General features: G+C 53.8%; 96 protein-coding genes, 3 tRNA genes, 1 other RNA gene, 2 pseudogenes and 1 riboswitch. Of the genes and pseudogenes, 46 read left to right on the top strand and 56 right to left on the bottom strand.

Going from position 1 to position 104,208, the window contains the following annotated elements; all coding sequences use genetic code 11:
* The 9 genes from infB to pgl all read left to right on the top strand — a co-directional run.
* Positions 1-2,357 (top strand): translation initiation factor IF-2 (gene infB, locus IGQ16_RS03625; RefSeq protein ID WP_297060284.1); only part of this gene is annotated, 2,357 nt, incomplete at its 5' end.
* A 67-nt stretch (positions 2,358-2,424) separates the two neighbouring features.
* The gene (locus tag IGQ16_RS03620; RefSeq protein ID WP_297040943.1) at positions 2,425-3,345 is read left to right on the top strand and encodes an ABC transporter substrate-binding protein; all 921 of its coding nucleotides are present in this window, start codon (positions 2,425-2,427) and stop codon (positions 3,343-3,345) included.
* A gap of 300 nt (positions 3,346-3,645) precedes the next feature.
* Positions 3,646-4,617, top strand: coding sequence for an L-histidine N(alpha)-methyltransferase (egtD, locus tag IGQ16_RS03615; RefSeq protein ID WP_024124141.1), 972 nt, complete (start codon positions 3,646-3,648; stop codon positions 4,615-4,617).
* Positions 4,618-4,689: 72 nt separating this feature from the next.
* Positions 4,690-5,286 (top strand): ATP-dependent Clp protease proteolytic subunit, encoded by a 597-nt coding sequence (locus IGQ16_RS03610; RefSeq protein ID WP_041428943.1) that lies wholly within the window; start codon positions 4,690-4,692, stop codon positions 5,284-5,286.
* Positions 5,287-5,332: 46 nt separating this feature from the next.
* Positions 5,333-5,767, top strand: a complete 435-nt coding sequence (locus tag IGQ16_RS03605) for a hypothetical protein (protein WP_157869627.1) — start codon at positions 5,333-5,335, stop codon at positions 5,765-5,767.
* 10 nt (positions 5,768-5,777) lie between these two features.
* On the top strand, positions 5,778-6,251 hold the full coding sequence (locus IGQ16_RS03600) for a Tic20 family protein (protein ID WP_024124138.1): 474 nt from the start codon (positions 5,778-5,780) through the stop codon (positions 6,249-6,251).
* A 63-nt stretch (positions 6,252-6,314) separates the two neighbouring features.
* Positions 6,315-6,431, top strand: coding sequence for a photosystem II reaction center protein I (locus IGQ16_RS03595; RefSeq protein WP_024124137.1), 117 nt, complete (start codon positions 6,315-6,317; stop codon positions 6,429-6,431).
* 68 nt (positions 6,432-6,499) lie between these two features.
* Entirely contained in the window at positions 6,500-8,452 is a 1,953-nt protein-coding gene (locus IGQ16_RS03590; RefSeq protein WP_297060280.1) for a DUF3769 domain-containing protein, read from the top strand.
* Positions 8,453-8,475: 23 nt separating this feature from the next.
* Complete coding sequence (gene pgl, locus IGQ16_RS03585; RefSeq protein WP_024124135.1) at positions 8,476-9,201, top strand: 6-phosphogluconolactonase; 726 nt, start codon at positions 8,476-8,478, stop codon at positions 9,199-9,201.
* On the opposite strand, the gene mutY is transcribed toward pgl, so the two are convergent.
* Both mutY and IGQ16_RS03575 read right to left on the bottom strand, forming a co-directional pair.
* On the bottom strand, positions 9,198-10,304 hold the full coding sequence (gene mutY, locus IGQ16_RS03580; RefSeq protein WP_297040941.1) for an A/G-specific adenine glycosylase: 1,107 nt from the start codon (positions 10,302-10,304) through the stop codon (positions 9,198-9,200). The two genes, pgl and mutY, sit on opposite strands and share 4 nt — an antisense overlap.
* 3 nt (positions 10,305-10,307) lie before the next feature.
* Complete coding sequence (locus IGQ16_RS03575; protein ID WP_225871774.1) at positions 10,308-10,622, bottom strand: DUF760 domain-containing protein; 315 nt, start codon at positions 10,620-10,622, stop codon at positions 10,308-10,310.
* Between the two features lie 196 nt (positions 10,623-10,818).
* Between IGQ16_RS03575 and deoC the strand changes: the two genes are divergently transcribed.
* Positions 10,819-11,472, top strand: coding sequence for a deoxyribose-phosphate aldolase (deoC, locus tag IGQ16_RS03570; RefSeq protein ID WP_024124132.1), 654 nt, complete (start codon positions 10,819-10,821; stop codon positions 11,470-11,472).
* Here deoC and IGQ16_RS03565 read toward each other — a convergent pair whose 3' ends face one another.
* Positions 11,473-12,813, bottom strand: coding sequence for a TldD/PmbA family protein (locus IGQ16_RS03565; RefSeq protein ID WP_024124131.1), 1,341 nt, complete (start codon positions 12,811-12,813; stop codon positions 11,473-11,475).
* A gap of 216 nt (positions 12,814-13,029) precedes the next feature.
* Between IGQ16_RS03565 and IGQ16_RS03560 the strand changes: the two are divergent.
* Positions 13,030-13,278, top strand: a pseudogene (locus tag IGQ16_RS03560) (hypothetical protein); the annotation flags it as partial.
* 14 nt (positions 13,279-13,292) lie between these two features.
* Complete coding sequence (locus IGQ16_RS03555; protein WP_024124130.1) at positions 13,293-13,928, top strand: ribonuclease H-like domain-containing protein; 636 nt, start codon at positions 13,293-13,295, stop codon at positions 13,926-13,928.
* Here the strand turns inward: IGQ16_RS03555 and IGQ16_RS03550 are convergent.
* The 3 genes from IGQ16_RS03550 to IGQ16_RS03540 are packed head-to-tail and all read right to left on the bottom strand — an operon-like array spanning position 13,860 to position 17,117.
* Complete coding sequence (locus tag IGQ16_RS03550) at positions 13,860-14,654, bottom strand: PD-(D/E)XK nuclease family protein (RefSeq protein WP_024124129.1); 795 nt, start codon at positions 14,652-14,654, stop codon at positions 13,860-13,862. The two genes, IGQ16_RS03555 and IGQ16_RS03550, sit on opposite strands and share 69 nt — an antisense overlap.
* A 3-nt stretch (positions 14,655-14,657) precedes the next feature.
* Complete coding sequence (locus IGQ16_RS03545) at positions 14,658-16,718, bottom strand: zinc metalloprotease HtpX (RefSeq protein ID WP_024124128.1); 2,061 nt, start codon at positions 16,716-16,718, stop codon at positions 14,658-14,660.
* An 18-nt stretch (positions 16,719-16,736) separates the two neighbouring features.
* Entirely contained in the window at positions 16,737-17,117 is a 381-nt protein-coding gene (locus IGQ16_RS03540) for a DUF2237 domain-containing protein (RefSeq protein ID WP_071823289.1), read from the bottom strand.
* 129 nt (positions 17,118-17,246) lie between these two features.
* Between IGQ16_RS03540 and clpS the strand changes: the two genes are divergently transcribed.
* From clpS to IGQ16_RS03525, 3 genes are all read left to right on the top strand, one after another.
* Positions 17,247-17,531: an ATP-dependent Clp protease adapter ClpS gene (gene clpS, locus IGQ16_RS03535; RefSeq protein WP_011056930.1), complete on the top strand. Its 285-nt coding sequence runs from the start codon at positions 17,247-17,249 to the stop codon at positions 17,529-17,531.
* Positions 17,532-17,659: 128 nt separating this feature from the next.
* The gene (locus IGQ16_RS03530; protein ID WP_024124126.1) at positions 17,660-19,375 is read left to right on the top strand and encodes a diflavin flavoprotein; all 1,716 of its coding nucleotides are present in this window, start codon (positions 17,660-17,662) and stop codon (positions 19,373-19,375) included.
* A 55-nt stretch (positions 19,376-19,430) separates the two neighbouring features.
* Positions 19,431-19,512: transfer RNA gene (locus tag IGQ16_RS03525), tRNA-Leu, on the top strand.
* A 37-nt stretch (positions 19,513-19,549) separates the two neighbouring features.
* Here IGQ16_RS03525 and IGQ16_RS03520 read toward each other — a convergent pair.
* A pseudogene (locus tag IGQ16_RS03520) lies at positions 19,550-19,963 on the bottom strand (SufE family protein); the annotation flags it as partial.
* A gap of 229 nt (positions 19,964-20,192) precedes the next feature.
* Positions 20,193-20,338, top strand: a riboswitch (cobalamin riboswitch).
* Between the two features lie 284 nt (positions 20,339-20,622).
* Between IGQ16_RS03520 and metE the strand changes: the two are divergent.
* Together metE and IGQ16_RS03510 are read left to right on the top strand one after the other, a co-directional pair.
* Entirely contained in the window at positions 20,623-22,899 is a 2,277-nt protein-coding gene (metE, locus tag IGQ16_RS03515; RefSeq protein ID WP_297041431.1) for a 5-methyltetrahydropteroyltriglutamate--homocysteine S-methyltransferase, read from the top strand.
* A gap of 301 nt (positions 22,900-23,200) precedes the next feature.
* On the top strand, positions 23,201-23,656 hold the full coding sequence (locus tag IGQ16_RS03510) for a hypothetical protein (RefSeq protein ID WP_041428937.1): 456 nt from the start codon (positions 23,201-23,203) through the stop codon (positions 23,654-23,656).
* Between the two features lie 100 nt (positions 23,657-23,756).
* On the opposite strand, the gene IGQ16_RS03505 is transcribed toward IGQ16_RS03510, so the two are convergent.
* The 6 genes from IGQ16_RS03505 to IGQ16_RS03480 form a co-directional block, all read right to left on the bottom strand.
* Positions 23,757-23,830, bottom strand: a tRNA-Val gene (locus IGQ16_RS03505).
* A gap of 29 nt (positions 23,831-23,859) precedes the next feature.
* Complete coding sequence (locus IGQ16_RS03500) at positions 23,860-24,348, bottom strand: Ycf51 family protein (RefSeq protein WP_024124123.1); 489 nt, start codon at positions 24,346-24,348, stop codon at positions 23,860-23,862.
* Positions 24,348-24,833, bottom strand: coding sequence for a Fe-S cluster assembly sulfur transfer protein SufU (gene sufU / locus IGQ16_RS03495; RefSeq protein ID WP_024124122.1), 486 nt, complete (start codon positions 24,831-24,833; stop codon positions 24,348-24,350). The genes IGQ16_RS03500 and sufU overlap by 1 nt, the downstream gene beginning before the upstream one ends.
* Positions 24,834-24,881: 48 nt before the next feature.
* Positions 24,882-25,295, bottom strand: coding sequence for an MAPEG family protein (locus IGQ16_RS03490; protein WP_297041427.1), 414 nt, complete (start codon positions 25,293-25,295; stop codon positions 24,882-24,884).
* Entirely contained in the window at positions 25,296-26,168 is an 873-nt protein-coding gene (locus tag IGQ16_RS03485) for a 6-carboxytetrahydropterin synthase (RefSeq protein ID WP_297060277.1), read from the bottom strand.
* Positions 26,169-26,261: 93 nt separating this feature from the next.
* On the bottom strand, positions 26,262-27,317 hold the full coding sequence (locus IGQ16_RS03480; protein ID WP_024124119.1) for a phytoene/squalene synthase family protein: 1,056 nt from the start codon (positions 27,315-27,317) through the stop codon (positions 26,262-26,264).
* 495 nt (positions 27,318-27,812) lie between these two features.
* Here IGQ16_RS03480 and IGQ16_RS03475 point away from each other — a divergent pair, with 495 nt between their 5' ends.
* The 4 genes from IGQ16_RS03475 (at position 27,813) to IGQ16_RS03460 (ending at position 29,885) form a co-directional block, all read left to right on the top strand.
* Positions 27,813-28,463 carry a hypothetical protein gene (locus IGQ16_RS03475; RefSeq protein WP_024124118.1) on the top strand — a complete coding sequence of 217 codons (651 nt, stop codon included), beginning with the start codon at positions 27,813-27,815 and terminating at the stop codon, positions 28,461-28,463.
* 36 nt (positions 28,464-28,499) lie between these two features.
* Positions 28,500-29,255 (top strand): serine/threonine-protein kinase, encoded by a 756-nt coding sequence (locus tag IGQ16_RS03470; protein ID WP_297040354.1) that lies wholly within the window; start codon positions 28,500-28,502, stop codon positions 29,253-29,255.
* 105 nt (positions 29,256-29,360) lie between these two features.
* Entirely contained in the window at positions 29,361-29,585 is a 225-nt protein-coding gene (locus IGQ16_RS03465; protein ID WP_297060274.1) for a hypothetical protein, read from the top strand.
* 3 nt (positions 29,586-29,588) lie between these two features.
* Positions 29,589-29,885, top strand: a complete 297-nt coding sequence (locus tag IGQ16_RS03460; protein WP_297060272.1) for a hypothetical protein — start codon at positions 29,589-29,591, stop codon at positions 29,883-29,885.
* Here the strand turns inward: IGQ16_RS03460 and IGQ16_RS03455 are convergent.
* The gene (locus tag IGQ16_RS03455; protein ID WP_024124117.1) at positions 29,869-30,366 is read right to left on the bottom strand and encodes a GNAT family N-acetyltransferase; all 498 of its coding nucleotides are present in this window, start codon (positions 30,364-30,366) and stop codon (positions 29,869-29,871) included. The two genes, IGQ16_RS03460 and IGQ16_RS03455, sit on opposite strands and share 17 nt — an antisense overlap.
* Positions 30,367-30,376: 10 nt before the next feature.
* Positions 30,377-30,610, bottom strand: coding sequence for a preprotein translocase subunit SecG (gene secG / locus IGQ16_RS03450; protein ID WP_024124116.1), 234 nt, complete (start codon positions 30,608-30,610; stop codon positions 30,377-30,379).
* Between the two features lie 120 nt (positions 30,611-30,730).
* On the opposite strand from secG, the gene IGQ16_RS03445 reads away from it, so the two are divergent.
* From IGQ16_RS03445 to radA, 3 genes are read left to right on the top strand one after another with little or no spacing between them, the layout of a single operon-like run.
* Positions 30,731-31,051: a phasin family protein gene (locus tag IGQ16_RS03445; RefSeq protein WP_024124115.1), complete on the top strand. Its 321-nt coding sequence runs from the start codon at positions 30,731-30,733 to the stop codon at positions 31,049-31,051.
* Complete coding sequence (locus IGQ16_RS03440; protein ID WP_297060270.1) at positions 31,045-31,533, top strand: FKBP-type peptidyl-prolyl cis-trans isomerase; 489 nt, start codon at positions 31,045-31,047, stop codon at positions 31,531-31,533. Before IGQ16_RS03445 ends, IGQ16_RS03440 begins: the two co-directional genes overlap by 7 nt.
* Before the next feature lie 8 nt (positions 31,534-31,541).
* Complete coding sequence (gene radA, locus IGQ16_RS03435; RefSeq protein ID WP_297060268.1) at positions 31,542-32,933, top strand: DNA repair protein RadA; 1,392 nt, start codon at positions 31,542-31,544, stop codon at positions 32,931-32,933.
* 3 nt (positions 32,934-32,936) lie between these two features.
* Here radA and cobU read toward each other — a convergent pair whose 3' ends face one another.
* The 13 genes from cobU to cutA all read right to left on the bottom strand — a co-directional run bounded on the left by cobU (position 32,937) and on the right by cutA (position 43,456).
* Entirely contained in the window at positions 32,937-33,503 is a 567-nt protein-coding gene (cobU, locus tag IGQ16_RS03430; protein WP_297040964.1) for a bifunctional adenosylcobinamide kinase/adenosylcobinamide-phosphate guanylyltransferase, read from the bottom strand.
* Positions 33,504-33,524: 21 nt separating this feature from the next.
* Positions 33,525-34,370: an ABC transporter permease gene (locus tag IGQ16_RS03425; RefSeq protein ID WP_024124111.1), complete on the bottom strand. Its 846-nt coding sequence runs from the start codon at positions 34,368-34,370 to the stop codon at positions 33,525-33,527.
* A gap of 4 nt (positions 34,371-34,374) precedes the next feature.
* Positions 34,375-35,289, bottom strand: a complete 915-nt coding sequence (argF, locus tag IGQ16_RS03420) for an ornithine carbamoyltransferase (RefSeq protein WP_024124110.1) — start codon at positions 35,287-35,289, stop codon at positions 34,375-34,377.
* A 150-nt stretch (positions 35,290-35,439) separates the two neighbouring features.
* Complete coding sequence (gene plsY, locus IGQ16_RS03415) at positions 35,440-36,075, bottom strand: glycerol-3-phosphate 1-O-acyltransferase PlsY (RefSeq protein WP_297060265.1); 636 nt, start codon at positions 36,073-36,075, stop codon at positions 35,440-35,442.
* Positions 36,076-36,099: 24 nt separating this feature from the next.
* Entirely contained in the window at positions 36,100-37,050 is a 951-nt protein-coding gene (locus tag IGQ16_RS03410; RefSeq protein ID WP_297060262.1) for a DUF3086 domain-containing protein, read from the bottom strand.
* Positions 37,051-37,057: 7 nt separating this feature from the next.
* The gene (locus IGQ16_RS03405) at positions 37,058-37,462 is read right to left on the bottom strand and encodes a DUF3119 family protein (protein ID WP_297060260.1); all 405 of its coding nucleotides are present in this window, start codon (positions 37,460-37,462) and stop codon (positions 37,058-37,060) included.
* 4 nt (positions 37,463-37,466) lie between these two features.
* Positions 37,467-38,756 carry a hypothetical protein gene (locus IGQ16_RS03400; RefSeq protein ID WP_297060258.1) on the bottom strand — a complete coding sequence of 430 codons (1,290 nt, stop codon included), beginning with the start codon at positions 38,754-38,756 and terminating at the stop codon, positions 37,467-37,469.
* A gap of 69 nt (positions 38,757-38,825) precedes the next feature.
* Positions 38,826-39,530, bottom strand: a complete 705-nt coding sequence (locus tag IGQ16_RS03395; protein WP_297060256.1) for a biotin--[acetyl-CoA-carboxylase] ligase — start codon at positions 39,528-39,530, stop codon at positions 38,826-38,828.
* Positions 39,531-39,536: 6 nt separating this feature from the next.
* A complete protein-coding gene (locus IGQ16_RS03390) occupies positions 39,537-41,063 on the bottom strand; it encodes an NYN domain-containing protein (protein ID WP_297060255.1) in 1,527 nt (508 codons plus the stop codon).
* A gap of 58 nt (positions 41,064-41,121) precedes the next feature.
* A complete protein-coding gene (locus tag IGQ16_RS03385; protein WP_297060253.1) occupies positions 41,122-41,655 on the bottom strand; it encodes a hypothetical protein in 534 nt (177 codons plus the stop codon).
* Complete coding sequence (locus IGQ16_RS03380) at positions 41,652-42,833, bottom strand: ABC transporter permease (protein ID WP_024124102.1); 1,182 nt, start codon at positions 42,831-42,833, stop codon at positions 41,652-41,654. Before IGQ16_RS03380 ends, IGQ16_RS03385 begins: the two co-directional genes overlap by 4 nt.
* Before the next feature lie 41 nt (positions 42,834-42,874).
* Positions 42,875-43,039 carry a hypothetical protein gene (locus IGQ16_RS11710; protein WP_081711805.1) on the bottom strand — a complete coding sequence of 55 codons (165 nt, stop codon included), beginning with the start codon at positions 43,037-43,039 and terminating at the stop codon, positions 42,875-42,877.
* Between the two features lie 45 nt (positions 43,040-43,084).
* Positions 43,085-43,456, bottom strand: coding sequence for a divalent-cation tolerance protein CutA (gene cutA, locus IGQ16_RS03375; RefSeq protein ID WP_225871773.1), 372 nt, complete (start codon positions 43,454-43,456; stop codon positions 43,085-43,087).
* A gap of 40 nt (positions 43,457-43,496) precedes the next feature.
* Here cutA and IGQ16_RS03370 point away from each other — a divergent pair, with 40 nt between their 5' ends.
* On the top strand, positions 43,497-44,591 hold the full coding sequence (locus IGQ16_RS03370; protein ID WP_024124100.1) for a beta-ketoacyl-ACP synthase: 1,095 nt from the start codon (positions 43,497-43,499) through the stop codon (positions 44,589-44,591).
* On the opposite strand, the gene dxs is transcribed toward IGQ16_RS03370, so the two are convergent.
* The 3 genes from dxs to IGQ16_RS03355 form a co-directional block, all read right to left on the bottom strand.
* Positions 44,588-46,504 (bottom strand): 1-deoxy-D-xylulose-5-phosphate synthase, encoded by a 1,917-nt coding sequence (gene dxs, locus IGQ16_RS03365; protein ID WP_024124099.1) that lies wholly within the window; start codon positions 46,502-46,504, stop codon positions 44,588-44,590. The genes IGQ16_RS03370 and dxs overlap by 4 nt on opposite strands.
* A gap of 177 nt (positions 46,505-46,681) precedes the next feature.
* Positions 46,682-46,927 carry a hypothetical protein gene (locus IGQ16_RS03360; RefSeq protein WP_041428920.1) on the bottom strand — a complete coding sequence of 82 codons (246 nt, stop codon included), beginning with the start codon at positions 46,925-46,927 and terminating at the stop codon, positions 46,682-46,684.
* A gap of 355 nt (positions 46,928-47,282) precedes the next feature.
* Positions 47,283-47,795: a cofactor assembly of complex C subunit B gene (locus tag IGQ16_RS03355; protein ID WP_297060246.1), complete on the bottom strand. Its 513-nt coding sequence runs from the start codon at positions 47,793-47,795 to the stop codon at positions 47,283-47,285.
* Between the two features lie 144 nt (positions 47,796-47,939).
* Here IGQ16_RS03355 and IGQ16_RS03350 point away from each other — a divergent pair, with 144 nt between their 5' ends.
* Positions 47,940-49,358 carry a sugar transferase gene (locus IGQ16_RS03350; RefSeq protein WP_297060244.1) on the top strand — a complete coding sequence of 473 codons (1,419 nt, stop codon included), beginning with the start codon at positions 47,940-47,942 and terminating at the stop codon, positions 49,356-49,358.
* Here IGQ16_RS03350 and IGQ16_RS03345 read toward each other — a convergent pair.
* A complete protein-coding gene (locus tag IGQ16_RS03345; protein ID WP_297060242.1) occupies positions 49,302-51,896 on the bottom strand; it encodes an EAL domain-containing protein in 2,595 nt (864 codons plus the stop codon). The two genes, IGQ16_RS03350 and IGQ16_RS03345, sit on opposite strands and share 57 nt — an antisense overlap.
* Before the next feature lie 224 nt (positions 51,897-52,120).
* Between IGQ16_RS03345 and IGQ16_RS03340 the strand changes: the two genes are divergently transcribed.
* Both IGQ16_RS03340 and IGQ16_RS03335 read left to right on the top strand, forming a co-directional pair.
* Positions 52,121-53,572, top strand: coding sequence for a pitrilysin family protein (locus tag IGQ16_RS03340; protein ID WP_297041623.1), 1,452 nt, complete (start codon positions 52,121-52,123; stop codon positions 53,570-53,572).
* A gap of 296 nt (positions 53,573-53,868) precedes the next feature.
* A complete protein-coding gene (locus tag IGQ16_RS03335) occupies positions 53,869-54,006 on the top strand; it encodes a hypothetical protein (protein ID WP_225871770.1) in 138 nt (45 codons plus the stop codon).
* Between the two features lie 35 nt (positions 54,007-54,041).
* Here the strand turns inward: IGQ16_RS03335 and IGQ16_RS03330 are convergent, their stop codons facing one another.
* The 4 genes from IGQ16_RS03330 to IGQ16_RS03315 are packed head-to-tail and all read right to left on the bottom strand — an operon-like array spanning position 54,042 to position 58,209.
* Complete coding sequence (locus IGQ16_RS03330) at positions 54,042-54,428, bottom strand: GxxExxY protein (protein ID WP_297060240.1); 387 nt, start codon at positions 54,426-54,428, stop codon at positions 54,042-54,044.
* A complete protein-coding gene (locus IGQ16_RS03325) occupies positions 54,425-55,366 on the bottom strand; it encodes a GDP-L-fucose synthase (protein ID WP_024124096.1) in 942 nt (313 codons plus the stop codon). Before IGQ16_RS03325 ends, IGQ16_RS03330 begins: the two co-directional genes overlap by 4 nt.
* Before the next feature lie 2 nt (positions 55,367-55,368).
* Positions 55,369-56,448: a GDP-mannose 4,6-dehydratase gene (gmd, locus tag IGQ16_RS03320; protein ID WP_297060238.1), complete on the bottom strand. Its 1,080-nt coding sequence runs from the start codon at positions 56,446-56,448 to the stop codon at positions 55,369-55,371.
* 3 nt (positions 56,449-56,451) lie between these two features.
* Entirely contained in the window at positions 56,452-58,209 is a 1,758-nt protein-coding gene (locus tag IGQ16_RS03315; RefSeq protein WP_297060235.1) for a TolC family protein, read from the bottom strand.
* Positions 58,210-58,435: 226 nt separating this feature from the next.
* On the opposite strand from IGQ16_RS03315, the gene IGQ16_RS03310 reads away from it, so the two are divergent.
* The 3 genes from IGQ16_RS03310 to IGQ16_RS03300 all read left to right on the top strand — a co-directional run bounded on the left by IGQ16_RS03310 (position 58,436) and on the right by IGQ16_RS03300 (position 59,492).
* Positions 58,436-58,527, top strand: a tRNA-Ser gene (locus IGQ16_RS03310).
* Positions 58,528-58,553: 26 nt separating this feature from the next.
* A complete protein-coding gene (gene ndhS / locus IGQ16_RS03305; protein WP_157869622.1) occupies positions 58,554-58,886 on the top strand; it encodes a photosynthetic/respiratory NAD(P)H-quinone oxidoreductase subunit S in 333 nt (110 codons plus the stop codon).
* Positions 58,887-58,889: 3 nt separating this feature from the next.
* Entirely contained in the window at positions 58,890-59,492 is a 603-nt protein-coding gene (locus IGQ16_RS03300; protein WP_024124093.1) for an HAS-barrel domain-containing protein, read from the top strand.
* Here the strand turns inward: IGQ16_RS03300 and IGQ16_RS03295 are convergent.
* The 11 genes from IGQ16_RS03295 to gyrB form a co-directional block, all read right to left on the bottom strand.
* The gene (locus tag IGQ16_RS03295) at positions 59,476-60,141 is read right to left on the bottom strand and encodes a cytochrome b/b6 domain-containing protein (protein WP_297060233.1); all 666 of its coding nucleotides are present in this window, start codon (positions 60,139-60,141) and stop codon (positions 59,476-59,478) included. The two genes, IGQ16_RS03300 and IGQ16_RS03295, sit on opposite strands and share 17 nt — an antisense overlap.
* 2 nt (positions 60,142-60,143) lie before the next feature.
* Entirely contained in the window at positions 60,144-60,974 is an 831-nt protein-coding gene (locus tag IGQ16_RS03290; RefSeq protein WP_297060231.1) for a M48 family metallopeptidase, read from the bottom strand.
* A gap of 209 nt (positions 60,975-61,183) precedes the next feature.
* The gene (locus tag IGQ16_RS03285; protein WP_297060229.1) at positions 61,184-65,167 is read right to left on the bottom strand and encodes a DNA-directed RNA polymerase subunit beta''; all 3,984 of its coding nucleotides are present in this window, start codon (positions 65,165-65,167) and stop codon (positions 61,184-61,186) included.
* Positions 65,168-65,186: 19 nt separating this feature from the next.
* The gene (locus IGQ16_RS03280) at positions 65,187-67,055 is read right to left on the bottom strand and encodes a DNA-directed RNA polymerase subunit gamma (RefSeq protein WP_024124089.1); all 1,869 of its coding nucleotides are present in this window, start codon (positions 67,053-67,055) and stop codon (positions 65,187-65,189) included.
* 76 nt (positions 67,056-67,131) lie between these two features.
* Positions 67,132-70,458 carry a DNA-directed RNA polymerase subunit beta gene (rpoB, locus tag IGQ16_RS03275; protein ID WP_024124088.1) on the bottom strand — a complete coding sequence of 1,109 codons (3,327 nt, stop codon included), beginning with the start codon at positions 70,456-70,458 and terminating at the stop codon, positions 67,132-67,134.
* 392 nt (positions 70,459-70,850) lie between these two features.
* Complete coding sequence (locus IGQ16_RS03270) at positions 70,851-71,546, bottom strand: DevA family ABC transporter ATP-binding protein (RefSeq protein ID WP_024124087.1); 696 nt, start codon at positions 71,544-71,546, stop codon at positions 70,851-70,853.
* Between the two features lie 9 nt (positions 71,547-71,555).
* Positions 71,556-72,710, bottom strand: coding sequence for an ABC transporter permease DevC (gene devC, locus IGQ16_RS03265; protein ID WP_024124086.1), 1,155 nt, complete (start codon positions 72,708-72,710; stop codon positions 71,556-71,558).
* A gap of 9 nt (positions 72,711-72,719) precedes the next feature.
* Positions 72,720-73,883 carry an ABC exporter membrane fusion protein gene (locus IGQ16_RS03260; RefSeq protein ID WP_024124085.1) on the bottom strand — a complete coding sequence of 388 codons (1,164 nt, stop codon included), beginning with the start codon at positions 73,881-73,883 and terminating at the stop codon, positions 72,720-72,722.
* A gap of 88 nt (positions 73,884-73,971) precedes the next feature.
* Positions 73,972-74,559 carry a pseudouridine synthase gene (locus IGQ16_RS03255; RefSeq protein WP_024124084.1) on the bottom strand — a complete coding sequence of 196 codons (588 nt, stop codon included), beginning with the start codon at positions 74,557-74,559 and terminating at the stop codon, positions 73,972-73,974.
* 10 nt (positions 74,560-74,569) lie between these two features.
* Positions 74,570-74,756, bottom strand: a non-coding RNA gene (gene ssrS / locus IGQ16_RS03250) — 6S RNA.
* A gap of 37 nt (positions 74,757-74,793) precedes the next feature.
* Positions 74,794-76,716, bottom strand: a complete 1,923-nt coding sequence (gene gyrB / locus IGQ16_RS03245) for a DNA topoisomerase (ATP-hydrolyzing) subunit B (RefSeq protein WP_297041515.1) — start codon at positions 76,714-76,716, stop codon at positions 74,794-74,796.
* 126 nt (positions 76,717-76,842) lie between these two features.
* On the opposite strand from gyrB, the gene miaA reads away from it, so the two are divergent.
* The gene (gene miaA / locus IGQ16_RS03240) at positions 76,843-77,781 is read left to right on the top strand and encodes a tRNA (adenosine(37)-N6)-dimethylallyltransferase MiaA (protein WP_024124083.1); all 939 of its coding nucleotides are present in this window, start codon (positions 76,843-76,845) and stop codon (positions 77,779-77,781) included.
* Here miaA and IGQ16_RS03235 read toward each other — a convergent pair.
* Positions 77,724-78,467: a type 1 glutamine amidotransferase gene (locus IGQ16_RS03235; protein ID WP_024124082.1), complete on the bottom strand. Its 744-nt coding sequence runs from the start codon at positions 78,465-78,467 to the stop codon at positions 77,724-77,726. The genes miaA and IGQ16_RS03235 overlap by 58 nt on opposite strands.
* Positions 78,468-78,473: 6 nt before the next feature.
* Entirely contained in the window at positions 78,474-80,069 is a 1,596-nt protein-coding gene (locus tag IGQ16_RS03230) for a hypothetical protein (protein WP_297060227.1), read from the bottom strand.
* A gap of 42 nt (positions 80,070-80,111) precedes the next feature.
* Here IGQ16_RS03230 and IGQ16_RS03225 point away from each other — a divergent pair, with 42 nt between their 5' ends.
* The 6 genes from IGQ16_RS03225 to IGQ16_RS03200 all read left to right on the top strand — a co-directional run bounded on the left by IGQ16_RS03225 (position 80,112) and on the right by IGQ16_RS03200 (position 86,346).
* Positions 80,112-80,543, top strand: coding sequence for a Holliday junction resolvase RuvX (locus IGQ16_RS03225; protein WP_157869621.1), 432 nt, complete (start codon positions 80,112-80,114; stop codon positions 80,541-80,543).
* 38 nt (positions 80,544-80,581) lie between these two features.
* The gene (locus IGQ16_RS03220; RefSeq protein ID WP_024124079.1) at positions 80,582-82,612 is read left to right on the top strand and encodes a ribonuclease catalytic domain-containing protein; all 2,031 of its coding nucleotides are present in this window, start codon (positions 80,582-80,584) and stop codon (positions 82,610-82,612) included.
* Between the two features lie 4 nt (positions 82,613-82,616).
* On the top strand, positions 82,617-83,006 hold the full coding sequence (locus tag IGQ16_RS03215) for a YkgJ family cysteine cluster protein (RefSeq protein WP_297060225.1): 390 nt from the start codon (positions 82,617-82,619) through the stop codon (positions 83,004-83,006).
* Positions 83,007-83,060: 54 nt separating this feature from the next.
* A complete protein-coding gene (locus IGQ16_RS03210; protein ID WP_297060223.1) occupies positions 83,061-83,414 on the top strand; it encodes a hypothetical protein in 354 nt (117 codons plus the stop codon).
* Positions 83,415-83,441: 27 nt separating this feature from the next.
* The gene (locus IGQ16_RS03205) at positions 83,442-85,211 is read left to right on the top strand and encodes an ABC transporter ATP-binding protein (RefSeq protein WP_024124076.1); all 1,770 of its coding nucleotides are present in this window, start codon (positions 83,442-83,444) and stop codon (positions 85,209-85,211) included.
* A 370-nt stretch (positions 85,212-85,581) separates the two neighbouring features.
* Positions 85,582-86,346 (top strand): pseudouridine synthase, encoded by a 765-nt coding sequence (locus IGQ16_RS03200; RefSeq protein ID WP_024124075.1) that lies wholly within the window; start codon positions 85,582-85,584, stop codon positions 86,344-86,346.
* Here the strand turns inward: IGQ16_RS03200 and IGQ16_RS03195 are convergent.
* The gene (locus tag IGQ16_RS03195; protein ID WP_024124074.1) at positions 86,318-88,642 is read right to left on the bottom strand and encodes a heavy metal translocating P-type ATPase; all 2,325 of its coding nucleotides are present in this window, start codon (positions 88,640-88,642) and stop codon (positions 86,318-86,320) included. The two genes, IGQ16_RS03200 and IGQ16_RS03195, sit on opposite strands and share 29 nt — an antisense overlap.
* Before the next feature lie 226 nt (positions 88,643-88,868).
* Here IGQ16_RS03195 and eno point away from each other — a divergent pair, with 226 nt between their 5' ends.
* Positions 88,869-90,149: a phosphopyruvate hydratase gene (gene eno / locus IGQ16_RS03190; RefSeq protein ID WP_297060221.1), complete on the top strand. Its 1,281-nt coding sequence runs from the start codon at positions 88,869-88,871 to the stop codon at positions 90,147-90,149.
* A gap of 3 nt (positions 90,150-90,152) precedes the next feature.
* Positions 90,153-90,953 carry a 16S rRNA (adenine(1518)-N(6)/adenine(1519)-N(6))-dimethyltransferase RsmA gene (gene rsmA / locus IGQ16_RS03185; protein WP_367116112.1) on the top strand — a complete coding sequence of 267 codons (801 nt, stop codon included), beginning with the start codon at positions 90,153-90,155 and terminating at the stop codon, positions 90,951-90,953.
* Positions 90,954-90,972: 19 nt separating this feature from the next.
* On the opposite strand, the gene bioB is transcribed toward rsmA, so the two are convergent.
* From bioB to IGQ16_RS03155, 6 genes are all read right to left on the bottom strand, one after another.
* Complete coding sequence (gene bioB / locus IGQ16_RS03180) at positions 90,973-91,983, bottom strand: biotin synthase BioB (RefSeq protein WP_297060217.1); 1,011 nt, start codon at positions 91,981-91,983, stop codon at positions 90,973-90,975.
* 10 nt (positions 91,984-91,993) lie between these two features.
* Positions 91,994-94,456: a phenylalanine--tRNA ligase subunit beta gene (gene pheT / locus IGQ16_RS03175; protein ID WP_297060215.1), complete on the bottom strand. Its 2,463-nt coding sequence runs from the start codon at positions 94,454-94,456 to the stop codon at positions 91,994-91,996.
* Between the two features lie 40 nt (positions 94,457-94,496).
* On the bottom strand, positions 94,497-95,141 hold the full coding sequence (locus tag IGQ16_RS03170) for a ribonuclease HII (protein WP_024124069.1): 645 nt from the start codon (positions 95,139-95,141) through the stop codon (positions 94,497-94,499).
* 2 nt (positions 95,142-95,143) lie between these two features.
* A complete protein-coding gene (locus tag IGQ16_RS03165; protein WP_297060213.1) occupies positions 95,144-96,523 on the bottom strand; it encodes a UDP-glucose/GDP-mannose dehydrogenase family protein in 1,380 nt (459 codons plus the stop codon).
* Between the two features lie 14 nt (positions 96,524-96,537).
* On the bottom strand, positions 96,538-97,494 hold the full coding sequence (locus IGQ16_RS03160; RefSeq protein ID WP_297060211.1) for a UDP-glucuronic acid decarboxylase family protein: 957 nt from the start codon (positions 97,492-97,494) through the stop codon (positions 96,538-96,540).
* 224 nt (positions 97,495-97,718) lie between these two features.
* Positions 97,719-99,032 carry a dihydroorotase gene (locus tag IGQ16_RS03155; protein WP_024124066.1) on the bottom strand — a complete coding sequence of 438 codons (1,314 nt, stop codon included), beginning with the start codon at positions 99,030-99,032 and terminating at the stop codon, positions 97,719-97,721.
* A gap of 190 nt (positions 99,033-99,222) precedes the next feature.
* Here IGQ16_RS03155 and nuoH point away from each other — a divergent pair, with 190 nt between their 5' ends.
* The 6 genes from nuoH (at position 99,223) to IGQ16_RS03125 (ending at position 104,151) form a co-directional block, all read left to right on the top strand.
* Positions 99,223-100,341, top strand: a complete 1,119-nt coding sequence (gene nuoH / locus IGQ16_RS03150) for an NADH-quinone oxidoreductase subunit NuoH (RefSeq protein ID WP_024124065.1) — start codon at positions 99,223-99,225, stop codon at positions 100,339-100,341.
* 29 nt (positions 100,342-100,370) lie between these two features.
* A complete protein-coding gene (gene ndhI / locus IGQ16_RS03145) occupies positions 100,371-100,961 on the top strand; it encodes an NAD(P)H-quinone oxidoreductase subunit I (protein WP_297060209.1) in 591 nt (196 codons plus the stop codon).
* Positions 100,962-100,972: 11 nt separating this feature from the next.
* Positions 100,973-101,575 (top strand): NADH-quinone oxidoreductase subunit J, encoded by a 603-nt coding sequence (locus IGQ16_RS03140; RefSeq protein ID WP_024124063.1) that lies wholly within the window; start codon positions 100,973-100,975, stop codon positions 101,573-101,575.
* 10 nt (positions 101,576-101,585) lie between these two features.
* Positions 101,586-101,891 carry an NADH-quinone oxidoreductase subunit NuoK gene (gene nuoK / locus IGQ16_RS03135; RefSeq protein WP_024124062.1) on the top strand — a complete coding sequence of 102 codons (306 nt, stop codon included), beginning with the start codon at positions 101,586-101,588 and terminating at the stop codon, positions 101,889-101,891.
* A gap of 75 nt (positions 101,892-101,966) precedes the next feature.
* A complete protein-coding gene (locus IGQ16_RS03130) occupies positions 101,967-103,136 on the top strand; it encodes an HhoA/HhoB/HtrA family serine endopeptidase (RefSeq protein WP_024124061.1) in 1,170 nt (389 codons plus the stop codon).
* Between the two features lies 1 nt (position 103,137).
* Entirely contained in the window at positions 103,138-104,151 is a 1,014-nt protein-coding gene (locus IGQ16_RS03125) for a DUF3326 domain-containing protein (RefSeq protein ID WP_024124060.1), read from the top strand.
* The last annotated feature ends 57 nt before the right edge of the window (positions 104,152-104,208 follow it).

Below are 104,208 nucleotides of genomic sequence, written 5' to 3'. Positions count from 1 at the left end.
GCCCGCCCCGTAAGGAGCTAAAGGACCCCCCCAAAAAAGAAAAGGGGGCGATCGCCCCCGCAAAACCCAGGAGCCAAGATCGCATTGAAATTGTCCAGCGGGCCGTTCCCCCTGCCCCCGTCAAGCCCCCAGAAATAGCGCCCAAACCAGCTTTACCCGAGCTACAACCACCACCCAAACCCGTGCGGGCAGCCAATCCACCAAAGCCCGTCACCGAAACCGTTGAGGTACTCGATGACAAGTCCGTTAGCAAAGTCATCAAAGACCGCCACCGTCACAAAGACTTTGATGATGAAGAGCACAAACGGAAATCCTCCCGCGTCGTCAAATTGCGCGAAGAAATCATTGACGAAGAGGAAGAACTCGAACTCACTAGCCGTTTGGTCGGAGTACACCAAGTAACGGTTGATGTCAGTCAATCCCTGCAACGGCCCCCCAAGCCCAAGGTTCCCCGTCCCGCCCGCCCCGTTACACCAGCGGCAAAAACTGAAAAAAGCAGCGAGAAAAAACAATCCCGCCATCGCGATCGCCGTCACGGAGAACCAGCGGAAGCACCCCCACCCGATCACATTACGATTGAAGGCCCAATGTCGGTGCAGGAATTGGCCACTTTAGTGCGTCGCCCCGAGGCAGAAATCATTAAAATTCTCTTCTTTAAGGGAATTGCCGCCACCATCAACCAGACCCTTGAGATCGAAACGATCGAACTCGTGGCCAAGGAATTGGGGATCGCGGTGGAAACAGCACAGCACAAAGTCGAGGCCACAAAAGTCACTGAAATGCTGGAGTCGAGTGACCTTGATCACCTGCAACGGCGTCCGCCTGTGGTCACGATTATGGGTCACGTCGATCATGGCAAAACCACCCTCCTCGATGCCATCCGCAATGCCAAGGTTGCCCAAGGGGAAGCAGGCGGCATCACCCAACACATTGGCGCCTACCACGTGGACGTCGAACACAACGGCGAGAAACATCAGGTGGTCTTTCTCGATACCCCCGGTCACGAAGCCTTTACCGCTATGCGAGCACGGGGGGCACGGGTCACTGACATTGCCGTTCTCGTCGTTGCTGCCGATGATGGCGTACAACCGCAAACTATTGAAGCCATTAGCCACGCCAGGGCAGCCAAGGTTCCGATCATCGTCGCCATTAATAAAATTGATAAAGAGTCTGCCCAACCAGAGCGAATCAAGCAAGAACTCACTGAATACGGTCTAGTGCCCGAAGAGTGGGGCGGCGACACGATTATGGTGCCCGTCAGTGCCCTGCAACAGCAAAATCTCGATACGCTCCTGGAAATGATCCTGCTGGTGGCAGAGGTGGAGGACCTCTACGCCAATCCCAACCGCCCCGCCAAGGGCACCGTCATTGAAGCCCACTTGGATCGGGCGCGGGGACCAGTGGCCACATTGCTGGTACAAAACGGTACACTGCGGGTCGGTGATATTTTAGTGGCGGGTGCCTGTTTTGGTCGGGTTCGCGCCATGATTGATGATCGCGGCCAGCGGGTCGAGGCAGCAACCCCCTCCTTTGCAGTCGAAGTCTTGGGTCTGGCAGATGTCCCTGCTGCGGGAGATGAATTTGAAGTCCTCAGCGATGAAAAAGCCGCCCGTGCCCTTGCAGAGGAGCGCGCCGCCGCCCAACGTCAATCCCGCCTTGCCCAAGCCGCCGCCGCCCGGCGGGTCTCCCTCACTTCCTTGTCTAGCCAAGCCCGCGAAGGGGAACTCAAGGAACTCAATCTCATTCTCAAAGCTGACGTTCAAGGTTCGGTTGAGGCGATTTTAACGGCCCTCAACCAACTGCCCCAAGATCAAGTGCAGTTGCGGATTTTGTTGGCGGCCCCCGGCGAAATTACCGAAACCGATGTTGACCTTGCCGCTGCCAGTAGTGCCGTCATCATTGGCTTTAATACTACCCTCGCTTCAGGAGCACGCCAAGCAGCGGAGCAGCACAACGTGGATATCCGCGAATACAACATCATCTATAAGCTCCTTGATGATATTCAAGGGGCAATGGAGGGGATGCTGGAACCCGAACTGGTGGAGGAAGAACTGGGTCAAGCAGAAGTGCGAGCTATCTTCCCCCTCAGCAAAGGCATGGTGGCCGGCTGTTATGTCCTCAATGGGAAGCTGGTGCGCAACTGCAAAGTACGGGTGCTGCGCCAGCAAAACACCATTCACACGGGGATCTTGAGTTCGCTCAAACGCATGAAGGACGATGTCCGCGAGGTTGCGGCTGGCTATGAATGTGGTGTACGCCTGGATGATTTCCAACAATGGCAGGAAGGAGATATTATTTACGCCTTTCAAACAGTAACAAAACGTCGTAGTCTTGGCAGTGGGGGTGATAGAAACTAAACCGGGGCTGGGTTGATCCGATACAATAACCCTCAACTCATGCTCAACCTCATACAAGGACAGCGCTATGGAGTTGCACCGCCGCACGTTTTTGCGTTGTGTAGCGCAGGGAATGGGGGCGATGGCGATCGCCACAGGCAGTAAAAGCCTCCTCACAGCCTGTGCTGGTAATGTAGATTCAACCTCCAGAACCTCAACCACGGGCACCATCTCCAGCAGGGGTCTCCTCAATCCGGGTACATTGGTTTGGGGGGCTGAGGCCATTGAGGGTGCTCCCTACGTTTTTTATGACCCTACTGATCCCAAAAACTTAGTTGGCTTTGAGGTGGAAATTGCCGCTGCGATCGCCCGCTTGATGGGAGTTAAGGCCCTATTCGTTGACACTGGGTACGAACAACTGCTGGTTGCCCTTGCTGCCAACCGCTTTGATATCATTCTCAACGGTTGGGAAATCACCCCCGATCGCCAGGGCCTTCAACTCTTTTCCCAGCCCTACTATCGCTATGGCCAACAGATCGTAGTCCGAGCCGATGATCCCCGCTTCGAACAATACACTTCTACTAGTGAAGTCACCCTTGCCAATCTGGCTGGCATGACCGTTGGCACTGGCATTGACTACAAAGCCCAAGAAATTCTTGAAGGGGATAAAAAAATTAAAACCCGTACCTACTCTAGTAACAACCTGATCTTTGATGAGTTGGCTCAGGGGCGCCTTGATGCCGTGATGCTAGACTTTCCAATTGTTGCCTACTACGTTCTTGGCACCGGTCCGGGGGGCAAAGTAAACAATCACCTACGGCTAATTGGTGTCCCAATCTTTTTGAATAACTATGTTATTGCCTTTAACAAAAACAACCCCAAAGCAGAAACCCTCAAGACAGAGATTGACCAAGCCCTTGATATCCTCAAGAAAGATGGCACACTGCGCCGCATCTACGAAAAGTGGAACATGTGGAATGATCAACAGGCGCAAATTGGTATTGTTTAAGCAGTAGCAACCGGTGAACCCAAAATCCTCGATGGCTGACCATCCCCCTTTCTGTTTCTGCACTGGCCAGGGCTTGGCAATACTCCCATGATTACCCATGCGGTGTTGGTGCAGTGTGAGTCCACATGAACCTTGCAACTGCAGTGAATGCCTAGACAGCGGGAGTGGCAGCCTTGGCACTTCCCTATGGCGCCTTAGGAATTTTATGAATTTGCCGATCGCGGGGTGGGGGCGCCGTTTGGAGCAGCGGCTAAAAGCTAGAATATCCTAAGATTTGCCCATTCTGGAGCCGTTTTCCCTGTGAGCGATCGCCTACGCCTGACCCACTTACCCAGTCTCACCACAGAACAGGACGGCCAAGATGTCATCCGGGGTCTGACTCAGGAACCCAAGTCTCTTCCCTCCTACTATTTCTATGATGCTGCGGGATCGCGCCTCTTTGAACAAATTTGTGAGTTACCGGAATACTACCCCACTCGTACAGAATTGGGCATTTTAAAGACCGCCGCCGGGGCGATCGCCCAACTCACGGGCGCCTGTGAACTTGTGGAACTGGGAAGCGGTAGCGATCGCAAGATTCGCCTCCTCCTGTCCGCCTATACTCAAGTGCAATCCCATCTTTACTACTGTCCCATTGATGTCAGCAGCTCGATCCTCAAGACCAGTGCCATGGCTCTTCTTGCCGATTACCCCCAGCTGAGCATTCATGGCCTTGTTGGCACCTATCAAGTAGGCTTAGAGCACCTACCACCCCCCTTAGCCCCCCGCCGCTTGCTCTGCTTTCTCGGTAGTACAATCGGCAACCTTTCCCCCAGCGAATGCCAGACCCTGTTTCAACAGGTGCATCGGGTTCTTAAGAAAGGGGACTATTTCCTGCTGGGCGTGGATCTCATCAAAGACACGAGTATTTTGCTTTCTGCTTACAACGATGGCCAAGGGGTGACGGCTGCTTTTAACCGCAATATCCTCCATCACCTCAATTGGCGCTTTCAAGGAAATTTTCAGCCCGAAGCCTTTGCCCATCGCGCCATCTATAACCCAATTGCCCAGCAAATTGAAATGTATCTAGATTCGCAACAGAGACAAGCCGTTACCTTGGCTGCCCTTGATTTTCAGTGCACCTTTGCTGCTGGTGAACCAATTCTCACCGAAATTTCCCGCAAGTTTGACCTTACTGCCCTCAAGGAGGCATTCACCGCTGCCGGGTTCCAATGGATCAACACCTTTACTGATCCTCAGCAGTGGTTTGCCCTCTGCCTTTGCCAAGTGTAGAGCGAAGGCTCTAGGAATTAGGTTAGAATCAGGGAGAAAAGCGGCGTTGATAGCTCAGCCTGGAAGGATTCTATGCCCATCGGAGTACCCAAAGTCCCCTACCGGATGCCCGGTGAACCCTACACCCAGTGGATTGACATCTATAACCGTCTCTATCGCGAGCGGATTATTTTCCTGGGTAAAGAAGTGGATGATGAGATTGCCAACCAAATTGTGGCGGTGATGCTCTACCTTGACTCCGAAGATCCGGGCAAAGACATCATGCTCTACATCAACTCCCCGGGTGGCTCCGTCACCGCCGGTATGGCAATTTACGACACGATGCAACATATTAAATCGGATGTCGTCACTATCTGTGTCGGTCTGGCTGCCTCGATGGGGTCTTTCCTCCTTGCAGCTGGCACCAAAGGCAAGCGGTTGGCACTCCCCCACTCCCGCATCATGATTCACCAGCCCTCCGGTGGCACCCGTGGCCAAGCAACGGATATTGAAATCGAGGCTCGCGAAATTTTACGGGTACGGCGCCAACTCAATGAGCTCTATGCCTACCATACGGGCCAGCCCCTGGAAAAAATTGAGCGGGATATGGATCGCGACTTCTTCATGTCCGCTGAAGAGGCAAAAAACTACGGCCTGATTGATCGGGTGATTGAGGAGCGTGCTAACTAGTCTGCCCAAAGGGGTTATCTAAGATGTTATTGAGGTATTGAGACTTATGATGTGGCGATCGCTGAAGCGTGCCATTGACATGGGCTTATCGGTGAGCAGTCTGCCTCTTCTTTTGGGTACCCTGATTGCAATGGGAACAGTTCAGCCAGTGCGTGCCCAGGGCGCCAGTCCTCTGCCGCCAGAGATGATGAAAACCACAGTTGAGCAGATGAGTGATGCCCTTGCAAAATACGTATCAGGGGCTAGTTGCGCCGATATTGCCCAGTTGATCCAAATGCTTCCCACCAATAGCAGCAATTCAGCGCCTGATCCTAGCTCGATTATGGGTGCGGTCATGCTCTCGATTAAGAACAGCCCTGAGCTTCAACTCATTATTGCCTCGCGGGTAGGACCACCCTTGATTAGTAAAACCATAGAGTGCAACATGATTTCCCCCGAACTCCTACTGAAGGTGATGAGTCAATCCCCCTCTACACTCTAAGGAGCAATCTATGAGTTGGCGTGCCACCACCACTGTGCCGGATCGTATCTTCGCCAGTTTAGCCTATCTACTACCCCTGTTCTACGTCATGCCCTTTGGCGGCTTTTTATTTGAGCTATTTCCGCCGCTGCAAGCATTAGTCTTGGTGGTACTGCCCGTTGCCTTAATCTACTCAATTCCCTTTGCGGGGCTACTCGTTTTTATGCTTCTGTACCTGCTGGTGGTACGCAATAACCGTGTGAGTCTCTTTATTCGCTACAACACAATGCAAGCACTGTTGATGGGGATTGTGTTGTTTATTGCCCAACTGCTAATAGAACTCCTTGTCCGCATTGCTAGTTTTGACCTGTTGATTAAGGTGCTCTTCAACTTTATCTTTATTGCCACAGTGATTGGCGTTGTCTATGGGGTGGTGCAGTCTGTGCGCGGCATCTATGCCGAAATTCCCACACTCTCAGATGCGACAAAAAGCCAAGTGTTTTAGGGGATGCGAGGAAGTCCCTCATCCCGTATGATCAGAAGTTGACGCTACGAAAAACACAACATCATGGAAACACTCAAGATTACCGTTTATGTCGTTGTAACCTTCTTTGTACTGCTGTTTGTTTTCGGGTTCCTCTCGGGTGACCCAGCTCGTAATCCCAAGCGCAAGGATCTCGAGTAATCCTCGCCAAAGGGGGCAGGCATCGGGTAAGGTAACTAGGCAGTGGTCGTGAGGAAGTTTGACCGTTGTTGTTCTTACCCCTTTTTGCTAGTCTGCCCCCTCCTACCCAACCCGCAGAATTGACGGCGGTTATCGGCACCTCACAAGCAGACTTACTTGGAACAACGGTAGCCCCTGATCTAAGCAATACAACGCCGATCAGCCCTGAGCCAAGACCTGATTTTACAGCCCCCTTTCCCCTGGGGCAGGCAAATTCTGAAACCTCTGTTGTCCGTGATCAACCCTTAGAGGTGACCGCGGATCGCCAAGAATTTGACCTGCTGCGGCGGTTATTCAATGCCATTGGCAATGTTTTCCTGCGATTCAAGGAAGCCGAACTTAGCGCCGATCGCATTCAAACGGATATTGACGCCCAAATTCTGGTGGCGGAAGGGAATGTAACAATTACCCGCGGTGATCAAGTCCTACAGGGCGATCGCTTGGAGTATAACCTGAGACTGGATCAAGGCTCCCTCACGAATGCCCGCGGCGTTGTCAGTGCTGCCAGGGTGAATCGGGACTTGAACCTGACCCTTTCTCCTGACTCTCTACCCCCTAGGACTCTCCCCGGCTTTGGCCAACAGCAGGTGGAGCCCCAAGCCGCCGCCACGGAAAGCTTGGATCGCCTGCGCTTTGAGGCCGATCGCTTGGAGTTTGATGGCCGCCGTTGGTTTGCAACTAATCTTCGGATCACCAATGACCCCTTTAATCCTCCGGAACTTGAAGCACGGGCACAGGAAGCAATAGCAGAACCCCTTGTCCGTGCCGATGATGAAACCCTGCTAAAAGTTCGACGAGGCAGGATTGTTTTTGATCAGCGCGTGGCTTTACCCATTGTCCTGCGGCAATTTGTTGTGGGTCGTCCCTATGAGATTCTGCCCTTTGAGTTTGGCTATGATGAGCGCGATCGCGGTGGGCTATTTCTTCTCTATCGCTACAGAGCAATCAATACCCCCAATACCCAAGTCACTTTTCTACCATCTATTTATCTAGAACGGATCGTTAGCAATGACTTTAATTTCTTTGACGCCAATAGTTATGGCGGGGCGATCGAAGTGGGGCATCGCTTCACCTCCCAAACCCGCCTGCGGGGTTACGGTTTCTTAAACACCCTAGACCCCAGTGATTGGCCACGTACCTCACGGGCAGGAATAGACCTGTTCCACAATCTTGGTGCACGCCATCTCCTGACCGTGTCTGCCATTTATCGCCAGCGCGTCTTTAATTCCCTTGGGGAGCAGGAAATTAGCAGTAGCCTTGGGGGCACGCTCAGTGGTACAGACATTCCCTTAACTCAAGGCCTAGCCCTCAATTATCTGGTGGGAGGACAATACGTCACGGCGGCCAGCGATGATCCATCCCTACCCCCTAAGCCCAGCCTAGGCCGTCTTCAAGCTGCCGCAAGTCTTAACTGGGCCCTGCCCCTTTGGCGGGGTACCCCCCTACCGCCGACACAAACCCAAGGGCTGCGCTATAGCCCACGTCCTGTACAACCCTTCCTGGAGTTTTATAGTCAGTTGGGCGGTGCAGCTAACTACTACACCAATGGCAGTACTCAACCCGCCTTAGTTGCAGGGGCAGGTTTTCGCGGTCAAGTGGGTCATTTTTCCCGCAACTGGTTGGATTACACAAGTTTTAATCTGGGATTTACACAGACGCTGGGGGAGCCATCCTCACCATTTATTTTTGATCGTATTACTGATTTTACTGTCTTGAATGTGGGATTGTTGCAGCAGATTTACGGTCCTCTGCGAGTAGGGACACAGATGAAAATTAATGTGGACACGGGCCGGATCTTTGATACAGACATCATTGTGGAATATAGTCGGCGCACCTATGGGGTGATTTTTCGCTATAACTTGGATAATCGGCTGGGTGCGATTCTATTTCGTATCAATGGATTTAACTGGCGCGGCAATGCGGATCCCTTTTCCAGTCCTGGACTGGGCACAGTAACTGATGGTGTGATTCGCTCTAATTAGGATCTAATTAGGAGGATGCCCCTATGCCAACACCCAATGGACGTGTTTTTCCAGATTTGGCTGCCCTGACGACGGCGGCAAGGCAGTTTGTTCTTGAGCAGGCGAGGGGGGCGATCGCCCAACGAGGACGATTCACAGTTGCTTTAGCCGGTGGTAAGACACCCAAACCCCTCTACGAAAGCCTGGTTGGTGCGGATACTCCTTGGTTACAGTGGTATGTTTTCTGGAGCGATGAACGCTATGTGCCCCTCGATCATCCCGATAGCAATGCGGGGATGGCCCTTCAGGCGTGGCTCAATCATGTACCGATTCCTAGAGACCAGATTCACCCAATGCCCACGGAGGATGCGGATCCGCAGACCGCTGCCGATCGCTATGAGCAACTCCTGCGCCAAACCTTTGGCACCCCTGAAGGAGAATTTCCCAGCTTTGATCTGATTTTGTTGGGGATGGGGCCCGATGGCCATACGGCTTCCCTTTTTCCCCACACAACAGCCCTGACGGTGAGCGATCGCCTGATGACCGTGGGCAACAAGGATGGTCAGTCTCGCCTGACGTTTACCGTTCCCCTGATTAACCATGCCCGCCAAATTCTTTTTCTTGTGAGCGGCGCTAATAAACAAACTGCCCTGCGCCATATTTTTGCCGATACCGGTGATCCCCATCTCTATCCGGCGCGGCTGATTACTGGCAATGCCCTTTGGTTTTTGGATGAGGCGGCCGCTGAGGGTGTCCTTGAAAATGCCTAGGCTGTGGGCCTGCCCCGTTCGTGAATGGCCTGAATAATAGCGGTATTGGCTTTGGGGAAGGGAAACTGCTGCAATTCCTCAGGGGTCACCCAACGGATGGCATCGCATCCCAGAGGCTGAGGAGTTCCTGAAAGATGCTGACAGTAGTAAACATAGAGCGTTACCCGGAAATGGGTATAGGCATGATCAATGTCAATTAGGTGCTCGCCAACACGAATCTCAATCCCCAATTCCTCACGAATTTCCCGCTGAATACATTCCTGAACCGTCTCGTTGGGTTCAATTTTGCCCCCCGGAAATTCCCATAGTCCTCCCAATAGACCCGTCGGTGGCCGGCGATCAATGAGAATCTGACCTGTCTCATTCCAAATCACCGCGACGCCAATCTTTTTGTGGGGTAAGGGGGAACGGCTCATTTTGCGAGGAATCTCATGGGTTAACTGGTGGCGATGGGCCAAGCAATGGCGCTGCCAAGGACAAGCATGACACAGGGGTTGGCGGGGTGTACAGATCGTTGCCCCCAGATCCATGAGGGCTTGATTAAAATCGCGGGGAGACTGGGGACACAGCAGTTGTGCTGACCACTGCCACAGTTGGGCTTCCGCTTGCTTTGGGGGAACCGTGAGTCCGTAAAGACGGGCAAGAACCCGTTTGACATTGCCATCGAGGATAGGCTGGGGTTGGTTGAAGGCGGCACTCAGGATCGCACCTGCAGTACTGCGGCCAATTCCCGGTAATGCCACCACAGCTTCGTAGGTGCGGGGAAACTTGCCGGCGTGATGGGTCATGATCTGTTGGGCAGCGCGATGTAAGTGCCGTGCCCGTGCATAGTAACCGAGTCCCTGCCACAGTTTCAGAACCGTTTCTAGCTCCGCGGCGGCCAAATCGGGAAGGGTGGGAAAGATGGCCAGCCAACGCTGGTAGTAGGGAATCACCGTGGCCACTTGGGTTTGCTGGAGCATGATTTCTGAGACCCAGATGGCGTAGGGATCGCGCGTGTGCCGCCAAGGTAAGTCCCGCCCCTGCTGCTGATACCAATTTAAGAGGGCAAAACGAAGGGCAGGTAATGCGTACCCGCCCCCCCTGTCCTGTACCGTTGGCATGGATTATTTGCTGTCTTCCGCTTGAGCCGCTGCTTGGAGCGATCGCTCGAACTCAAGGCGTTGTTCGGCACCTCGCAGGAAGTAACCACTCATCATTGCCGAAGCCAAGAGACGCCCAAGGTGCTCCCGATTGGTTGTAATGGAAACCTCAAACCCCTCCGGTGGCAAGTAGCCCAGCAGGTTACCAATGTGGCGTTCCATCACAATAGCCATTTCTGGCGACGCGGGACGGGACAGGCGAGCCACCACTTCTGCATCCAAACTTTGCAGATAGTTCCAGAGGGAATCGGCACTTTCCTGAAGGTTGCGAGGGTTCATGGTTGGCTCCATAAAGTGTCCTCCCAAAGAGATAGTGTGGTCCACAGGTGTTGTTGCCTGCGATAACCTAGATTTAATCTAGCAGCGGTGAATTTTAAGTAGGGGGTGGGAGAACCGATCTCCGCAGGTCTCATTTTCCGCCCTGTTTTTATTATTATTCAAGTACTGAAAATAGGGTTGTACTTGGAAAGTCTCTATGACGGAGCATGATTTGTTTGACCTTGCGCCCTACATTGATCATACCCAGCTGGACCCCTTGGCAACCAGAGCGGATATTGAACGTTGCTGTGGGGAGGCCGAGCAATGGAAGTTTGCTGCTGTCTGTGTGATGCCCGTATGGGTCAAGACTGCAGCCCAATTACTCCATCGTACACCTGTGAAAGTCTGTACTGTCATTGGCTTTCCCAGTGGTGCCCACACCAGTCCGACCAAACTCTATGAGGCGCAAGAGGCGGTTGACAGTGGCGCAACGGAATTGGATGTGGCCATTAACTGGGGTTGGCTGAAGGAGGGAAACACAGAGGCTGTCTATCGCGATATTGCCCAAATCTGTGCTGAAACGGGGGTGACGGTCAAGGCAATTTTGGAAACCACAGTGCTCACGGAGGCAGAAAAGCAACTGGCGGTGGATATTTGCTTGGATGCTGGGGTGGCCTTCCTGAAAACCAGTACTGGCTGGCGCGGTGGGGCAACGGTTGCCGATGTGCGTCTTCTTAAGCGCCTGAGTCGCGATCGCGTGGGCATCAAGGCCTCTGGCGGCATTCGTACCCGTGAGCAAGCCCTTGAACTCATCAATGCGGGTGCCACGCGCTTGGGCACCTCCCGCAGTCTCGACTTGATGCAAGTCTAGCTATTCACCGGTGATGGCAAGGGGACTCACCCACACGGGCGGACAACAGCCGTAGGGGGTGATTTCCACCTCAGTGCCCAGATGGCAGATATTTTTCAGCAGGCTGCGAATGTCTCCAGCTACAGTGGCTGCTTCAATACTAATGGCTTCGCCGTTGCGCAAGAGCCAACCGTCAAAGGGCAAGGAAAATGAGCCTTGGAGCGCTTTAACACCGGCGTGCAGGGCATGAAGTTCATCAATCCAGACAAGGCCATCGGCGCGATCGCCCCCTGCGCCCGCGGCAACATCGTAGAAGTGACCACTCACCGTCACCTTTGCTCCCAGGTTGGCATGCCCCGTGGGTTGGGTTTGAAAACGGCGGGCAGTACCGGCACTGTGGTAGAGACCTGTGAGAACCCCCTGCTCAATCAAAGGGATGCGGCGGGTGGGTGTGCCTTCGCCATCAAACAGGGGTTGACCGACATTTTCAGGGTGGCGAGCGTCATCATAGATGCTCAGAAGGGGGCTAGCGATCGCCTGATGCAGAGACTCCGGTGTGGAGAGGCTCTGGCGATCCAAAATGCTTTGGGCATTAAAGAGATTGCTAAAGGCGTTGAGCAAGCTGAGGAAGGCGGCGGCCGAAAACAGTACCGGGTATTGACCCGAAGCAATGGGTTCATAGGCCAGATGGCGAAGGGTTTTGTCGGCCACCTCATCAATGCAGCCGGCAATATCTAAATGTTCAAGGTCGGGACTCAGGCGAATGGCACCCGCACTGCGGGGTTTGCGACCCGCCTCATCGGTTTTGCTGTAGAGGTAGAGGGTGGTGGTGGTGGTGGTTTGTTGGCGATTGGCGCCCTCACTGTTGAGATAAAAGCGTTCGAGGCGCCGCTGACTGAGGCCATTGTAGGGGACACTGGCGATCGCCGGATGTCGGCTCAGCAGTTCTCGCTCCGCAGCAATCAATTGATCCAAGAGGGTTTTTGCCGAAGCAAGGGGCACATCAGGTGTCGTTACCGTTGTCTCGCCAAGGGGTGCAGTGGCCAGGGGGCTAAAGTCGGGGATGTCCTCTGTCACCCCAAAGGCACTGGCCTCTTTTGCCATTTCTAGGGCGGTTTCCAGACCGCGATCGTCCAATTGGGTGGTACTGGCCACCCCTAGGCGACCTGCTGAGTTCCACACGCGCACGGTAATACCCGATCGCTGGGAGGCCTTCACCTGTTTGGGTTCTCCCTGCTGCACTTGGACACTCACCTCATCCACATGGGAGCCACCCAGGTCAAACTTCTCAATACCAAGGCGGCGGGCAATCGTTGCAACTCGCTCGTGAAGGGTGGATGCACAGGTCAAGGTTGCCGTCATGACGCTCGGTTTAATTAATAAATCTTAAAACTATTCTAACCCTATCCTCGCCACTGCGGGCGATCGCCCCAATGGGCAAAAAATCACCATTTCTCGCTAAGATTTTTGGAGCAAGGTCAATCGCGAGAAAAAACCATGGTGCAACCATCCTTGGGGCTTGATGGTGACGGTGAATGGTTGGGGGGAAAATCACCCCAGTGGTCTGAGCGCCGTGCCCGCCTTGAAGAACTAATTGTGACACTGCGAATTGCCGATGAATTGGCGGCTGGTAAATACTTGATTACTAGTGGCGAATTGGCAGAATTGATGGATGTGCACGCCAGTGCCGTCACCAGTCGCGGTGAAGAATGGGTATGGCGCAACTGGCAGATCTCGCGGGTACGCCGTGAAAGCAACCAAATTCTCTGGCAATTGGAACGCATTGATGTTGCCAAAGAGCAGTCCTCAGAATTGCCCCCGACCTAGTTTGCGAGTGAATCATGGATCTGGAATTTCCCCTGGAGTGCTTTGACTACGACTTGAGTACCACTGCCTTGGCGCACTTTCTGAATGCCGATCAGTTGGCTGTGGATACGGAAACAATGGGCTTGAATATCCCCCGCGATCGCCTGTGTTTAGTGCAGGTGTGTGACCCCGAAGGGCAAGTGGCAGTGGTCAAGATTGGCCGCGGACAAAAAGAAGCACCCCACCTTCAGCAACTCCTAGAGCACCCCCGCATTACCAAAATCTTCCACTATGCTCGCTTTGATCTGGCCACATTGCGCTACCACTTGGGTATCCGTGTTCATCCTATCTTCTGCACCAAAATTGCCAGCAAGATTGCCCGTACCTATTCACCCCGCCACGGCCTTAAGGATTTGGTTTTGGATTTGCTGGGGGTGGAAATTGATAAATCGGCCCAAAGCTCTGACTGGGGCAATGCCATGGCACTGCGGGAAGATCAACTGCGTTATGCCGCCAATGATGTGCGCTATCTCATTCCTCTGCGGCAGCAACTAACCGCGATGTTAAAACGGGAAGAACGCTTTGAGTTATTCCAGACGGCCCTAAGTTGCCTGCCTGCGATCGTTGATCTGGACTTGGCAGGTTACACCCAAGTCTTTGAACACGGCTAGAAACGGATCAAGACTTGAAACAGAGCTGGGCTGGCAACGCTCACAAAAGGGGCACCCATCGCAGTATTGCTGCCTCTTCGCTTCGGGAACTTGGGGTAAGTTTTGCCCCTGTTCATAGGCTCGCAGCCATTGGCGCAATTGACTAAAACACTGCTGTAGCATCTGGCGGGTTTCCTCATGCATTGCCTCTCCGTAGGGAAAGGTATAGAAATTCGCCCCCTTCTCTCCTCGAGGAAACCAGTAGGTCATGGAAATCTGGCTGGGGGAGTAGGGACTGGTGGCAGCTAAAAGATAACAGTAGAGGCGAGTCTGCCAATGGTGGATGAGGATTTCTGGGGCGGGTGGGTGGGCATGGCTTTTCCAGTCGAGGATTTGTGCTTGCCCTTGGCCAAAAATCACGTAGTCATAAATGCCCACAAGGGTAAACTCCTGCCAGCCCAGACTGCGCAGATGTTCTGCTTCCCCTTGACCTGCAATCATCGGCGGTGGGGTTGCTTGAAAGGCCGCAAACCAGGATTTTAATTCGGGCTGAACCTCAAGAATAGGGCTGACATCGAGTCCTTGAAAATGTTGTTGGAGCAAGCGGTGGAAGTCGCGACCGCGCTTTTGGGCTGCCGTTTGGATCAAGTGTGTGGCCTCTGGCAGCATCAAGCTCTCAAGATAGCGGTACTGATATCGCCGTGGACAGGTTTGCAGAGTGCGCAGATGGGCTTGGGAAAGTTCCATGGCCTAGATCCAACCCAATAGTGTCATGATGCCGTAGAGAATCCACAGCGTGGCAGTGGCGATCGCCCAATAGGGAGCTGCCCACAATCGTTTTCGTTGGTGGTCTGGGGAGTGCCACTCTTGGACTTCCACAAAGGGCAGGGTACCCCGTCGAAACCAACCGCGAATCACTAGCGATCGCCCCGACAAGGTTTTGAGATAGGCTGGCTCAAGGATTGGCCAAATCGGCCCCCAAGCTCTATGCCAGCAGCGCAGCAGAAACAAGCCATGATCCGTCTCCAGCCACAGGTGCTGTCCGAGGCCATTGCGCAAGCCCTTAGCTGCACACAACCTTCCCTTCAGCTCCACGGTGATACTGTCGAGGGGCAGGGCCGAGGGATAATGGAGGAGTTGACTCAGGGTGTAGGTTTGCGGTTGTCGCAGGGGATAGTAGGCATTGAACCGCAGAAGCAGACCTAAACCAATACCAATGGCAATGAAGCCCCGCGCCAGCGTCAACCCATCGGCTAACCACCAAAGGGGAAATGCGACCGGACCCAGCCACAGGGCAAGTTGGCCAATACCTGTGAGTATGAGGGCGACAACAAGGCCGGCGATCGCCCCCCAGAAGGGAGCAAGTTGTTGCCAAGCCCGTTGACAGCGAGGGGAGGAGGCAGAGGGTAGGGAAAGCAGGGGATCCAGTTGCCATTGCCGCGCATAGGTCATCAGGGCTTGCAGGCGCAGTCCAAGGGGACGATGGGAAGAGGTCAAGCGAAACCAATACCGCAGAGGGTGGGCGGTATCCCACTGGAGCAGCACTGGCCAATCGAGGGGTTGATCGCCCCACAGGGCGGCTTGGGTGGGGTTTAGAGGCAGAAGCAGGCGCAGGGATTCTAGGGAAGCACCGATTTCGCCTTGGGCACGCACGGCCGTTGCTGTGACTTCCATGAGGCGCAACCAAGCCATCACAAGGGTATTGGGATTCCCCACCAGGGCGGCGGCTTGGCGATCGCTATAGTACTGCCGCAGTTGATTGCTCCAAAAGCAGAGCAATTCTAGCCCCCGAAATAGGAGATAACTCCCCTGACTCAGGAGGGCACACAAACCATAAACCGTTCCCCTAAGGAGTCTTTGTTGCCACTGGCGGCTGTAGGGAGGTGCATGGCGATCCCCCCAACGGCTACACCAATAGTAAACGTCATAGGGCAGTTGCAACAGCAGTACAAGGGGCGTTACTAGCGTATTGAGCCCCAGCCGCAGTTGGGCAATTTCAGTGGCCATTAGAGCCAGCAGTTCCTCCCTAGAGAGCGATCGCAACAAACCTTCGCTGACAATAATTCGCCGCTGCCACCGTCCATAGCTAAAAATCACCGGTGCTGCCGTCATCAGACAGGCCACTTGGGGACGGGGTTGCCACCATGACCACGGCAAACGCCCCAAGAGCATCACCGTTTCGGGACTATACTCCTCAAGTTCGCCAGGACTAACAGGACGCAGACCATAACAGGCGCTCAATCGCCACGACCACAGCCAACTGCCGCCACTGAGCAGCCCCAGCCCCAAGCAACCCACCAAAAACCACGCCATCAGCCCTTCCCAGCCCTGCAGGACTCCCAGTTGCTCATTGACCTCACTGAGAATGACAGCAATCACCCCTTGCAGCAGCCAAGCAATTAGCAGCAGTGTTGCCCCCTGGCTTAGCCACAGATAGATGCGAGGCACCTGCCGCAGTTCCATGGGTGGATTGGAAGCCTTTGCCGCAACAAATACAAGATGGGGGGAGGTCGGTTCCTCATCCATATAGCGTTCTAGTGCTGGTAGATGTTTTTGTGCCCAAGCCCGAATTGGTGGCAGGGGCGATCGCGCCAAGAGTTGGCACAGATCAATGGCCTCCTGCCATTGGTGAGTGTGGGCATAGGCTTTAATCAGGTGCAGGTGAGCCTTCAGACCTTCGCGGCGTTGACCGTAGCTGGCAATGACTGCTTTGAAGGCAGCGATCGCCAGTTGATAATCGCCGCGATTAAAGGCAGCCAAACCCGCAACATAGCGAGGATCTAGGCGAAAATCAGATTCTGGATCAGGCATATCCAAGTATTCCCTAGCTCACGGTTGCTGGTTACCACCGAGGGCATGGGCTTTCAAATCCTCTAGGGAGACATACTCAAGGGCACTGACATGGGTGGCCTCTAGAATCACAGGGGGAGCAACACCTGCTTCAAGGGCTTCACGCCAACGGGAGGCACACAGACACCAGCGATCGCCCGGTTTCAACCCCGGAAATTGATAGGCAGGCACAGGGGTCGAAAGATCATTGCCCCGCGAACGGGTAAACGTGAGAAATGCTGTCGTCATTTCTGCACAGACCACATGGGCACCGACATCCCCCGCCCCCGTCCGACAAAAACCATCCCGATAGAATCCTGTGAGTGGATTTTGACAGCAGCACTCTAAGGGGGTTCCCAACACATTCATTGCCGTCATCACAAATGTCCCCAAGTCCTTAACTCTCAGTTTAGCCATAGCATAGAAATTTCTTGAATGTCCTGATTGCACCCAATTGCTTTGCCATCAGCTAAACTAGGAGACGGTACCCTTACCATCCTAACTTGGTCTATGCCGAGTGTTGTTCCTCAAGAACGGCAACAGGTTACCCGCAAACACTACCCCAACTACAAAGTCATTGTCCTTAACGATGACTTCAATACCTTTCAGCACGTGGCTGCCTGTTTGATGAAGTACATTCCCAACATGACCAGCGATCGCGCTTGGGAATTAACGAACCAAGTCCATTACGAAGGCCAAGCCATTGTTTGGGTGGGTCCCCAAGAACAGGCAGAACTGTACCATGAGCAACTTTTGCGGGCGGGCCTGACAATGGCGCCCCTCGAACCCGAATAAGGATTGTTATTTATCAGTCCTTTATAAAGGGTGTTAGGGTGTTATCACGGCTATTAAAAACTTTGAATCCTGTTACCTTTCTTCATATGTCAGGATAAAAGGTAGTCCCAGAGATTGAGGAACTGCCTATGCCCGTCACTACGACCAAACGCCCACCCCGCTTAACCCTGCAGGTGTTGGACATTGCCCCTGAGACGACGGCAATTCGTTGCCTAGATTGGGATCGCGATCGCTTTGATATTGAGTTTGCCCTTGAAAACGGCACCACCTATAACTCGTTTCTAATCAAGGGTGAACGCATTGCCCTTGTGGATACTTCCCATGCCAAATTTGGCGATCGCTACCTCGATCAACTCTGGCAACTAGTGAACCCCAGTGACTTGAACTATCTCATCGTCAGCCACACCGAACCCGATCACAGTGGCCTCGTCAAGGACGTATTGACCAAAGCCCCCCATGTAACCGTGGTGGCCTCAAAGGTGGCATTGCAGTTTCTTGGGGATTTGATCCATCAGCCCTTTAGTCAGCAGCAGGTGAAAAATGGCGATCGCCTTGATTTAGGGAAAGGGCATGTTCTTGAGTTTGTCATGGCACCGAATCTCCACTGGCCAGACACCATCCTCACCTACGACCACGGCACCCAGACGCTCTTTACCTGCGATGTCTTTGGCGCTCACTTCTGCAACGATGATCCCTTTGACAGCGAGCCAGAACTGCTGGCGCCAGATTTCAAGTTCTACTACGACTGTCTCATGGGGCCCAATGCCCGCTCTGTTCTCTCCGCCTTCAAGCGCCTAGAACCCCTGCCACCGGTGCAGCTCGTTGCCACTGGTCACGGTCCGCTATTGCGCCATCATTTGGATCAATGGCTGGAGTCCTACCGCAATTGGAGCCAAGAGCAGGCTAAGGCCGCTACAACCGTAGCCATTTTCTATGCTGCCAACTATGGCTATAGCAATGCCTTGGCAGAGGCCATTGAACGGGGTGCCGCCAAAACAGGGGTGGTGGTTGAAAAAATGGATCTGCTCACGGCTGAACCTCAAGATATTCGTGAACTGACGGAGATTGCCGCTGGAATTATTATCGGCACACCACCGGCGACCGCTGTGGCTCAAACGGCCCTCAGTACAATTCGCGCTGCCGCCCACGCCAAACAGGCCATTGGTGTCTTTGAAAGTGGCGTGGCCGATGCTGAACCCGCCTATCCGCTGCTCAACCAATTTCGGGATGCCGGTCTAGTGCCCTCATTTCCAGTGATTCAGGTAACCGCCACCCCCACCGATGCCCTCTTTCAACAGGCGGAAGAAGCAGGCACTGACATGGGTCAATGGCTGTTGCGCGATCGCACAGTCAAGCAAATGAAGGCCCTAAACACTGATCTCGATAAGGCCCTTGGTCGCCTCAGTGGCGGCCTGTACATTATCACAGCCCAAAAAGGCGCCATTAACAGTGCCATGTTGGCCTCTTGGGTAGCGCAGGCCAGTACCGAACCCTTGGGGGTTTCCATTGCCGTGGCCAAGGATCGGGCAATTGAGTCATTTCTGCATGTGGGGGATACCTTTGTCCTCAACGTTCTCGAAGAGGGGAACTACCAACCCCTGATGCGCCATTTCCTGAAACGATTCCCCCCAGGGGCCGATCGCTTTGCCCATGTGAAAACCTATCCCGCCAGTAATGGCAGTCCGATTTTGGCCGACGCCCTTGCCTATCTGGAATGCACTGTTGTCAGTCGTCTGGATGCCCACGATCACTGGATTGTCTATAGCACCGTTGACAGTGGCCGCGTTTCCAAGCCCGATGGCATGACCGCTGTTCACCATCGCAAAGTAGGGAACCATTACTAAACTCGACGAGGGGGGCGATCGCCCCCGGCTAAAATTGCGCTAAACTAGGTTTGCTGCGGACGTGGCGGAATTGGCAGACGCGCTAGATTTAGGTTCTAGTACCGCAAGGTGTGTGGGTTCAAGTCCCTCCGTCCGCACTCTAGAATCTGATCCAGACTCCTGCAAATAATAGGCAATTGCTTTCTTTTGTATAAATCGAAAAATGTTGTAAAAACCATTCACCCGCGAGGGGGTTAGGCTAATTTCGAGGCCCGTTCGCTGAATAAAATCAGGCTTTAACTGGAGGATTTCTGCCGGAGTCAAGCCATTTACCCCCTCGATTAACAGCCCCACTAATCCCTTAGTGAGCTGGGAGTCAGAATCTCCCTGAAAGATCACTTTCCCCTCCTGCAAACTAGCAGTCACATATACCTGAGAGACGCAGCCGGGAACTTTATTTTCCGGTACCTTTTGCTCCTCAGGGAAAGGGGGTAGGCACCTCGCAAATGAAAGTAGATACTCATAGCGCCGTCGCTGCTCTGGGATCTGTTGAAAACGTTGGACAATCTGCTCAAGACGGGGAGGCAAGGGCTGGAAAAAAGGTGACATGGCGATTCTAGCAACGAGCTGGCGACAGAAAGTGAAAATCATTTTCACTTCGATTATACCTTCACTTGCCTAGGGAGACCCCCTGTGACCCCCCATCGGCTGCCTGGGCTAAACTTAAAACCTACAATGACATTCCCAGATCCGGATTCATCACCCAAAGTTGTTACTTCTGTTGAGCAAGAGCTGGCTTCCTTGGGATTTGCTTTGATATCCCCGCTGGGTTATGCTATGGTTCACTTAGTTGCTCGGTTCTGGTGGGGATCAGCCATCAGACGTAAGGGGGAAAGTGCAGTGTGAATCTGCCGCTGTCCCGCAGCTGTGAGGAGAGATATCCCTCTCTAAGTCAGAATGCCCGCCGAGTGGTCAACCCGATACGTCAACATCTGCGAGGTACAGATGATAAAAGCAAGTTTTTTTGATTTCTATTACTGTCGAACTTCAAGCTTTGACCCCCCGAGGCCAAACTATCTGAGTTTAACCAACTGCTGCTAGGGAGTAGTGCTGCTGGTGTAAAGGTGGCAACTAGCTTTTTGCCGACTTTTCGCGGATTTTAGTTAGCCATCTCCGCGAGTTCCTGAATGGCGCTGTTTCTGAATCCGGAAGCAGCTAGCTTCTCCATTGGACTTACACAATTCTACACAATTTAGGTTAGGCAAACGATGAACATTCAAACCGCAACCCTAGGCTATCCCCGTATTGGCAAAAACCGTGAGTTAAAAAAGGCCCTAGAAGCCTTTTGGAGCAATCAACTGGATGCAGAAGCTTTGCTCAAAAAAGCGCAAGACATTGAATTGCAGAATTGGCAAAAGCAGCTTGAGGCGGGCATTGATCGCATTGGTATTGGTGATTTGAGTCTTTACGATTCTGTTTTAGATTGGAGCATCCGGCTTGGCATCATTCCAGAGCGGTACCGCTCTTTTACAGGTCTGGATCAATACTTTGCAATGGCAAGGGGCAAGGATGGTATTCCAGCCCTTGAGATGACTAAGTGGTTTGATACCAACTATCACTATTTAGTACCTGAAATTAGTGAGTCTTTTCAACCAACTGACTTCAGTGATTTCCTAGAAACTGTTCGTCGTGCTCAAACCCTCTTGGGCGATCGCGCCGTTCCAATCGTGCTGGGGCCTCTCACCCTCCTACGGCTCAGTCGGCTAGAGACGAACCTAGAGCAAGCTGTTTCCTACTTGGGCGATCGCTATCTCATCCTGTTGAGGGAACTCAAAAATCTAGGTGTCGTTGAAGTGCAAATACACGAACCCGCCTTGGTCTTAGAAGACGCTGATAGCCTTAAGAGCTTCTATCAATCCACATTTGATACACTGCGTCAAGCCAACCTACCGATCCATCTTGTGACCTACTTTGATGACCTAGGGGCAGCCTGGCCGTGGGTGATGGAGTTACCTGTGACATGCATCAGTTTAGACTTTACCCGTGGGCACAACCTAGCCCTGCTGCAACAGCATGGCTTCCCAGCAGATAAGCAGTTGGGGGTAGGAATTATTGATGGCCGCAATATTTGGAAAATTCGGCCTGAATCGGTGTTGTCAACCTTGAAAACGATTCAAAGCATCACCGCCAATATTCGGCTACATCCTTCATCTTCCCTGCAATTTGTCCCCTATGATGCAAAGCGAGAGGTCAAGCTACCAGAGCCTCTGCGAGAGGTCTTGAGTTTTGCTGAGCAAAAGCTGGATGAGGTAGTCCTCTTGGCTCAGGTGCTCAATAGCAATGATGGAACCCATCGCGAAATCTTAACGAAAAACCCCGAATTCATAGCCATACAAGCTCAATGGCAAGCTTTTGAGCAATTTAGCCCTGTCAATCCAACGGTACAGGCGCGGCTTCGCAATCTGAGTGTGCGTGATTTAGAGCGCCCGCTGCCTTACGAGCAACGTCGAACACTCCAGCCAACCCTGCCGCCCTTTCCAACGACAACGATTGGATCATTTCCCCAAACCGCCGAGGTTAGGCAACTGCGGGTGAAGTTAAAACGGCATGAAATTACCCAAGCCGAGTATGAAGCAGCAATCGATGAGGAAATTGCCAAGTGCATCCGGTTACAAGAGGAAGTGGGTCTAGATGTGTTGGTGCACGGTGAGTTTGAGCGCTCCGATATGGTCGAGTTCTTTGGCCAGCAGCTCTCTGGATTTGCCTTTACAGAACACGGTTGGGTGCAAAGCTATGGCAGCCGCTGTGTACGTCCACCAATTATTTATGGTGACGTTGCCCGCACTCAGCCAATGACCGTTCGCGAGTTTAAGGTGGCACAATCCCTCACCGACAAAATTGTTAAGGCGATGCTGACTGGGCCTGTCACTATGATTAACTGGTCATTTACCCGCACTGACATTCCTCGCAGTGAACAGGCAATGCAGATTGCCCTTGCTTTGCGAGATGAAGTTGCGGATTTGGAAGCAGCCGGTGCGAAGATAATACAGATTGATGAACCTGCCCTGCGGGAGGGGCTACCCCTGAAAGCAGAACGCTGGAATGAGTATTTGTCTTGGGCTGTGGATGCGTTTCGGTTAGCTGCTGGCGTTGCTAAGCCTGAGACCCAAATTCACACCCACATGTGCTACTCCGAGTTTGGTGACATCATTGAGCACATCGAGCGGCTCGATGCGGATGTGTTGTCAATTGAAAATAGCCGCAGCAACAATGAGACCCTATTTCAAATTACGGATGCCGGCTACAGACATCAAGTCGGCGTCGGTGTTTATGATGTCCACAGCCCAGCGGTGCCCAGTGTTGAGCAGCTAGTGCAACAGCTCCGAACTTCAGTTGAAAATTTACCCCCTGAACAGATTTGGGTCAACCCTGATTGTGGATTAAAGACGCGCCGCTGGGAGGAAGTGATTCCATCCCTGAAAAATATGGTAGAAGCCACCAGAACTATCCGGCAAGAGGCGATGCAATCTCAAAATAACGCCTAGACACTCTGTTGTAGCTCCTGGCAAAACCCAGGTCCCTTAGCAGTATATTCCGGATGTCGGTGAGGAAGAGATGGTGTTTAGGGTTGACAATGGCATTCCTTCCCACAGTGATTGAGAGGCTGGGCTCAATTCCTATCGGTGGCCTACCCTACACAGTTGGACTTTTGGTCATCGGTAGGAATTAGCAATATCAACTTCCTAAGCAACCGCGATATCTCAGCGAAGGACTGTTATGTCCAGGGGCAATCCTAATCCTGTTGAGTCCAGTTCTGGCCTGAATGGCTCTCTTAAGGAGAAACTAATGGATGAACTATCGGAAATGCCACATTGGCAGCAAGCCTTTATTGCCACGAATTTGTTAGTACTTGGATATAACGCTTGGGCAGGTTACCTATGGGGTGAGCGAGGAGTGGTTATTTGCAGTACCAATTCTCCTGAGTTTGGCATTGCAGGGGAATCTTTCCGAACCCACTTTGTTCCCCGTTCCCGCCTTGCTCCCTTCTTAAATGCTTGGTTAGCCGCTCCTGATACTGTGATTTTGCGCCATCACTTTATGACTGCCCACATTTTGGAAGCAGTGGATTCTTACCATCCAGCTACCGAATTAATATTCCTCTTGGAATCCTTTAATCGAGTAACGTTTTTCTATCTGAAGAACTTACCGATCGCCCCGCCTCAATGTTATGAACAGGTGCGTAGAAATTGGCAAGAGTTTCAGCCAGCTATTTGTCAAGGGCAGCGCCAAACTATGCAGTAGCTTTGGATTTGCCTATACCAGAACCAATGAATTGAGGCCTAGTAAATAGGTTGCTTAAAAATCCTTCTTTCTAGATTTATTTAAAACAGTTGGTTGGTTATGGACACAACTGGACTCGAACCAGTGACCCCCACGATGTCAACGTGGTGCTCTAACCAACTGAGCTATGCGTCCTTGGCTTTACTAGTTTAGCATACACAAGGCTAATCTTGCAGCAGTTTAACCGTTACATTTGTATCGGCGCGATCGCTCAACGACCGCGTAGCCACCCCTAAAATGACCGGCTCACTTACCCCCGGTTCAGGATGTTGGATAGTACGGGCAATCACGGTCAGGCGATCGCCCCCTCGGCCTAGCCGTCCCAAGGAAAATAAATCATTGGCTGCTTGTACTAGCGTTGCTTCAAGGGTACTGAAGTCAATGTCGGCAGGAACAGTGATCACGGCTTGAGTGGCACCATTGTCATAGACGAGGGTGTATTTGCCGGCACCAGGCACTGGGGAGTGAACAATCGGCACAATACTCAGGGCAAAGAGTCCGACCGTCACAACACCAAGAAACCCACTAATACCGACAAAGCGAAAGCGCACACCCCAGCGAAAAACAAAAGCGAGTGCAGTCAAGCCGGTCATGGCAAGGGTGGCAATGCCTGCCCAGCGGCTATAGGTGGCAAAATCAGTGGGGGTCAGCACTACTGTTCCTCCTCATTACTGACAAAGCCATTCACAGGGGCTTGATCTTGTTGCAAGGCTGCGCGGAGGGTATGCCAGGTCAAGGTGGCACACTTAATCCGTACGGGAAACTGAGCCACCCCCCGCATCACATTCAGCTTCCGGAATTCTGGGGGAAACTCAAATTGCCCCTTCATCATGGCTTGGAACTGCTCCACCATTTGAAGGGCGCGACTGACGGGCTGACCCCGCAGGGCATCGGCCATCAAGTCTGCTGAGGCCATCGCGATCGCGCAGCCTTCCCCCTCAAACTGAATATCCTTAATGATTGTTTCGCCCTGCTCATTTGTCTGTAGGGCAACGGTTAAATCAATCGTGTCTCCACAGGAGGGATTATGTCCCCGTTGCTGGCGATCCACAGGCTGGGTGCGACCCCGATGGCGGGGTTTCTTATAGTGGTCCAGAATAACCTGCTGGTAGAGGGTGCGAAGATTATCAATAGACATTGAGAGTACTCTATGCTTGGTGCATCTACCCCAATAAACTAAACTATCTTAAGTGGCGAGGGTGGTAAGACTTTGCCAAAAAAGCGTCAGGGTGGCTGCCGTCCCGACACCAAACATCAGGGAGCGCCCTAAGGGAAAATTGGCAATGTAGCAAATACTGTATAAAAAGCGAGCTACGACAAAACTAAGGCTGGCGATCGCCACCGTTGCATCATTCACACCCGCAAAGAGGGTTAGCAGCACCGCCGCAGCAAAAGGCATAAAGGTTTCAAAGCTATTTTCATGGGCCCATACCGCCCGCTGCGCAAAGGGAGGGAGCTTCTCAAAAAGGGCACGGGGAGCCGCCATATCAAAGCCTGCCTGCAGGCGTCCTACCACCACAAAAATGTAGGGGAAATAGATAAGCAGTGTTGCCATCAGTAAACTGGCAGCCAGTAGCCAAGGGATATTGCTCAACATCATCTAGGCTCGCTCCAACACCGGTAGAGCAGCACTGATCCCCTCATTTCGAGGGGGCAATTCTTCGCAGAGGATTTCGCAAGCGTTATTGGGACTCTCAATCAACTTTACCCTATGAAGCGTCGCACCCAATTGGCGAATCGGCTCCTGCAACAACTGGGCAATGTAAATGGCGATATTTTCTGCCGTTGGCACCACCGTCGCGAAGTAGGGAATATCCTCATTCAAAAACGTGTGATCCAAAGGTTCAATCACCTGTTCCCTGAGGACTTCCTCGAGCTTGACCAAATCCACAACCATGCCGGTACGCGGATGAATAGAGCCCTTAACCGTAATCTCCACGTGGTAGTTGTGGCCATGGCCGTGGGGGCGGGCACACTTGCCATAGATGCGGCAGTTCTCTTCGTAGCTGAGGTCCTGAAGGGCTAGGCGATGGGCCGCACTAAAGTGAGTACCAACAGAAAGATAGGCTTCCATAGGGTCTCCCGTATAGTCCGCCCAAAGGCGGGGATGTTCAAACAGGCGAATGCGCACAAGGGGTAAATGGGGAAAGAGTCGATCCCAAATCACCCGCGCAATATGCTCAGTCGTGGGTAACGTGGCTTGAAACTCTGGCCACACCTCGTTGAGATAGGAAAAATTCAGGGGTTCAATGACTTCACGGCGGATAACATGCTTGACCTCAGACAGATTCAGCACCATTCCAAAGTCATCCACCGTGCCCCTTGTCGAAACAATCAGTTCGTAGTTGTGGCCGTGACCGGGAAAGTAACTATTTCCACCAAACCGAGCCCGATTTTCTACGTCAGACCATTCCGGCAGCCAGTAGCGATGACTGGCGGCAAACTCAGCACGGCGGTGAATAATACAATCCATGTCAATTTATGAAGATTTGCAACAATTGTACCCTCTCTCCTTATCGTAACGGATTCTGGCTCTCCTAAGTATTGGCTTTTTTGACACACTTCCCTAGAGGCCGCCAAGGATAAAAGGCTTCTGCCGCACTTGGCCAATTAACCAGCGGAGACCGTGGTTACTGAGAATAGATAAAGGCCCCATAACCATGAGGGATTTCACCTCTGCACGACTAATTTTAACCCCACCCCCCGGTTGGAGCATCGCCGTTGAGTGGGTGAGCTCCCGCAGGGTGGCATAGGCAAAAAGCAGCGGTAAGACGCAGAAAAGACGAATCGGAATCGCCGCCTTGGGTACGGATAGCAAGTAGGCTTGGGCTTCATCGAGATCGTGCCAAGCGAGGGCAATCAATTCTTTAATGGCTGCATGATTTTGCTGAAGATGCTCGGCACTGAGAATGGACTGATGACTGCTGCCTTGAAGTATTAGGGATTCATTGGGAATATAGATCGAGTTTTCGTGCTCTGCATCCCAAGCAATATCCTTGAGAATGTTCACTGTTTGGAGAGCTTCGCCAAAAGCAGCGCAGCGCTTGAGCAGCACTTGGTATTCATCGGCTCCAATACTGGGGGAGTGTTCGTACCACAGATCCGTCAGGAGATAGCCAACCGTACCTGCAACGTAGTAACAGTACTCTTTATATTCATCGAGGGTCTGAATGCGAATGCCGTTGGGATAGAGGTTAATAAACTTTTTCATCCCATGCACCATTTCGCTGACCCAGCGTTGGACGTGCTGTTGGGACGTACGGGGTAAAGAACGGTAGAGGGCAAAGACGAGTCCCGTATGTTTCACCAGTTGCACATGGGCTGGCTCCCCTTGAACCCCCCGTGCCGTTTCACCATAGCTATTGGCCAGGGCGGGGCTGTCAAAACACTCCAGTAGGTGATCCAATAGGGCTGTTTTGGCGGCAATACTGGCAACCGGATCATCCTCAACGGTATCGGCAATGCGACAGATAAGATAGGCCACAAGAACCGCCCGACCCAAGTTTCCGGGGAGGAAACGAATACTGAGGGCAAATGTGCGTGAGACTTGGGGGAGTATCTCTTGGCAAAAGCGCTCAGCATCCTTGACGGAAACTGGGTTCTCCAGCACCATTTGAATCATAGGGGGGTTCACTCCTACACGCATTGATCGATCGTTGAGTCAATCTTTGACCGTTCCTCGGGCCAACGCTCTCGGGCAGTCAATTCACGATTCTCCGAAGAGGCCTCGCGATCGCAACCCAGCAGGGGACGACTTCCACAAATAACAATTGAGCAAAGTCTATAGTTATCATACTCATTTTTTGTTTGTCTAGGTGGCCTGTGACAGTTGCCCAGCTTGCCTGAGGGAGAATCGGGGATAGCTCACAATTTGCCAGAACAATAACATAGCTTCAACAATTAACAACGGTATCAGATTTGGCGGAAAATGCCTCCTGTCTACCATAGCGGACGCTTGAGTGTGACACTCTTTCCATTGGTCAGTTTCTAAATTGCCCGCGATCGGCCTATCAAAAGTGAAGCCGTTAGTGAACTTGAAAATGTCTACTCCCAGCGTGGCGGGTGGTGTTAACAGGGCAGCAGCAGTACTCCCCATAAGAAAACCCATCAGAGAACAATGACTCCATGCCTTGTCCTTGTGCCCCAAGGGGCAGAATATCAAGCCGTACAACGGGGGCTAAAGTCCTCCAAGGAGGTGATGATTCCCATACGAGCAGGGGCGGCCGCAGTGACTACACCAGGATTGATTGAGGCCCTCAGGGAATCCCCTGCTATGGTTCTTATCTTGGGGGTCTGTGGCGGCTTACGTCCTAATGATCGCGTCGGTGAAGTGGTTGTCTACACCACTTGTCAGGATGAGGCAGGGCAGATGTATTCTTTAGACCAGAGATTATTCGGGAAATTGGAGCCTTCGTGGCGACGGGTCAAAGGCATCACAACGGCAAAAATCCTTTCTAAGGCTCAGAAAAAACAAGCCCTTGCGGCTCGCTGGGGGGTGGAGGTGGTGGATATGGAGGGGGTACCGCTGCTGAGGGCTTTAGCGGGGATACCGGTGGTGATGGTGCGGGTGATCAGTGACGGGGGCGATCGCGACCTACCCGACCTGAGTCAAGCCTATGATTCGCAGGGGAGTTTGCGGCCGGGGGCACTGGCTACCGCCATGCTCCGCAACCCCCTTGGGGCGGCACACTTGATTCAAGGCAGCCTCAAGGCCCTCAAAGTGCTCGCAGAAATTGCCCCAGAGATCCTTCAGCAACTCACTCGCTAGGATAGGGTTGACCAGCAAGAAAAAGATGCGGCGGAGATGATTGGTCAAATTCTCGGCGATCGCTATGAACTCCTACGCGAACTGGGGTGTCATCTGGGGCGGCGGACTTATCTGGCGTTGGATCGGTACCGCTATGAACAGGTGGTGCTCCAGCTGCTGCTTTTTGGCGGCGGTATGACATGGGATGACTTTAAGGTCTTTGAACGGGAGGTGGCTGTCCTGCAAACCTTGGATCACCCGGCTATTCCCCGCTATCTCGACTATTTTGAAATCAATACCCCTGATCTCAAGGGCTTTGCCCTCGTCCAAACCTACATTGAGGCAAAATCCCTCGCCACATGGCAAGCAGAGGGACGGGTGTTTAGTGAAGAGGATTTGCGGCTTTTGGCTGACCGCCTGCTGGATATTTTGATCTATCTCCATAGCCGTCAACCACCCGTCATTCACCGCGACATTAAGCCGACAAATGTTCTCTTGGGCGATCGCTCTGGTCATGATCTGGGCAAGGTCTATCTTGTGGATTTTGGCGCAGTACAAACAGCAACAGCAAGCCGCGCCCAAACCGTGGTTGGCACCTATGGCTATATGCCCCCGGAACAATTCGGCGGTAAAACCTTACCCGCTAGCGACCTCTACGCCTTGGGAATGACACTCATCTATTTAGCAACCGGCACTCCCCCCGATCAGCTGCCCCAAAAAGAACTGCGGGTTCAGTTTCAACCTTTGGTGTCCTTGAGTCCCCCTTTTATCCGCTGGCTTGAAAAAATGGTCGCCCCCGCCCTTGAGGAGTGATTTGGCTCTGCTACCGCTGCTCGCCAAGCCCTAAAGCAATTGGACAGGTCACCCAACGATGCCTCGCTCATAACAAAAACACCCCCCTGCGGTTCCCGCCTACGGGTGAGGGAAACCCCCCAAGGACTGCTGGTACAAATTCCCCCTGCTGGATTCGATGGCAATCTATTCTTCTTTGCAGTGGTTTGGAATGTTTTTTTAGTGTTCTGGTACAGCATAGCAATTGCTTCTGGCAATTGGCTGATGTGGCTGATGGCTGTTTTTGCCACGGGTCACCTTGTGGTTGGTTTAGGCCTCATTGGCGGTATTCTTTACATGCTATTGGGATAGCAGGTGCTGATCGTTACCCGTAGGGATTTGCGTTGCTACGAATATATCCTTGGTTACCGCTGGCGTGACCCCAAAATTCTCCCCCTTGAATTGATTGAACAGATTGAATTTCAGCCCTGCCGTACGTACCGCGATCTGGAGGGCAATTGCCAAAAGCTGTCGAGCAAACTGGTGATTCGTGCCGGCAGCCAAAGCATTGAACTCAGTGAAAGGGCCCCTAACGTGACCTCAAGAGATTTGGAATGGTTGGCCTACACCCTTGGCCGCTATCTGGGGCGACCGCTCACCCAGGCTCGTTAGGACTTCCGAAGTGCTTGAGGACATCATCACTCAGGCGGCAGATACGCCACTCAGGTAGAACAGTGGCACCCAGGCGCTCGTAGAATTGAATGGCAGGGGTATTCCAGTCCAAGACGGTCCACTCGATACGGCCATAGTCGCGATCCCTGGCCAGGCGTACCAATGCCTTCAGTAAAGCAGTGCCTACCCCTTGGCGCCGATAGGCAGAGAGGACAAACAAATCCTCTAGCCAAAGGCCGGGGCGGGTCAGGAACGTGGAATAGGTGGTAAAAAAGAGAGCGTAGCCAATGATTTCTGTAGGGCTATGGGCAAGGAGTACCTCGGCATAGGGGCGATCGCCAAATAAATGCTCCCGCAGCGCCTCCTCTGTACCGCTGACTGCATGACTGAGTTTTTCATAGGCGGCAAGGGCTTGAATCAGTTGGAAGAGGATGGGAACATCCTCCGGCGTCGCTGGACGAATCGCAAAGGAGAAAGACACGTCGCCTCAACTAAATCGAGCGCAGCCAACCGGCACTGAGGGCAATCGTGAGGGCCATAAACAACACTGTCAATGTCCACGTGGCACGGTTTAATGTGGTTTCTGCACTTTTGGTGCTGGTAAACAGCTGAGCTTGACCGCCAATAGCACCGAGGCCATCCCCCTTCGGACTGTGGAGCAAGACCAATACAATCAGGCCGACGGCTGAAAATGCCCACAGACCCATGGCAATTTTTTCAATCATCCTCCACCTCGCTGGCGATGCGAATCTATACAAAATCTATCCAATTTGACCTCTTTTCCATCTTACCGCAACCCCAAGAACCAGTGGCACAATACAAGATAGGCGTTTTGAACGTGCCCCATGAACCAGCAAAATCTGCTTCAGCAATTGCTTTTAATTGGTGTCGGCACCACCTCCCTTGTGGCCGAAAAGTTACGTCAAGTGAGCAACCAATGGGTGAAAGAGGGACGCCTCAATGCCGATCAAGCCAAGGCAATGGTGGATGAAGTCCTGACCCACCTCAAAGAAGATGCCGCCTCCCTCGATGCAGCGGTGCAACGACAAACGCGCCAGTTTTTAGAGGGCTTGGGGGTGCCACAACAGTCAGAAATTGATGAACTGCGGGGACGCATTGATCGCCTAGAACGTGACCTTAGGGAGTTAAAAAATCGTTCATGGTAAAACAACGGGTACATCGAGCCTGCGGCTGGCTCCTCTGTGGTATTGTCCTAGTAGTGGTATGGTTGGTGGCCGCTCCAATAGCGATCGCCGGTGTGCCGCTGGAAGCGTCAGCGGAGGCTGCAGGACTTATGGGGAATTCAAAGGTGGTGACTACCCCTTCAGGTTTGCAATACGAAGATATTGTTGTCGGCTCAGGGGCACAGCCTCAAGCGGGCGATCGCGTCACGGTGCACTACACAGGAATGCTCACTGATGGCCGTATTTTTGATAGCTCCCGCGATCGCGGTCAGCCCTTCCAATTTCAAATTGGTGTCGGTCAAGTCATTAAAGGCTGGGATGAAGGGGTTGGCTCAATGCACGTGGGTGGTCAGCGGCGGCTGATTATTCCCCCGAATCTAGGCTATGGTGCGCGGGGTGTGGGTGGGGTCATTCCCCCCAATGCCACGCTGATTTTTGATGTGGAACTTTTGGGGGTGCAATAGGGCAAGGCATGCCCAAGCCTAAAGTACTGTACATTTGCCGCGAGTGTGGTGCTCAGCACCTCCAGTACTTTGGTTGCTGTCCCAGTTGTGGCCAGTGGAATACCCTTGATGAGCAGGTGGTTACGCCGGTAGAGACCGCTGCTCGCTGGACCGCACCCCGAAAATCGAAAACGCTGCAGGCCCTCAGTGCCAAAGCCTTAGGAGAGGTTGGCGAACAGGCCCAGAGCCGTTCTGCCTCTGGATTTACTGAGTTGGATCGGGTTTTGGGAGGAGGGATTGTTGCTGGCTCTCTGGTGTTGGTGGCGGGAGAACCGGGAATTGGCAAGTCTACCCTTTTGTTACAGATGGCAGCCACCTTAGGGCAACAGCAGCGGGTGCTCTATGTCTGTGCTGAGGAATCAGCGCAACAGGTAAAGTTGCGATCGCAACGACTGGGTATTGCTGCTCCTCCTTCCCTGTATCTTTTAGCAGAAACAGATTTAGACGTCATCCTACAGGAACTCATCCATCTGCAACCCCATCTGGCGATTATTGATAGCATCCAAGCAGTGTATTTGCCCCAACTGACCGCTGCTCCGGGATCGGTGTCTCAGGTACGGGAGGGAGCCGCCGCCCTGATGCGCTTAGCCAAGCGGGAGCAGATCAGTTTATTTATTGTTGGTCATGTAACCAAGGAGGGGGCGATCGCCGGTCCGAAGGTACTAGAACATCTCGTGGATACAGTGCTCTACTTTGAGGGCGATCGCTTTGCCAGTCACCGCCTTGTGCGCAGTGTAAAAAATCGCTTTGGGGCCAGTCAAGAAATCGGCGTTTTTGAAATGGGGGCGCAGGGCTTAGCCGAGGTCACAAATCCCTCCGCTCTGTTTTTGGGCGATCGCGAGCCAACCCCCGGCAGTGCCACCATTGTTGCCTGTGAAGGGACCCGTCCCCTCGTGGTTGAGTTGCAAAGTTTAGTTAGCCCCACCAGTTATCCGTCTCCTCGCCGCACAGCCACAGGCATTGAGTACAATCGCTTTCTGCAAATTTTAGCAGTGGTGGAAAAACGCCTAGGTGTGCCCCTCTCAAAGCTAGACGCCTATGTGGCCTCCTCGGGGGGGCTGAATGTGGCGGAACCCGCTGCGGATCTGGGGGTAGCAGTGGCAGTTGTGGCCAGTTTTCGCGATCGCTGGGTGCAACCCCAAACGGTGATCATTGGCGAAGTGGGTCTAGGGGGACAGGTGCGAGCTGTCTCTCAATTGGAATTACGCCTGCGGGAGGCGCTGAAGTTGGGATTTCGCCGTGCCATTATTCCCGAAAGCCAAGCCGGTGCCATCGCCGGCCTAGAGATTTATCCGGTGCGCCGCGTTAGCGATGCTATTGTGGCTGCCCTTGCCCCGCTTGCCCCTGGGGAATCCCCATGAGGCTTATCCTTGCGTGTCCAATTTATCCCTAAGACCCTTGAGGCAGATACCCCATTGGTGGAGGGGCAGGGCAAAGCCAGCCGTTACAAGATACACTTCCGCCATCAGCGGACTCAGTTGCTGACACAGGGCACCGAGGCGATCTCGAAAACAGCGACCACTGGCGGAGGCAGGAACGACTCCCCAACCCACCTCTTCAGCAACCAAAATGAGTTGAGCGGCACAGGCTTGCACACTCGCCAGCAATTCGGCAACGGTTGCTTGCCATTGATCTTGGGATTGATCTAGGCAATTGGCCACCCATGTTCCCAAGGAGTCCACAAGAGCGCAATGATCAGGCGGCAGGTCACGCACTAGGGCAGCCAGTTCAAGGGGACATTCTCGCAATTCCCACGCAGCGGGGCGGCGGGCACGGTGCTGTTCAATCCGCTGTAACCATTCCCTATCCCCTGGGGAGGCGATCGCCGTCGCAATATAAATCACAGGTTGTTTGCTTTGGGCAGCCAAGGCTTCTGCCCATTCACTCTTGCCGCTGCGAGTCGGACCGGTCACCAACACATGATCAGGCATGATTAGGCCCTGCTGGCTAACTCAACTTCGCGGATCAAGACGCTCCCCTAGCCCCTCTCCAAGGAGCGAGAGACCCACTACCAGCAGTGTCATGGCCAGTCCCGGAAAGAGGGTTGTCCACCACACACCCACCGACAACCCATCCAAGGCCTGTCGTAGATCTTGCCCCCATTCTGGTACCTGGGGCGGCAACCCTAAGCCCAAGAACCCCAGCCCTGCCAAGGTGAGGATGGCATCGGCGGCATTGAGCGTAAAGAGCACCGGAATACTGGGAAGCACATTCACCAAAAGATACCGGTGCAGAATTCGGGGAGTAGAGGCACCAAGGGCGCGGGCAGCTTCGATAAAAACCTCGTTTTTTAGGCTCACCGTGTGGTTGCGCACTACCCGATAGTACTGGGGAATGTAGGCAACACTGAGGGCGATCGCCGCATTGAGCACCCCCTTGCCAACCACAAAGGCCACCGTCACCGCCAGTAATAGCCCCGGTAACGTGTAGAGCGTATCCATAAAAAAGAGTAGCCCGCGATCTAGCCAGCCCCCTTGGTAACCACTGAGCAGTCCGAGGGGTACCCCCACCAGCAAGCTCAAAACCGTTGCCACAAAGACCACCTGCAAAGCCGCTTGGGCACCAAAGATTGTGCGCGCAAACACATCATACCCAAGGCGATTGGTGCCGAACCAGTGCTGCGGCGAGGGGGGTGCATGAATCGGAAAGTCAAGAAATTCTTGGGGGTTGGCAATCCAACCGAGGGCTTGGCCAAGGGGAGCAAGAATCGCCAATAGCAGAAAAGCCCCACAAATGACCCCTCCCACCAGCAATAACCAATCCGAGAGGCTGAATTTCTGCCAACGGTGGTAGATCATTCCCCTATACCAAGAGACTGGCAAGTAGAGCCTTCTGGGCATGGAGGCGATTTTCTGCCTGCTCCCAAACCCGCGACTGCGGTCCTTCAAGCACACTGGCGGTAATTTCCTCATCGCGGTGAGCCGGCAGGCAATGGAGAACGATCGCCCGCGGATCCGCAAGGGCTAGGAGTTGATCATTAATTTGGTAGGGCTGAAAAATGGGTTGGCGATCGCCCGCTTCCGCCTCCTGTCCCATACTGGCCCAAACATCGGTGTAAAGGGCCTGGGCACCCTGAGCCGCTGCCTGTGGATCCGTGAGAATAGTCACTTCACTTTTCCCGCCACTCAGTGCCTTGGCTTGCGCCACAATATCGGGCAAAGGCGCAAACTGTGGTGGTGAAGCCACACGAATATTCACCCCCAAGAGCGCACAGCCCAGTAGCAGTGAATGGGCCACATTATTGCCATCGCCAATGTAGCAGAGGGTCAGTCCCGTCAATGTGCCAAAGGATTCCCGCAGCGTCAACAGATCCGCCAAAATCTGACAGGGGTGCTCGCGATCGGTGAGGGCATTAATCACCGGTATCCGTGCATAATCGGCAAAAAGCTGCAGTTCTGCCTGACCATAGGTGCGAATCGCCACCGCATCCAAATAGCGATCCAATACCCGTGCTGTATCGGGCAACGGTTCACCGCGCCCCACCTGTGTGGATTGGGGATTCAAGTCAATGACTTGGCCGCCTAGTTGGTACATTGCCACCGTAAAGCTGACACGGGTACGGGTGGAGGCCTTCTGAAACAGCAGCCCCAAGACCTTAGGACACTGGGGAGCCACCTTGCCGATTTTCATCTGGGCTGCTAAATCCAGCAGATATTCCACCTCTGCCCGTGAGAGGTCGGCGATGCTCAGCAAATCACGGCCCCGCAGTGTTTCCATCACAAATCTCCCCACCAAAACTGGTATCCACTCATGGTAGCAATCTCAGAGGCCTTGCCACGGTACAAATACAGCCGTTTTCTAAAATATGGGGGCATTGAGGAACTCCCAGCCCGTTCAAAAGTGACCTTCTAAGAGATTCTAAGAGATCTATCCCTGCGAGGCTCCCAACCGCGGCTCCGTTCCTGCAAGGAGGCGTTGGATATTACTCTGGTGTCGCCAAATCACAAAAGCCCCTGCAATCACGCTAAAGCCCACGAACGGCCACGACTGCGTAAAGAACCAAAACCAAAAGGGCAAGGCTATAGCAGCAGTAATTGAACTCAGGGAGACAATGCGGCTGACCGTCAAGACCACCAGAAACACCCCAAAGGTGGCCAATGCAGTGGGGGCATTCAGGGCAAGGAGCACCCCTAAACCAGTGGCAACGGATTTGCCGCCCCGCCAGCCTAACCAAATTGGCTTACTGTGAGCCAGAACGGCAATGAAGGCGATCGCCAGCAGCACAAATTCAAACCAACCAGCGGGCACTCTACTCCAAGATTGCCCCAAGACCCAACGCGCCACAAGAATTGCTCCTAGGCCCTTGCCCACATCAACTAAAAACGTCACCAATCCGGGGCCTTTGCCCACCACCCGCAGCACATTGGTCGCCCCCGTTGAGCCAGAGCCATGCTCACGAATATCAATACCCCGCAGCGCTTTTGCCAGGAGGTAGCCTGTGGGAATCGAGCCAAGCAGATAGCTAATGAGCGCCAGCAGTCCAAGGATCAGTGCAGTGGTCACAGGAGCCTCCAAAGGGGACTGAAACTATTCAAAGAAATCAGAACTACGGCTAGGACGCAACTGGGGTTCAGGGGCAAAACCCAAGAGCAAGGGATATTGCAGCAGCGAAAGGCTAACTTGGGGTTGGGAATCATCAATGAGAATCAGGGGGATGTAGTCCTCCTGCTCGAGGCGATCCGCACGAAAGGCGAGGGCATCGGCGGATTCAAATAGGGCCACCCCTTGGTCGGGGCCGAAGTCTTGGCGAGTGATTCCCAAGCAGTCCTGGAGGCCACGTCGCCAGTCTCCCAAGCGCTCAGGGGAATCAGCCAAAACCAAAACCCGCAACATCTCCCCATAGAAGTCCCGTAGGATCGAGATGATTGCCGAGGCAACAAGGATATTTTGCAACCGACTCGGGAGCGATCGCAGGGCACCCCGTCCCCCCAGATCAAAGAACCAACTTTCAACCCGCTCAGCGTGAACTTGCTCAAAGGTGCGTCGCAACTGCCAAGGAGGGCCGTAGTAGTTAGGACTACTCCGATATTGCTCTAGCAAACGGCGAATCCGATCCGCTTCCTCCTGAAAGCCCTCATCCAGAATTAACTTAGGGGGTGTTGTGGCCGTTTCTGCTGGGGCAGGGACAGTTTCCGCTACAGCGGGTGCCGGGGGCAGCAATTCCATTTCCTCAACGGTGGCTGCCAACTCCTGCATGCTCTTGACTAGGAACTCCTTAAACCCCTGCACCCGAATCGCGAGTTCTTGGGAGGCACCCACAAAATTACGGCGTAGCTCCTGTTCAATGCGTTCCTTGCGCCGTTCTAGTTGTTCAATGGTCAGTTGCAGACTTTGCTGCCGCTCTTCAAGGGACTTGAGGCGATCGTGGACCAAACGATGAAACTCAGCATCGAGGGCTTGAATTTCAGCTTTGAGGGCATCGCGCTGGGCTTTGAGAGTTGCTAGTTCCTCTGAGGTAGGTTCAGAGGGATCAGTCACTGTAGGGTCATCCGTCATTGTGAACCGTGGAAATAAAGGCTGTGCGTGGGCAGCGTTCTTGGAGGCATTGTACTAAAGTTTTGGCGTCGAACAGAATCGGCAGAAAGTGGATATTCTTGACCTCCCGAAAATAGAAAAGAACAGGAAAGGTCGGCCAAAAGACTTCCCAGTGCTGCCATTGCTGATAGGGAAAGTTCCGAATCTGTTGGCTACCCCGATAGACATCGAGAGCGGTTGCCGTAAACTCCAAGCGTAGCGTTACCGCCTGCACAGCCAAAAATAGGGCAAAGAGTGAAAGGGGTAACCCCAGCCACCAACGCAGCCACCACAGGGGCACACTCAACAGCAGCACACCGAGAGGGACAGCAAATGAAGGTTGAAGGCGAACAGTGGCCAAGGAGGTTTCTTGCATGGGTTTACTCCTGAGGGGGGGTTGACTCCTCTAATTGTGGCAAATCCTTTGGAGTGGGAGCAGTCGCCTCTTCAGTGACCTCAGATGCAGGAGCCGCTGGGGTGGGTTCATCCCCAGAAGGAGCGGGTTGAGCAGGGACGCGCGGGCTAACGAGAACAGAACGAGTTGGAGTTTCTGTTTTTTTGAAGGGATTCAGACGCTGCCAGAAGGGTTTTTGCGGTGCTGGTGTCTCTTTTTCTGCTTCAACCCTAACTGTTGGTTCTGGGGTTAGCTCAGGGGCAACAGGGGTTTCTTCTGGAGGTTCAGGGGTGGGTGGGACTTCCTCTACTGGCTGGGATGTGGGTGGGGATTCCTGAGCAACGGGAGTAGGGGGTGCCTCAACAACAGGCATTGGTTCTGGGGTGGGTTCAGGGGGGAGGTTGCTGGGCAGATCTGGACTGAGGCTGCTTTGGAGATTTTTCGCCGCCAGTTCTCCCCGTAGCAGGCGCGAGAGGACATCCTTGCCATTGGGTTGATAGGTGACGAGGCGGGTAATGGGATTGTAGGGAGAGGGAATCCGCTGACCATTCCCATCCAGGAGTTCAAGCCGCACCCAGTTATCCCCCGGCTGCAGTCCAGTGAGATAGTAGGCCTGCCAGCGATCGACGGTGAAAGATTGACCATTGATCGTGCAGCGCACCTGCCACACCTTCTCGTTGTTTAGTAGCTGATCCAAGGGTAGGTTGCTGAGATGAAAGTCGAGGAGCACCGGTTCAGCGCCATAGGTACCGCTGGGCTGATTGTAGGTGAGCAGGGGAAGACTAGCAGCTCGAGTGTCCTCATCTGCGGTGTAGAGATGAAACACGGTTTGAGCATAGGCAAGGGGATTTTTCAGACTTTCCCCCCAGGGGTAGACGACAAAAGCACGGAGAAGGTGCGTTCCCGGCTCAAGGTTAGTAAATTCAATGGGGGTGCTCAGGTCATAGACACTGCGGCTGGGCAGATCATCGAGCACCACCTCCACATGGGGGCCCAAGCCTGTGGGCTGATCCTGAAACAGGCGTAGCCCTTGGACACTGAGCTTGACAGTGACGTTGCGACTTTGGAGCGTTTGGTTGACTTCGGGGGTGAGAATTTTCAGCCGGGGTTCATAGCGATCGAACCAATTTTTCATATCCTCAATGGCCACAGGAGCTGCCACCTCTGCCAGCGAGCCACTGGATTTTGCCGCTGCGATGTCCCCCATTGACCAGAGGAGAACGATGCTGAGAACCAAAGTGATCGCCCGTTGCCAACAGACCTGCCAACCCTTCATGCGCACCTCAGATGGTTGTAGTACCAAGGACAATTTTCGCAGACGGGCTGCCCACTTCCGCAACCAATTCTAGGGGCTGTAGATCACATGGCCACTGCTAAATTCCCGCACTTCGCCATTAGTTAGGCGCACCTGCAATGTCCCGCGATCGCTAATTCCCAGACTGATGCCCTGCCACCTCTGTTCTCCTTGGACAAGAGTGAGCGATCGCCCCCGCAGAAAGTCGCGCTGCACAGCCACCCCCGCCCACTGTGACCGTTGCCAACACCAAAGCAGTTCAGCACGAATGGTCGCCAAGAGTTCCAAATCTGTGGGTACTGCTTCCCAAGGATCAAGAAGCTGATGAAGACTCATAGCTTGGGGAAGGCCCATTGCCTCAACATCTACACAGCGGTTCAGCCCCACCCCCACCACCAACCAAGGGGAACAGCTTTCACAGAGAATTCCCGCTAGTTTCTTGCCCTGAGCCATAACATCATTGGGCCACTTCAATTGCAGATGGCGATCCAGTGCTGGCCGCAGCCCACTCAACGCACGCATCACCGCTATCCCTGCTTGGACGCTGGGAGCAACGATCGCTGGCGAATGGGGCAAAATAAAGGAGGCCGTCAACACTCCCTGGGGGGATTGCCAAGGGCGGTTGTACTGACCTCGCCCCCGCGTTTGGGCCTGAGTATAGATGACTTGGCCGCCGTAGAGCTGATCGGCATGGCGCAGCGCCCATGTATTCGTGCTCCCACAGGTCTCTAGCCACACCAACCAAGGAAAATCCATGGCGATCTACCTGGGCACTGAAACAGAGGGCTCAATGAGTGCCTGTAACAGTTCTGGTTGCGGCTCCGTCCCCACCCGTTCAAAAAACCCCTGAAGGATCTGGTGTAGCCACTGTGCCAGTGCTGCATAGCCTTCGCGAAGTGTTGTGATTTTGGCAGCGACAAAATAGCGATCGCCACCGTGGGGAGCTGGCACGAGAATATTGGCCCTTTGGCAGTTATTCAAAGCAATTGCAATTTGGCTAGAACTAATCTCTGCTGGTGCGGTTTTCTCAATCATAGTGGCCAGTTCCTCTAAGGTAGCAACGCCCTCGTAATGGTCAAGGAGCCATGCTAGAGTATGAGCCAAGGCTGTAGGTTGGGCGATCGCCACCCGTTCGTGACTAAGCAGGGCCCGATAGGTTGCCAGACTGTGGAGGGGACGCTTTTCAAAATTGGCCATCACCACAGCACCGGCGGGAAGATGCTCCCGTAGACCAAGACGCAGTTGATTGGCACTGCCTTGGCAATAAAAGACACAGAAGATCGTGTTTTTGCAGACGTAGCGCAAGTATTCCGAAAACTTGACCATCCCCAACAGCAAAATGTCAAAGTTGGGCAGCAGGGCTTGCACTGCCCCTTGGACTTTACTAATAGGTAGCCCTTCCTCCCGCAGAAGCTTGCCACACGGCAAATCACGGCGATACCAATCGAGAATCTGCCGCGTTTTAGCGATCGCCCCCTCGGCATGGCGAACCAAACTGACACTCAAATCGGCACACAAACGACGATTATCCGCATCTAAGGGAATGGTGGCGGGGGTGATGGTTGATGCCGGAGCTTCCATGGGGCAGGCGGGACTGACCACAGGCGGGCGGGATTTCACCGTTGGATCGGGAATGTGCACAAAGGCATCACAAATGGCCTGAAAACTCTTGCCAGCGGCATCTTCGTAGGCACAGCCAATCACCGTTTTGCCGTACTGCCGTAACTTCTTGGCAAGGGAGCCAAAGCCACCATCCCCGGAGACGATCACAAATGTATCAAAGCGGTCATCCTGAAAAATCAAGTCCACCACATCAATAGCCAATTGAATATCGGCGGCATTTTTTCGATTTTCGTAGGAAAAGCCAAAGACTTGTACAGGCTCAATGCCCAATTGGTGCATTTCACGGCGCAGTGACCCAAGGCGAGCATCACTCCAGTTGGCATAGGCACGTTGCAGTAGCACTCGGTCGATGGGGTAGGCTTGGCGAATATGGGTTTGGATGGCACCTAGGGAGATTTTGGCCACATCTGCAGCTTTGATGTTGTAGCCTTTAATCAAGTTTTCAATATCGTAGAAAATAGCAGTGCAGCGCTGGTGATGCCCAGACATTCCGGTTTCAAGATAGTCCAGTCTTTCCTCTAAACGCTGCAGCAGGTCCTCGATTTGGGGAGTAAGGGAATCACATTGACGCTCCTGTACCCAAGTGCCCACCAATGCCCCCACAGAACTGACCGCCACCACAGGGAGCGGTTCACGGGTAAGGGTGACAGCGAGGGAGCCCGCCACAATTGCTCCTAAAGGAGGTATGTACCAGTTTTGCCATGCCATAGTTTATTCTACAGATTTATGGATGCTGCCAAGCGCGAATGTCCAACTCAATGTCGGCAACTGGGCTTGAGGGAATCACCGCATGTCCCCAGCAGGTACCCAGCCACTCCAGGTAGGGGGCATAGGTATCCACGGTAATCCGCCGCAGGGCCGCCAGTGCTTCCTCTTGCCCCATCTGCTCCAGACCCCAAAGCAGGTTGCCGGAGTCATCGAGCATTATCCGAAGTTGACAGCCCTCAGTCACCAACTGGGGCATCCAATCCCCCATGCGCCAATAACACCAAAGAAATTGAGTTGCGTTGTAATTGTCCTCCTTATGGGGATGCATCAGCATATACTGCAAGTGACTGATTAGGCGGCCGTCCTCCCCTACTGGAATTGTCGGCTGCTGCATATGGAGAGCACAGGCAAAGGCCGCGCGAGGAGAGGGGATCATCTGGGGGATAAGGGGGGCAATGGGGCACTTCAGGCCTGTTCCCAACCACTGAGAACAGGTTTCGCTGGCGGCGGAGCGGTTGACCAAGGGAGGACAGGGTGAGGCATGATTCAAGCTCGAAAGACTTGGGCAGGATCAAGGCGCATCACTTTTTGCACTGCCAATAGGGAAGCGCTGACACACATGGCCACGGTGGCACTAAAAACGGCTAAGGCAAGTTGAGGGGTAATGATGATTTGGATGGCACGAGCTTGCATGGTCCACATCCCCAACCCCCAGGACAGGCCTAAACCGGGCAGATAACCCAGTACGGCCATCCACAGGGCTTGCTCAATAATAATTCGATACAAGTACCCGTCAGAAGCCCCCATTGCCTTCAGGGTGCCATACTCCTGTAGGCGATCGCTCACGGAGGAATAGAGAATCTGACTCACAATCACTATCCCTACAACCATGCCCACCCCTGCCCCTAGACCCAAAATGAACCCCACACTGGTGCTGGCCAACCAATAGCGCCGGGTCATTTCAGTCAGGGCAGCACGACTGAGCACTTGATAGTTGGGAAACGCTGCCCGCAATCGCTCCTGCACCTTTGCTAAATCCTCTCCCGGCTTTGCTTTGACCATGACATAAGTGATGCGGGTACTCGGGGAGACCAACGGCAAAAATTCGGGTACCGGTTCACTGGGATCAAACCGCGGGAAGTTCAAGTAAAGGTTCGCAGTTTCCAGCGAGGTAAAGACATAGGGACTAGAGACAATTGATTTAACACCGCGCGTCCAGCCAATGACCGTCGCTGGGTAGTTATTCACACGACCTTTCTCCCCCAAAGCCGTGAGGGAAAGGGCATTGAGGTCAATGCGATCCACGATGACACTGTAGGGTTCCTCTAGCTTCCTCAGGGCTGCACCAGCAACTGTCGTCAAAGGCAGCAAGGTTCCTGTCGGTTCAACACCCACCACTTGCACTGGATCGATCGCCTCTGTCTCTGAACGGCGCCACATGGCCGACTGCATCAGGAGTGGTTCTGCAGCCGCAACCCCTTCAACTGCTTGGGCATCAAGGACAACTTGATACTCAATGGGCAATGTCAGGCCAAAATAACGCAGCTCATTCGAGGCAATCCAGAAATCCGCTTGGCTTTTGCTCACCAAGAGAGTGGCGGAGCGACTAAATCCCTCAAGGAGTCCCGTTTGAATAGTGACGAGACTGACAGCAAACGTGATGCCCAGTTGAGCAACGAGAAAGCGACTAAAGTCTTCTAAAAGATTTTTCCGAGCAAGGGAGACCATTTTTCCATCTTAAGTTTTAGCTGAAGCGGTGTCTAGGTGTTTCAGCCAGTTGGCGCACAGAGATTCGCGATCGCCCTAACAAGCCCATAGGAAATCCTTGGCTCAAAATTCACTCGGTAGGGGGGAAAAAGACGACGCTCGATAACTTGTGAGTGGGAAAGAATACCATACTGAAAGATAGAGGGTAGGTTATTGACATGGGTAATGTAATAGAAACTTTATGATCTTGATGATCTTGGATTCAGATCTTCTTAACCTCCAGGTGGCTTTTGAGTTTGCTCTTTGATCCAGTTCAAATAGGCAGAAGAACCAGCAATGATTGGCATGGCAATGATCTCTGGGACTTCATAACTGTGTAATGCCAGCAGGCGATCGCGCACCTGCTCAAATAAAGCGATGCGGGTTTTAATCAGCAATTGCCATTCTGGAGCGCGATGCACCGCTCCTTGCCAACGGTATATTGATTGAACAGGTAGAACCTGCACACAGGCAGCCAGGTGCTCCGCCACCAGTTGATCGGCCAAGGAGAGTGCCTCAGCTTCCGTAGCTGTAGTAACAATCACTACACAGTACTCTGCCGCCGTTTCCAAACCTGCTGTCCTCACGTCAGGATGTTGCGTCACGATGTTGATTAGGTTGATCATATCTTGAATTAATTGTGCAGTGAATGTTGTTATTACTGGCATTGGTCTATGGACAGCGCTTGGGGACACCGCGATCGCCACATGGCAGCGGTACTGTCAGGGCAAGACAGCACTCATAGCCACCCCTGAAGGACTGGTGGGTGCAACGAGCTTGCCTGTCGAGAAAATTATTGAAACGACTACGACTCAAGCGCTCAAGGATGCAAAATTAACGGCTCCCCTGGGCAGTGCCGGGGCAGTGGTCGGCTCCAGTCGCGGCTTTCAAGCCCAGTGGGAAAGATGGTTACGACAGCCTGCTCTTTCGCGAGAAACATGGTTACAAACCTTGCCAGCAACTGTTTCGCAGCAGGTAGCACAAATTGCAGGCATTCAGGGGATAGTGCTCAATCCCACAGCCGCCTGTGCCACGGGAATCTGGGCAATTGCCCAAGGGGCACTGTTGATTGCCCAGGGGGATTGCGATTTGGTGTTGGCTGGAGGCGTTGAATCCGCCATCTCCCCCTTAACCTTGGCCGGCTTTCGCCAGTTGGGGGTCTTGGCTCAGGAGCGGGCAGCTCCCTTCGATCGCCAGCGGCAGGGATTTGGCTTAGCGGCCGGCGGCGCCCTTCTTGTCTTGGAATCTCCAGAACGGGCGCGATCGCGAGGTATTGAACCCTATGCCCGAATTGCTGGGGTGGGTCTCAGTGCCGATGCTGAGAATATGGCTGCCCCCAGTGTCAACCAAACCGGTGCTCTCCTAGCGATTCAAAAGGCCTTGGCTCAGGCAGAGCTAACACCGCGCCAGATTGACTGTATCCATAGCCACGGTACGGGCACGCGGCGTAACGATGCCGCCGAAGCCGCTTGGATTCAAACCCTTTTTGGTCAAGGGGTTGCAGTCACCAGTCACAAAGGAGCCCTTGGACATACCTTAGGGGCTGCTGGGGCGATCGCGATCGCCCTCTCCTGCCTAGCGTTGCGGGAACAACAGATTCCCCCCTGTGTTGGCTGTCAAACCCCCAACTTTGAGTTGGATATTGTCCAACAGACACGTTCTGCTCACCTAGAGCACATTCTCTGCTGTAGTTATGGCTTTGGGGGGCAAAATGCAGTTGTTGTCCTCGCCCGCGCCTAGGAGGCTGCGACAACGGTTGTCCGTTGAGGAACCCCAAACTTTTGCATAATGGTTTCCGCCATTTGGGCGGGCGTCAGTCCCAAGTCGGCCTTTGATTCATCGGGGCTGGCGTGCTCCACCAAGATATCCGGTACCCCCAAACGCAGTACCGGCACCAGAATATCCGCCTCCTGCAGTGCCTCAAGTACCGCCGAGCCAAAACCCCCCATCAGGCAGCCCTCCTCCAGTGTGACCACGCGGCCAATTTGTTTTGCCAAGGGCAGAATCAACGCCGTATCCAAGGGCTTGGCAAAGCGAGCATTGATCACGGCAGCACCCAGGCCGTGTTCCTTGAGGATTTCCGCCACCTGCATCGCCGGATAGACCATTGAGCCGTAGGCCACTAGGAGAAGATCTTCACCAGAGCGCAAAAGCTCTCCTTTGCCAATTTCAAGGGGTTCCCAGCCTTCCTCCATGAGGGCGACACCATAGCCATTGCCGCGGGGATAGCGCAGGGCGATCGGTCCATCGGTGTAGTTAATGCCCGTTACAATCATCCGTTGCAGTTCCGCCTCATCCTTGGGTGCCATCAGCACCATATTGGGTAGGCAGCGCAAATAGGCAATGTCATACATCCCTTGGTGGGTAGGGCCATCGGCACCGACAATCCCCGCCCGATCCATACAGAAGAAAACCGGTAGCTTTTGGATGCAGACATCATGGACAATTTGGTCATAGGCGCGCTGGAGGAATGTGGAGTAAATTGCCGCTACGGGGCGCATTCCCTGGGTGGCCATCCCCGCCGCCATTGTTACCGCATGCTGCTCGGCAATCCCGACATCAATGTACTGTTTTGGCACCCGTTTTTGGAGAATATCTAGGCCTGTGCCCGTGGCCATCGCCGCTGTAATGCCCACAATGCGCGGATCATTTTCTGCCAGCTTCGTCAGGGTTTCGCCAAAGACCTTGGAGTAGCTGGGGGGCTTGGGTTTACTAGAGGGTTTGGCCTTGCCAGTGACCAGATCAAAGGGATTTTGGGCATGGTAGCCCACTTGGTCTTTCTCGGCGATTGCGTAGCCTTTGCCCTTCACGGTTGCAACATGGACGAGTACCGGGCCAGGAATGGTGTGGGCATGCTGGAATGTGGCAATCAGCTCCTCTAAATTATGGCCATCCACAGGGCCTACATAGGTAAAGCCTAATTCCTCAAAGACAGCGCCCACCTTAGGAACCGCAAGGCGCTTCATCCCCTCCTTGATGCGCTGCATCTCCGGGGTCAGGTTTTCACCAAAGAAGGGGATATGCTTGAACTGCTCTTCGAGATTATCGGTAATAAATTGCACCTGCGGTGAGAGGCGGATTTTATTCAGATAGCGGGGAATCGCCCCCACATTGGGGGAAATAGACATTTCATTGTCGTTGAGCACCACCATCAGGTTGGTGTGGGGCAGGTGGCCGGCATGATTAATGGCCTCTAGGGCCATGCCCCCCGTCAGGGCGCCATCGCCAATAATGGCCACTACCTTGAAGTTTTCCCCCTTGAGATCGCGGGCGATCGCCATCCCCAAAGCTGCCGAAATACTCGTAGAGGCATGCCCAGCCCCAAAGTGATCAAAGGGACTTTCCCGCCGGTTTAAGTAACCAGCAATCCCCCCTTTTTGGCGCAGGGTGTGGAAGTTGTTGTAGCGACCGGTCAACATTTTGTGGGGATAGGCTTGGTGCCCCACATCCCAGACCACGCGATCCTTATTTAAATCAAGGGTTTGGTAGAGTGCGAGGGTGAGTTCAACAACGCCCAAGCCGGGACCAAGGTGGCCGCCGGTCGCCGCCACAGTTTCCAGATGCTTGTCGCGAATTTGGGCGGCAATTTGAGTCAATTGGGCAATGGACAACCCATGCAACTGGTTGGGATGGGTAAGTTCACTTAGGTGCATAAAAACCCGACCTCGCAAGATACCTAGGAGCGATAGCCTACCGCTGACCACAGAAAAACTATCTGTTGACTGATTCTAGCAAAGTCCCCCGCTGAAGTTGGGGATTATTTCGCCCCTAGACGCGGTGAAAAGCCGCAATAATCACGAAACAGTTAATCATAAATTTCTAACGCTGTTTCATAGATTGTGCTCAATTATTGTGCTCAATTTACGAATTTCTGCCGTCGATTCATTGGTGTAATTTTCCACCAACCAAATCACCCATTGGTAAAACCGTTCCCGCCGCCACTGTTGCCAATAGTTGGCGAGAATTCCCCGCGCGAGATCCGTTTCCAACCGCTTGGGGTAACCGTAGCTTGTGGCCAAGTCTTGGAGACCTCCCAGCAAGCGTTGGCTCATCGTACTAAGGTGACTCAGGGACATCTGCATTGGGCGGCTCCCTCGAAGGAGGCATTTATTTCAAAGGAACCGGGCTTGACCGTTTCAGCAATCAAGCGACCCTCGCTGTCGGTGTGACGCTCACACCACCGTAGAGCACTGTCGTCAAGGGATAGCTCTTACAGGCCAAATACACCCGAAATTTACCCCCTAAAAATCCACCTCTTTGGGACTGAGGTGAATATCAAGGTCAAGGAGGAGTTGGCCAAACGTGCGTTGGTCGGTGGCACTGGTAGTCGGGGAGTCGGTCATTGCCCGTTCTATTACAGGTGGTCAAAAAATTATCCTGTGCTGTCTTTTGGGTTATGCGCCTGATCTAAAGCATGCCCCCGACTTTCTCCTATGCCCTCAGCACAGTATCCTCAAAGGTGATTAGCTCATCGCGATGTCCCTCTAGGGTGACTTGGGTTCCGATCCCATGGGGTTGCAACGAGAGTTTGACAGTTTCGAGCCGCTGGGCACCGCGCCAGTAGAACCAGGGGGCAATGGGGGTGAGGCCAACGAGACCAAAGGCCAAAATACCGCCGTTGGGAAAGAGCACCATCAACACCAAGGCAATGGCTGTGGTAGTGGCAACAGCTAGGGCAAAGAGGAATGCAGCCATCCAGGGACTGGCGGCAACCTGTCCCTGAAAGGTCACTTCAGCGCCATCGGCACTGACGGCGTGGAGCCGGTAGCCCCGCTGCTGGAAATACTGCTTGAGCCGGGGAGCAAGTTTAGCAAGGGGTTGGGCAATGAACCATTCTTTGGTTTCAATGCGTTCTTTGGTGGAGGCACGAATAAAAAATACAAACCCAATGGCCAAGAGGCTCGTGAGCAGGAGGGTGGAAGGGTAAATTAAGTCGCTGGACATGGCGTTTTTCAGGGGGCTTGATGGGCTATCTATCCCCATTCTCAAGCATCTATTGGGGTCTGCAAAGAGATCTTGCACTGCGATCGCCACCCTCAGTTCTGCGGAATACTAAACCCTAGCCATTGTTGTTGTCTTGCTTCGATAATGCGTTCGCAAGCTTTTCTCCGTGATCTTCGGGCACCCCGCTGCCGTTGGAGGGGGCTGCGCTCAGAAACGGCTTTTGCCCTGCTGCTACTGACCAGTGACCTCGGGGGGCTGGTGTTGGCTTGGAAATTGGGCTTACAACTCAATCGCTTCTATGCGCCCTTGCCCCCTGATTTGGCAGGGTGGTATTGGTGGGGATTGCCCAGTGTCTTTTGGCTGTTTGCAGCGGGTCTGTTGTTTTTGATTGCTGTGAGTGGGCTGTATCATCCGCGCGGCCATTGGAAAAATTATTTGCGCCTCGCCAAGGTATTGAGCTTGGGCTACCTGTTGGCGCTGGCGATCGCCTACTTCTATGACCCCAAAGTGGATTTGCCGCGCTCACTGTTTTTTAGTGCTTGGGGCCTAAGTGTCGTGTTGGCCGTGATCTTGCGCCTAGGGGTAAGTTTGGGCTTCAAAATGTTCACCCTGCGGCGCCCCATACGGGCGTTTCTGGTGGCCCCCCCAGAGCGGCAGGAGTATCTGAGCGCCCTGCTGGAACAACGCGCCAACTACAAAATTGTCGGCAGTGCGATCGCTGCTATGGCCAACGAACCGCAAACCTTGACGGAGATTCTCAACTGCCAAGCCCAAGAGGTGATCGTAGAAGGCCTCCCCCCCGCCCACCTCGCCTCAGCACTCTATTGGCAACTGCGCCAAGAGGGCATTTCCCTACGGTTGATCCCCTCCAGCTTGGAAATGCTTTACCGACGGGGCGCCCCGGAAATTGTGGCGGCTTTGCCCACCCTGCGGGTAGATATGACCTATCTCAATGGCTGGGAGTATCGGCTGAAACGCTATTTGGACGTGATTTTGGCCCTCATTGGCCTTGTGGTCCTGGCGCCCCTATTTGTCGTGGTGGCGATCGCCATCAAACTCACCTCCCCAGGTCCTATCTTTTTTCGCCAAGAGCGAGTGGGACTCCATGGACAAGTCTTTCAGATGTGGAAATTTCGCACCATGCGTGCCGATGCACCGCAACTCCAAGCCCATTTGGAGGCACAAAACGAATCCGCCGATGGCATTCTCTTCAAGGTAAAAAACGACCCCCGCCGCACCCGCCTCGGCAGTTTTCTGCGCAAAACCAGCATTGATGAGCTGCCCCAACTGTTGAACGTCCTCTGGGGAGATATGAGCTTAGTGGGACCCCGTCCCCTACCCCTGCGGGATGTTGCCCGTTTCCATTCCTGGCATCATATTCGCCATCAGGTGATGCCCGGCATTACGGGGCTGTGGCAAATTTCTGGCCGCTCTCGGATTAGCAATTTTGATGAAGCGGCACGCCTTGACCTTTACTACATTGACAACTGGTCCCTGAATCTGGATTTAGAAATTCTTGTGGAGACTCTGCGTATTGTGCTCTTCGGTACTGGGGCGTACTAGAGGCGGTAAAGATTGTCTCGCTAATAATTTTTCCACCTGCAGCGCCGAGAGGGGGCGGGCAAAGAAATAACCTTGGCCATAGTTGCACCCTAGGGCTTGCAGGACACGACACTGTTCGCGGGTTTCGATGCCCTCCGCCACCACCTTTAGCCCCAAAGAATGTGCCAGCATAAGAATGGTATGCACAATTGTTGCCGAAGATTCCTCACAATTGAGGCCAGAAATGAACGTGCGATCAATTTTAAGGGTGTCAATGGGAAAGCGGTGCAAATAGCTCATGGAAGAATAGCCTGTGCCAAAATCATCCATGTACACGGGGATGCCCATGGCCCGAATTTCCTCAAGGGTGGCGATCGCCACCTCCTTGTTATCAATGAGAATCCCTTCAGTGACCTCAAGGCAGAGTCGCTGTGCTGGAAATCCCGTTTCCGCCAAAATAGACCTTAACTTGGGCAGCAGATCCGCCTGTTGAAAATGACGTCCACTGAGGTTGACACTAATCCTGAGTCCACGACTGCGGGGAAAGACCACTGCCCAGCGCTGCATTTGGCGGCAAGCCTCTGCCATGACCCACCAACTGATGGGTAGGATCAACCCCATCTCTTCGGCCACCGCCATGAATTCGCCAGGGGAAATGATGCCCCGTTCGGGATGTTGCCAACGCAGCAGCGCTTCAAAACCCACAATCTTGAGCGTTGATAGATCAACAATCGGCTGATAGTACACCAAAAATTCCTCACGCTCTGCCGCCTGTCGCAGCTCCGTTTCCATTTTCATGAGGGCTATCGTCTGGGCACGCATCGTCATACTAAAGACCTCGTAGCGAGCCTTGCCAAGGGATTTGGCGCGGTACATAGCAGTATCGGCATCCCGCAGTAGGTCCTCAGGGGTCTGACTGTCCTCGCTCGGAAAGGCAATGCCAATACTGCCACTGGTAAAGATTTCACGGCCTTCCAGCAGAAAGGGACGGCCCAGGGTGTTCAAAATTCGTTCTGCTACTTTCATCGCCTGGGCTGGATCAGTGAGGTCTTCTAGCAGAATCGCAAATTCGTCGCCACTAAGGCGGGCGACCGTATCCTCAGGGCGAGTACAAGCCCTCAGTCGCTGGCCAATGCCAATCAGGAGTTGATCCCCAGCTAAGTGCCCTAGGCTATCGTTGATCACCTTAAAGCGATCCACATCTAAAAACAGCACCGCAAAGAGGGAGTTAGGACGCCGCTGGCGGCGAGCAATGGCTTGGGTCAGATGGTCTACAAAGAGAACGCGGTTGGCCAGACCCGTCATGGCATCGTGGAGGGCATCGTGAAGAATTTGCTCCTGAATTAGGTGGTACTCCGTGACATCGGTCATGGAACCTCCCATGCGGTAGGGCTGACCCTTCTCGTTGCGCAGGGCTTTTCCCCGCGATCGCATCCAGCGGTAACTGCCGTCGCGATGCCTTATCCGAAATTCACAATCAAAGTAAGGACGGGTGCCGAAGAGGTGCTCCTTTATGTTCAGGCGCAACTGCTCTAGGTCATCGGGGTGGACTCGCCGCCACCATTCCTCGATGGTGGGTTGGAGGGTACCGGCAGGCTCCCCAATCAGCAGCTCCCAGCGGGGAGAATAGTACACGGAGCGATTGCTAATGTGCCAATCCCAGAGGCCATCATTGGCCGCTTCAGCCGCCAGAGCATAGCGTTCCTCACTAATTCGCAGGGCCAGTTCTGAACGTTTGCGCTCCGTAATGTCAGTGAGGTAGCAGCGAATTAATTGGCTCTCCCGCAGCATATGGATCGTCACTTCGTAGGTGCGATCGCCAACATTGATTTCCTCGACGGCAAATCGCTTTTCCTGCAACGACCAGCTTTTGAGGCGCGATAGCAGCGGATGTTGCCCATCCAGTTCTCCTAGATCGGGAAATTCCTGAATCGCCGCTGGATTGAGGTAGGTGAGTTGACCATTGGCAGCCAGTTCAATAATGGGATAGGGACTTAACTCTGGAAACGAGGATAACCGCAGCAGTTGAATTTCCGTCACCTCTGACATTTCACTGCTGCTGAAGGCAGTTCCCCAGGAGGCCACCGCTTGATCTGGAAGGCTACATCTTTCGAGGGCGCGCGTGTAGCGATCGAGCCCTGAGTCAGAAATGTCAGCGATCACGTGGTAGCGGGCGCGCACATCACCCCCAAAGACAATTACATCTCCATGCTGAAGAATGTGGGACTGGCAGGGCTTGCCATTGACAGTCAGACCATTGACACTGCGCCTTCCTTGGAGGTCACCATCAATGAGGCGAAAGAAAAAGTTACCGCTGCTAGAATCCAACATCCGTAGCAAAACCGCGTGCTGACGGGAAATCATTGGCGACTTAAGCACAATCCTATTGCTGGGGTGCCGCCCAATGGTATAGGTGCCAGCTTCCAAGTGAATGGTACGCCGGCCTTCGCGATCCTGAATGACAAGGAGATGGCGCCATCTCTGCGGCAGATCAGACTTCACATCAATGGCCTCGGCAAGGAGTACTTGAGGGAATCGTTTTTGCTTAAAGCTTACCAAATCCCACCCGTTTTGGTAGCAGACAGAATACTGCGATTCCTATTCTAGGGGTTGAAGTTTGATCCTGTTTCCAGAAAATTTCCCTGACTCTGATGCAATCTTTTCTTGACACTGCCTAGAATGAGTTAACCATTCTTTAAATTCTTAGAGTCATTTTTGCTGACTGTTATTGATACTGAGTGAGCTTCACTCAATTATCTTGTTCTTAGCCGCTGCTGATTCCCATGATGGCTGTCTGTCTACAACTGTGCCGCTCATTTGGGCGATCGCTCTGTCTTGGTGTTTTATCTGCGCTGCTGCTATGGTTGATCCCACCCTCCCCGGCAATGGCCATGACCCCCAAGCACTACACCGAATTGACCTTTCCCCCATTACCAGAACTGCAAGTACCGGCCTATGAGCGCCGTCAGTTGAGCAATGGCATGGTGGTCTATCTCCTTGAGGATCACGAGTGGCCTCTAGTGCGGGGAACTGTGATCTTTCGGGCAGGTAGTCGCTGGGATCCACCGGCGCAGGTGGGTTTGGCAGAAATCAGCGGCGATCTAATTCGCACAGGGGGCACCCAAGCCCACCGGGCTGCTGCAATTGACGAATGGTTGGAGGATCGGGCGGCATCTATTGAATCCGGCGTCGGCAAAACTTTAGGACGGATTAATTTCAACAGTCTTAAGGAACACAGCGAGGCAGTACTGAACCTACTGGCGGAAATGCTCCAAGCCCCAGCAGTAGAACCAGAGCGCTTTGAATTGGCGATTCGGCGCCGCCAGGGAATTATTCAACGCCGTGATGATCAACCCAATGCCCAAGCAGAACGGGAATTTTACAAGCTGATTTATGGCCCTAAGAGTCCCTACGCCCGCACTCAAGAGCTAGAAACACTTGCCAACATTACCCCTGCCGATGTGCAGCAATTTTACCGGACCTATCTGGCTCCCTCCCGCTGCATTTTGGGGTTGGTGGGCGATTTTGATGCCTCGGAAATGGGCGATCGCCTGGCGGCAATTTTTGGCCCATGGCAGGATCCGCCGAACTTACCGCCCCTGCCTCCCTTGCCGCCAGTGACGGCTGATACCTCCCCAGCAACAGTGGTAATTCATCGGCCCCATCTCTCCCAAAGCTACATCTATACCGGCCAATTGGGGGGAACCCTCAAGGATCCAGATGTGTTTACCCTTTATGTCCTCAATGGAGTTCTCAATGGCTTTGGCGGGCGTCTTTTCAATGAAGTGCGATCGCGCCAAGGGTTGGCCTATAGTGTCTATGCCGCTTGGAGTCCGGAGTTTGACTATCCGGGGGTGTTTTATGGTGTCGGCCAAACCCAAACAGAGACCACAGCCAAGTTTCTCAGCGCCCTCCGCCAGGAAATTGAGCGATTGCAACAGGAACCGGTTGGCTCAGCAGAACTAAATTATGCCAAGGACAGCATTCTCAACTCATTTGTTTTTAATTTTCGCGATCGCCTGCAAATTCTAAATCGCCTCTTGCGCTACGAATACTATGATTTGCCGAAGGATTTTATCTTCCGCTATCAGCAAGCTGTCAAAGCAGCAACCGCGGCGGATCTGCAACGGGTGGCACAAACCCGCTTAAAGCCAGACCAATGGCGTACCCTAATTGTGGGCGATCGCGTCCCCTGTCCCACAACCAATTGCCAACAACGACAACACCCAGCCTAAGGGCGCAACCAACTTTGACATTCAGCATATGGTGCAGGTGCGTCAAGTGAAGCAATCATCACTAGACTATCGATACAGACCTTTCTGAAATTTTATGACCAGACCGACTGCACCCTCCTCGGATACCTTGCCCCCCCCGCATCTGGAGCAACCGACTCACCGTGGCAGCCCTCCTGGTGGCAGTGGTTAATCGCGGCCTTGAGTGGAACCGTCGAAATCGAGAAACAGATCGCTTGGCACAAGCAGAGCCTTAAAGAAAAGAATTACAGAAGAGCAACGAAGAATGATTGAAGAACATGGCAGAGGCAGAACGAGCAGCTTGCCGAGCTAGAATCGAAGCTAAACGCCATCTTGCACTCCTAAACTTTTTGGTTGACGCCTCGCCCCCCAATCAAGAGGTGCTGATGCCGGTGATTGCCCTACTGGCTCAGTAGCGGGCAAGCCTTTAGGAGAGGGGAATTCTGAAGGATTAAGAACTTAGGTTTACCTCAATGATTTGTGGCCGATCTGCTGCTGTGGAAGCAGGAAAATTGATGACAACCCCCACAGGAATCTTCAGGGTCGCCATGTACTTCCTGAGTTGCTTGACTTCCTTATCGCCAATATTCTGAACAGCTTTGAGTTCAACCACAACAACCCCTTGGCCATTGTCACGGACAATGAGATCGGGAATAGCTTCCCCTACAAAATAACCGTGAAAGAAAATCGGTACCTTGCGTTGTTCTTCGTACTCAATTTGCCGTTCCCGCAGGGCAACCTCAAAAGCTTTTTGGTAGATCGCCTCGCTAAAACCACTTCCTAATTCTTGAAAGATGTCTTGGGCAATCTCCTGAATCATCTGGAGCCAGTCCTTCATAGGGATGTAGCGTGCTGACGGTACCAAGAAATTGTACGTTCTAAGCCTTCTTTAAGGGAAACCTGGGCACGAAAACCAAAGGCCTCCTTTGCCCTAGTGGTATCGAGACAGCGCCGGGGTTGACCATTGGGCTTATCGGTTTGCCACTGAATTTGACCTTGAAACCCCATCAGTTCACAGATTAGAGCCACCAGATTTTGAATGGTGATCTCCTCACCGGTGCCAAGGTTAACAGGATCGGGATCATTGTAGGCTTGGGTAGCCATGACAATGCCGCGGGCAGCATCCTCCACATAAAGGAATTCACGGCTAGGAGTGCCATCGCCCCATACGGCAATCCGAGAATCCCCCTGTTGCTGGGCAGTATGCACTTTGCGAATCAAGGCAGGAATCACATGGGAACTCTCAGGATCAAAGTTATCTCCGGGGCCATAGAGGTTTACCGGCAGAAGATAAATACCATTAAAGCCATACTGCTGCCGATAGGCTTGCAGTTGCACGAGAAGGGCTTTCTTAGCAATGCCGTAGGGAGCGTTTGTTTCTTCGGGATAACCGTTCCAGAGATCACTTTCTTTGAAGGGAACGGGGGTAAATTTAGGATAGGCGCAAATCGTCCCCACACAGACGAATTTTTCCACGCCAGCGCGATGGGCACAGTCAATGAGTTGGGCCCCCATGATCAAATTGTCATAAAACAGCTCGGCGGGCTTGGCTTGATTGAGACCAATCCCTCCCACATGGGCAGCAAGGTGAATGACAATATCTTGGCCTTGAACCACAGCTTGACAAGCGGACAGTTGCCGTAGATCGTAGTCGCGCGATCGCACCACCGTAATTTGCTCAGGGACGGCGCCAGCTACCTGCAACTGTGCCACCACATGGCATCCCAAAAATCCTGCCCCTCCTGTAACGAGAATTCTTTTTTGACTCAAATCCATGGCTAGTCTGCCTTACTGATAAACTGTCGCTGCGCAATGAGGTCCAGCACGGTGTCGGAGCTGGTTTTGGGAGTGGTTCCTTGAATCCCCACGGCATGGAGATCCGCTTCCACCATCAGGGCCACCAGCTCAGGAAATGTAACCGAGGGCTGCCAACCCAATACTGTTTTTGCCTTAGTGGGATCTCCCAAGAGTAGATCCACCTCCGTGGGACGCAGATAGCGGGGGTCAAATTCCACGTAATCCTCCCAGTTCAGACCCACATACCCAAAGGCCAGCTCGAGAAATTCCCGCACAGAGTGGGTTTCCCCCGTGGCCACCACATAGTCATCGGGTTGCTCCTGTTGCAGCATCAGCCACATGGCACGCACATAGTCTTTGGCGTAGCCCCAGTCCCGTTTGGCGTCTAAGTTGCCCAAATAGAGCTTGTTTTGCTGGCCAGCCACAATGCGGGCAACGGCACGGGTAATTTTGCGGGTCACGAATGTTTCACCCCGCCGCGGGCTTTCGTGGTTAAAGAGAATGCCATTACAGGCAAAAAGGTGATAGGCCTCGCGATAATTGACCGTTTGCCAATGGGCATAGACCTTGGCACAGGCATAGGGACTGCGGGGATAAAAGGGCGTCGTTTCCCGCTGCGGTACCTCCTGCACCAGGCCAAACATCTCCGAAGAACCCGCCTGGTAAAACTTCACCTGTTTGCCGGTGCGCTCTTGGTATTCGCGAATGGCCTCTAGGAGCCGCAGGGTTCCCATGGCAACAGTTTCAACGGTATATTGGGGGGCATCAAAGCTTACCCGCACGTGGGATTGTGCCCCCAGATTATAAATTTCATCAGGTTGGCTAAGTTCGATAATGCGCCGCAGGGTGCCGCCATCGGTGAGATCGCCATAGTGTAGGCGCAGAGTAGCCCCCTCTTGGTGGGGGTCAACGTAAATGTGGTCAATGCGATCAGTATTAAATGTGGAGGTGCGGCGAATAATGCCATGCACTTCATAGCCTTTCTCTAGGAGCAGCTCACTGAGGTAGGAGCCATCTTGGCCAGTGATACCGGTGATCAATGCCCGCTTGCGATCGCCCATCCGTTATTGCCTTCCTCCTAAACCTGTGCGTTCTGGATAACCCACGGCCCGCTTTAACGCTGCTAAAGAGCGATTGTAGTCCAAAATAGCTGCAAGCAGATTGCCTTGGGCTTGGGTCAAATTAGCTTCGGCGTTAGTCACTTCCTGTTGAGTCCCCACTCCCGCTTGGAAGCGCAACCGCGCTAGGCGCAGTCCTTCAGTGGCTTGGGTAGCAGCAGTTTGGGCAGTGGCAATGTTTTTCTCGTTGGCCTTGAGATTGATGTAGGCTGTTTCCACCTCAAGGCGAATGCTGTCCTTTTGGTTGGCATACTGTTCCTCGGCACTGGCTGCAAGGGCTTCTTGACGAGCGGCACTTGCCCGGGCATTGCCACCATCAAAGAGGGCTAGTTGCATTTGCAGCCCTACCCCATAGCCAAAGCGAGGGCCTAGATCATCTGTGACTTTGTCCAGCATATTGCCACTGGCAAAGAGACTGAGTTGAGGGCGGGTAGTAGCTAAGGCCAGTTGACGATTGCTTAGGGCAATGCGACGCCGCAGCAGTTGCTGCTCTAACTCCACACGGTTCTGATAGGCAAGGAGAATACTGTCCTCAAGGGAAAGTGACCATTTCTCAGCGGGTTCAACGCGCTCAGCGATCGCCACGTCCACCATCTGATTCACATTCAATCGCTGTGCCAACTGTCGGCGGGTCGTGATTTCCAAATTGCGCGCTTGATTCAAGTTTTGCTGCGCATTGGCAAGGTTCACCTCGGCCGTGAGGACATCCAATAGCGTCCCAATCCCTGCTTGCTCAAAGGCGGTGGCATCCCGCAGGGTCACCTGGGCATTGGCTACTGCTGCTTCAGCGATTTGTACCTGCACCTTGGCCTGTTGCGCCAAATAGTAATCGTTTGTAACATCCAGGATGAGTTGTTGGAGTTGGCGTTGTACCTCCAGTTCACTGAGGCGCACTTGGTCGCGAGCCGCTTGAATGGCCGCCGATCGCCCTCCCCCAGCAAACAGGGTATAGTTCATCACGAGTGCTGCGTTGGCAGTGGCGCCAGCGGTGGCACCAAAAAGGTTAGTGAAAAAATTTCTGTAATTCAGTTGATTCACAGGTGCCAAGGTAATTCGGGTAACGTTGGGGGGGGTTGCAGCTTGGCTGGCACTGTTTTGCAGTTGCTGGAGTTGCTGTTGCAGCTCAAGGTTTTGCTGATCTGAAAATGCCGTTAGTTGGGGGCCTTGAAATCGCTGTTGGAGCCGTTGCACCTGAGTATTCAAAAGACTGCTGGCAGCCAGTTGCTGAGCCAGAAGCTGTTGCTGAGTTTGTTGCTGTTGCTGCTGTTGTAAAGAGAGCTGCTGCTGAAAGTTGAGGGGGAGGTAGGCGGGCTGGCCGCCGGGGGTAGTATTTTGGCCAATGCTAGCTTGAAAGGTCAGGGTGGGATAAAGCTGGGCTTGCACCTGTCGCAGTTGGGCCTGTGCCTGTTGTAGTTGTAGCTCACTAATTTGGAGACCAATGTTGTTGCGAATCGCCACCTCAATCGCTTGCTCTAGGGTGAGGGCTTGATTGAGATCAATGTTGAGCGTCTCAGGAAGCGCCAGTTTATCGGGATTGGGATTGAGAGGCGTGAGGGCATCCGCCGCTGGGGCTTGAGAAGACGCCTGTACCACTGGAGTAGTTTTGGGTGCAGCTTGAGCGAGGCTAGGCAGCGTCACAGGGGCAAGTGCAAGGAGTCCCGACAGCAGCATTTTGGGGAGATTCAGGGCAAAATCATTCAACATGGGAACTTAGAGTGCAACCTGCTCAAGTTAGCGACGGTAGAACTGCGCCTAAGCACTGGTGAAGATTGCCAGCATCCAGCCATTTGCTTCACTCCCACAACACACCCATTCTGCAAAACTCTAGCATGGATTCTCAGTTGCGATCGCCTGCTAGAGCCGCCGCCGCAGACCACGAGGATTGAAAAGGGGGATAAAACTGATCTAGAATAGGGAATCTGCCAAATCAGGAGAGGTGGCTGAGTGGTCGAAAGCGGCAGATTGCTAATCTGTTGATAGGCAGGTAACTCCTATCCGAGGGTTCGAATCCCTCCCTCTCCGTTAAAGAAAAAGAAGTTAAAGAAAATATGATCAAGCCAATAACTGACCCTTATCCTTTGCTCTCCCTGAGCAAAGCCCGAATGGGTCAAGGGCAGGAGATAATAAACTCACATAAACAGCTTTGGGATAAAACGATGGCCAGTGACTTAATAATAACGATTCTCCCCGGCATGACCGTGAAGGTCACCAATCCCAACGATACTTATTACCAATTTCAGGGGATTGTGCAGCGGGTCACAGACGGCAAAGTAGCAGTGCTCTTTGAAGGAGGAAACTGGGATAAATTGGTTACTTTTCAGGCCAGCGAGCTAGAGCCAGTGGTGAGCACGCCCAAGAAAAAAGCGCAAGCCAAAAAGTAAACGATGGCGTGGCGATCGCCTCCCCCCCAGCCCTTTGCTGAGATTATCCAGACAGCAACGGATCACTGCATTGCCCAGTGCCACGAGCCCGCTACCCTAGATTTTCCGGCTGTGCCTGCCCTGGGCAGTTGGGTGCGCATCCCGGAAAGCGATCGCGTGATTTATGGCATTGTTGCCTACGTAGTCACGGCGCCCATTGACACAATTCACCGTGCCACCGCCTTGGGGCTATCCCTAGAGCAACTACGGCAAGAGCAGCCCCATATCTTTGCCATGTTGAAAACCGAGGTCACGATCGCCATTGCTGGCTTTCAGGAAAGGGAACACTTTTATCACCATTTGCCCCCCCACCCACCCCAAATGCACCAGCAGGTCTATGGGTGTCCCCCGGAGGAGGTGATTGCCTTCAGTGGCACATTGACCTTTTTGCGAACCCTGTTGACCCTGCGCTATGGTCCCGGTGATGCCCTGGTGGCCGCAACCCTCCGTTCCTTGTATCAACTCCGACAGCGCGATCGCCAGTGGCTAGTGCAGGCAGCCCAATACCTGAACCAACTCCTCAAGGATGACTACGATCGCCTGCGGGGCATTATTGAGCAGTTATGATAGCCGGCAAGACAAAAGCCGCCCCCGTTGCCAGCAAAACAATGATTTCTAGGCCGAGCAACAGAGGACTGGCAGGTTTAAGCCTACCGCCCCGCCACCAGTTCCTGACCCGCCGATCCTCTGGCCGGATTGCAAAACTGAGCATTGAAACTAAAAGTGGCTGCCCCCCCGCCTTTGCCCCTAGAATGAGGTGAGCCAGCAAACTCAGGAGCACCACACTCCAAGCCGCTAAATGAGCTAAGTACCAGCCTCGATTGAGCTCCCCTGCGGGCAACCACTCCTCTTTCATCATCCGCCCCGTGATCAGGGCAAACGTGACGGCCACCAGCATTAGGGTATTTGCTAACCGATGCCAAGCAAGCCAATTCCCTTGGGAAAGTTGCGCCAAGGATTTTTTGTACAACAGCCGGCGATCGCCCCAATGGAAGCAGTAAAGGGCAAAGCAGGGGAATAGCAATAGCAGCACCAGGGCAATTGTACCGTGGAGGCCTTGAATATCGGGAATCTTGGGTAGGGGCAGTGATCCCCAGCGGCCATCGTAGGTGTTATAGACCCAAAACCCTGACAGGAGAGCAAGGAGCACCAAAATCGCAATTGCCCCGTGGACAAGGCGCAGGGAAAGGGGTTGATAGGGAATAGGTTTGGCCATCGTTATTCGGAAGCAGGGTGTAATTGCTTGACGAGGCGATCGTACTGCTGCGTTTCCGCCCAATCCAGAATTTCCCGTGCCCGCAGTACCGGTAGCGGGTGGGTCAGCTGCGCGGTCTGTAATTCTTTGAAAAGCCCATACCAGCCCCGATCGGCCGCCTCATAATCCCGCGCTTGGGCAATAAAGGCGTCGAGATTCAGGCGATCGCTCCACTGTGGCGAACCTCCAGAGAGTTTCATCAGAACTGAAGCAACAATACGGGGGTCGCAGGTCACCAATAGGGCAGCGCGATCGCAGGTGAGTTCAGCACAGCGAAGCCAATGCAACAGTTGCATTTGCAGTCCCTGGGCCAAAAGCAAACCCCAAGGAGACAATTGACTGGTGGCCAACAGCAACAGGTTGGCGACGGTCAGATAAACCCCATGTTCACATTTGAGGTGACCCAACTCATGGGCTAAGACCGCCTGTAATTCCTTGGGTGTCAGCAGTTCCACGAGCGCCGAGTGCAGGACCACAAAAGGCTGTTTGCCCTGCATAGCAAAGGTGTAGGCATTGGCAACGGGGTGTTGTTTGAGATACAACTGGGGCGGCTCTAGGCCTAAAATACGACATGCTTCCAGATGGAGGGCGTAAATCTCTGGCAATTGCCGTTCACTCAGGCGCAGGCTACTGCCAATGTTCTCCAGGTAAAAGGCCTGCTCCGCCACCGAACCTAAAAGCGATCGCACGAGAATATCTAACCCCGGCAGTTGCTGGAGTGCTTGGGTGGCCTCGCGATCGCGGGGATGACGAAACTGATCGGCCCTCAGGCTGGCAGACGCTGGAACAGGCATGAAATCGTAATTTTTACCTTGACCCCTCCACCGCCAATTTTAGAGTATGGCACAGACTTCTCGCATCCCTGCAAAAACATTCTGCGCTTTCTGCGCTGGCATGCTCTTCTCGCCTAAGACCCAAAAAGCTACGGCGAGGGCACCGACAACCTCCTACTGGATTGGGTGCCAAGTCCTACCGTAGCCTTCTTTAATCAAGGGAATTTTAGTTAGAAGGCATCCTCCTCCTCTTCATCCCCATAGTCATCGTCCTCGTCTGCGAGTTCGTCCTCCTCATCCTCAACATCACTGCTGGCGAATTCAAAATCGCGAGCCCCTCCCGTAATCTTTTCAATCACATGGGGTGCGGTTTCATCATCAATGAGGACATCTTCACCAAGGTCAGCAGTCACATTGACCGTCGTCATCTTTGGTGATTCAGGTTCGGGGCTGATAACGTGGGTTTGGCCCAAGCGATCTTCACCCTCTTCCCACTCTTCATCGCCGTTGCCACTTTCCTCGTAGCTGTTGAAGCCGGTACCCGCTGGGATGAGACGGCCAATGATCACGTTTTCCTTGAGTCCCCGCAGCCAGTCGGACTTGCCTTCAATGGCCGCTTCAGTGAGTACCCGGGTCGTCTCTTGGAAACTGGCGGCTGAAATGAAGCTATCGGTATTCAGGGAGGCCTTGGTAATCCCCAACAGAACAGGGGTATATTGGGCGGGTGCACCACCGGTAAGCGCCATGGGTTCGTTGGCTTGTTCCGCCTGACGCAGAGTCATGAGTTCACCGGAGAGCAGGATTGTATCGCCCGCATCGTCAATCCGAACCTTGGAGGTCATCTGGCGGACAACCACCTCAATGTGTTTATCGGCAATCTCAATACCTTGGCTGAGATACACCGACTGCACCTCGTTGACCAAGAAGGATTGCACCTTCTCAAGGCTAGTTTGGGCAGCTTTGAGCAACCCTTGGGGTTTGTAGTACTCAAAGTAAATTGAGAGGATGTCGTGGGGATCCACAGGACCATCGGTGAGGGGGTCAGCAAGATTGACCTTTTGACCATCCACCACCAAGGGGTTTTGGCCCGGCAAGACAGGGTATTCCTGAATCGTGCCATCCTCTTCAATGACTTTGATGTCTACGCTGTCGTCACTGTTGTAGGTGACTTGACAGGTGCCGGGGCGCACCGCCAGTACGCATTTTTCCTTGGGATGGCGAGCTTCAAGGAGTTCTTCAATCCGAGGTAACCCCTGAATGATGTCACCCGTTTTCGCCCGCTCAAACACCAACAGCGCGAGGTTATCCCCCCGTTGCACAAGGTCGCCCTCTTCAATTTGCAGCACGGCCCCCGGCGAGACCAGGTAGGGACGGGCCAAGCGCAGGATCATGTGGTCATCGGCCACTGCCATGACAGCGGCAGTTTCAGGAGCGGTGACCCCTTTGGCCAGTTCATCGCCAGGACGCACCAGATCGCCAACTTTGACGGTGGGCTTGGCACCATTGGTCTGTACCCGCAGGCGATCGCTCTCAGTAACGACCAGAATGCGGCGAACAGATTCACCACTGCGCAAGATTCCCTGCACCTCACCCGCTTGCTTGGCTTTAATGTCCGTGCGGGCAATCACAGCACCGGGGCGAATGTGATCACCATCTTTGACCAGAAGGGAGGTAAAGGTGCTCCCTTGGGTCTGATCCGCAGCAATGTCACGGCGAATAACCAAGGACTCCAGAATCACCAGTTGGAGGCGCTGGGCTTCTGGATCCACCTCATCCGTGACAATTTCAATGTCAGCAGCCAGTTGTGGGGCTTCGCTGCCAATTTCAAGGACTAACTGCGTCCGCAGCAGATCAACGCCATCAACGGATTTGACCCGCTCATCGTGTTTGTAGGGCAACCGCTGCACGGCCCGCAGGCGAATCGACTGCCCTGAATTATCACTGGAGTCCTGACTGGGTACCGATGGCTCATCAGGAACGTTAAATTCTTGAACGGGGCGCAGAAGAATCGCTGGTCCTTCGGGGGTGTCCTCCAGATAATCTACTTGCGAGAGGGCTTCGACCACAAGGCCGGGGAGGACCTCTTCACCGGGACGGGCCAAGATGCCATGCTTTAGCCGTGCAGCTTCCGGATCATCCACAAGGTGAAGTTCACCGGGCTTAATAATAATTTCCCGCAGGATGTCGTTTTTCTGGATGACTTCGACAACACCGCTGTTTTGACAGAAGATGTCCTTGACAACCTCAGTCCCCGCTTCGACGTATTGGTTGTCCTCCACCATCAGCAGGGAAATATCCTTGTTCACTTCATGGGTTTCTTCGGGAATCCATAGGAGGGTCCCCCCTTTGAGGACTTCATAGCCCTGCTTGGCCTTACCTTTTTTGGCCACTTCGATGTCGGCGTATTTGAGGATACCGCCCGTCGTGGTGTGGTAGCGATCGTCAATCAGCTCAGCCACCACTTGGCCATTGGCCACCTTGGTGCCAGGAGCTGCCTTCAGGGAAAAGCGCTGGCCAGTGGCGGTCTCAATAATGTAGTGCTCGCGTCCCTGCTGCGTTTCCTTGAGCACTTTCGCTTTATCCAGCATCACCGAAGCGGTAATAATTTCCACCTCGCGACTGCCTTTGCTGTCCTGTTGTTCAGGAAGACGCACCACACCTCCATGCTCGGTTTTCACAGTGGTTTCTGCAAGCACGGCCCCCGCTTCAATGCGATCGCCATTCTGAACAACCGGCTCAGCACCAGGGGGCAGATTATACACTTCCCCAGACAGTACCCAAATTAACCCACCCTTGGGGGCAATGCGCGTTGTAGTGCCTTGGCGATCGCGCTTCTCCTCCACTTCGAGGTTGACGAACTTCACTTGACCCGCCAAATCCGAGGCCACATCCTTAGTTACTTTCTCCGTGGACTTACGGACACTGCGGGAGGCCTGGGCCACTTCCGCCAATAATTGACCCGCTTCGACGGTTTCGCCATCCGCCACCAGGACAATTGACCCTTGGGAGAGGTCAAATTCTTGACTTTGCTGACCGCCTTTGATCACAAGCTTGCCAGCGGTTTCGACAATAAAGGCATCATCACCGTGGCGAGTGCGGTAGGGACGCACCCGCAATTTCTTGCCGTACTCCACCGTACCGGCAAAGGGAGCGCGCTCTTGGCGGGCCACTTCCCCGGTAAACACCCCGCCGGTGTGGAACGTGCGCATCGTCAATTGCGTGCCGGGTTCGCCAATGGATTGAGCAGCAATAATGCCCACCGCTTCTCCCATGTCCACCAGTCGGGCATGGGCAAGGCTCCAGCCGTAGCAAAGACGACACACAGAGCCAGTGGCCTCGCAGGTGAGGGGCGATCGCACCACCACTTCTTCAATACCAGCATCAACAATTTTCTTAGCGATATCAGCGGAGATGGCTTGATTTTTGGCCACCAGCACTTCGCCCGTTTGCGGATGGCACACATCATTGAGGGCCACCCGACCCAAAAGGCGATCCTGTAGCGTCAAGACCTTATCCCCCACGGTCATACTGCGCAGCGTAATGCCTCGCTCCGTTTCACAATCCTCTTCGCGGATAATCACATCTTGGGAGACATCCACCAAGCGCCGGGTCAGGTAACCGGAGTCCGCCGTCCGCAGTGCCGTATCCACCAGTCCTTTGCGCGCACCGTAGGAGGAGATAATGTACTCCGTCACCGTCAGACCTTCGCGGAAGTTGGTTTTAATCGGCAGGTCAATGATTTCCCCTTGGGGATTAGCCATCAAACCGCGCATGCCCACTAACTGGCGCACCTGCGAGAGGTTCCCCCGCGCCCCGGAGAAGGCCATCATGTACACGGAGTTGAGGACATCAGTATTGCGGAAGTGCCGCACCACCTCGTTTTTCAATTCTTCGTTTGTGCTGTTCCAAGTATCAATGACCTTTTGGAAGCGTTCCACCTCCGTGATTTCACCCCGCGAGTAGCGCTCCTGAGCGGTTTTAATTTCCCTTTCTGCCGCTGCGAGGAGTTCCTGTTTTTTGGGGGGCACCAGCAGGTCATCAACACTGATGGAGACGCCGGCGCGCGTGGCATAGTGAAAGCCCAGGTCTTTGATTTTGTCGGCCATTTCCGCTGTGCGGGCAGTGCCAAAGTTGCTAAAGGACCAAGCAATCAGGTCCCGCAAGCCTTTTTTGTCAATGATGCGGTTAAAGAAAATAGGCTTTTTCTCAGTCATGGTGTTGGGGTCTCCCAAATTAACTGGCTAGGGCTTCTTGAATCGTTTGGTTGTAGATAATGCGACCGGGGGTGGTGCGGATGTATTGGGAAATCCGTTGACCGTTGGCATCCTCCTTGATCCGACGCAGGGAATACTCCAGCAAACGGGAGCCATCTTCATAGGTCGTAATCTGGGGTTCACTGGTGTCGCCATCGTCCACCTCACCGTCGTAGCGCACCCAAACAAAGGCATGGAGAGGCAAGTGCCCCTGTTCGTAGGCCATGACCACGTCTTGGAAGTTGGCATAGTAGCGATCGCTATAATCCGGCAGCTTAGGATTTTCTGCCGTCAAGTAATAGCAGCCCAAAACCATATCTTGGCTGGGGGTAATAATTGGCTTGCCCGTGGCCGGCGACAGGATATTATTCGAGGCTAGCATCAGCATCCGCGCCTCCGCCTGGGCCTCAATCGAAAGGGGCACGTGCACCGCCATTTGGTCACCGTCAAAGTCGGCGTTGAAGGCAGGACACACCAAGGGGTGCAGTTGAATCGCCCGCCCTTCCACCAGAATCGGCTCAAAGGCCTGAATCCCCAAACGGTGGAGTGTCGGCGCACGGTTGAGCAGCACCGGGTGACCCTCAATGACCTCCTCCAGCACATCCCAAATTTGAGGATCATTGCGCTGGATCATGCGCTTGGCCGCCTTAATGTTGTTGACAATTTGTTGGCGAATCAAGCGGTGAATCACAAAGGGCTGAAAAAGTTCAATCGCCATTTCCCGCGGCAGGCCACACTGGTGCATTTGCAGTTTTGGCCCGACCACAATCACCGACCGACCAGAGTAGTCCACCCGTTTCCCAAGCAGGTTTTGGCGGAAGCGTCCCTGTTTCCCCTCAATAATGTCGGACAGGGACTTCAGAGGACGGTTATTGGCACCCACCACCGTGCGACCGCGACGACCATTATCAATCAGGGCATCCACCGCCTCTTGAAGCATCCGCTTCTCATTGCGGACAATAATCTCGGGCGCCAGAATCTCTTGCAGGCGGGCGAGGCGGTTGTTGCGGTTAATGACACGGCGGTATAAGTCATTAAGGTCAGAGGTGGCAAAGCGCCCGCCATCTAACTGCACCATTGGCCGCAGATCCGGTGGAATCACGGGAATCACGGTCAGGACCATCCATTCCGGCTTGGAGCCAGTGGCAATAAAGTTATCAATGACCCGCAGGCGTTTGATGAGCTTGGCGCGTTTTTGCCCCTTAGAGTTGAGGATTTCCTGCCGCAGTTGGTCGGCCTCCGCTTGCAAATCCAAATCCCGCAGCAGGCGTTGAATGGCTTCAGCCCCAATGCCCACCTCAACACCTTCTAGCTCCGAGTCCTCCCTATAGATCTCCTCTTCGATTTCCTGCCACTGATCTTCACTCAGGAGCTGCTTGTAGCTGAGGTCAGGGTGATTGCCTGGATTCAGGACTACATAGGAGTTGAAATAGACAATTTGCTCCACATCCCGCAGGGGCATATCCAGCAGGATTGCCATGTAGCTGGGAATCCCCTTTAGATACCAGACATGGGTAACTGGGGCAGCCAACTTAATGTAGCCCATGCGATGGCGGCGCACCCGTGATTCGGTGACTTCAACGCCGCAGCGCTCACAGACAATGCCGCGATGGCGCACCCGCTTGTATTTACCGCAGTGGCACTCCCAATCCTTAGCAGGGCCAAAAATCCGCTCGCAGAAGAGGCCATCCATCTCCGGCTTGAGGGTGCGATAGTTAATAGTTTCTGGCTTGGTTACCTCGCCCACCACTTGACCGTTGGGGAGAGTGCGCTGTCCCCACTGAATGATGCGCTCGGGTGAGGCCAGAGACACTTTTACATAATCAAAGCGTTGCTCGAGTCTGGGCATAAGCTCACAAATCCTTTGGCAGTAAATGGATCAGGGGGGCGATCGCCCCCAAACAAGCTGACTCAGTTCTGAGTGTTTAGAATGTCGTTGCCCCTTCTTTATCGTCCGTGTCGTCTAGGGCACTGTAGTCAATAGTGGGTCGTGCCGGCGTACGGCGAGGACTGACATCCACCATCAAATCCACCTCGGGGTCAGGTTTCATTTCGCCATCGTCATCAAAGCTGGGAATACTGGCCTTGCGCACAGAAATATCTAAGCACAGGGATTGCAGCTCCCGCATCAGCACCTTAAAGGACTCTGGCGTGCCCGGTCGTGGAATGGATTGCCCCTTCACAATGGCATTGAGGGCTTCATTGCGTCCTTGCATATCATCGGACTTGACCGTCAGTAACTCTTGGAGAATATAGGCGGCACCATAGGCCTCCAGTGCCCACACCTCCATTTCGCCAAAGCGCTGACCACCTTGCTGGGCTTTACCACCGAGGGGCTGTTGGGTAACCAAGGAGTAGGGACCGGTGGAGCGGGCGTGGATCTTATCGTCCACCAAGTGGACCAGTTTCAGCATATAGGCCATTCCCACCGTCACTGGTCGGTCAAAGGGTTCACCCGTGCGGCCATCATAGACGACCATTTTGCCTGGATTCTCAGGGTTAAAGACCCAATCTTGACCCGTGACGTCTCTGGCCTCTTGCAGTTTGGCATGGACTGTTTCGCGGGATTTTTCTTTGCCGTGCATTTCATCAAAGGGGGTAATTTTAAAGCGACGACCAAGGCATTCTCCAGCCCAGCCCAAAAGACACTCATAGACTTGCCCCACATTCATCCGTGAGGGCACCCCCAAGGGATTGAGGACAATATCCACCGGCCGACCATCGGGCAGGAAAGGCATATCCTCCACCGGCAGAATGCGGGAAATAATCCCCTTATTGCCGTGGCGACCAGCCATTTTATCCCCCACTTGAATTTTGCGCTTCTGGGCCACATAAACCCGCACCACCATATTGGCGCCGGGGGGTAGCTCATCCCCTTGCTCACGGGTAAAGACGCGCACATCGACAACGCGACCTTTTTCACCATTGGGCACCCGCAGGGAGTTATCCCGCACATCCCGCGCTTTTTCACCAAAGATGGCACGCAGCAGTTTTTCTTCGGGGGGTTGATCCGATTCCCCTTTGGGGGTGACTTTACCGACGAGAATATCGCCTGCCTCTACAAAGGCACCGATGCGGATAATGCCGTTTTCATCCAATTGCCGCAGGGCTTCTTCAGAGACGTTGGGCACTTCGCGGGTAATTTCCTCAGGACCGAGTTTGGTTTGCCGCGCCTCAATCTCGTACTTCTCAATGTGGATAGAGGTATAAACATCCTCTTGCACCAGCCGTTCGCTAATTAGGATGGCGTCTTCGTAGTTATAGCCTTCCCAGGGCATGTAGGCCACAAGGATGTTCTGGCCAAGGGCAAGTTCACCCCCTTCGGTGGCAGAACCATCGGCAATGACTTGTCCCGCTTGCACGCGATCGCCCACAAAGACAATCGGCCGTTGATTCAAGCACGTATCTTGGTTGGAGCGCTGGTATTTTTGCAACGTGTAGGTAATCTCAGGGCCATTATCCGTTTTGACGCGAATTTGATTGGCATCCACATAGCTGACCACGCCATTGGTCTGGCTGAGAATCACCATACCAGAGTCCCGGGCTGCTTGGGCCTCTAGGCCTGTACCCACCAAAGGACGCTGCGGGCGCAACAGGGGAACGGCCTGCCGCTGCATATTAGAGCCCATAAGGGCACGGTTGGCGTCATCGTGCTCTAGGAAGGGAATCAGGGATGTAGCCACAGAGATAATCTGCACTGGCGAAACCGCCACGTAGTCCACCTGATCAGGGGTTGTGGTTGTGAAATCTTGACGATAGCGCACAGGTACCACATCACCAAGGATGTAACCGTTTTCATCGGTGGGCACATCCCCCGGCGCCACCCGCTTATCATCCTCTTCGTCAGCCGTCATGTAAATAGGAGGCTGATCCTTAAGGACGCGACCATCTTTCACGGGATAGAAAGGCGTCTCAATAAAGCCATATTCATTGACACGGGCATGGGTAGCCAGGGAGCCAATCAACCCGGCGTTGGGGCCTTCAGGGGTTTCAATGGGGCAAATGCGACCATAGTGGCTAGGGTGAATATCCCGCACAGCAAAGCCTGCCCGCTCCCGAGTGAGACCACCGGGCCCTAGGGCACTTAAGCGCCGTTTGTGGGTCAGTTCCGCGAGGGGGTTGGTTTGATCCATGAACTGGGAAAGCTGGCTAGAGCCAAAGAATTCCTTAATGGCGGCTACCAAGGGCTTTGGATTCACCAGTGAAGTGGGCGTCAAAGAATCCGTGTCAGACACCGTCATCCGCTCGCGAATAATGCGCTCTAGGCGATTGAGGCCAACGCGCACTTGGTTTTGCAGCAGCTCACCGACAGAACGGACACGGCGGTTGCCCAAGTGGTCAATGTCATCAATCGTTCCCAGGTCAAACTCTAGGTTAATGAGATAATCAATGGCGGCAAGAATATCCTCTGGGGTGAGGATGCGCACCGAGTCAGGAATATTTAACTGCAACTTGCGGTTGAGCTTGTAGCGACCCACCCGGCCAAGGTCGTAGCGCTTGGGATCAAAGAAGCGCGACTCTAGCAACTGTTGTCCCCCCGAGACCGTGGGCGGCTCCCCTGGACGCAGTTTTTTGTACAGTTCAATGAGGGCGTCTTCCTCAGAGAATTTGCCTTCTTTTTCAACGGTTTTTTGGTAGTACTCGGGGTGACGCAACCGCTCTAGGATTTCGCTATCGGTTAATCCCAAGGCCTTGAGGAGAACGTGCGCCGAGAGCTTACGGGTTTTGTCAATGCGTACCCACAGTAGATTGTTTTTATCAGTTTCAAATTTCAGCCAAGCGCCCCGGTTGGGAATCAGGCTGGCATTGTAGGTGCGACGACCATTTTTGTCGGTTTCTGATTTGTAGTAAACACCAGGACTGCGGACAATCTGGTTGACAATGACGCGCTCTGCACCATTGATAATAAAGGTGCCGCGATCGGTCATCAGGGGTAGATCCCCAATGAACACATCCTGGTCAATGATATTGCCGTTTTCTTTATTAATGAGGCGAGTTGGGACATACATTTGCATTGAGTAGGTGGCATCCCGCCGCTTGGCCTCATCTACGCTATACTTCGGCTCCTTGAGTCGGTAGTCTTTGGCCAAAAAGTGCAACTCAATTTTGCCGGTATAATCAGTAATAGGGGAGAAACTCTCTAGCTCTTCAATGAGTCCTTCTTCAAGAAACCATCGGAAGCTGGCCCGCTGAATCTCGACAAGGTCTGGCAAGGTAAAGGCGGGTGGCGTGTAAATCTGATTACTAGCCATGTATATCCTCTAGAGGGTATCGCTAAAACGCGGATCTTGCATCATAAGCAAAGAGGCGTCGCCCTGTCAAGCACACCAAAAGCTCCGCCTACGGCCAAAGGTGCCGCCGGAGACCTCGCAAAGAATGAAGCTGTTGAAAACAAGCAAAGTTGACAAGTGCCACTGCCGCGCTTGCAAGCCGCTACCTACGACGATAACACAGAGTTGCTATGTTTCAGCACTAGGACGCGGAGAGGAATTGGAGCTGCTACCCCTGAGTTGGCGAGCAATGATAGGGTCCGCCAGCTTGCGGTTTGCCTTTGGGTCTATAAAGGGCAATGGGCGCTCTCTGTTGGGAACCTAAAGGATAATCGGCGAGTTTCACCGGTGCAGCCTGCCCTGGGATGGCGTTCTTAGGCAGAAATCCCAAGGCTGGTCTCTGAGAGGTGGCCATCTTCCATGTGAATAATGCGATCGGCAACATCGAGAATACGGTTATCGTGGGTTACGATTAAAATGGTGCATCCCTGTTCACGGGCAAGGGTGCGCATAATTTCCACTACATCGCGACCGGATTTTTTATCGAGGGCAGCCGTCGGTTCATCGGCAAGCACAATTTTTGGATGTCCCACTAGAGCGCGGGCGATCGCTACCCGCTGCTTTTGCCCTCCGGAAAGTTCATGGGGATAATAGTCTAGCCGTTCTCCTAGACCAACGGCACAGAGCATTGCATCCACCCGCTCGCGCACTTCCCGTTGACTGAGGTGGGGTTGCAAATCCAGCGCCATCTGCACATTTTGGCGAGCCGTCAAGGCATGGAGAAGATTGTGGCCTTGGAAGATATAGCCCGTTTGTCGCCGGATTTGAATTTGCTGCTCTTTGGTGGCATGCCGTAGTTCCTGACCAAGCACCCGCAGACTGCCTTCCTGAGCCGAGCGTAGGGCACCAATCAGCGTTAAAAGTGTTGTTTTGCCTGATCCCGAAGGCCCCGTCATGATCACAATTTCGCCCGCCTCAATCCGAGCATGCAGATCAAAGAGAATTTGCTTGCGCAGTTGCCCCTGACCAAAATAGTGATTGAGGCCTTGAATGTGGATCACTGGCTCCATAACACCATCCTAGAAAATATCGGCAGGATCAGCTGCTTGAATCCGCCGCATAGCGATCGCCCCCGAAAGGGTACACATTAACACCGTCAGTGTAAAGACCAAACTGGCGCGTTCTACGGTCATCCAAACTGGCAGAGAGGTGGCATTGGCAATAACGATATACAGTAAAAACGAAACAATAAAGCCGGGCACATAGCCCATACAGGAGAGAATGAGGGACTCCTGCATCACCACGCCATAGAAGAAGACATCGCGATAGCCCATTGCCTTGAGGGTGGCATACTCTGCTAAGTGATCCGTAACATCGGTGTAGAGAATTTGATAGACAATGACAGAGCCAACGATAAATCCCATCAGGGCACCGAGGGAGAAAATAAAGCCAATGGAGGTACTCTTTTCCCAGTAGCTGCGCTCGAATTCAGCAAACTCCTCGTGGGTCAGCACTAGCACATCATTCCCAAGGGCAGCATTCATCCGCCGTGCCAGGGCCTTTGTATTTACCCCCGGCCGCACCCGCACGAGCCCCACATCAATTAGGCCAGGATTGCGTTCCGGGAACAGCCGCAAAAAGTTCAAATCGCTAGTGAGCAAGTTACCATCGGCACCAAAGTTGGCTCCCATGCGAAATAAGCCTGCCACGGTAATTTTGCGGCCAGAGACTTCGGTTGTCACCTGCTCCCCTTGGCGGTATAGCTCAGGAATTGGCCCAAACTCAGCGCGGGATTGAGCATCAAAAAGAACGTGATCCGCGAGCTTAATGGCATCCTGCCAGTGGGGGGTATCGGAGACGGCAATGGAGACGGCCATCGGATCCACACCAATCACCATCAGTTGGCGAGTACTTTTATTAATGGGATTGCGCCAGAGGCCAAAACTGAGGTAAAGGGGAGAAACAGACTCGACCCCTTCAAAGCCCGCTGCTTGGTAGAGCCGCCGCCGCGGAAAGCTGCGCATAGCGATCAGCGCCGTGGATTGCGGACTAATGAGGACAATATCGGTGTTTAAGCTCTCGTGGAAGCGCACTGCGGCCTTAAAGAGGGCATCGCGAAAGCCAAACTGCATCAGCATGAGTACAACCGCAAAGGCAATACCGGCGATCGCCACCAACAGCCGAATCCGCTCCCGAATCAATTGCAACCAAGCAAGGGGAATTGCAAAAATCATCGGTACACCTCAACGGGGATCAATGGCCACTTCCACTTGCATATTGGTCAGACCTGCCACCGGTTCACTGTTATCTAAACGAATTTTGACTTCCACTACCCGCGCATCTGTTTTTGCAGCCGGATCTGTATCGGTCACGTCATTTTTGGCCACCACCAACCCCACCTGAGCGACACGGCCACTCAGGGGCGCCCTGAGGGCACTACTGCGAATTTCAGCCCGCTGACCCACACGCACCCGGGGCACATCGGTTTCATACACCTCCGCAACGGCATACATTTGGTCAGTATTGCCCAGTTCGAGAATGCCCCGTTCGTTAATGTTTTCGCCAGCACGGGTGTGAATGCGCAGAATGCGGCCTTTGCGCGGTGCCCGAATAATTGTCCGCTGCAGGCGGGCTTCCGCCAGCTTTAGATTGCGCTCCGCTGAAAGAAGTTGCACTTGGGTTTGTACGCGTCCTAGATTCGCTTGGGCAGCGTCCACTGCAGCATTAGCAGTGGCCAGTTCTGTGCGGCGCTCTTCCTGTAAGCGAACGAGGTTGGCTTGGGCATTGCGCAGTTCTTCCTGTAAGCTGCGAACACGGACCGTGCGATCGTCGAGATCCTGTTGCGACACTGCCCCATCGGCAAAGAGTTGGGCAAAGCGCTGATATTCCCGATTGGCAGTTGCGAGTTCCGCTTGGATACGTTGAATGGTGGCCTGCTGGGCAGCAATGGCGGCAATAGCGGGTTCATTGGCGCGATCGCGACGCCGCTCGGCTTCGGCAATTTGAGCAAGGGCTAAGCGGGTTTCAGCCTCATAGCGTAGGCGGGCTTCCTGCAATTGACTGGCCGCCAAGTCTCGTTCGGCTTTGCGCTCCGGATAGGTATCTAAATAGGCAAGGGGTTGACCGGCAACCACCCGATCGCCTTCGCGTACCAACAACTGTCCCAATCGCTCCGTCATCGAGGGGGCACTCACCGCCACCACTTCCCCTTCTGGCTCGAGTCGACCAAGGGCGGTAATGCGATCGCTGATAGGGTTGGCTAGGGCAGCTTGAATTGCTTGTTCCTCACGGGCTCGCTGAAGCTGCTGCCAATAGTTCCAGCTCAGGAGTAAGCTCCCTAATCCGATGGCGATCGCCCCCCCGATCAGCCATGGACGACCAATTTTGCTCAGAAATGGCTGTCCCATGGGACGACCTCATCAATCCCTGCAGGGCAGTTAAGGTTAATAATTATGACTTCATCTTAATATAGGCTTACGCGATTATGAAGAAGTGCTAAGGTCGCCGACCACAGGATCGCCAAAGGGCTTGCCGTTCTAAAGGCAGAATGTCCCGCCATTGTCCGGGGGCAAGGTCGCCCAATTGCAAGTTGGCGATCGCCACCCGTACCAAACGCAGTGTGGGAAATCCTACCGCAGCCGTCATGCGGCGGACTTGGCGATTGCGCCCCTCCCATAGGGTCAGGCTTAGCCACTGCGTGGGGATATGGCGGCGATAGCGAATGGGGGGATGCCGTGGCGGCAAGGGGGGGTCTTGATCGAGGACTGCCACGCGAGCGGGTCGGGTGCGATAGCCTTGGATCACTACCCCCGCTGCTAATTGGCTCAGGGCTGCTGTATCGGGCTCACCTTCCACCTGTACCCAGTAGGTGCGCGGATGACCATAGCGAGGATCCGTTAAGCGGTGTTGCAACCAACCATCATTGGTGAGGAGAACTAGCCCCTCACTGTCGTAGTCTAGGCGGCCAGCGGGATAAACATCGGGGATAGGAACGTAATCTTTGAGGGTTGATCGCCCCTCTTGATCTTGAAACTGGCACAGAACCCGATAGGGTTTGTACAAGAGAATATAGCGATAATTCATGGTTAGGAAAAGTCTAACCGCGACGCCGTTTTACCTCAGTTTATGACCTAGTAAAAACTAGGGGGGAATGCCAACTGCAGACTTAGAAGTTTCTGGTTGAAAGACCAGTTTACTGCCGCCCGCAGTGTTGATTCCCAAATGTTTTGCAATTGTAGATCACAAAACAATATTGGCAGTCACCAACGTCGCAGCTAGACTAGAGCTACTATAGCACATCTACTTTGGGGGCTAGCTTTAGATATCGAGGTTCTCTAGTGCCAACTGTGGGCCATAGGTCTCGATAAATTCACGCCGAGGTGCCACGCGATCGCCCATGAGGATTGTAAAAATGCGATCCGCCTCAGCGGCATCTTCAATCTCCACCCGTTTGAGAATGCGGGTTTCTGGGTTCATCGTTGTTTCCCACAATTGTTCTGGCATCATTTCCCCTAAACCCTTAAAGCGTTGGATGGTGTAGTTGGCATTTTCCGGGAAGGAGGCAATCTGCTGTTGCAGCTCGCGATCGCTATAGCAGTAGAAGTGCTGGCGGCCCCGTTCCACTTTATACAGCGGTGGGCAAGCAATATAGATAAACCCTTGGTTCACTAGCTCCTGCTGATAGCGGTAGAAAAAGGTCAACAACAAGGTGCGGATATGGGAGCCATCTACGTCAGCATCGGTCATGAGAATAATCTTGTGATAGCGCAACTTGGCAGGGTCAAATTCCTCCCCCTTCACGCCCAGACCAAGGGCAGTAATTAAAGACTGCACCTCGTTATTCTTGTAAATTTTGGCATCATCGGTTTTTTCAATGTTGAGAATCTTGCCCCGCAGCGGCAAAATTGCTTGGAATCGGCGATCGCGCCCCTGTTTAGCACTCCCACCAGCAGAATCCCCTTCGACAATGAAAATTTCTGAGACAGCCGGATCCCGTGAACTGCAATCCGCTAATTTCCCTGGCAGCGTTGAAGACTCCAACACCGACTTGCGCCGTACCATTTCCCGTGCCCGCCGCGCTGCTTCAGCCGCATTGAAGGCTTGGATGGCTTTTTCCAAAATCGTGTCGGTGATGTTGGGATGAAAGTCAAGGTACTCCGTGAGGGCTTCGCCAACAATGGCATCGACAATGCCGCGCACTTCTGTATTGCCCAGCTTTGTTTTTGTTTGCCCTTCAAATTCAGGGTTGGGCACCTTTACCGAAATAATGGCTGTGAGGCCCTCGCGAATGTTTTCCCCGGCAAGGTTGGGATCGTTTTCTTTGAGTTTGTTGCGCTGGCGGCCAAGGGCATTGAGGGTCCGCGTCAGCACCGCCTTGAGCCCTTCCATGTGGGTACCGCCATCAATGGTGCGGATATTATTGGCAAAGCCTAGGAGATTTTCACTATAGGCATCGGCACACCACTGTAGGGCTGCCTCCACCTGCACATCGTTTTTTTCCCCTTGAATATAAATAATCTCCGGATGCAGCGGTTCCTTTTCCTGCACCATGTAGCGGACATATTCGCGGATGCCGCCTTCATAGCAGTAGGTTTCAGCCAGGGGGGGGCTAACACGCAAATCCTTAAATTCAATGCGAATGCCAGCATTGAGGTAGGCGAGTTCCCGCAGCCGTGTCATCAGCACCTTGGCATCAAATTCAATCGTTTCAGTGAAAATCTGGCGATCGGGAAAAAAGGTCACTGAGGTGCCGCGCCGTTCCTCAGTATCGGGGGTCTTTTCGAGGGGAGTCGTGGGAACCCCCCGTTCATAGCGCTGATGATGGACAAAACCATTGCGCCACACTGTCACCTCTAACCATTCCGAGAGGGCATTCACCACAGAGACACCCACCCCATGCAACCCCCCTGAGACTTTGTAGCCACCATCGCCAAACTTGCCCCCCGCATGGAGCACCGTCATCACGGTTTCAACTCCAGAGACGCCTGTATCGGGGTGAATATCCGTGGGAATGCCGCGCCCATTGTCGGTGACAGTGACGGAGCCATCGGCATTGATCTGGACTAAAATGGTGGAGCAGTAACCGGCCAGGGCCTCATCAACGGAGTTGTCCACGACTTCATAGACCAAGTGGTGAAGTCCCTTGGGGCCAGTGCTGCCGATGTACATCCCCGGTCGTGTCCGCACGGGTTCAAGGCCTTTGAGCACCCGCAACTGGGCAGAGGAATACTCGGCGGTCATGGCAACTCCCTAACTGCTATAGAATTGAGGCAAATGCGTTTTCACTTGCCTAAATGTCAAATCTGACCTAAATTTTAGCACATAAGGCTTATAGGCGATTCTAGGAAATTTTCAGGCTGTATTTGAGTGGGGGATGCAGGGTTAATTGTTATTGGGGGGGCAACGGCTACGGGCAAAACGGCGCTGGCGATCGCCCTTGCCCAGCAATTGAAGAGCGTCATTTTGAGTGCCGATTCCCGCCAGGTCTATCGCGGCTTTGACATTGGCACAGCCAAGCCCACCCCAGCCCAGCAACAGCAGGTGCGCCACCACCTCATTGATATTTGTGACCCCCGCGATACGCTGACCCTAGCAATTTACCAAGCCAAGGCTCAAGCCCTGATTGCCCACTACCACGCCCAAGGGATCACGCCCCTCTTGGTGGGGGGGACAGGATTGTATATCCGCAGTATTACCCAAGGGCTAACCATGCCCCAAGTCCCACCGCAACCCCATCTACGGGCCCAACTCATGGCTCTGGGTCAGCAGGAATGCTATCAGTGGCTGCAGCAGGTGGATCCTGTGGCGGCGCAACGGATCCATGCCCACGATCAAGTGCGTACCCTGCGCGCCTTGGAGGTCTATTACACCACTGGGCGGCCCCTCAGCCAGCAGCAACGGCGCCAACCGCCTCCCTACCGGATTTGGTACTTTGCCCTCACGGGGGGCGATCGCCAACAGCAGCGCCGCCGTATCGAAGCCCGCACTGAGCAGATGCTAGCCATGGGCTGGCTCGATGAAATTCGGCAACTGCAAAGGCACTACGGGGAGGATTTGCCCCTCCTAGACACCTTGGGCTATCGGGAAATGCGCCAATATCTGCGGGGAGAAGTTACACTCGCGGAGGCTATTGCCCTCACAGTGCAGCACACCCAACAATTTGCCAAACGACAGCGGACATGGTTCCGGGCAGAACCGGGCATCCATTGGCTGCAAGCCACCACCCTAGAAGGGCAACTGGCAGAGATTCAAGCACAATTAACTCTCTGCCCTAACACCACTGCAACAAAGCGGCGGATGAGCTGATTGGCATAGGGGGTGGGGCGAGCTGTTTGCTTGAGGTTTTCCAGGTCTGCAGTGCTCAGTTGATAGCGATCGCAATAGCGACGAATGCGGGCAAGGAGGTCGCGATCGTCCACCTCGGGATGAAACTGAAAGGCGTAGAAGGGTTTCCCCTCCAAACGAAAAGCATGGTAGGGACACAACTCGCTGTAGGCCAGTAAGGTTGCTCCCGCGGGCAGGGTCAAGGCGCGTTCCTGATGTCCAGAAATGGCCCAAAAGGGATTGGGAAAGCCAGCAAACAGGGGATCCGCGACTCCGGCCGGGGTGAGATACAGAGGGTAGGTGCCCATTTCCATGGCCGCGCGATCCACAATTACCCGTCCCCCCAAGGCCTGCACTGCCAATTGAAAGCCAAAGCAGGAGGCCAGCACGGGGATCCCCTGCTCAATACAGGCCAAAATTAAGTCCATGGCTGGTGGCACAAAGGGATAGAGGTCTGGCTTGAGCACTGTGGCATCACTGGAGCCGCCAATAAAAAGTGCATCAAAGCCTTGAATACAGTCGGGGGTAAAGTCATCACAGGCGAAGCCATTGAGGACTGTAAATTGCTCGGCAGCCAGGCCACTGAAGCGAATAAATTCCGATAGTTCCTCTTGCTGGGTGGCGCGATCGCCCCGTGCCTGCAGCAGTAGAATTCTTAGGGACTTCACAGTTTTCTAGGGTTTAGAAATCTCAATGGGCTGAGGGGTTGGCGGGCGCTGGGTGTCCACAAAACTAAACACAAGGGAGGTTTCAAAGAGTCCCACGTTTTGCTGGAGGGTTGGCTGCATCCGGGTTTTGCCCGTCAGGCCATAGGCCACAGCAAGGCCACAGGTGCCCCCAAGGTCATTGACTTCCTTGATCCAGTCGAGGAGCAGCGAACCACTTGCGGCGTCAAAGGTATCCAAAAGCCACAGATGATTGGCGTTTGTCTGAGCCAGGAGCATGACGATTTGCTCAGGGCCGGAGAGGGGAAAGACCGTCAGATGGTGAATGCCGCCCTCCTCAACAATTTTGGCGGTGAGCGCCGCCGCCGCTGATTTTTTGGTTTGAATCGTCAACACAGGATAGCCCTTAAACTCCTCGGGAATCTCTCCCCGTTGATGGTAAGCAACCGCTGCTTGTAATTCCTCTAGCTCCTTAGGAGGAAACCGCTTGAAGAGAATGTAGGCCTCCTCAGGAATCGCTGCGGTATCAATGGGAATCTGGCGCTGTGATTTGCTGTCCTCCGTGTCCTCATCAATGCCCGGTATCATCTGGGGCGCTGTTGCCACTTGCACCTGATAACCAAGGGCAAAATGGCAGGGTGAAGGAATCTTGAACCGCAGATTCAGTTCAGGGTACTCTTCCTTCTCAAACTGTTTCTTTGTCTTTTTCCAGAATTTGATCAGCGCCGCGATCGCCACATAGACCATCTCAGCCTCTTCAGGGGCATAGAAGTGACGGATCCCCTCCAAAGGATGGATGACCCCCAGTTCAATGGTGTAAGCATGCCCCCTAAGGACGAAAGAGAGATCGTTGCCTAAATCCTCCTCATCAACCTCGGAAAAATTCAAGAAGAAACAATCGTTGCGCAAAACCGTTTCCTCGAGGCGTTCAGCGTCCTCTTCATCAATGTAGGGATACTCTTGATCAATCTGCTGCCAAAAGTTGCGCAGTGCCTCCTGCCCTCGGTAGAGCATCAAACCAAAGTCACGCTTGGCCCCCTGGGGGCTCACCAGTACTGCAAAAAGGGTGGGGGAGTCCCAAGCATCGCAGTGGAGTTGAAGGGGGGTAACACTGTCGAGGCGCCGCCAGATATCCAGCTGGGCAAATTCCCCAATTTTCTGTTTGTAGAGGGGAACGTATTCCCGGGGGAGTACCTTGACATTTTGATCATCCCTGGTTGCTGCCGCCGCCATAAATTCAAAAAAATCATCAAGGGGGGGAACCTGGGCTTGATACTCCACCTGGATGTCGAGGGGAGCAACCACACCGCGCAGGAAAAATTGCAACTCACGGTCATCAACGATGATGGCGTCGGGACGGCAGGGCTGAGCTTCGGGATGACGGGGATATTCGATCGCCTGCACCAACAGCCGCGTCAGTTGCTCTGGGGTAGGTGGAAACTGACTGATCCCCATACTGCGTATCACCTGCTCCTTAGGATCGAGCCAAGCAGCACAAAAGGCCTCATCGTTGTCAGTACCGAGACTGCGACCGCCACCCACCCAAATGGCGGCAACTTGCGGTAAATTCAACAGACGACGGATGGTCGCAGTGGGTAGGTTCACAGGGCGATCGCTCCCAATTCCATAACCCTTCCACTCTAGCAAATGATAAAAATGGGTCGCACTAAGTATTTTTTGGGGTTTGATCCGGGGCAAGACAAGTGCGGTCTAGCCCTTGCCCTTGGTCAAGAAGTGGTGCGCCATGAAGTGGTGGCCAGCGATCGCGCGATCGCCTGTGTGCAGCAGTGGCACCAAGCCTACCCCTTTGAACAGGTGATTATAGGCAATCAAACCACCTCCCGCCGGTGGCAGCAGCAACTGCAAGCAGCTTTAGCTGTGGAAATTATTCCAGTGGATGAGCGCAATAGTACCCTAGAGGCCCGCGATCGCTATTGGCAACTCTTTCCACCCCGCAGTTGGCAACGGCTCATTCCCAAGGGGTTGCGCGTGCCCCCCCGCCCCATTGACGACATTGTGGCTATTGTTTTATTGGAACGCTACTGTGGCTATCCTCTGCTGCTCAGTCAGAGGCAATAAACTTTATAATTGTCGGATTACAGTACAGCACGGCAGCCGTGGAGAAAGGCACCCTCATTGAATTTCGGGTCAATAACCAGCGTCGCTTGGCGGTCATCGATCGCCCCGAAGGTAAAAAGCATTGGATTGCCATTGATCAGCATCTGCAAGCCCACACCATCCATCCGCGCCAACTCACATTTACGGTGCCCGAAGAGCGGTTTCGCCCCCAAGAGATTCCCACATTTTGGCAGCAGGTGCAGCCCCTCTTGGATGCCGACAGTTTAGAAGTGGCTTGGGAAATTATCCGCGAGGAAAACCGCACCATTACACCGGCGGATTTAGCCGAGCTGCTTTTTTCGGAGCGATCGGCGGTGGCCTGCTATGCCGCCTACTATCTTCTCAGCGAGGATCGCTTCTATTTCAAGCTCAAGGGAGAAACCTACGAGCCTCGGCCAGCGGCTCAAGTGGCAGAACTCAAACATCAAAGCCAGCGGGAAGCCCAACGCCTGGCGGAGGAAGTCAGCTTTCGCGAACATTTAGCTCAAGCCCTTAGGGGCGAAGCTGTGGAGTGGTCGGCCAGCGATCGCAGGCGCCTGGAACAGTTAGAACGTTATGCTATAGCCATTGAATCCAGTGCCCAACACCAAGCTGCCATTGATCTCCTCAGTGAGTTAAAGCGTCCTACTCAACCCCTAGGGGCATTCCAACTGCTGGTGGATCTCGGCCTTTGGTCGGAGCACGAAAATCTCTTCCTGCGCCGGAGTCAAATTGATGTTGAATTTTCTGCCAAGGTACTTGCTGTGGCCCATGAACGCCTGACCTCACCCCCCACGGACATTGACGCTCCCCTGCGCCGCGATCTCACCCATCTCAAGGTCTATACGATTGACGATGAAAGCACCCAAGAAATTGACGATGGCCTTAGCCTAGAGGTCCTGGGCGATCGCCAAAAGCTCTGGATTCACATTGCCGATCCCAGCCGCTGGGTGATGGTGGATGATGTTTTAGATCAGGAGGCTCGCCGCCGCGCCACAACAGTCTATCTGCCGACGGGGATGATTCCCATGTTTCCCACCGAGTTGGCCACAGGCCCGATGAGTTTGGTTGCGGGACAAACCTGTTGCGCCCTGAGTTTTGGCATTCTTTTGGCTGAGAGTGGCGAGGTTTTAGAGTACGAAATTTGCCCCAGTTGGATTCGTCCCACCTATCGCCTTAGCTATGACGATGTGGACATGATTTTGGAGCAAGGGGTAACTGGAGAAGCGGATCTGCTGGCGATCGCCCAATGGGGACAGCGGCGCAGTGAGTGGCGACGGCAACGGGGAGCGATTCGCATCCACATCCCTGAACCGAACATTAAAGTGGCTGGTGAAGAGGTGGAAATCTCGCCCCTCCATGATTCACCCGCCCGCCAGCTCGTGGCAGAAATGATGATTCTTGCCGGTGAAGTGGCCGCCCATTTTGGCGCCCGTGAGGGCATCCCCCTGCCCTTTCGCAGTCAAGCGCCGCCAGAACTGCCCTCAGAGGAGGAATTGCTGCAACTACCCGCTGGAATAGTGCGCGACTGTGCCATTCGCCGCTGTATGCCCCGCAGTGAAATGGGTACCCAACCCAATCCCCATGCGAGCCTTGGCCTTGATGCCTACTGCCAAGTGACGTCCCCCATTCGCCGCTACACGGATCTGCTGGCACACCGTCAGATTAAAGCCCACCTGCGGGGGGAAACCCCACCCCTAACACCCGAGCAACTGAATGAAATTCTCCTGGGGCTGGTGTCTTCCCTTCAGGAGTCTTCCCTTGTGGAGCGGCAAACCAACCGCTATTGGTGCTTAGAGTATCTGCGGCGGCATCGCGAAGAGGTGTGGCGGGGCATTTTACTGCGTTGGTTGCGTCCTGAGGAGGGGCTGGGGCTGGTTCTGTTGGAGGATTTGGCGGTGGAACTGGCAATGCGCTTTCAACGGCAGGCCAAGTTGGGAGAGTGTGTGCTGGTGCGCGTCAGTCGTGTGGATCCCCGCAGTGATCAAATTTGGCTGGAGGAGGTGCCTGCTGAGACACCAATGCCCGCAGAAACCGTTGCATTATCCTAAAAGCATGAAAAAGTGGCAGTGTATGCAAGGGTGTGGGGCCTGCTGTTACCTTGACTTGAGCGATCGCCCAGAGGTGCCCACCATTCTCAATGACGCGGAATTTGCCCTCTACCAATCCCTCATTGGTGCCGATGGCTGGTGTATTCACTTTGAACCCCTGAGCCGCCGCTGTCGTATCTATGAGGATCGCCCCCGCTTTTGCCGCGTCACCCCAGAGGTTTTTGAGGACTTGTACGGCATCCTACCGGCGGAACTGGATGAGTTTGCGGTTCAGTGTTGCTGTGAACACATTCGCGATCGCTACGGTGAACGGAGTTTTGAACTGCTGCGCTATGAATACCTAGTCGGGCGTAGCGCAGATTCTCCCCAAGCAGATCCCCCACCTTGTCACTGAGACAATGCCCTCTATAATGACAGCAAATGACAGCAAGTGTGTTCAGCCAGAGCCATGAGCGAGCAGTGGATGCGGGTTAACTTGGTAGAAGGCTCGGTAAGTTTTTGCTTTTCGCGCCCAGGGGCAGAGGCTCTACGCCAAGAGATTCAAGCCTTAATGGAACGGATGCGGGCGATCGCCAGAGCCAAAGCCAGCGGTACGCCTTTGGCCGCGCAAGCGGCGATGGAATACCAGCACGTTGGCGAAGTCTTTCTTGAAGTGTTTTGTAATCCGAATATCTGGCCAAACCCCTACGCTGCTAAAGTGCTTTTGACGGTACGCGATCAGCGCATGCGCTTAACGACTGAGGCAGAACTCAATCGTCTTGTGGAAGACCTCAACCAGTTTCTTGAAAGCGCTACCCCCTAGGGGGGCAATATCTGTTAGGTTGAGGATATGGTTACTCTTCCTAAAGCTGGCCGCTCTGGCCGTTTTCGTCGCCTGCTGGCCTATCTGCGTCCTCACCAAACAAAAATCTGGGGGGGCATTGCAGCGCTTTTCATTGTCAACCTCCTAGGGACCTATTTGCCCCTGCTGATCGGCACTGCCGTTGATGAGTTGCAGACCAAGTTTGACTTTCAACGGGTGGTGTTCTATGCCCTGCTGCTGATTGGCTTAGCCTCCTTGATGTGGCTGATTCGCATGGCCTCGCGCCTGTGGATCTTTGGTGCCGGACGATTGGTGGAATTTGACCTCAAGCAACGGCTCTTTGACCATCTCCTGCGTTTAGAACCCAGTTACTTTGCGGAAAACACCCCTGGGGATCTCATTAGCCGTGCCACCAGTGATGTGGATAACATTCGGCGGCTCGTGGGCTTTGCTCTTTTGAGTGCTGCCAACACAGTCTTTGCCTACGGTATGACGCTGCCGGTGATGCTGGCAATTCATCCGGGGTTGAGTTTAGGGGCGATCGCCGTCTATCCAGCAGTTCTCTTTATTGTCCAAAGTTTTAGCGATCGCCTGCGGGCAGAGCAGCTAGAGGTGCAACAAAGCCTCTCGGAACTGAGCGAGCTCATCCAAGAGGACATGAGTGGCATTGCCCTCATTAAAATCTATGGCCAAGAAACCAACGAGCAGCGCCAATTTCACCAGTTAAATCAAGACCTACTCCGCAATAACTTGGTACTGGCCAAAACCCGCAACATTCTCTTTCCACTTTTGGGGGGGATGGTCAGCTTTAGCCTATTGATTCTCCTGTGGTTTGGCAGCCGCATGATTGCTGCTCATACCATTCAAGTGGGGGATTTTATTGCCCTGTTGCTGTACATTGAGCGGCTAATTTTCCCGACGGCGCTATTGGGCTTTACGATTACCACCTACCAGCGGGGGGAGGTGAGCATTGACCGTATTGAAGCGATTTTGAGTGTCGAACCGCGCATTAAGGATGACCCCGCTGCCATTGCCCTCCCCCGCGATCGCGTTCAGGGACACCTCTGTTGTCAGGACTTGACCTTTACCTACCCGAATCGCAGCACCCCCGCTCTCAATCACCTCAGTTTTGAAATTCAAGCGGGGGAAATGGTAGCGATCGTTGGCCCCATTGGCTGTGGCAAATCCACCTTGGCCAGTGCTCTGCCTCGTTTGCTAGAGATTGCTCCCAATCAAATTTTCCTTGATGGCATTGACATTACACGGTTGCGCCTTGCCGATCTGCGGGGGGCGATCGCCTACGTGCCCCAAGAAAGCTTTCTCTTTAGCACCACCATCAAAAACAACATTCGCTATGGTGAACCTGACGCCACCGAACTCAAGGTCATTGCTGCTGCCAGCCAAGCCCAAATTCACAACGAAATTCGCAACTTTCCCCAGCAGTACGAAACCCTAGTGGGGGAGCGGGGCATTACCCTCTCGGGGGGACAGCGACAGCGAACCGCCTTAGCCCGTGCTCTGCTGGTAGAAGCGCCCATCCTTGTTTTAGATGACGCCCTTGCCAGTGTTGATAACCAAACCGCCAGCCAAATCTTGCGGGCGCTACGGGAACAACGGCGCACGCGTACCGTGCTGTTTATTTCCCATCAACTATCAGCAGCAGCAACCTGCGATCGCATTCTTGTCATGGACAAAGGGCGGATTGTTCAACAGGGAACCCACAATGAACTCGTGGCCACCGAGGGACTGTATCAATTCCTTTGGGAGCAGTATCAACTGGAAAGCTCCCTCGCCTAGGGGAGCCGACCACTACATCCAAAGTAAATCGGCTACCCCAGTTGGTGTCGTCAATATGCTAGTAAGGGTTAAAGGGAACTACTGCCCTGGCTTTTGTGGACTAGGAGACTCCGTCGGTGCTTGGTTATTAGTCGTACCACCGCCGCCCCCGCAGGCCACTAGTGTGGTAGAAAAACCAACTAAAATCAAGATCAAAGCAGCAAGCTTGTAAAGAGATTTCATAGAACTCCTCACGGTAAGTAATTAGGTAAGGATTAAACAGTTCTTTTCTATCAAGTTTGCTGCGGCATTGCCAACTGCCGGGCAACCATCTGCCATAGAGATTCCCCTCAAAAGTACCACCGAAACCTAGAGAGCAACTCTACCCCCTATGCCCACTGAGCGATTACAAAAAGTCCTTGCCCATTGGGGAGTGGCCTCGCGACGCCATGCGGAAGCCCTCATCCGCAGCGGTCAGGTCTTTGTCAATGGTCAGCGGGCCCAATTGGGGGACAAAGTGGATCCAAAGCGTGATTGCATTGAATACAAAGGACAGCGCCTGAACCCGCCCCGTCCACCCCAACGGCTCTATCTGCTCCTCCATAAACCCAAGGGGGTGCTCTGTACCTGTCACGATCCCCAAGGTCGAACCACGGTTCTCGACCTATTGCCCCCAATGTATCAGCGCGCGGGGGGGCTGCATCCTGTGGGTCGCTTAGATGCTGACTCCAGTGGCGCCCTCCTGCTCACAAATGATGGGGCCTTCACCTACTATCTCAGTCATCCCCGCCATCACATCCCCAAAACCTACCGCGTTTGGGTACAGGGACAACCGCCCGAAAAGGCGTTGCAAAGATGGCGAGAGGGGATTCCCTTGGAGGGTGTGATGACCTTACCCGCAGCGGTTAAGCTGCTTCGCACCGAAGGCGATCGCTCCCTTTTGGAAATCATCCTCCAGGAAGGCCGCAACCGCCAGATTCGCCGTGTAGCCGAGCAACTTGGCTATCCTGTTGTGGCCTTGCAACGGATCGCGATTGGCCCAGTTCGCCTAGGTAATCTTCGACCCAGAGCGGTTCGTCCCCTTAGCCGCCATGAATTGGCCGCCCTCCAGCCAACTACCCAGCCAACTACGAAGACCCAGCCTGAGAGCCAGTGACTGCCGGCGGCCTATGCTGCACCGGGTGATCCGGGTGGGTAGCTTCCCATTCGGCGAGAAATTCCTTCGTATCTTTGACCGCAGGTAAGGGCAACGAGCCACCGGGACCTGCCAAGGGCCGCAACCCATTGAACTCCGCTAAGATGGCGGTGCCATTGTTAATGACCACTGCCAAAATTGGGTCAAGGGCAAAGAATATCCCCGACAGCAGCGCACCAATATTGGGAATAGCAACGATCGCCGTATTTTGCCAGACGATCTCCATTGCCTGCTTGGCAATGCGAATGGCAAGGGTCAGTCCCCGCAAATCATCCTCCATGAGGACCACATCTGCAGTTTCACGGGCAATATCGGTTGCCCCAGCAAAGGAAATAGACACATCTGCATAGGCGAGAGCTGCGGAGTCATTGATACCATCGCCACAGAAGGCCACCACTTTACCGCTGTCATGGAGGGCACGCACCACCTCCACTTTCTTTTCTGGGAAGGCTTCGGCGTAGATATTATTGGGAGCAATCCCTAAGTCTTTGGCCACCGCATGGGCAACGCGGCCAATGTCACCGGTCAGCATATGGGGAATAATGCCTGCCTCCTTGAGTTCACGGATAACTGCGGGACTTTCATTGCGGATCGGGTCGCTGTAGAGAATCACGCCAATCAAACGTCCATCCCCAGCCACATAGACAATCGAAGCCCGCCCAGAATCGAGGTCAGGGAAGCGGGCATTCAGATCAATCAGGCAAATGTTTTCCTGCTCCATCATGCGGCGGCTGCCCACCCGCAGATCGACACCCCGCACTTTTGTGGCCACACCAAGGCCAACGCGGTATTCCCAGTCTTCACAGTCAAAGAGGGGCTGATGGGTTTCGCGGGCATGGCGGACAATTGCCTCGGCTACGGGGTGGGTGAGTCCCTGCTCAGCACTGGCGGCCATACTAAGGATGTCATCGGCGCTGAAGCGAGGATCCATGACTTTAATATCCGTCACACCAGCATGACCTTGGGTCAGGGTGCCGGTTTTATCAAAAACAATTGTGTCGATTTGAGCCAGTTTTTCAATTGCCCGGCCACTGCGAATGAGCACGCCATGTTGGGCAGCATAGGTAAGGGCCGACAAAATCGTGGTGGGCACAGAGACGCGAATCCCCGTACCAAGATCAAGGGTCAGCAGGGCGATCGCCCGATTCAAATCCCCCGAGAGCACCCCCACGCCTGCGCCAATAGCCAACGTGGGAACCACCATTTGGTTGGCGACAGTGGCTGCATAGTTTTCAATGCGAGTGTCATGCACCGGTGCCGACTGCATCAAGTTGACAATCACACCCGCACGGGTATTGTTGCCCACCCGCTCCGCCAAGATCACCAATTGACCCTCCACCAGTAGCGTCGAAGCAAAAACCTCCATCCCCTCAGTGCGCGTTACGGGTACTGACTCGCCCGTCAGTTTGCACTGATCAATCAGGCCTGTGCCCCGCAAAATGATGCCATCAACGGGAATTTGATCCCCCGGATAGACAACAACGCGATCGCCCTCCACGAGGTCTTTGACTTCCACTTCCACCTCAAGGCCGTCCCTCTCCACAAAGGCGGTTTTGCCCAGACAGTCCAGCAAATCAAGGTTTGCCCGTTCCGAGCCCCGTGCTGTGAGGTCGCGGATCACTTCCCCCCCCTCAATCAAACCCAGCATAAAGGAGGGAGCAAAATAGTGGCCTTGCAGGGTATGAAGAAAAATTGCCAACCCATCGAGGAAGTCAATCGTTAACTGTTTCTCCTCTTGAATCGCTTCCCATGCTCGCTGAAACACTGGCATTGCCCCGGCAATCACCACACCAGCAATCACATAGCCGGGAATCGGTATCCCCATTAGGGAGGCCACACTCAAACCCAAGCCAAGAGCTGGTAAGCCCAAGCGTTCCCAATAGTTAATTTGGTGCGCTGCCGCCGCAGGGGTGGCTTTCTCAGTGCTAAAGGCGGGAAGGTCTGGCTTGGCCGCCACTTGAATCGATTCAAAAATTTGCCCCTGAATCGTTGCTAGGGCTTCTCCAAAAAGCTTGGGACTATATTCCACCACAAGGGAGCAAGCCGGGGGGTTAATGCGCGCCGTTGTCACCGCGGGTAAACTGCCAACAATGTAAAGCAGCCTTTCCCCATATTCAACATCAAAGCCCAACCGAGGAATACGAATCCGAAAGCGACCCCTAATCCAATGCACAACCTGATAGTGAACGGTTTCTGTGGTGATAGGCCGGGCAGGTATCTCAGACTGTGGGGAACAACTTTGGGCAAGGGTGGTCATGATGAATTCCTACAAATGGTCGGGCCAATGAAGCTGACTATAACGTCTAGGTAATCATTTCTGCCCAGTTTTTGGATAATCTACACCAAATTGACGCATATGAAACCCGTCTCAGACAAAAAAGGCAATGTAATACAGGACACTTTATAGCCTAGGTTATCCTTAAAGTATTTCAGTTTGATGGGGCATCTATCGTACAATCTAGCTGCATATTGAGGATAAGCAGATGATGGATACGGCGATCGCAACAATTCGTGCCCGCGAAATTCTCGACTCGCGGGGTCGCCCCACGGTAGAAGCAGAAGTTGAACTGGATTGTGGCGTTGTCGGACTGGCTCAGGTTCCTAGTGGTGCCTCAACAGGGAGTTTTGAGGCCCATGAACTGCGGGACGGCGATCCCAAGCGCTATGGTGGCAAAGGCGTCCTCACCGCCGTTGAAAACATTGAAACCAGGATTCTCAGTGCCCTTGTGGATCTCAACGCCCTTGATCAAACGGTGATTGACCAGTCCCTCTTGGAACTAGATGGCAGTGAGAATAAATCCAACCTCGGTGCCAATGCCATTCTGGCGGTGTCCCTTGCCACGGCTAAAGCAGCCGCAGAATATCTCGGTCAACCCCTCTACCGCTACTTGGGGGGGCCTTTGGCCAATGTCCTACCCGTGCCTATGATGAATGTCATCAACGGCGGGGCCCATGCGGCCAACAACATTGACTTTCAGGAATTCATGATCATGCCCATTGGTGCCCCTAGTTTTCGGGAGGGTCTGCGCTGGGGGGCAGAGGTTTTTGCTGCTCTGAGCAAGGTGCTGGCTGATAAGGGGTTACTGACTGGTGTCGGTGATGAAGGAGGCTTTGCGCCTAACCTAGACTCCAACCAAGCGGCTTTGGATATTTTGCTTCAGGCAATTGAAACAGCCGGTTACAGCCCCGGCACTGACGTTGCCCTGGCCCTCGATGTCGCCGCCAGTGAGTTTTATGAAGACGGCAAATATGTGTTTGATCATGCCAGCCGTAGCGCCTCTGAGTTAATCCGCTACTACGACCAACTGGTGAGTAACTATCCCATCATTTCCATTGAGGATGGCCTGCACGAGGAGGACTGGGACAACTGGGCACTCTTGACGGAAACCCTGGGGAGCCGCATTCAACTGGTCGGGGATGATCTGTTTGTCACCAATCCCAAGCGTTTGCAACGGGGGATTGACAATGGTGTGGCCAATGCCATCTTGATTAAGCTCAATCAGATTGGTTCATTAACCGAAACCCTGCAAACCATCGATCTGGCAACCCGCAAGGGTTACCGCTCGGTGATTAGCCACCGCTCTGGGGAAACAGAAGATACCACGATTGCGGATTTGGCTGTCGCGACCCGTGCGGGTCAAATTAAAACGGGTTCCTTGTGTCGCAGTGAACGAGTGGCCAAGTACAATCGCCTGCTGCGCATTGAAGCAGAACTGGGGGATCAGGCGGTCTATGCGCCCAGGGTGGGCTTGGGGCCGTGCTAGGTGATTCGTGCCCGCAAACGGTTTGGCCAGCATTGGCTGCGCAGTGAATCGATTTTAGCTCAGATAATTGCAGCCGCTGAACTGCATCCGGGCGATCGCGTCCTAGAAATTGGTCCTGGTCGGGGTGCCCTGACTCGACCGCTGCTAGGGAGCGGTGCTGAGGTGGTTGCCGTTGAACTGGATCGGGATCTCTGTGGCCAATTGCAGCGGCAGTTTGACAGTGAGCGGTTCCAGTTGATTGAGGGGGATATTCTGCGGCTGGACTTAAGCCCCCTGGGGTGCAACAAAGTGGTGGCCAATATCCCCTACAACATCACGGGGCCATTGCTGGGGCATTTGCTTGGCAGTATTGCCCGACCGCGTCGCCCAGCCTTTGAGCGGTTGATTCTACTTGTGCAAAAAGAAATTGGCGATCGCCTGATGGCCTCACCCGGCAGCAAGGCCTACGGTGCCCTCTCTGTACGGGTGCAATTTCTGGCCACCTGTGAGAAGGTGTGTGCAGTGCCCCCCCGTGCCTTTCAGCCACCGCCTAAGGTGGATTCGGTGGTGGTTTGTCTGCGGCCCCACAGGACACTGCCAAGGGTGCGATCGCCCCAATGGTTAGAAACTCTACTGAAACAGGGGTTTGCCACTCGCCGCAAGATGCTGGCCAATGCCCTCAAGTCCCTTGTGGCGCCGGCGCAGGTACGCCAAGCCCTCCTGCAGTTGGGACGAGATGCCAATAGCCGTGCCGAAGCCCTGAGCCTAGAGGATTGGCTGGCCCTGAGTGACATCCTAGAACCGTCCCATCGGCCCAATCGGTGAGAAGGCTGCTGAGCAAGGTTTAAGGGGCGATCGCCCGCCCGTCGGGGTCTTCAAGAACAAAGCCGGCATCGGCAATCATTTGCCAATCTTGGTGGGGAGCTTGCCCGGGAGTGGTCAGATAGTCGCCAATAAAAATGGAGTTGGCGGCGTAGAGGCCAAGGGGTTGGAGCGATCGCAGATGCACTTCGCGGCCACCGGCAATGCGGATCTCTTGGCGCGGCAAGAGCAAACGAAACAGCACGAGAATGCGTAAACACTGGCGGGGATTGAGGTTGTGCTGTTCGCCTAGGGGCGTCCCCGGAATTGGAATCAAAAAGTTCACGGGTACACTAGTCACCTGACGCTGCCGCAGGGAGAGGGCAAGATCAATCACATCGTCATCGGATTCCCCCATGCCTAAGATGCCCCCAGAGCAGGTTGTAATCCCAGCGGCTTGGATATTTGCTAAGGTCTGGTCGCGATCCCTAAAGGTGTGGGTGGTACAAATTTCACTGTGGAAGTTTTCCGAGGTATTCAGGTTGTGGTTGACGCGATCGACACCGGCTGCCGCCAGCCGTGCCGTTTGCTCAGCGGTGAGTAAGCCCAAGCAGGCACAGATTTTTAGGGGATAGCGTTCCTTGACCGCTCGAATAGCGCCGAGCACTTGCTCAAACACCTTCTCACTGGGCGATCGCCCGGAAATAACCAGGCAAAATGTACCGGCCTTGAGTTGGGCAGCGCGATCGGCGGCGGCAAGAATTTTTTCCTGCGAGAGCAGGGGATACTTTTCAATCTCAGCCGTCGAGATTTTGGACTGGGAGCAGTAGTGACAGTCTTCCGGACACAGACCACTTTGGGCATTCAGGAGATAGTGGAGCCGTACCCGATTGCCCCAGTAGTGGTAGCGGACACGATAGGCTGCCGCCAGTTGATTCAGGAGTTCCGTATCGGGGGCCTGGAGCACCGCTCGCGCTTGATCGCGGCTGAGGCACTCGTCGGCAAGGGCTAAATTGGCAAGGTGCTGCCAGTCAGTGGTCAATACAGTACTCATGGGGGTGCTCTTAACTACGAAGGGTAACAGCGTATTTTTCCACAAGGCTGTCGCGGATGCGCTGATGGAGTTCATTTACCTCAGCCTCGGTGAGGGTGCGATCGCTGGCGCGGTAGCTGAGGCGAAAGGCCAAACTGCGCTGCCCTTCGGGGACACCGCTGCCACTGTACTCATCAAAGAGTTCAACACTCTCCAGGAGAGAGTCGCGTCCCCCCGCTGCTTTCCAAATGGTGCGACTGAGTTCCGCCACCGTGAGAGCCGCCGGCGCAAAGAAGGCGAGGTCGCGATCGCTGGCGGGATAGGTGGAAAAGGGGTGAAAGATAATCTGCTGATAGCGTTCCTCAAGGCAACTCAGGAGGACCTCCAGGTCTAGTTCAAAAACATAAACGGCAGCGGGAAGCTCTAGGGCGGCGGCATACTGCGGGTGTAACTGGCCAAAGATACCGAGACGTTCTCCCTGCAAAGAGAGAACGGCTGTGCGCCCCGGATGTAGACGTTCATCGTGGCGATCGCTCTGATATTCCACAGGCAAACCAAACCGCTGAAAAACGCTCTCAAGCATCCCCTTGGCTTCATACCATGTGAGGGGCTGAGGCTGTTGCGAGCGGCGCACCCATTTACCCTGCCATGGATCACCACCGATGATCCCCCCAAGGCGATCGTTTTCCCAAAGACCCTCCTCATCTTGACCAAAAACACGGCCAATTTCAAAACCATTGAGGGGTGGATTCCCCTGTTCTTGGTTGTAGCGGAAGGCCTGCACTAGACCCGTAATTAGATCCGTCCGCAGTGCAGAAAACTCAGCAACTAGAGGATTCACAACCGTGACTTGATTCGGCTGCCCCCCCTTGACCCAGGAATAGTGCATTAATTCCGTCAGGCCCGCCCCGCGAAAGGCTGCCCGTACCTCCCGCAGGAGGGTGAGTTCTAGGGGCAATGCCCCCAGCTCCGCCTGGGCTGGCAAGGTTTCCTCAAAGCGATCGTAGCCGTAGAGTCGCGCAATCTCCTCAATGAGATCCACCTCCCGCTCAATGTCACGGAAGCGGTAGGGGGGTACCGTTACCGACCACACGCCTAGCTCGTCCTCAAGGGTTTCTTGACGGCTGAGGTGAAAACCAAGGCGGCGGAGGAGCGCTTCAACGGTCTCTGCGTCCAAATAGGCGGGTTCATCGCTATCCTCTGCCTCAGCAACCACGGCCCCCAAGAGCCGATGCACCTGTTCCAGCCGCAGGGTGAGGGTACGTTCGAGGGGCGGCCGCCGATCCGCCAGGGTTGTGTAGGTCACTGTTCCTTGGGCAATTTCCCTTAGCAGGGCGATCGCTTCAGCGGTGGCTGCCTCTAGTTCTGCTGGGTTGACCCCCCGTTCATAGCGCGCTGAAGCTTCCGTGCGCAATCCCTGATCACGAGCCGATCGCCGGATCACCGGACTGGCAAAGAGGGCCGCCTCAAGAAAGACGTTCTGGGTTCCCAGGTGCACTTCGGTCTCTTCGCCGCCCATCACCCCTGCTAGGGCAACGGGCACGTCGCCGGCGGTAATCAGCAGATTCTCCAAACTGAGGCGGCGCTCCTCGCCATCCAAGGTTTTCAGGGTTTCGCCCGCCTTAGCAAAACGCACACCGACCCTGACCGGAGTTTGGGCAGCAACCCTTTGCAACCGATCCCAATCAAAGGCATGGAGAGGCTGCCCCCACTTCAGCAGGATGTAGTTAGTAATGTCCACCACATTGTTGATGGCTCGCAAACCCGCAGCCTCTAAACGTTGCTGGAGCCAAGGGGGTGAAGGGCCAATTTGAACATTAGTAATTAGCGTGCCACAGTAGGCAGGACAGGCCTGGGGGTCAGCGATCGCCAGTTGTACCGGTGCTTTACCGGACTTTTGGGGGGCGATCGTCTTTGGGGTTGGCAGCATCAGGGGCGCGCCGGTTAATGCCGCCACTTCACGGGCAATCCCCACCATACTCAGGGCATCGGCACGGTTGGCGGTGGAGCTGAGGTGCAAAATTACATCATCCAAACCCAACAGCGGACGTACATCTTGGCCTACGGTTACTGCATCAGTGAAGGTGTGAATGCCCTCAGACTCCTTGGTTAGCCCCAATTCCGCAAGGGAGCAGATCATACCTTCGGACTTGACCCCCCGCAGTTTTGCTGGTCGAATTTTCAGATCAATTTTTGCCAGATATGCCCCCGGTAGGGCCACGGGTACATACAGGCCTGCTGCGGCATTGGGTGCCCCACAGACAATGGTGCGGGGTTCCCCTTGACCCACATCAACTTGGCAGACCCGTAATTTTTGGGCATCGGGATGGGGTTCACAGGCCAAAATACGCCCCACCACAACCCCTTCAGCCCATGCGCGCCGATCTTCAATTTCTTCGACTTCAAACCCTGCCATCGTCAGGCGATCGGCCAAAATCGCAACATCGAGATCAACCGCCACCAATTCCCGTAGCCAGCGAAGGGAAACCCGCATGGAATCCTCAAAAAAACGTCATAGTTTGCCATTTTTCAGCCTACTCTCCTGTGATGGCATTGCACAAGTGCGAGTCGACAGGAAGCAAGGATTTCAGGAACGATCGCCGATGCCAAGGAGTAAGGCCATACTGGTCAAGGGCTTGGCGGTGTTCGGGGGTGCCGTAGCCCACATTGCGTTCCCAGCCATACTGGGGATAACGACGAGCCAAGCGGGCCATGAAGCGATCGCGCCGTACCTTGGCAATAATTGAGGCACAGGCAATACTATAGCTGCGGCGATCGCCCCCGATAATGGCCGTTACCCTTTCAAAGGGCGCTGTTTTTGTTAGTTTGCCGTCAATTAGGGCATGGTCCCAAGGAGCCACCCGCCCTAGGGCCCGCACCATCGCTCGATAGGTGGCTTGCAGAATATTCACCTGATCAATTTCCGCCACACTGGCACTGCCAATGCCAATGGCGATCGCTTGGTTATAAATCTGCCCAAAGAGGCGCGATCGCTGGCGAGCAGTCAACCGCTTGGAATCCCGTACCTCTGGAAGGGGGACACAGTCCACAGGCAAAATGACGGCTGCCGCCACCACTGGCCCTGCTAAGCAACCCCGCCCCACTTCATCCACACCGACGACGCGACAATAGCCCTGTTGCCAGTAGGCCTGCTCATAAATCAGGCTGAGGGGTTCCATGCCTAGTGACCAATCCCCACATAGCGAAAGCCCAGTGACTCTAGCCCCTTGCGATCTAAGAAATTGCGGCCATCAATGATCACCGGTTGGTGCATCACCTTGGCCAAGGCGCCATAATCCACCTCTTGGAATTGTGGCCAGTCGGTCACCAACACCAGAGCATCACAGCCATCAGCAAGGTGCAGTAGATCCGTTTCCACAATCACATGGGAGAGACCCGATCGCAGACCCGACTGGGACACAAGGGGGTCATAGGCTTTGACCTTAGCACCTAAGCGATGCAGTTCCTCAATCAGATTAAGGGCAGGGGCATCCCGCAAATCGTCGGTGTTGGGCTTAAAGGTTAACCCCAAAAGGCCAATGGTTTTACCCTTGAGGATCTTCAGCACCTGTTGCAGTTTTTCAATGACAATAAAGCGCTGCCGCTGGTTCACTTGAACCGCTGCTTTAAGCAACTGGGCATCGTAGCCGTAGTCTTCCGCCGTGTGGATGAGAGCCGAAACATCCTTGGGAAAACAGGAGCCCCCCCAACCTAAGCCCGCTTGCAGAAATTTCTCGCCAATACGGGAATCTAAACCAATTCCCTTGGCCACTTGAACCACATCTGCCCCCACGCGATCGCAAATATTGGCAATTTCGTTAATAAAGCTGATTTTAGTCGCCAAAAAGGCATTGGCAGCGTACTTGATCATTTCCGCCGAACTCAGATCCGTCACCAAAACTGGTACGGGAGGCAAGGTGGGATCAACCGCATACTTGCGCTCAATAATCGGCCCATAGAGTTCCTGCATGATTTGAATCGCTCTGCGGCTACTGCTGCCCAAGACAATGCGATCGGGATTCAACGTGTCATAGACCGCTGAACCTTCCCGCAGAAATTCAGGATTGCTGACCACATCAAAATCTAGCGGCGGATGGGTTCCCCCGGCTTTAATGGCATCGGCCAAATCGGGTTCTCGCTCAACCACGCCATCCAGAATAATCATCCGTACCCAGTCCCCTGAGCCAATGGGCACTGTGGATTTATTGACAATCACTTTGTATCCCAAATGCAAATGGGCACCAATCCCCCGGGCAACGGCTTCCACATAGCGGGTATCGGTTTCACCATTGGGCAGCGCAGGTGTACCGACAGCAATAAAGAGCACCTCACCAAATTCCACCCCAGTGCCAAGATCACTACTGAAGCGAATGCGACCACTGGCAATGCAACCACGGAGTAACTCCGTCAGACCCGGTTCATAAATCGGGGATTCCCCCTGTTGCAGCAGCTTGACTTTGTCAATATTGTTGTCAATGCAAATGACCTCATGGCCAATATGTGCCAGGCACACTCCCGTCACCAAACCCACATAGCCGGTGCCAATTACACAGACCCGCATTCCCTGTGGCCTCCCTAAACTTCCACCATCATAGGCGTATAGGGTACGCCCAGCCGCTCAGCAAAGTCAGGAATTGTCCGCTGCAGCCCCGCGAGGAGGGGAACGGTGGGTTGCCAGCCCAACACTGTGCGAGCGAGGGTAATGTCGGGACGACGGCGCTGGGGATCATCACTGGGCAGGGGCTTAAACTGGATTTCCACCCCTGGATTAATCAGGGCCTGGATTTTTTGGGCGAGCTCTAGCACCGTGTATTCATCAGGGTTGCCGAGGTTCACAGGGCCAATGTGATCGCTATTCATCAGCCGAATCAACCCTTCCACCAAATCACTGACATAGCAAAAGCTACGGGTTTGGGAGCCGTCCCCATAAACCGTGAGGGGAATGCCCTGCAAGGCTTGGACAATAAAGTTGCTGACGACGCGGCCATCGTTGACCTGCATTTTCGGGCCATAGGTATTAAAAATCCGGGCCACTCGAACATCCACATTGTTTTGACGGTGGTAGTCAAAGGTAAGAGTTTCTGCCACTCGCTTGCCTTCGTCATAGCAGGAGCGCACACCAATGGGGTTGACATGCCCCCAGTAGGACTCAGATTGGGGATGCACTTGCGGGTCACCATAGACTTCTGAAGTTGAGGCCAGGAGAAATCGTGCCTTCACGCGTTTGGCCAACCCCAGCATGTGGAGTGTGCCCATGACATTGGTTTTGATTGTTTTGACCGGATTGTACTGGTAATGAACCGGTGAGGCGGGGCAGGCCAAGTGATAGATTTGATCCACCTCAAGGCGAATTGGATCGGTGACATCATGGCGGATCAGTTCAAAGTTCGGATGACCTAGCCAGCGCAAAATGTTGCGCTTCGTACCAGTGAAGTAGTTGTCTAGACAAATGACCTCATGACCCGCTTCCATCAGCCGATCAACGAGATGGGAACCAATAAACCCAGCGCCGCCGGTAACCAGAATACGCATTGTGTTGTCTAAATAAAATCAGTAAAGTGATGTTCTCTCTTTGGCCTAGATTAGCATGAGTTCATAGGAGGCTAGCAATGCTTGGTTCCACCAAATCAGAGGATGCCCGAATGATCAAGAAGGGTTTGCAGAGCTGGTGTCTTGATTTATTTAAATTTTTTAAATTTGTTTAATCGGTTTAATCAGTTTAATCGATTGTCTTGGTCGGCCTTTGGCCAATTTCCTTAGCCCAAGCCAAACCTGAGAGGACGTCCGCGCACAGCAGTATTCACTTGCCCTTGGCTAAACACAACCTCACCATTTACAAAGGTGTACACTGGCCATCCTGTCAATGACCAACCCTCAAAAGGACTCCAGCGACACTTGGTGAGAAGTTCCTCACGGCGCACTGGGCGATAGGTCTGCAAATCCACGAGCACCAGATCCGCATCGTAACCGGGGGCAATTTTCCCTTTGTTGGGAATTTCATAGGCCGCAGCAACAGCAGTGGACATCCAGCGCACCACTTGCGGCACAGTACAGCGGCCTGCCATCGCTTGGGTCAGCATGAGGGGCAAGGAGGTTTCTACCCCCGGCATACCAGAGGGGCTGTGGGGATAGGGCTGCGCCTTTTCCTCTAGGGTGTGGGGGGCATGATCGGTGGCAATAAAGTCAATGACGCCATCGAGGAGCCCTTGCCAGAGTTTTTCATTATCTACTGCTGTGCGCAGGGGTGGGTTCATCTGCGCAAGGGAACCAATTTTGGCGTAGGCCTCTGTGGTCAGTAGCAGGTGTTGGGGAGTGACTTCCACCGTTATCCAAGGAAGTTTGTGCTCGCGCAGAAAGTCGACTTCAATCCCTGTGGAAAGATGCAGAATGTGCAGGCGGCGTTCGTATTTCCGGGAGAGCTTCACGGCTAACTGGGTGGCGTTGAGGGCCGCAATCTCATCTTGAATTTGCGAATGTATGGCCACATCGGTAATGCCAGCCAATTGTGCGCGGCGGGCCCGGATGCGACCCTGATCTTCGGCATGGACAGCAATGAGGCGTTTGCCCTCACTAAAGATACGGTCTAAAATTGGCTCCTCATCCACCAAGAGGGGCCCGTGCATTGATCCCATGAAAATCTTGATGCCGCAGACGGGGTGGACAGTGTTGAGGACGGCAAGGTTATCCTGAGTGGCGCCAATGAAAAAACCATAGTTCACGACACATTTGGCGGCAGCACGGGCCAGTTTATCCTCTAGGCTCGCCTGATCAATGGTTAGGGGACGGGTATTGGGCATTTCCAAAAAGCTGGTGACCCCCCCCTTGGCACAGGCACAACTGGCGGTGAACAGATCCTCTTTGTGCTCTAAGCCAGGTTCACGAAAATGCACTTGGGGGTCAATTACCCCCGGCAGGAGGGTTAAGCCTGTTGCATCAATAACCGTATCGCCGGGGTGCACAGTGACGCGCTCTGCCACTTCTGCAATGCGATCGCCCTCAAGGCGCACCTGTTGCTGGCGGAGTTCTCCCTCTGGGGTACAAATCACCGCATTTTGGATCGCGATCGCCACCCTGTTCTCCTTAAAAATGGGCTCTTCTGTTCAGATCCTACTGGCCCGTGGAACCCAAGGACACAAAGGATAAACTATAAACATCTGTAATACCTGTGGTGATAAAATTTGACCCAAATCTATCTTCTTAACGGAAGTAAAACCTTTATACTGTAGAGCGTGTCTGTAGGTGGGGCGCGATCGAATCGCTATGGAATCTGGTATTGACTTACAGGGGCAGTTTATTCGTGCGTTGGAATCCCTTGGCCTTTCCCATGATCTAGCCAAGCTACTTTGGCTACCCTTGCCAATGTTAATGATGCTAATTGTGGCTACGGTGGGCGTCCTGGTGGCCGTTTGGCTAGAGCGGAAAATTTCTGCTGCTGTGCAACAGCGGATTGGCCCTGAATACATTGGCCCATTGGGGATTTTGGCGCCCCTGGCCGACGGCCTAAAACTGATTTTTAAGGAGGATGTTCTCCCCGCAAATACCGATCGCTGGCTGTTTACCCTTGGGCCAGCAGTGGTCGTGATTCCCGTCTTTTTGTCCTACATTATTGTCCCCTTTGGCCAAAACCTACTGATCTCCAACTTGGCAATGGGGGTCTTCCTCTGGATTGCCCTGTCAAGTATTGCGCCCATTGGCCTACTGATGTCGGGCTATGCCTCCAACAACAAATACTCCCTACTGGGGGGACTGCGGGCAGCGGCACAATCCATTAGCTACGAAATTCCCCTTGCCTTGGCAGTGTTGGCAGTGGCTATGATGTCCAATGGCTTAGGCACGGTGGAAATTGTCGAGCAGCAGTCGGAATACGGCATCCTCAGTTGGAATGTCTGGCGACAGCCCATCGGCTTTTTGATCTTTTGGATTGCCGCTCTGGCAGAGTGTGAGCGCCTCCCCTTTGACTTGCCGGAAGCCGAGGAAGAACTCGTGGCTGGCTACCAAACAGAGTACGCTGGCATGAAGTTTGCCCTCTTTTACTTGGGTGCCTACGTTAACCTTGTACTTTCGGCACTCTTAGTCAGTGTTCTCTACTTTGGCGGTTGGAGCTTCCCCATTCCCCTAGAAACTATTGCCAATCTCCTTGGGGTGAGTGAAACCAATCCCTTTTTGCAGATTGCTTTTGCAGTGCTGGGCATCACAATGACCCTGATTAAGGCCTACTTCTTTGTCTTTTTGGCGATTCTGCTGCGCTGGACAGTGCCCCGTGTGCGTATTGACCAACTCCTAGACCTGGGCTGGAAATTCCTACTACCAGTGGGTCTAGTGAATCTGCTGCTGACCGCTGGCTTAAAGCTCGCCTTTCCCGTCGCCTTTGGCGGTTAAGAAACTCCCCATTTCTATGAGGTGACACCATGAAATTCCTCAATCAGATTACCAACTATGCCAAAGAGGCACTGCAGTCTGCGAAGTACATTGGTCAAGGCCTCTCCGTTACCTTCGATCACATGCGGCGGCGACCGGTAACAGTGCAGTATCCCTACGAAAAGCTCATTCCCTCAGAACGGTTCCGGGGCCGGATTCACTTTGAGTTTGACAAGTGCATTGCCTGTGAAGTGTGCGTGCGCGTTTGCCCCATTAACCTGCCTGTGGTGGATTGGGTCTTCAATAAAGAGTTCAAGAAAAAAGAACTCAAGCACTACAGCATTGATTTCGGCGTGTGTATCTTCTGTGCCAACTGTGTCGAATACTGCCCCACCAATTGCCTCTCGGTAACAGAAGAATACGAACTAGCCACCTACGATCGCCATGAGCTGAACTACGACAGTGTTGCAATGGGACGCATTCCCTACAAAGTAACCCAAGATCCAATGGTGACGCCAATCCGTGAGTTTGCCTACCTGCCCGCTGGCGTGATGTCTGGCCATGATTTGCCCGCGGGTGCCCAACGGGCGGGAGAGCATCCCGAGGCGATCGCCAACCCTGCTGAATCATCTGAGAACTAGGAGTTGTTGTTGTGGACTTAGCCACTCTGACCCAAACGATTACTTTCTTTGCCCTTGCCGCTGCAGTGACTGTTGCTGCCCTTGGCGTTGTGCTCCTGAACAATGTTGTCTATTCTGCTTTTTTGCTGGGGGGAGTGTTCCTGAGCATCTCTGGGCTGTATATCCTCATGAATGCTGACTTTGTCTCAGCGGCGCAAATTCTCATCTACGTCGGTGCGGTCAACGTTCTCATTCTGTTTGCCATCATGCTGGTCAATAAGCGCGAGGCCTATACCCCAGTGCCGGGGCGTTGGCTACGCCAGGGGGGTGCTGCAGTGGTCTCCCTTGGGGTCTTTGCTTTGCTGACGAAAATGATTTTGCAAACCCCTTGGCAACTCAGTTCCGTGCCCCCCACAACTGACAGCATCACCACCATCGGCCAGCACTTTTTCAGTGATTTCCTCTTGCCCTTTGAATTGGCCTCGATCTTACTGCTGATGGCTTTGATTGGGGCAGTGGTTCTTGCCCGCCGCGAACTGGTCTTGGAACCTGAACCCCTCCTAGGGGAAGAGGTGGTACCCCCCTTGGAGTTACCGGAACGTCCCCGCGAACCTGTAGCTTTGTCTGAAAAATAGGGAAATGACGATGCAGTTAACCAATGTTTTAATCTTGGCAGCACTGCTGTTTTGTATTGGCATCTATGGGTTGGTTACCAGTCGCAATGCCGTGCGCGTGCTCATGTCCATTGAGTTGCTTCTGAATGCTGTTAACCTCAACTTGATTGGTTTCGCTAACTATCTAGATGGCCAGCAAATTAAGGGGCAAGTCTTTGCGATATTTGTGATTACCGTGGCAGCCGCCGAAGCCGCCGTGGGTTTAGCAATTATTTTGGCCATTTATCGCAACCGCGACACTGTTGACATGGAGAAATTTAACCTCCTGAAGTGGTAGGCGAGAAGCTGGAACCTACTTCCCTCAATTGCCGTCTTTATTCAAGAGCTAGTGTCAGCAAAAGGGCAATCACCTATGACAGTGCGTCTTGGTAAGTCGGTTACCTATCTCTCGTTAATGGCATTGGGGGCAGCCGCTGCCATGTTTGTCACCCACTTGATGCCAGCATCAACGCCCTTGGTCACTCCCAGCTTGGCACAGTTACCGGCACCGCTACCAGCGGGAAATGACATTAACTTTATTGCCCGTGCGGTTGAACAGGTGGGGCCTGCTGTGGTGCGGATTGATGCTTCCCGTACGGTGCAGACCCGTGTGCCAGCTATCTTTAATGATCCTTTCTTTCAGGAATTTTTTGGGCCAATGATGCCCCCCCGCAGCCGTGAAGAACGGGGTCTAGGGTCTGGTTTTATCATTAGTAGCGATGGCTTGATCCTGACAAACGCCCATGTGGTGGATGGTGCTAATCGGGTGAAAGTAACCCTCAAGGATGGCCGCACGTTTGAGGGGCAGGTTCTCGGTCAAGACCGTCTGACGGATGTGGCTGTGGTCAAGGTGAGTGCTAACAATTTACCGGTGGTGCGTCTTGGTAATTCTGATAATTTGCGCCCTGGGGAGTGGGCGATCGCCATCGGTAATCCATTGGGTCTTGATAATACGGTGACTGCAGGCATTATCAGTGCAACCGGACGTTCTAGCGGTGATATTGGTGTACCCGATAAGCGAGTGGGCTTTATTCAAACCGATGCAGCCATTAACCCCGGTAACTCTGGCGGCCCCCTGTTGAACCAGCGGGGAGAGGTGATTGGCATGAATACAGCGATCATTGGTGGTGCCCAGGGGTTGGGGTTTGCCATTCCCATCAACACGGCTCAGCGGATTGCCAACCAACTGATTGCCAATGGTCGCGTGGATCACCCCTTCTTGGGTATTCGCATGACCAATCTTACCCCTGAGGTGCAGCAACGCCTCAACGCCAATCCCAATAGTCCTGTCCGCGTGCAGGAAAGTTCGGGGGTTTTGATTTTTGAAGTCCTCCCCAACTCTCCCGCTGCCCGTGCCGGTTTGCAACCTGGAGATGTGATCCATCGTATCAATGGCCAAAACATCACCAAAGCGGATCAAGTGCAGCAAATGGTGGAAAGCACCGGCATTGGTCGCACCATGGAACTGGAAGTGCGCCGTCGTGGCCAAACTGTAACCGTGGCCGTTCAGCCAGCTCCCCTCCCAGCCCAGGCGAGTCGCTAAGGTGCTGACGGCGGTTCTGATCATTCCAACGGGCATTGGGGCTGCCATTGGCGGTTATGCGGGGGATGCGATTCCAGTTGTTCGTGCCTTGGCCCAAGTGTGCGATCGGCTGATTACTCACCCCAACGTTCTGAATGGGGCGATGCTCTATTGGCCACTGCCCAATGTTTGGTATGTCGAAGGCTATGCCCTTGATGAATTTGCCGCTGGCCACTGGGGATTGCTACCACCCCGTGCAAATCGCATTGGTCTATTACTGGATGCAGCCATAGAACCCGAGCTGCAACTTCGCCATCGTCAAGCGGCGGCGGCCTGTTCTGCTACCTTGGGTCTAACCCTTACTGAACCGGTTATTACAGATGAACCGTTGGGGGTACAGCTACAAACCGCTGCCTCCGGAGCAACATGGGGCACTGTGGCGAACCCTGCCAGTTTATTGCGGTCGGCAGAAACACTGATTCAAGTCGCTAAGGCAGAGGCGATCGCGATCGTGACTCGCTTTCCTGATGATCCGGGCACAGAAGCATTGCACCACTATCGTAGTGGCCAAGGTGTCGATCCCCTAGCAGGGGCAGAAGCAGTCATTAGTCATTTGATTGTCCAGCACTTTCAGATTCCAGCAGCCCATGCCCCAGCCCTGGAACCCTTACCCCTAGAGGAGAGTGTACATCCCCGCGCCCTTGCCGAAGAAATTGGCTATACCTTTTTGCCTTCCGTGCTCGTGGGGTTGAGTCGTGCTCCCCGCTACAGCTTAAGTGACCCGCATGCCCTGTGGCGACAGGACGTGGATGCAGTGATTGTACCCGCTACGGCACTTGGTGGACGGGGAATTCTGGCCTTGGCTCATCAAGGCATCCCCATCCTAACAGTAGCTAACAATACCACAACCCTCAATGTTACCGGTGCCGATTTGGGGATAGAGACAATTCCTTGCCAGTCCTATGCCGAGGCGATCGGCGTCCTGAGTGCCATGAAGGCGGGAGTATCTTGGCAAACAGTGACGACAGCAACCTAAAGTTGCCTTTGAGTCTGGGGTTGATGCAGTTGATGGTGCTGCCTGAGGCAGAGATGC

Origin of the sequence: Thermosynechococcus sp. M3746_W2019_013 (assembly GCF_015296045.1) — a bacterium.
GTDB lineage: Bacteria > Cyanobacteriota > Cyanobacteriia > Thermosynechococcales > Thermosynechococcaceae > Thermosynechococcus.
Note: the sequence above shows the minus strand (reverse complement) of the source record. Positions and strands in the feature narration are given on the sequence as shown.

Bases quoted from the DNA above. Each gene is read 5' to 3' on its own strand.
- argF (WP_024124110.1), bottom strand. From the start codon at position 35,289: ATGGAAACACTGCGGGGCCGTGATTTGCTGAGCATCGCCGACCTCTCA.
- rpoB (WP_024124088.1), bottom strand. From the start codon at position 70,458: ATGGCTAGTAATCAGATTTACACGCCACCCGCCTTTACCTTGCCAGAC.
- IGQ16_RS03510 (WP_041428937.1), top strand. From the start codon at position 23,201: ATGGATGAACTATCGGAAATGCCACATTGGCAGCAAGCCTTTATTGCC.
- IGQ16_RS03565 (WP_024124131.1), bottom strand. From the start codon at position 12,813: ATGACGGCAACCTTGACCTGTGCATCCACCCTTCACGAGCGAGTTGCA.
- IGQ16_RS03355 (WP_297060246.1), bottom strand. From the start codon at position 47,795: ATGTCCAGCGACTTAATTTACCCTTCCACCCTCCTGCTCACGAGCCTC.
- IGQ16_RS03620 (WP_297040943.1), top strand. From the start codon at position 2,425: ATGGAGTTGCACCGCCGCACGTTTTTGCGTTGTGTAGCGCAGGGAATG.
- IGQ16_RS03530 (WP_024124126.1), top strand. From the start codon at position 17,660: ATGCCCGTCACTACGACCAAACGCCCACCCCGCTTAACCCTGCAGGTG.
- IGQ16_RS03425 (WP_024124111.1), bottom strand. From the start codon at position 34,370: ATGATCTACCACCGTTGGCAGAAATTCAGCCTCTCGGATTGGTTATTG.
- IGQ16_RS03445 (WP_024124115.1), top strand. From the start codon at position 30,731: ATGAACCAGCAAAATCTGCTTCAGCAATTGCTTTTAATTGGTGTCGGC.
- ndhI (WP_297060209.1), top strand. From the start codon at position 100,371: ATGAAATTCCTCAATCAGATTACCAACTATGCCAAAGAGGCACTGCAG.
- cobU (WP_297040964.1), bottom strand. From the start codon at position 33,503: ATGCCTGATCATGTGTTGGTGACCGGTCCGACTCGCAGCGGCAAGAGT.
- IGQ16_RS03395 (WP_297060256.1), bottom strand. From the start codon at position 39,530: ATGGATTTTCCTTGGTTGGTGTGGCTAGAGACCTGTGGGAGCACGAAT.
- IGQ16_RS03600 (WP_024124138.1), top strand. From the start codon at position 5,778: ATGAGTTGGCGTGCCACCACCACTGTGCCGGATCGTATCTTCGCCAGT.
- IGQ16_RS03165 (WP_297060213.1), bottom strand. From the start codon at position 96,523: ATGCGGGTCTGTGTAATTGGCACCGGCTATGTGGGTTTGGTGACGGGA.
- IGQ16_RS03550 (WP_024124129.1), bottom strand. From the start codon at position 14,654: ATGGAACTTTCCCAAGCCCATCTGCGCACTCTGCAAACCTGTCCACGG.
- radA (WP_297060268.1), top strand. From the start codon at position 31,542: ATGCCCAAGCCTAAAGTACTGTACATTTGCCGCGAGTGTGGTGCTCAG.
- nuoH (WP_024124065.1), top strand. From the start codon at position 99,223: ATGGAATCTGGTATTGACTTACAGGGGCAGTTTATTCGTGCGTTGGAA.
- mutY (WP_297040941.1), bottom strand. From the start codon at position 10,304: ATGCCAACGGTACAGGACAGGGGGGGCGGGTACGCATTACCTGCCCTT.
- pgl (WP_024124135.1), top strand. From the start codon at position 8,476: ATGCCAACACCCAATGGACGTGTTTTTCCAGATTTGGCTGCCCTGACG.
- IGQ16_RS03170 (WP_024124069.1), bottom strand. From the start codon at position 95,141: ATGGAACCCCTCAGCCTGATTTATGAGCAGGCCTACTGGCAACAGGGC.
- IGQ16_RS03260 (WP_024124085.1), bottom strand. From the start codon at position 73,883: ATGGGACAGCCATTTCTGAGCAAAATTGGTCGTCCATGGCTGATCGGG.
- IGQ16_RS03205 (WP_024124076.1), top strand. From the start codon at position 83,442: ATGGTTACTCTTCCTAAAGCTGGCCGCTCTGGCCGTTTTCGTCGCCTG.
- IGQ16_RS03490 (WP_297041427.1), bottom strand. From the start codon at position 25,295: ATGATGTTGAGCAATATCCCTTGGCTACTGGCTGCCAGTTTACTGATG.
- IGQ16_RS03130 (WP_024124061.1), top strand. From the start codon at position 101,967: ATGACAGTGCGTCTTGGTAAGTCGGTTACCTATCTCTCGTTAATGGCA.
- IGQ16_RS03210 (WP_297060223.1), top strand. From the start codon at position 83,061: ATGAGCGAGCAGTGGATGCGGGTTAACTTGGTAGAAGGCTCGGTAAGT.
- IGQ16_RS03470 (WP_297040354.1), top strand. From the start codon at position 28,500: ATGATTGGTCAAATTCTCGGCGATCGCTATGAACTCCTACGCGAACTG.
- IGQ16_RS03315 (WP_297060235.1), bottom strand. From the start codon at position 58,209: ATGTTGAATGATTTTGCCCTGAATCTCCCCAAAATGCTGCTGTCGGGA.
- IGQ16_RS03195 (WP_024124074.1), bottom strand. From the start codon at position 88,642: ATGACCACCCTTGCCCAAAGTTGTTCCCCACAGTCTGAGATACCTGCC.
- IGQ16_RS03575 (WP_225871774.1), bottom strand. From the start codon at position 10,622: ATGAACCCTCGCAACCTTCAGGAAAGTGCCGATTCCCTCTGGAACTAT.
- IGQ16_RS03485 (WP_297060277.1), bottom strand. From the start codon at position 26,168: ATGGATTGTATTATTCACCGCCGTGCTGAGTTTGCCGCCAGTCATCGC.
- IGQ16_RS03335 (WP_225871770.1), top strand. From the start codon at position 53,869: ATGGCAGAGGCAGAACGAGCAGCTTGCCGAGCTAGAATCGAAGCTAAA.
- IGQ16_RS03290 (WP_297060231.1), bottom strand. From the start codon at position 60,974: ATGCCTGTTCCAGCGTCTGCCAGCCTGAGGGCCGATCAGTTTCGTCAT.
- ndhS (WP_157869622.1), top strand. From the start codon at position 58,554: ATGATCAAGCCAATAACTGACCCTTATCCTTTGCTCTCCCTGAGCAAA.
- IGQ16_RS03545 (WP_024124128.1), bottom strand. From the start codon at position 16,718: ATGCCTGATCCAGAATCTGATTTTCGCCTAGATCCTCGCTATGTTGCG.
- IGQ16_RS03555 (WP_024124130.1), top strand. From the start codon at position 13,293: ATGGATCTGGAATTTCCCCTGGAGTGCTTTGACTACGACTTGAGTACC.
- IGQ16_RS03480 (WP_024124119.1), bottom strand. From the start codon at position 27,317: ATGATTCAAATGGTGCTGGAGAACCCAGTTTCCGTCAAGGATGCTGAG.
- deoC (WP_024124132.1), top strand. From the start codon at position 10,819: ATGACGGAGCATGATTTGTTTGACCTTGCGCCCTACATTGATCATACC.
- IGQ16_RS03215 (WP_297060225.1), top strand. From the start codon at position 82,617: ATGAAAAAGTGGCAGTGTATGCAAGGGTGTGGGGCCTGCTGTTACCTT.
- IGQ16_RS03160 (WP_297060211.1), bottom strand. From the start codon at position 97,494: ATGCGTATTCTGGTTACCGGCGGCGCTGGGTTTATTGGTTCCCATCTC.
- dxs (WP_024124099.1), bottom strand. From the start codon at position 46,504: ATGCACCTAAGTGAACTTACCCATCCCAACCAGTTGCATGGGTTGTCC.
- nuoK (WP_024124062.1), top strand. From the start codon at position 101,586: ATGCAGTTAACCAATGTTTTAATCTTGGCAGCACTGCTGTTTTGTATT.
- IGQ16_RS03255 (WP_024124084.1), bottom strand. From the start codon at position 74,559: ATGAATTATCGCTATATTCTCTTGTACAAACCCTATCGGGTTCTGTGC.
- IGQ16_RS03360 (WP_041428920.1), bottom strand. From the start codon at position 46,927: ATGTCCCTGAGTCACCTTAGTACGATGAGCCAACGCTTGCTGGGAGGT.
- secG (WP_024124116.1), bottom strand. From the start codon at position 30,610: ATGATTGAAAAAATTGCCATGGGTCTGTGGGCATTTTCAGCCGTCGGC.
- IGQ16_RS03295 (WP_297060233.1), bottom strand. From the start codon at position 60,141: ATGGCCAAACCTATTCCCTATCAACCCCTTTCCCTGCGCCTTGTCCAC.
- IGQ16_RS03400 (WP_297060258.1), bottom strand. From the start codon at position 38,756: ATGAAGGGTTGGCAGGTCTGTTGGCAACGGGCGATCACTTTGGTTCTC.
- IGQ16_RS03325 (WP_024124096.1), bottom strand. From the start codon at position 55,366: ATGGATTTGAGTCAAAAAAGAATTCTCGTTACAGGAGGGGCAGGATTT.
- IGQ16_RS03350 (WP_297060244.1), top strand. From the start codon at position 47,940: ATGCGTTCGCAAGCTTTTCTCCGTGATCTTCGGGCACCCCGCTGCCGT.
- IGQ16_RS03440 (WP_297060270.1), top strand. From the start codon at position 31,045: ATGGTAAAACAACGGGTACATCGAGCCTGCGGCTGGCTCCTCTGTGGT.
- IGQ16_RS03605 (WP_157869627.1), top strand. From the start codon at position 5,333: ATGATGTGGCGATCGCTGAAGCGTGCCATTGACATGGGCTTATCGGTG.
- IGQ16_RS03300 (WP_024124093.1), top strand. From the start codon at position 58,890: ATGGCGTGGCGATCGCCTCCCCCCCAGCCCTTTGCTGAGATTATCCAG.
- IGQ16_RS03330 (WP_297060240.1), bottom strand. From the start codon at position 54,428: ATGAAGGACTGGCTCCAGATGATTCAGGAGATTGCCCAAGACATCTTT.
- IGQ16_RS03380 (WP_024124102.1), bottom strand. From the start codon at position 42,833: ATGGTCTCCCTTGCTCGGAAAAATCTTTTAGAAGACTTTAGTCGCTTT.
- clpS (WP_011056930.1), top strand. From the start codon at position 17,247: ATGCCGAGTGTTGTTCCTCAAGAACGGCAACAGGTTACCCGCAAACAC.
- IGQ16_RS03405 (WP_297060260.1), bottom strand. From the start codon at position 37,462: ATGCAAGAAACCTCCTTGGCCACTGTTCGCCTTCAACCTTCATTTGCT.
- sufU (WP_024124122.1), bottom strand. From the start codon at position 24,833: ATGTCTATTGATAATCTTCGCACCCTCTACCAGCAGGTTATTCTGGAC.
- IGQ16_RS03340 (WP_297041623.1), top strand. From the start codon at position 52,121: ATGATGGCTGTCTGTCTACAACTGTGCCGCTCATTTGGGCGATCGCTC.
- IGQ16_RS03475 (WP_024124118.1), top strand. From the start codon at position 27,813: ATGACTCCATGCCTTGTCCTTGTGCCCCAAGGGGCAGAATATCAAGCC.
- bioB (WP_297060217.1), bottom strand. From the start codon at position 91,983: ATGAGTACTGTATTGACCACTGACTGGCAGCACCTTGCCAATTTAGCC.
- metE (WP_297041431.1), top strand. From the start codon at position 20,623: ATGAACATTCAAACCGCAACCCTAGGCTATCCCCGTATTGGCAAAAAC.
- devC (WP_024124086.1), bottom strand. From the start codon at position 72,710: ATGATTTTTGCAATTCCCCTTGCTTGGTTGCAATTGATTCGGGAGCGG.
- IGQ16_RS03280 (WP_024124089.1), bottom strand. From the start codon at position 67,055: ATGCCCAGACTCGAGCAACGCTTTGATTATGTAAAAGTGTCTCTGGCC.
- pheT (WP_297060215.1), bottom strand. From the start codon at position 94,456: ATGCGGGTTTCCCTTCGCTGGCTACGGGAATTGGTGGCGGTTGATCTC.
- gmd (WP_297060238.1), bottom strand. From the start codon at position 56,448: ATGGGCGATCGCAAGCGGGCATTGATCACCGGTATCACTGGCCAAGAT.
- IGQ16_RS03595 (WP_024124137.1), top strand. From the start codon at position 6,315: ATGGAAACACTCAAGATTACCGTTTATGTCGTTGTAACCTTCTTTGTA.
- IGQ16_RS03285 (WP_297060229.1), bottom strand. From the start codon at position 65,167: ATGACTGAGAAAAAGCCTATTTTCTTTAACCGCATCATTGACAAAAAA.
- IGQ16_RS03200 (WP_024124075.1), top strand. From the start codon at position 85,582: ATGCCCACTGAGCGATTACAAAAAGTCCTTGCCCATTGGGGAGTGGCC.
- IGQ16_RS03610 (WP_041428943.1), top strand. From the start codon at position 4,690: ATGCCCATCGGAGTACCCAAAGTCCCCTACCGGATGCCCGGTGAACCC.
- gyrB (WP_297041515.1), bottom strand. From the start codon at position 76,716: ATGACCGCCGAGTATTCCTCTGCCCAGTTGCGGGTGCTCAAAGGCCTT.
- eno (WP_297060221.1), top strand. From the start codon at position 88,869: ATGATGGATACGGCGATCGCAACAATTCGTGCCCGCGAAATTCTCGAC.
- IGQ16_RS03270 (WP_024124087.1), bottom strand. From the start codon at position 71,546: ATGGAGCCAGTGATCCACATTCAAGGCCTCAATCACTATTTTGGTCAG.
- IGQ16_RS03225 (WP_157869621.1), top strand. From the start codon at position 80,112: ATGATAAAAATGGGTCGCACTAAGTATTTTTTGGGGTTTGATCCGGGG.